Raw genomic sequence first — 115,343 nt, 5'->3', positions numbered from 1 at the left:
GACCACAGGGGCCGGGCTGTAGGCTCCCATGCCGCCGGTGTTGGGGCCGGTGTCACCGTCGCCGACCCGCTTGTGGTCCTGGCTGGTGGCCATGGCCAGCACATGTTCGCCGTCGACCATTACGATGAAGGAAGCTTCTTCACCGTCGAGGAACTCCTCGATCACTACCCGGCTGCCGGCGTCGCCAAAGGCATTGCCGGCCAGCATGTCGCGCACCGCCGCTTCCGCTTCCTCCAGGGTCATGGCGACGATGACCCCTTTACCGGCGGCCAGGCCATCGGCCTTGACCACGATGGGGGCGCCCTTCTCGCGCAGATACGCCACCGCCGGCTCGACCTGGGTAAAGTTCCGGTAGTCGGCGGTGGGGATCTGCTGCCGGGCAAGGAAGTCCTTGGTAAAGGCCTTGGAGCCTTCCAGCTGGGCGGCGGCCTTGCTCGGGCCAAAGATGGTCAGGCCTTCGGCCTCGAAGGCATCGACCACACCGGCCACCAGCGGGGCTTCGGGACCCACTATGGTCAGGCCGATCTGCTCTTGTTTGGCAAAGTCCAGCAGATCGTGGATGTCGGTGGCGGCAATGGCCACATTGGTGAGGTTGGATTCCAGCTCGGTGCCGGCGTTGCCCGGAGCCACAAACACCTGGGCTACCTTGGGTGACTGGGCGGCTTTCCAGGCCAGTGCATGTTCGCGACCGCCGCCGCCGATAACCAATACCTTCATGGTCTGTTCCTTAAGATGTTAAAGCGATATCTGTCCAAGAGGGGGCAAGGCACCGGAAGGTCCGCCACGCCGACTCGCCGTAAACCCATCCCTGGGGGCTTGGAGGCGCCATCCTTGGCGCCGACGGTCGGCTTTAGCTGAACCTTCCGTCACCTCCATGCGTCTGCGTTGCCTGTCGGCCTGCGGACGCTCACTCTTATCAGTGACGGAAATGACGCATGCCGGTGAAGACCATGGCCATGCCGTGCTCGTCGGCCGCCTGGATCACTTCTTCGTCACGCATGGAGCCGCCGGGCTGGATCACGCAACTGATGCCGGCGGCCGCGGCCGCGTCGATACCGTCGCGGAACGGGAAGAAGGCATCGGATGCCATCACCGAACCGGCCACGGTCAGGCCTTCATCGGCGGCCTTGATGCCGGCGATCTTGGCGGAGTAAACCCGGCTCATCTGGCCGGCTCCGACACCTATGGTCTGGCCGTCTTTAGCGTAGACGATGGCGTTGGATTTGACATATTTGGCCACTTTCCAGCAGAACAGCAGGTCTTTCAGTTCATCTTCGGTGGGTTGACGCTTGCTGACCACTTTCAGGTCATCCTGGCCGACCATGCCCTGGTCTCTGTCCTGTACCAGGATACCGCCGTTGACCCGCTTGATATCCAGGCCCTGGGTGGCTTGCTGCCACTGGCCGCATTCCAGCAGGCGCACGTTCTTCTTGTCGGCCACGGCTGCCTTGGCGGCGTCGGAGATGCTCGGGGCGATGATCACTTCCACAAACTGGCGCTCGATGATGGCGCGGGCGGTGGCTTCATCCAGCTCGCGGTTGAAGGCGATGATGCCGCCGAAGGCCGAGGTCGGATCGGTCTGGTAGGCGCGGTCGTAGGCCTCCAGGATATCGCCGCCCAGGGCCACACCGCAGGGGTTGGCGTGCTTGACGATCACACAGGCCGGCGCATCGAATTCCTTGACGCATTCCAGGGCGGCGTCGGTGTCGGCGATATTGTTGTAAGACAGCTCCTTGCCCTGCAGCTGGCGCGCGGTGGCGACAGAGGCTTCATCAATCCGGTTTTCCACGTAGAAGGCGGCGCTCTGGTGGCTGTTTTCGCCGTAGCGCAGATCCTGCTTCTTGGTGAACTGATAGTTGATGGTGCGCGGGAATTTGGAATCGGCGGGGCTCTCGCAATAGGCGGGCACCATAGTACCGAAATAGTTTGCGATCATGCCGTCATACTGGGCGGTATGTTCGAATGCGGCGATGGCCAGGCTGAAACGGGTGGCCTGGGTCAGGCTGCCGTTGTTGGCATCCAGCTCCGCCAGCAGCTTGGGATAGTCGCCGCTGTTCACCACGATGGCGACATCATTGTGGTTTTTGGCTGCGGCGCGCACCATGGTCGGCCCGCCGATATCGATATTCTCTATGGCATCTTCGAGGGTGCAGTCGGGGTTGGCAACGGTATTGGCGAACGGATACAGGTTGACCACCACCATGTCGATGGGCTGGATACCGTGCTCGGCCATAATCGCATCATCCTTGCCGCGACGACCCAGGATGCCGCCGTGTACCTTGGGATGTAGGGTCTTGACCCGGCCGTCCATCATCTCGGGAAATCCGGTATAATCGGATACTTCGGTGACGGGCAGGCCTTGCTCGGCCAACAGCCGGGCGGTACCGCCGGTGGACAGCAGTTCCACGCCGCGGGCATGCAGTGCCTGAGCGAACTCGAGGATGCCTTGTTTGTCGGACACGCTCAGCAGAGCACGGCGAATGGGTCGAGCTGTTTCCATGGGATCTCGTTCCTTTAACGGTCAACAATAGGGGGGTTTGGTAAAGTCCGCGGCGACACGGCCGCGGACTTTACCAAACCGCCTGGAGCACCAGAACGGAGGCGGCGTATTATACAGCATTCTGCGGCTGCTTGTTTGACTATTTGTCTTGGTGTCAAGAAGTTTAATATCTAAGCAAGGCACCTGAGGGAGGCCCTTATGTATCGGATTGGTGAGCTGGCTAAACACTTTGGCGTTAAGGCCGATACCCTGCGTTTCTATGAAAAGGAAGGCCTGTTTGCGCCCGGCCTGCGCAGCCCGTCCGGGTATCGCCTGTACACGGAGGATGACAAGCGCCGACTGCATTTTATTCTACGCTGCAAGCGGGTGGGCTTTTCCCTGAAAGACATAGAAGAGCTGCTGTCGCTGCGGGTCGGTAAGACCGAGGCACACTGCATGGAGGTCAAGGCGGTGGCCGACGGCAAGTTGCAGCAGGTGGAGGAAAAAATTGCTGAGCTGGAGCAGTTCCGCCACTCGCTGAAACAGTTGTCCGATGCCTGCGGCGGCGGCATGGAAAGTGCCGAACATTGTTCGATCCTGGAAGCCCTCGACGGCAAGTTGCTGACCAAGGAAAACGACGCCCGTTAAGTTTCTGATTTTATTTTATTAAAAAGGAAATAGCTGTACCCATACTTGCGTAGAGCCATGTACGGGGCTCCGCCGGATACCGACCGCCAGCTGGCGAAGTATCCGGCGGAGTAGTTTCCGGAGATTACCATAGAGGGTAAAAGTGTCGAAAATGCAGGCGCATTTTCGAACCAGCCCAGGGGTTTTGCCTTTCGGAATTAAACCAATGTTAAATATCTATGGATACATTTCTAACAATTTGCATTATTATCATTACCGATAATTTGGGCCATGTGTTTAACGCCACTCCCTGTGACGTGCGGTGGCCCTATCGAACCCAATAGGGTTGCTTCGGTATGACACCCTGTGCAGGGTCTTGCATGGCGGTTACTCATTCACGATCCACTCCAAGTGAACCGGCATGCGGTGCCGGCTGCTGTATTGTCGGGTTCGGTGATCACACTCACTTCTGATATTCAACAAAGGATATGCAATGAAGGCTCATTTGGGATGGGGGCTGAGCGTCAGCCAGTGGTTCATCTTTCTGCTGGCCAATGCACTGGCCCTGCCGATCGTACTGGGGCAGGCCTTCGGCATGACAGGCGCGGAAATCGCCGGCCTGATGCAGCGCACCCTGCTGGTGGTCGGCCTGAGCTCGTTGCTGCAGGCCTGGCTCGGGCACCGTTATCCGATTGCCGATGGCCCGGCCGGCTCCTGGGCCATCGTGTTCGTGGTCATGGCGCAGCTGGGGGCGTCCCAGGGATACAGTGCCGGTATGACCCTGCAGTTACTGGAAGGGGGCGTGCTGGTCGCCGGGGTGATCATGCTGGTGCTCGGCCTGGTCCGGCAGGTGCACAGGCTGTTGTTTCTGTTTACCCCGCTGGTGACGGGCTGTTTCATCCTGTTGCTGGTCATTCAGCTGGCCGGCGTCTTTATGCGGGGCATGGTGACCGATCCCCGCAGCGGGCTGATGTCGGGCGGCGTGCTGCTGGTGGCCCTGCTGGTGTTTCTCGGGGTATTGCTGTGTTCATTCAGCCGTTACTCCCTGCTGAGGACCTACGCTGTGCTGGTCGGCATCGTCGCCGGCTGGGCAGGGTTCTATCTGTTCGAGCTGATGGCACCGGCACCTGAGCAGCTGGCGGGCGGGCTGCATATTCCCACGCCCTTCATATGGGGAGTGCCCGAGCTGGACAGCGGCATGCTGATCGTGGCTGGACTGTTTTCATTGTTACTGTTTTCCAACCAGATTGCCGCCATTTCGGCGATGAGTACCGTGGTCGGCGAGCGCCAGGCCGATACCGCCCAGGTGATCAACCGCAGCAGCTGGGTGTCGGGTGTCAGTCATTTCCTGGCCGGCGTCGGTTCGACCATTGCCGTGGTGCCCTTGCCGGTAACCGCCGGTTTTGTCCAGTTGACCGGCGATCAGCGACGGGGGCCCTTTATGCTGGCGTGCGTGCTGCTGGCGTTGATCTCGCTGTTCCCGGCACTGGTCGGTCTGCTGGCGTTATTGCCGGCGCCGGTGGCCAATGCCGCCCTGTTGGCGACCTTCGTCAAACTGGTCAGCCTGGCGTTTACGCTGTTGACCAAACAGCCGCTGGATAACCGCGCCAGCACCATCATTGGCGTGTCGCTGTTGCTGGGCGTGGGCTGCATGTTTCTGCCGGCCGGGTTGTATCGACACCTGCCCGGGCTGGCGCAGTATCTGCTGGGTAACGGCCTGCTGGTGGGCACCCTGCTGGCATTGACCATGGAGCAGCTGTGGCGCCAGCCGCGCTGAGGTTTTCAGTGGGGAAGTGGGCAAATGGGCCTGCAGCTGCCCGCTATCGAAGCAACTGCAGGTGCGGTTATCGGTCAGACGCTAACGGATCACCAGGACCGAACAGTCCGCGTGCCTGACCACCCGGGATGAGTTTGAGCCCAGCAGGTAGGTTTCCGCCCCGGGACGGGAGGCGGGCATGATGATCAGATCGGTCTGCTGACGTTTGGCGTGAGCCAGTATGGTGTCGTACACCACGCCGCGTTTCAGCCATAGCCGGCCCTGCCGGGCGATGGGGATCTCCTTGCTCATAAAGTCCTGCAGTTGCTGTTTCATGGCGGCGTCCAGGTTATCGAGCAGGTCATTGGATAGCAGCGGCGCCGCCGCATGATGGATGCGCGCCGCGTTGACATAGAGCAGGTCGATCTTGCCTTCTGGATGGCACAGCTTGAGGGCTGCTTCCATCACCCTGGGGTACAGTTCCTGGTGCTCGAAATCCAGGGGTAACAATATGTGTGAAAACATGGTTTCTTATCCCATCAGTTTGTTCGGCAGCCAGGTCACAATCTCCGGTACCAGCATGCACAGGATCAGGATGCCCAGTTTGAGCATGACAAACGGCAGCACCGACTTGTAGATATCCATCATGGTCACGCCCGGAGGCGCTATGCCTTTCAGGTAGAACAGCGCAAAGCCATAGGGCGGCGTCTGTACCGCGATCTCGATGTTGAGGATCATCAGGATGCCGAACCAGATGGGATCGTAACCCAGGCTCACCGCAATGGGTGTGAACAGGGGGGCGCAGATCAGCACTATGATCATCTCATCGATGATAAAGCCGAGCAGCAACATGATCACCTGCATCATCAGGATGATCATGATGGGCGGCAGATCCAGGCCGGCGGCGAAGTCGGCGACCATGCCCTGCACGCCCATCAATAGATGAAAGTTGCTGAACACGGACGCACCCAACACGATCCAGATGGCCACGCTTACCAACAGCGCGGTTTCTGCCCCCGAGCTTTTGAGCATGCTGAGTTTGAAGCGCTTGTAGATAAGAGCCAGCAGCAGGGCGCCGACCACGCCGATGGCTCCCGATTCGGTCGGGGTGGCGATACCGCTGATGATGCTGCCCAGTACGGCGACGATCAGCAGCAGGGCCATGATGCCGTCACGCAGGGTATTGAAGCGCTCCTTCGGCGAGTTGGGAATATCCTGAGCATGGCCGAGCGGGGCCCGCTTGGGATTGAGCTTGCACGAAACGATGATGTACAGCACAAATACGGTAATGGAGATCAGCGCAGGGATCAGGGCGGCAATAAACATGCGGCCGACGGAGGTCTGGGTGGTAGAGCTGTACAATATCATGGGGATGCTGGGGGGGATCAGTATCCCCAGGCCGCCCCCGGCCATGATCACCCCGAGCGCCAGTTTTTTATCATAGCCGCGCTCCAGCATGGGCCGCAGGGCGATGCTGCCCGAGGTCATGATACCGGCGCCGATGATGCCGACCATGGCGCCGATCATGGAGCAGACGCCGATCACGCTGATTGCCAGTGAGCCACGGATACGACCGATCAGCAACTGGCTGGCCTTGAACATGGCATCGCCGATACCGGAACGGGTCAGTAACTGGCCCATGTAGATATACAGTGGAATGGCCAGCAGCACGAAGCTGAACAGGGTGCTTTCTATGGTGGTGGGCACGATATTGAAGATACCTTCGCCCCAGACAAAATAGCCAATCAGCATGGCAACGCCGCCCAGGGCCAAGCCCACCTGGGCGCCCAGCATAAAGGAAATCAGCACGCCCAGCAGCAGCAGGCCGGTCAACAACTCAATACTCATTCTTGCTCATCCTCGGAAATCAGTGGCTCGCCGGTGAACAGGTGCCAGGTGTCTTTCAGCATATCGCCGGACAGTTGCAGCAGAAACAGGATGGCGGCGGCCGTCACCATCACCCAGAAATGGCCGACCGAAGGTGCCCATTCGGACTGGCGGGTATAGCCGAAGTCGATGGCTTCCAATGCCTTTTCCCAGCTTTTGCTGGCGATCACCCAGAGAAAGAAGCCGCCCAGGGTGTTGGCCAGCAGGTCGAACAGGTTTTTCATCCGTTGTGATACGGCCAGGTAGACGATATCCACATTGATGTGTGATTTTTTCAGCTGGGCATGGGCACCGCAGAGGGCACCGATATAGCCGAACAGGAAGAGGGACACGTCATAGGCCCAGAGCGTGGGACTGTTGAGCACATAACGGGAAAACACCTCAAAAGCGACGGTTCCCGCCAGCAGGGGCAAGGCCAGGGCTATGGTGTGGCTGACGGTGGACACCAGCAGTCCTATCCCTTTGCACCATAAACAAAGTAGCTTTTTCATCATGCTTCCGTGGGTTGACAAACTAAGCTGCCCCGCATTTCGGCGGGGCAGTGGAGGATGGGCTTACTTGAGCAGCTCGACCAGGCGTGCACTGTACTTGTCGGTTTTACCGTAGTGCTCCCAGACCGCTTCGGCGGCTTCACGCCACTTGGCCTGGTCGGCGTCGGAAGCGGCGGGGCTCCATACCATGCCGATTTTCTCCATGTCGGCCACCGCTTCCTGCTCCCACAGGGCGGATTTTTCGGCCTGCTCTTGGGCGTGCCAGGTGGCGGCGTCACGGACTACCTGTTTCAGCTCGTCGGGCAGCTTGTTCCAGGCATTCTTGTTGACCAGCACGGGCAGGGCCTGGGCGCTGGATACCGGCAGCGGGTACATGTACTTGGCCACTTCGGCGAAGTTGCCGTCGCGGTGGTCGATCAGGTTAGAGCCGATGGTGCCATCGATGACGCCGGTGGCTAGGCCAGTGTAGGTCTCACCCCAGGCCAGGTTGACCGGAGAGGCGCCCAGTTCGCGGAAGAAGCGGCCGTAGGCGCCGGGGGCGCGGATCTTCAGGCCTTTGAAGTCCTCGATGGAGTCGATCTTCTTCTTGGTGATGACGTAGACACCGGGCTGAAAATAGGGATCCAGCCACACCAGGCCGTGGCGGTCATAGGCCTCGGTCAGCACTTCTCCCCAGCCTTTGTCATGGAACAGGGCATTCAGCTCTTCCAGGCTGCCGTTAGAGCCGGGCAGGCCCACCTCGACCACACCGAAGGGAATTTCACCCGCGTGCATCGGCTGGAAGGGGGCGGCCATATCGAGCAGTCCGGACTTGGTGGCGCTGATCAGGCCGTTGGTGTCGACCCCTTCACCGGCGTAGAGCATGGTGATCTTCATGCGGCCCTTGGAGTCGGCTTCGATCTTGTCGGCAAAGGACTGGTAGACATCACCGAAGGCGGTACCGCGGGAATACAGGTTGGTAAAGCGCCAGTTGACCTCGGCGGCCAGGGTGTCCAGGGTGGTGCCCATGCCGGCGACGGCGATCAGGGAAGCGGCGATTTTGGTGCGGGCGGAGCTCCATAGGGAAGAGCGAGTCATAATTTAGTCCCTTGGTTGTTAAAGTTCCATGTCCTTGAGTCGGGCTCAAGGTAAGTTTTTAGTTACGGGTTCCCCTCGAGGGAAGGCCAGTCTGCGACAGGGCCGGCGCGGATTAAATACGGAATGATCCATGTTCACTTTGAAGCTAATCAAACAAAAAGTGGTAGAACTACGATAGCACAGAGATAAGAACCAAAATGGTGAAAAAATAGAGAGGATTAGTTTGCTGTTCTGTGAAGTGAGTCACGCCGGTGCCCCATAAAAAAGAAGCATGCCGGCACGCCTGAGAAAAGTAAAAATTCAGCTGTGGGTGAAATGGGCGGTCAGTAGCTGCAGAAACAACTCCTTCAGCCGGCTCTGGCGGCCGTGGCTGCGGGTGATGGCGGAAATGCCCAGGTAATGGTTCTTGTGCTCGGGCAGCAGGGCTTTCATGCGGCCGCTCTCCACCCAGCGGCGGGCGAAGCTTTCCGGCAGGAAACCGATATATTGCCCGGACAGGATCAGTGCCGCCCTGGGCTCGTAGTGGTAGGCCCGACCGGCGATGTTGAAACCTTGTACCTGGGCGCTGGCCTCCGGGTTGGTATAGATGCCCGGGTGGATAAACTTGTAATCACCCAACCTGGCGAGGAGGGCGTCGGGATCGTTTTCCTTGAACAGGGGGTGGCGATCGCTGCAATATAGGAAACAATGCACCTGGTACAGGTGATGATAATCCAGCCCTTCCAGATCCCTGTGGTAGTGGATAAAGCCGATGTCGGCGTCTTCGCTCAGCACCCGGCGCTCGATTTCGCCCATATGGGCCACGTCGACACTCACATTCACATCCGGCGCCAGTTCCCCCAGGGAGGCGAAGATATCCGCCATGGGGAATTCGTCTTCCAGCCAGATATTATCGCTGGACACGATTTTCAGTTCACCGCTGAGCTGTTCATGCAATTCGTTGACGGTGTAGCGGAACTCCTCCAGCCGGGCGAACAGCCGCTTGGCCGATTCGTAGATCACCACCCCGTCGTCGGTGAGCGCGAAACCGGAGCGGCCGCGTCGACACAGCTTCAGCTTGAGCCGGTTTTCCAGGTTGGCCATATGGACGCTGATGGTGGAACGGCTGATATTGAGCTCGGTTTCCGCAGCGGAAAACCCGCCGCACTCCACGACCGTCTTGAACAGCTTGAGCAGACGGATTTCATAGTCACCGATCTGACCCAGCACGGGTCTGCTTGTTTGACTCATAGTTTGAGGTTCTTCAATGTGAATGTTGATACGTCATCATTTATAAGACTTTAAACACAAGGCTAACATGCAATCAAAATATGGCCAATGTCGGCAACGAACGGCACCATCCCGGACTAATACCGGATGTTATGGTGAATTCGTGGCGGGTCAAGGCCAATATGCTGGCCCGGTTGCCCCGGGCAAGGATGAATCAACACCGAGGGCGGAATCCGAATGAGCATCTCTTCAGTGAACAACAGTTTAATCAAGCAGGCCGGATATATTAACGGCCAGTGGTGCGAGGCCGAAAACGGCGCCACCATTACCGTCACCAATCCCGCCACCGGCGAAACCCTGGGACAGGTGCCGGACATGGGTATCCTTGAAACTCGTGCCGCCATCGATGCGGCCAGCCAGGCGCTGGTCAGCTGGCGGGATGTGGCCCCCAAGGAGAGGGCCCGCCTGCTGCGTTGCTGGTATGACCTTATCATCGAGCACAAGGAAGATCTGGCCCGGCTGATGACTCTGGAGCAGGGCAAGCCCCTGTTCGAGACCCGGGGCGAGGTACTGTACGGCGCTTCCTATATCGAGTGGTACGCCGAAGAAGGTAAGCGTGCCTACGGCAAGGTCTTTGCCGCACCCACCGCAGACAAGCGTGCGCTGAGTGTTCAGCAGCCCATCGGCGTGGTGGCGGCGATCACGCCCTGGAACTTCCCCAATGCGATGATCACCCGCAAGATAGGTCCGGCCCTGGCGGCGGGTTGTACCATAGTGGTCAAGCCTTCCGAAGAAACCCCCTTCTCCGCCCTGGCGCTGATGGCGTTGGCCGAGCAGGCCGGTATTCCCGCCGGCGTGATCAACATGGTCACCTCCAGTCAGGCCGCGGCGGTTGGCCAGGTGCTGACCGACGACAGCCGGGTGCGCAAGCTGTCGTTCACCGGCTCCACCCGGGTCGGCAAGCTGCTCTATGGCCAGAGCGCTGCTACCGTGAAGAAACTAAGTCTGGAGCTGGGTGGTAACGCCCCCTTTATCGTGTTCGATGATGCGGATCTGGACGCCGCCGTGGCCGGCGCCGTGATCTCCAAGTTCCGCAATGCCGGCCAGACCTGCGTCTGTGCCAACCGGATCCTGGTGCAGGACGGCATCCACGATGCCTTCGTCGCCCGTTTCAAGGAAGCGGTAGAGAAGCTGGTGGTCGGTAACGGCCTGGAGGATACCAGCACCCTGGGGCCGGTGATCAACAAGGCGGCGGTCGATAAAATCGCGTCCATGGTCGACAAGGCTCAGTCTGAGGGCGCCAGCCTGGTCACCGGTGGCCGGCGCCATCCGGCGGGCGAGCTGTTCTTTGCCCCGACCATACTGACCAATGTGACCCAGAGCATGGAGATCGCCCGCCAGGAGATCTTCGGCCCGGTGGCCCCGGTTATCCGCTTCAAGGATGACGCCGAGGCCATCGCTATCGCCAATGATACTCCCTACGGTCTGGCTGCCTATTTCTTTACCGAAAGCCACAGCCGCATCTGGAAACTGGCCGAGGCGCTGGAATACGGCATGGTAGGTATCAACGAAGGCATTCTTTCCAACGAAATTGCCCCCTTCGGAGGAGTCAAGGAATCCGGTCTGGGTCGGGAAGGGTCCTCCCAGGGCCTGGAAGATTACATGGAAACCAAATACCTGTGTATGGGCGGTATCCGCTAGTATTTTCCTGAATAAAGACAAGCCGGCAATGAGCAGATGCCGGCTTGTTCAATGAATGCAAAGCAGTAATTACATAGTGAAATGGACATCTTTGAATACTGTCCATCATCGTTAATGAATAATGACGCTGACTATGTAAGCCAATAGGACATGGTTGTAAAGGAACGTCCGAGTGCAGAATGAACAGAATGTAAATAAGGTACTTACCAGGCTGGATGTGTTGTTTCTGGCATTTGGTGCCATGATCGGCTGGGGATGGGTGGTCCTGTCCGGCAATTGGGTCATTGAAGCAGGCACCTTGGGGGCCATGACGGCGTTTGTATTGGGCGGTGTGCTGGTTATTTTTGTGGGACTGGCCTATGCCGAACTGGCGTCGGCCATGCCGACCACGGGGGGCGCCCTGATTTATGTGTTACGGGGCATGGGCTATAAAGCGGCGTTTATTGCCTCTTGGGCGTTGGCACTGGGCTATATTTCCGTTGTTTCATTTGAGGCGGTTGCCCTGCCTACCGTGATTGAATATATCTTTCCCGACTATAAAACCGGGTTTATGTATTCGATTAATGGCTATGATGTTTATGCATCCTGGGTGCTGGTCGGTATGCTGGGCTCGGTGTTCATAACCATGGTTAATCTGGTTGGCGTCAAGTTTGCCGCCTTTTTACAGATGGTATTGACGATCATTATTGCCATTATCGGTTTGATGCTTATTTTTGGTTCGGCCGTTAACGGCAGTGCGGAAAATGCCGATCCCCTGTTTATCGGAGGCATGGCTGGGGTATTGACCGTGGCGATCATGACACCCTTTATGTTTGTGGGTTTTGATGTTATCCCCCAGACAGCAGAAGAGATGAAGATCCCACCCAAGTCCATTGGTCGTATTTTGATTGTCTCGGTCGCTGCCGCCGTTATTTGGTATGTGGCCATCATTTTTGCGGTCGGTTTCGGGCTGGATCAAGCCTCGTTGATAAACTCCGTGCTGCCTACCGCCGATGCCATGACCAATGTGTTCGGGCATGGAGCCTTCGGTATCATTCTGATTTTAGGTGGGGTGGCAGGTATTATTACCAGCTGGAACTCTTTTATAATTGGCGGTAGCCGCATTTTATATGCCATGGCCGAACGTAACATGATCCCGGCCTGGTTTGCCCGCCTGCACCCGAAATATGGCACGCCCGTCAATGCCATTTTGTTTATCGGTGCGCTCTCTACATTGGCCCCTCTGCTTGGTCGGCCCATGCTGGTCTGGCTGGTGGATGCGGGTGGCCTGGCCATAGTACTGGCCTATTTCCTGGTGGCCGTGGCCTTTGTCAAGTTGCGTTACTCGGAGCCGGATATGGTACGTCCTTTCCGGGCCGGCAAATCGAATGCCATCGGCTGGGCTGCGGTTGCCTTCAGCCTGTTGTTTGTTGCCCTTTATCTGCCGGGTATGCCGGCGGCGCTTATCTGGCCCTATGAGTGGCTTATCTTTGCAGGCTGGTGGGGAGTCGGCTTGTTACTCATGTTTAATATGAGAAAAAGCCGGGGAGCGGCAAATAGCTATCAGTTAGAAAAAGCGATGAGCAATACCAAATAGGTTATTTATTAACAACCGGCATCGGAGCCGATGTGAATTAACTCGGATCCGGTGAGGAAAATTGAATAGGCAAGTCACCTCTGTAATAAGCCTCCGGTCTGCGGGGGTACTCGCTAATACCGAATTAATGGGAGAGATGATCATGAGCAAGAACCAAGAGCTGCAACAACGCAAAGATGCCGTCTTTGCCCGGGGCATGGGCAACATGGCCGCGGTGTATGTCGAGCGCGCCCTGAACAACGAGATCTGGGATGTGGAAGGCCGTCGTTTCATCGATTTCGCCGCCGGCATCGCCGTGGTCAACACCGGCCACTCTCATCCGCGTATCAAGGCGGCGGTGGCCGAGCAGCTGGAGCGCTTCAGCCACACCTGCGCCATGGTCACCCCCTATGAGAACGTGGTGGAACTGGCCGAGCAGCTGGTGCAGCTGGCGCCGGGCAATACCCCGAAGAAGGCCATCTTCGTTACCACAGGTGCCGAGGCGGTGGAAAACGCGGTCAAGGTCGCCCGCGCCCACACCAAGCGCAGCGGCATCATCGCCTTTAACGGCGGTTTTCACGGCCGTACCAATATGGCCATGGGCCTGACCGGCAAGGTGGCGCCTTACAAGGCGGGCTTCGGTCCTTTCCCGGGCGAGATCTATCACCTGCCTTATCCCAATGCCTATCACGGTGTGACCATGGCCCAGTCGCTGAAGGCGCTGGACGAGCTGTTCCATTGCGATATCGAGCCGGGCCGCGTGGCTGCCATCATCATCGAGCCGGTACAGGGCGAGGGGGGCTTCTACCAGGCGCCACCCGAATTCCTGCAGGCACTGCGTCAACTGTGTGATCAGCATGGCATCATGCTGATCTGCGACGAGATCCAGACCGGTTTCGGCCGTACCGGCAAGTTGTTCGCCACCGAATACGCCGGTATCGAGCCGGATCTGATGACCATGGCCAAGGGCATTGCCGGCGGTTTCCCGCTGGCGGCAGTAGTCGGCAAGGCCGACATCATGGATGCCGCCAATCCGGGCGGCCTGGGCGGCACCTATGCGGCCTTCCCGCTGGCCTGCGCGGCGGCCCTGGAAGTGCTGAAGGTGATCGAAGAAGAACAGCTTTGCCAGAAGGCGCTGGCCATCGGCGAGCTGATGAACCGCCGCTTGTCTGCGCTGCAGGCCAAGTATCCCGCGCACATTGGGCAGGTGCGCAACCTGGGTGCCATGGTGGCGATGGAGCTGGTCAACGATGGGGATGTTGACCAGCCCAATGCCGAACTGACCAAGGCACTTGTCGCCAAGGGTATCGAAAAGGGAGTACTGATGTTGTCCTGTGGGGTACGGGGCAACGTCATTCGCTTTTTGCCGCCCTTGACCTCTCCGTTGGAGTTGGTAAATGAAGGTCTGGATCTGCTGGAAGCGTCACTGGCGGAATTGATCTAGACAATTGAGTAACGTCGAGTCATCAAATCTTTGGCGGGCCTGGTGCCCGCCTTTTTTATTGTGCAAAACGCCGCCTCCTCAGACAAAAAATGCTTGACCTTGCCATAATGGTAAGGTTGATATTGGGCAGGGCAATACCGCCAAATGAGGAAACCATGATGATCTGTTTTACCCTGCCCGAGATGACCTGTGGCCACTGTGTCGGCGTGATTAACAAGGCTCTGACGGAGCTGGATCCAGCCTGTGAGCTGGAATTCGATCTGCCCAGCCATAGCATCAAGGTAGAGAGCCATTGTTCCCGCGAGGAACTGGCCGAAGCCTTGACCGAGGCCGGCTACCGGCCCGCATAAGCATCCAGAGCCCGGCGCAGTGCCGGGTTTTTATTTTTCCTGGAGAGTAGAGATGAACATAGGTGAAGCCGCGAAACAGGCCAGGGTATCGGCCAAGATGATCCGTCATTACGAACAGATCGAACTGCTGAAGCCGGCCGGTCGTACCGAGGCCGGCTACCGGCAATATGACGAGCAGAACATAGAAGTGCTCAGGTTTATCCGTCAGTCCCGGCTGCTCGGCTTCTCTATCCGCCAGATAGACGCGTTGCTGACCCTGTGGCAGGACCCTGACCGCCCCAGCCGGGAGGTCAAGCGGGTGGCGCAGCAACACCTGCAGGAGGTGGAAAACAAGATGCGCGAGCTGGCTTTGATGCAGGCGACCCTGCAGCGGATGATTGCCGCCTGTCCGGGTGACGAGCAGCCAGACTGCGCCATCCTCGACCAGCTGTCCTCGTCAGAACCCTCCTTACCCGGAGAGCCTGCTAAAAAATAGTGTTCGTGTGCTTGACCTTCCCATGATGGGAAGCCTTAAGGTGAACATGAGATATTCATCGCGAGGATAACAAGATGACGTCATTTACCACTACGGCCGCGGATGCTGCCGGAAAAGCGCCGGCCCTCAGCGTGCAGTTGCCGATTTCGGGGATGAGCTGTGCCTCCTGTGTCAGACGGGTGGAGCAGGCGCTGCAGAAGGCGCCGGGGGTACTCGAGGCAACGGTGAATCTGGCCAGTGACAAGGCCGAAGTGAGCCTGGTGTCCGGCACCCCGGCCAGCGTGCTGACCGAGGCGATCGAACAGGCCGGCTATCAGACCCGTACCGAGCAGTTCGAGCTGTCGATCATCGGCATGAGCTGTGCTTCCTGTGTCGGGCGGGTGGAAAAGGCGTTGCGGCAGCAGCCCGGGGTGATTTCGGCCAGCGTCAACCTGGCGGCCGAAACCGCGCTGATCGAGGCGCTGGCCGGTAACCTGGACGGCGGCCGGCTGGTCGCCGTGGTGCGCCAGGCCGGCTACGATGCCGCCTCCCTGTCGGTCGGACGGGATCATGATAATGACAATGTGCGTCGGGAGCAGGAACAGCACCGGCTTAAGCGGGCGTTCTGGCTGTCGGCAGCGCTGACACTGCCGGTGTTTGTACTGGAAATGGGGGCGCACTTCATACCGGGCATGCATCAATGGATTATGGCGACCCTGGGGCAACCCCTGAACTGGGGCATCCAGTTTGTGCTGACCACCCTGGTATTGTTCGGACCGGGACGGCGTTTTCTCATGCACGGCTTGCCGGCCCTGTTTCGCGCCGCCCCCGACATGAACTCCTTGGTGGCGCTGGGCAGCCTGGCGGCATGGGGCTTTTCGGTGGTGGCCACTTTCGCCGGAACCCTGCTGCCGGCCGGCACCCGGCAGGTGTATTTCGAGGCGGCGGCGGTGATCATTACCCTGATCCTGCTGGGCCGCTATCTGGAAGCCAGGGCCAAGGGCCGAACCGGTGAGGCCATCCAGCGGCTGCTGAGCCTGCAGGTAAAAACCGCCCGGGTGCGGCGCAATGATGAAACGCTGGAGCTACCGTTAGCCCAGGTTCAGGTCGGCGACCTTGTGCTGGTGCGCCCCGGTGAGCGGGTGCCGGTGGATGGCACTGTGCAGGAGGGCAGCTCCTATGTGGACGAGTCCATGCTCACCGGCGAGCCGGTGCCGGTGGCCAAGGAAGTGGGGGACGAGGTGGTCGGCGGTACCATCAACAAGAACGGCGCCCTGACTTTCGAGGCCACCAAGGTGGGCGGCGATACCCTGCTGGCCCAGATCATTCGCATGGTGGAACAGGCCCAGGGAGCCAAGTTGCCGATCCAGGCATTGGTCGATAAGGTGACGGCGGTATTCGTGCCGGTGGTGATGGTGGTGGCGACACTGACCTTTGTGCTGTGGCTGTGGCTTGGGCCGAGCCCGGCGCTGACCTTCGCCTTGATCAATGGCGTTGCCGTGCTGATCATCGCCTGCCCCTGTGCCATGGGGCTGGCTACCCCCACCTCGATCATGGTGGGCACCGGCCGGGCCGCTGAACTGGGGGTGCTGTTCCGCAAGGGCCAAGCCTTGCAGAGCCTGCGCAACAGCAAGGTGGTTGCCTTCGATAAGACAGGCACCCTGACCAAGGGCCAGCCGGAGTTGACCGATCTTCAGGTGTTGTCCGATCTTGACGAGGAGGAAGTGCTGGCGCTGGTGGCGTCGGTGGAGCAACACTCGGAACACCCGATTGCCGAGGCCATAGTGGCGGCGGCCCGGAAGCGGGAGCTGAAGTTAGCCGAACCCGAGGATTTCAAGACCCTGACCGGCATGGGGGTGTGTGCCATCGTCAAGGGACGGCGGGTAGAGGTCGGTGCGGATCGCTATCTTAAACAGCAGGGCCATGACCTTAATGCCTTTAAGGCGTCGGCGGAAAAGCTGGCAAATGAAGGAAAAAGTCCGCTCTATGCCGCCATCGACGGCAAACTGGCGGCAGTGCTCGCGGTGGCCGATCCGATCAAGGAGGGCACTCCGGCGGCCATCGGTGCCCTGCATGAGCTGGGCCTTAAGGTGGCGATGATCACCGGCGACAACAGCGGCACGGCCAACGCCATCGCCGACCGGCTGGGGATCGACGAGGTGGTGGCCGAGGTGATGCCGGACGGCAAGGTCGAGGCGTTAAAGCGATTGCGCGAGCGGTTTGGCGCCGTGGCCTTTGTCGGCGACGGCATCAACGATGCGCCGGCATTGGCCGAGGCCGATGTGGGGCTGGCCATCGGCACCGGCACCGATATCGCCATCGAATCGGCGGATGTGGTGCTGATGAGCGGTGATCTGCGCGCCGTGCCCAACGCCCTGGCCGTCAGCCAGGCCACCCTGCGCAATATCCGCCAGAACCTGTTCTGGGCCTTCGCCTACAATGTCTGTCTGATCCCGCTGGCGGCCGGCGCCCTGTATCCCCTCTACGGGCTGCTGCTGTCGCCCATGCTGGCGGCCGGCGCCATGGCCATGTCGAGTGTCTTCGTGGTGGGTAACGCCTTGCGGTTAAAGACCTTTCGGAGTGTGATGGCGGAATAGCCGGTTTCTGATTGGGCTGGCAGATCAGGGGCAGGGAAGCCTTTGTGGTATCACTCGGAATGAGCGAAAGCAGCCCTCAAATGGGACCAGTCTGGCCGGCGTCCTGTTCCGTTGCGGGCATTGAACCGGTTGGCGCCGGTCGATAAACTCGGGGAGTATGATCGGCAGTCTCGTGCGGTGCCCGATCGATGCAGGGCGATTAGGGTCAGTTATATAGTTCAGGGTGATCCCCCTCCCATAGTAAGCAACGGAAATAACCATATGAGTAAACACAAGAGGGCTGGTGTCAGACAGGTTGCAAGCCTGGCGGGGGTTTCTGTGGCCACTGTATCCAGAGTCTTGAACACGCCAGATAAGGTATCGCCTGAGACTGCGGAAAAAGTCAGGTTGGCCGCAGAACAGCTCAATTTCATCCCGAACAGCTCCGCAAGGGCGCTTTCCACCAGCCACACTCGCGCAATTGGCATTGTCGTGCCGACGCTGGAAAACCTCATTTATGCCAAGTTTATTGATGCGCTGGAGTCATCACTGGCAGAGCGGAACTACAACCTGGTTGTCTCAACCACAAGGAAGGGGACAATCCCTGAAAGCCTGAAGGTCAGGGAACTGGCCAATATTGGCGTTGAAGCCCTGATATTGCCAGGCCTGAGCCATGATGCCGAGATATTGGATTATTTGCGCAGGTCTGAAATTCCCTATGTATTCAGCAGTGTCTACGATGAGGCAGTGGAACACCCGACTATTGGGTATGATAACTACTTGCTGGGCCGTAAGGTGGCCCGTTATCTGATCAGCCATGGGCACCGGAATATTCTCCTGCTAAGCGGATCACTGGAGGACAATGATCGTACCATGCTGAGATTCAAGGGGGTAACGGATGAGCTTAAGCAACATTTCGGCCCCGGATACCAGCTGCCATCACAGATACTCGGCCTGAATACCCGGTCGGCCTATGAATATGTGTGCGAGAGTCTCGGGGGGAAGGCAGGCAAGGCATTCTTCGGGGCCACCGCCTTGCTCTGTTTGAGTGATGTGCTCGCCATAGGCGTGCTGCTGGCCATGGAGAAAAAGGGCGTTGTCGTGCCCCGGGACATGTCTGTGGTGGGTTTTGATAACCTGGAGATTTCCGAGTACACCAACCCTTCATTGACAACGGTTGACCTTCCCGTCACCGAGATGGGGAGAAAGATCGCGGAATCTGTTGTCAGCCACCTGGAGCATGGTACGCCAATGACATCCTTTCTGCTTGATGCCGAACTGGTGATCAGGGACAGTGTCGCTGATGTACGATACGGCTGTGCCGGCTCCAGCTGACGCGCCTTTGCTATACGGATATGACGAGGCCCTGCTCCTGCTTGCGGATAAAGAAAGCAGGAGTGGATCTATGACATTGCCGGGAACCATATCAGGAACCGTGATCCACCCAGTCGGGGCCATAGATGGGCTGTAACCAGGCCCTTTTTTTATCGTCCAGGGGCGAGCAGGCCTGGAAGCGGATGTATTTCCATTTTTTCCTTTGGGTGAAAGTCCACGCACCGGTGATGTCCGAGGTATAGCTCTGCAACGTGTAACCATCCTCATGCTGTTCGAAAACGATCGCCTTCCAGATGACCTCGGCCGGGGATGAAAGGTGAAACCCGTATCCTTCATCCGTTTCGGTCACCTCAAGCGGCAGGGTATCCAGCTCAACCCCGGTGCTGGCATAGAAGTTACCGGCTCCGATGTTGTTCAGTATGCTGGTTTCGTTCTTGTCGCCGGCCACCCGGATATACCCCAGGGGCGCGTAGTTTTCATATATGTAATGCTCACGATAGAATTCGTCATTGCCGGCAAACCCCAGGCATTTGTAGCCCCGGGTGAGCAGGTCATCCCAGCAGGGTTCACTGAAATGGGGGGAGTAAGGCTTGCTTCCTTGATCTTCTTCCAGCATCGACAGGCCATTGTAAACCTCTATGCCGACCAGATTGAGGTCTTTCAGCAGGGCACAGGGGGAAAGCAGGCTTTCAAGAATGTTTTTCCATTCTCCGCCTTCGCGAGGCCGGGTGGTTTCGAAGAAGCAGGGATGACAACAGAGGGATACCCCGTTTTCTCTTCCCATGGTCAGGGCGTGTATGTACTTTGCTTTCTCGTCCCGGAAGTAGCCACCCTCATAATGGCCATAATAGATGGTGTCGTTCTGTATTTCCCTGCCGGGGATAACAACAATGTCCTCATGTTCCATGGGTTGGGTAAAGGTATCGATAGCGTCGATATATGGGTGAATGGAGGTGCAGATAAAGTCGAAATTGAAAGGGACGCTCAGGGATTGCTTGATGACGTCATCACAGTCTCCACCATATTCATAATCTATCTGGCTGCCCTGTTTGTCAGGATTTGCCCTGGTATGCACATGAATGTTTCCCTTTTGCCAGGATGCCGTTCCGGTATAAGGGCTAGTGACCTTGAATGTCATGTCTTGGTTTTCCGTTGTTAAAGATGCTGCCCCGGCAGGCGGGGCAGCACAGTGAGAGTAAGGGTTAAGACTTTGTGGCAATGGTATAATTGGCTGCCTGATCACCGGTTACCTGTGAACTGTTTTTCGACACCTCCTGGTTAATGCCACTCCAGTAAAACGCCCTGGCCTCCTCTTCACGACTGTGGGAGGTCAGCTTGCTGACGACCCACAGGGCCATGATGGACACAAAGAAGCCGGGATAAGCGGCATCGATGCCGGTATCAAACAGCGGCCACAGTACGGTGATGCTCATGGCGCCAATCATGCTGGCAATGCAGCCACTGGCGGTGACCCGTTTCCAGAACATGGCGGCCAGGAACGGGAAGATCAGCGTGGTTGCCGATATCCTCAAGGCCCACTGATACATGGAGATGATATCGGTCATCATGAATGACACCCCCAGCGACAGCACCGACATGATCACCACGCTGACTCTGGCAGACCTCATCTTCTGCGCCTCGGTGGCCTGTTTGTTGACAAAGCCACAGTACAGATCGTGGGAAATATTGGAGCTGCCTTGCAGGATATAGGAGTCGGCACCGGTCATTAATGCCGAGAGCAGGCCGATAATGACAATGCCGCCAATCGCCGGATGAAGCAGCTCCATGGTCACGAAGGAAAAGACCAGATCTGCCCGGGTATCAAGCGGGACGAACTGTCTTGCCAGCACCCCAATGCAGTAGGGCAGGAAGGAGATCAGCATGACCAGCCCGAAGCCGGTGACCCCCGCCTTGATTGCCACTTCTTCCGTCTTGGAGGCAAAAATCCGTTGCCAGGTCGATTGCCATACCAGGTAGAAGGGGGCCACGGTCAGCGCAAAGGTGACCACCTCCAGGGCCCTGCCGTCCGGGATCGGTGTCAGGAATTCGGTGGGGGTGTTGAACAGCGCGTTTTCCAGTCCTCCCGCGTAGGTGACCGAGCAAACGGCCAGGATGATGATGCCGGCAATGACAATGACACTCTGCAGCGCATCGGTCACTATGGTGGCTTCCAGCCCGCCGAGAATGGTGAAGCCCAGGATCAGGGCAAACGACAGCATGAGACCGGTATCCATATCGATGCCGAAGATCACATTGAACACCGTGCTCATGCCGACAATCTGCAGGGCGGTGGCGGGTACGGAGTAAATGAATGCCGAAAATACCGATGGCACCACACCGGCCTTCCTGCCGAACCGCTTGCCGAACAAATCGGCCAGTGTGAACAATTTCAGTCTTCTCAAAGGCCTGCTGAAGAAGATAATCAGCAGCAGACTCACCAGAATACCGGGCAGGGCAAACATGAAATAGCCCGATATCCCCTTGGTAAAGCCCATGCCTACCCAGCCAATGAAGGCCGCGGCCCCGCACCAGGTGCTGATCAGGGTACCCGTTATCTTCCAGTACCCCATGTTCCATCCGGCGATGAGGTATGCATCGGATGTTTTTACCTTAAAGAAGTAATATCCACCGATCGCAAACATCATCATGAAATATACGATCGTATATCCTATGTACCACTCCATAGCTTCCTCCAGTCCTTGTCGTTACATGAAAGTGCAAAAGTTGTTAATGTGGATAGTGTAACCGGTTACATTTTGGAACTTATCCTTTCTAATGGCGTTGTCAAGCCTGATTTTTTATTCCTGATAATCGGTCGGATACTGGTGGATGGACGTCAGTATGGGCCAGATAAGTCCCTTGGCTTTCGAGACGGCGCTGATGGAGAGTATGTTCCTTGTGGGCAAAGGGCCTTGCTGACAGACTTCGGCAAGCGCCATCTGTGGATCAAGGGATGAGCAGCAGACGCCATTGGTAGTGGAGGGCAGGCAAGCGGCTACATAAAAGTTCAGAACGATGGCCAGTGACCGCTGATCGCTCCTATAATGCGCACAATTTTTTTCAACAGGGATTTTGCTATGGTGACTCTGGGTACTCCTCTTTCAGCGACGGCGACACGGGTTTTGATGTGCGGCGGCGGCGAGCTGGGCAAGGAAGTGGTGATTGAGCTGCAGCGTCTCGGTGTTGAGGTGATCGTGGTGGATCGCTATGCCAACGCCCCGGCGATGCAGGTCGCCCATCGTTCCCATGTTATCTCCATGCTCGACGGTGCCGCCCTGCGATTGGTGATCGAGCAGGAACGGCCGCACCTGATCGTGCCCGAGATTGAAGCCATCGCCACCGACACCCTGGCCGAACTGGAGCGGGAGGGCTTCAGGGTCATACCCACCGCCCGTGCCACCCAGCTGACCATGAACCGGGAAGGCATTCGCCGCCTGGCGGCCGAGGAGCTGAGCCTGGCGACCTCGCCCTATCGCTTCGCCGGTACCCTGGACGAATTCCGGGCGGCGGTAGACGACATCGGCCTGCCTTGTGTGGTCAAGCCGGTGATGAGCTCTTCCGGCAAGGGCCAGAGCACCCTCAAGCGTGAAGATCAGATAGAGGCCGCCTGGCAGTACGCTCAGGAAGGCGGTCGCGCCGGCGGCGGCCGGGTTATCGTGGAAGGTTTTGTCGAGTTCGACTACGAGATCACCCTGCTGACGGTGCGTCATGTCGGCGGCACCAGCTTCTGCGCCCCCATCGGCCATATCCAGGTAGACGGTGACTATCGGGAGTCTTGGCAGCCCCAGGTGATGAGTGCGGCGGCGCTTGAGGAGGCCCAGAGGATATCCGAACTGGTGACCGGTGCCCTCGGTGGTTATGGCCTGTTCGGGGTTGAGCTGTTCGTGCGTGGTGACGAGGTGCTGTTCAGTGAAGTGTCGCCCCGTCCGCACGATACCGGCATGGTGACCCTGGGCTCTCAGAACCTGTCCGAGTTTGCGCTGCATGCCAGGGCCATTCTCGGCCTGCCGGTGCCGCTCATCCGCCAGTATGGTCCTTCCGCCTCGGCGGTGATATTGCCGGAAGGGGAGTCCAAGCAGACGACTTTTGGCAACCTGCAACAGGCCCTGGCCGAGCCGGATACCGAGCTGCGCCTGTTCGGCAAGCCGGAAATCAATGGTCGGCGCCGCATGGGCGTGGCCCTGGCCCGTGCAGAAGATATTGAGACTGCCAGAGAAAAGGCCCGCCGCTGCGCCACCCTGGTGAAAGTGGAGTTCTGATACTATCCCCAGCCTGTTGGTGGCGTTGGCCCTTAAGCCGAAGGCCGAATTAATCCGGCCTTACGGGGGTTGCAAGGTGATACATCCGCATACGCTCTCCGTTTCGTTCCTGAAACGGAAGCTTGGCGGAGTCGTTCCCTTTGGCCTTATTGTGCGCCCAGTGCCGCCTTTTCAAACAGTCGCGATCAAAGCCAGAACCCCAACAGCATAAAGGCCGGGACCAGCACCAGCAGCGGGCATCTGAAGGTTCGCAGGGCCAGCAGGCCGAGGGCGGCGGCGGCCAGGGCCGGGGCCCCGGTCACGCTGCTGACAAACACCGGCTGATAGAGTGCCGCCAGCAACAACCCTACTACAGATGCGTTAATCCCCGTTACGGCGCCTGTCATCATCGGCCGGGCGGCCAGCGCCTGCCAGCTGTGTTGCAAGGCCAACACCAGCAGAAAACCCGGTAAAAACACGCCGAAGGTGGCGATCAAGGCTCCCAGCACCGGGGTGGCCGGCAGCAGCCCGGCACCCAGAAAGCTCGCCAGGGTGAACATGGGGCCGGGCATGGCCTGGGCTGCCGCGTAGCCGGTGAGAAAGACTTCCTGAGACAGCTCGTCCGCCAGCAATTCCTGCAGCAATGGCAGTACCACATGTCCGCCGCCGAAGACCAGGCTGCCGGCCTGGTAGAAGTCGGCAAAGATGGTTGCCGTGCCGGTGAGGGACAGCAGCGGCATGACCATCAGCAATCCCAGGAACAGCAACAGAAAGGGCCAGTTGAGAGCGAGCGGCTGGCCGGGGTCACCGCCCGCTTTTCGCAACAACAAGGCGCCGATCAGCGCCGCCGTCAGCAGGGCGATAAACTGGGTGCCCAGTCCCGGCAACAGCCACAGCAGGGCGGCGGTGAGTACGGCGATGGTTAAGGTCAGGGGCTTTTGACAGAACTGGCCGGCCATGGTCAGGACCGCATCGGCCACCACCACGAGCGCAAACAGCTTGAGCCCGGTTACTATCGCCAGTGTCGCGGGCTGGCTGGCCCAGTTCTGTCCGGCCAGCGCCAGGCCGAGCATGATCAGAAAAGAGGGCAGGGTAAAGCCGATAAAGGCAGCCAGGGCGCCGGATAGTCCTGCGCGCTGGTAGCCGATGGCAAAGCCCAGCTGGCTGGACGCCGGTCCGGGCAGGAACTGGCATAATGCCAGGGTTGCGGCGAAACTCGGCTGCTCTATCCAGCCGAGTTTTTGCACGAAATGGCGCTGAAAATAGCCGATATGGGCGGCTGGACCGCCGAAGCTGAGCCAACCGAGCTTAAAGAATTGCCAGAAAACCTGCAGCATGGAATACCCTTGATAAAAATCCCGGGCCCATGATAGCTGCTTAGTATGTATTTTTCATGGCACAGGGTTTCGATAGAGGTTGGTCAATATGGCGGCGAATGGATCTCGAATGCCGCAATTCAACCTATACTTTCACTGGCATATATCCATTGCAGCGGAAGGAAAATGACCATGACAAGAAAAATACTGGCCGTCTTGATGGCCCTCGGTCTGCTGGGCTCGCTGGCCGCCTGTAACACCTTTGCCGGGGCCGGCAAGGACATCCAGCGTGGCGGTGAAGTGGTAGAGGATGCTGCCAAGGATGCGCAGAGCGGTTATTAAGCAAGCATCCTTGTTATTCAGCCCGGGACCGGCATGCCGGTTCCGGGTTTGTCTGTGACGCTCGATACGCTTTTATTCAGCCATGGCCTCGGTCTTCTTTAATCATATCGGCGCATTTTTCGCCGATCATGATCGAGGGAGCATTGGTATTCCCGGAGACGATCAGCGGCATGATGGAGGCATCGGCTACCCTCAGCCCCTTGATGCCGTGCACCTTCAGCCTGCTGTCGACCACCGCCATGTCATCATTCCCCATTTTGCAGGTACTGGTCGGATGATAAATGGTCTGGCTGAAACGACGGGCGGCATCCAGTAATTGCTCGTCGGTCTGATATTGGCGACCGGGCACATATTCATCGATGATCACGGGTTTGAGCGCATCGGCTTCGGCGATGCGTCGGGCTACCTTGATCGCGTCCACCGCCACCCGCAGGTCTTCCTCAGCCGAGAGATAATTGGCCTGGATAGAGGGGTATTCATGAGGATCGGCGCTGCGGATCTTGATGCTGCCTCGGCTATGGGGGCGCAGCTGGCACACGGAGGCGGTAAAGGCCGAGAATGGGTGAACCCCTTCGCCGGGTTTATCGGCGCTAAGTGGTTGCATATGGAACTGGATATCCGGCCTATCCAGCCCATCCCGGGACTGGGTAAAGACACACACCTGGCTGGCGGCCAGGGTCAGGGGGCCGGTACGGGAAAGCGCGTACTGCATGCCTACCCCCAGTTTCTTCACCGGGTTGTTGACTTCGTCGTTGAGGGTCTTGCAGCTGGTCTTGAACACTAGGCGGATTTGCAGGTGGTCCTGCAGGTTTTCGCCCACACCCGGTAACGGATGCTGGCATTCAACACCCACCGATTTCAGGTGTTCCGGTTCACCTATGCCGGAACACTGCAGTATTTGCGGCGAACCGATGGCACCGGCACTGAGCACCACTTCCCGAGTTGCCCGGGCCAGCTGGCGCTTGCCATTGTGTTCAAACTCGATGCCGGTGGCCTGCTTGCCTTCCAGCAGGATGCGGCGGGTGTGGGCATGAGTCAGCAGGGTCAGGTTGGGACGTTTCAGCGCCGGACGCAAGAATGCCTTGGCGCTGCTGCAACGCAGGCCCTTATAGGCAGTTTGCTGAAAGTACCCGACGCCTTCCTGTTTTTCGCCATTGACGTCCGGGTTGGCCGGTATGCCGATTTGTTGCGCGGCTTCGACAAAGCGCTCGGCTATTTCCCTGCGCAGGCGAAGATCTGAGACCTTCAGCGGGCCATCGACCCCGTGATAGGCATCTGCGCCCCGGGACTGGCATTCGGACTTTTTGAAGTAGGGCAGGACCTCCTGATAACTCCAACCCTCGTTGCCCAGGGCGGCCCAGTCGTCGTAGTCCTGGTGCTGGCCGCGGATATACAACAGGCCATTGAGTGAGCTGGAACCACCCAGCACCTTGCCCCTGGGCCATTGCAGCTGCCTGCCGTTGATACCCTGATCCGGATCGGTGACATAGCACCAGTCGGTGGAGGGGTTATGCATGGTCTTGAAGTAACCGACGGGGATATGGATCCAGGGGTTCCAGTCCCGACCGCCGGCTTCCAGCAGCAGCACCTTTATCCCTGGATCTTCAGTAAGCCGGTTGGCCAGGACACATCCTGCCGAGCCCGCGCCCACGACGATATAGTCGAATTCTCCAAAAACCTGATCTTGATATTGAGCCATAACCCACCCGATAAAAACGATACGAATAGTATCAAAATAGTTAATTTGATTTTTATATCAAGTTAAATTTGATTTTTTTTGTTGGTTTTTTGTTAGCTTTACGTGCTCTCCCTGCTCTTAGGAAGATTCAGATGCTGGTTCAGTGGCGGATGGGGCGCCAGGGGCTGGTGTCAGGATGTTGATTTTACTGAAAATCGATAATTTCGATTCGTAATGTATCAAAATTATAACTATTTATGTTGACAGTGGTGGTTTTTGATTCATATAGTTACAACTGTTGCTTAGATGTAACTGTTTATTTAAATTGTGTGGTTAGGACAAGGAAGAGGTCACCTATGAAGATTAAACCGCTTATTCTGTCGTCAGTGGTACTAGCGATGTCGGTCAGCACCGCTGCCGTGGCTGATTATTCAGGGCCCAAGATAAAGATGAAGCTGGCTCACCCCGCCCCTCCCGGTAGCCACATCACCGTGGCTTACAAGAAGTTTGCCGATCTGGTTAAAGAAAAATCAGATGGACGAATCAAGGTGCAGCTGTTCCCTGGTTCGGTACTGGGCAGTGACCGGGTAATGATCGAGGGCGCTCAGCGGGGAACGCTGGAGATCGGCGTTAGCTCAACCCCGAACCTTGCCAGCTTTACTCCGCTTTATCAGGTGTTTGACCTACCCTATATCACCAGCCCAGAACATCAGGAACAGCTTTATAAGGCACTGGACAAAGGTAGTCCGCTGAACACCTATCTCGAGAAAGTCGCCAATGATATCGGCCTGCAGCCAGTCATGTATGCGGAATACGGCTATCGTAATTTTGTATCCAAGGATCGGCCGCTGAATGGTCCAGAATCTCTTTCCGGCCTGAAGATGCGCACCACGGATTCACCGGTGGATGTGGCCGTAGCCAAAGCATTGGGTGCCAACCCGGCTCCGATTGCCTGGGGTGAGGTCTACACCGCGCTGCAGCAGGGCACCATAGATGCCGAAGGCAATACCTTCGACCTCATGTACGGCGCCAAACACCATGAAAACCTGAAGTATGCGGTGACCTCGGCCCATAACTACGGCATGCAGGTGGCCATGGCCAACAAGAAATGGTGGGATGGGCTGCCCGAGGAAGCGCAGCAGTTGATCGAAGAGGCTTCCCAGGAAGCGGTGACCTATCAGCGCACCGTGGCCTATCCGGAAGATCAAAAGAAGGCACGTCAGGGCATGATTGATGCGGGTATCACCATTCATGAAACCACCGAGGAAGAAATGGCGCAATACCGTCAATTAACCAAGCCGGTATTCGATGAGTTTGCAGCCAAACTCCCTGCTGAATTGGTTCAGCTGGTACAGGACACCCAGCAGTAAGCCGATGTTTTTTGAACTACCAGTTCTGATGGCGGGAGCCTCCTGCTCCCGCCTGAAGATGTCTTTTTAGGTTCTGATCCCGGAGCTGTTGTATGGAAACCTTGAAGCTGGATAGAGAGCTGGATAAAGAAAAAAATCCCTCTTATCTTAATACCGTCATTCAAAATTTTGAGAAGCCTTTCCTGTTTATCGGCTTGATGTTGATGATTGTCATCATCAACTACCAGACATTTTTCAGATACTCCATCTCTGCCCTGTTAAACATGATTGGCACTCCCGGGTTCGAACAGTTGTTCGGGGCCTGGGTGGATATTGAAGGACTACGTGTCAGCATCAAGGGTGCTGTTGGCTGGGGGATCTGGACCGAAGAGCTGGCTCGCTATATTTTTATCTGGATATCCTACCTGGCGGTATCTATCTCGATCATTTCGAGAGGCGGCATACGTGTCGATGTGATCCATCATCGACTGTCCAAGCGCTATCAGGATATCGTCTGGCTGGTGATTGACTGCTGCACATTGATCCTGGTGTTTCTGTTTGCCTTTATGGGGCTGGATTATGTGAAGATGCAGTTGGTCATGCCGCAGACGACGCCTGCCCTGCAGATCGGCTATTACATTCCCTACCTGATACTGCCCATTGGTTTCGGTCTGATGACCCTGCGCACCCTGCAGTCCTTGTGGCGTCAGAGTCGGGGCATGAGCATTCCTGATGTATGCATAGGCCTGGTGGCCTCGGCCGTGCTGTTTCTCCCCGTTATGCTGTCCGATGAGTGGAGTGCTTCCTTACTGCTGTTCGGGTATTTCATCTTATTCTTGCTGCTTGGCGTACCCATCGCCTTTGCCCTGGGCCTAGCCGGGCTGACGACAGTGCTGGGTGCCGGCACCCTGCCGGTGGATTATTTGGCGCAGATCGCGTTTTCATCGATTGATTCCTTCCCGATCATGGCCATTCCTTTCTTTATCGCGGCCGGGGTGTTTATGGGCGCCGGGGGGCTGTCCAAACGGTTACTGGCATTAGGTGATGAGCTGGTCGGGGCCTTACCCGGCGGCATGGCCCTGGCCAGTATCATGACCTGTATCTTTTTCGCCTCGATCAGCGGCTCGGGCCCGGCAACGGTAGCCGCCATCGGCTCCATTACCATACCGGCCATGATTGCCAGGGGCTATGATAAATATTTTTCTGCGACTGTGGTGGCCTGCGCCGGGGCGATCGGGGTGATTATTCCTCCCAGCAATCCTTTCGTGGTCTATGGTGTCTCGGCCCAGGTATCGATCGGTAAGCTGTTTATCGCCGGCATCATTCCCGGCCTGATCATGGGGGTCGCCCTGATGGTAGTTGCCTACCTGGTCTCCAAGAAAAACGGCTGGTATGGGGAGGTGCGGGAACGCTCGCTGAAAACCTTTATGAGCGCGGCCTGGCAGGCAAAATGGGCGCTGATGGTGCCGGTGATCGTACTGGGTGGCATCTACGGCGGTATCATGACGCCGACGGAAGCCGCCGCAGTGGCAGCCTTGTATGGCCTGTTCGTGGGGCTCTGTATTCACAAGGAGCTGACCTTTAGCAGCCTCTGGTCATCGGCTCAGGATGCCGCCGGTATTTCGTCCATCATCATACTGCTGATGGCCATGGCGACCATCTTCGGCAATATCATGACCATTGAACAGATACCCGAAAGTATCGCCGAACTGATCCTTTCGGTGACCTCGAACAAATTTGTCATCCTGATCATGATAAATATCTTCCTGCTGTGGATCGGTATTTTCATGGAAGCACTGGCAGCCATCGTTATCCTGACGCCAATACTGCTGCCTTTGGTGTTGGCCGTCGGTGTAGATCCGGTTCATTTCGGGGTGATGATGGTTATGAACCTGGCGATTGGTTTTATTACCCCGCCGGTGGGTGTCAACCTGTTCGTCGCCAGCGGTATCGCCAGTGTCAGTATCGGTGGGCTGGCCAAGTCCATCTGGACTTACTTGTTGGTGATGATCGCCGTCTTGCTGATGATTACCTATATTCCGGAAATTTCATTGCTTTTATTATGATGGTTTCCTTAATGAAGCGGGGCCCTCGGGCTCCGCTTTTATTTTGGGGTCTGTGCAGATAAGGAGTTGTCGTTGTCCGTCAGTTCAATGATTGTAGCGAAAGCCTGTCAGCAGCTGGCAGAGCGGGTTCAACGGGATGGGGGCATGCCGGTATGCTTGGCGGCCGTTGATCACGCGGGGGCCTTGATTCATCTACACCGCATGGATGGAGCGCCCGAACGGTTGATCAGTATCGCCACAGGCAAGGCCTATACGGCGGCCAGGATGAGGGTATCGACCGCCATGTTCAGGCAACGGCTGCTGAATGAGCAGCTATCGCTGGCCGATTTTCTGGATGAAAAGTTCACTTCTCTGCCGGGCGGGTTGCCCTTGTTTGATCAGGAGCTGGTGATCGGCGCGGTCGGCGTGAGCGGCCGCACATTGGAGGAAGATGAGCGCCTTTGTCAATATTTTGCGGAGGGCATCCTGAGCGAAGTGAGCCATAACGGCAACACCCCCTCTACAACGGAATAGCAACCTGATTTCCCTGTGATAAACTGCCTGAATATCCATACAGGAGGGCTTATGAGCACATCGGCAAATGCAACCAACTCAACTCTGCTTCGTGCCTTTGCCTTGATAGAAGAAATGATCAAGGACGACCGGGCAACCACGGCGGCGGACTTGTGCCAGCGGCTGGATGTGCCCAAACCCACGGTACACCGTATTATCGGGCAGCTGGAGCAGGAGGGATTGCTACAGAAGGAGCCCGATGGCCGTCATCTCAGCCCGGGCCCACGCTTGCGAAAAATGGCGTTGGGAGTGCTGGCCCAGCGCAGCGTAGGGGCGCCCAGGCGGGCGGTGCTGCAGAAACTGGCGGAAGAGCTGGGCGAAACCTGCAACATCACCCTGCTGGATGGTCACGAGCTGGTCTATTTCGAGCGGGTCGAAACCAACTGGCCGGTGCGTATCCAGTTGCATCCCGGCTCGCGCATGCCCCTGCATTGCACCGCCAGTGGCAAGCTGTTCCTGGCGTTAATGACCCCCCACAGACGCAGGGCGCTGCTGTCCGGTTTGACCCTGACCGCCCATACCCGGCATAGCATCACCGATCGGGAACAGCTAGAGCAGGAGCTGGAGAAGATCGCCAACAATACCCTGAGCACCGACAACGAAGAGTTGATTGACGGCATGGTGGCGATTGCGGTGCCGGTGTATGACGAGGTGGGTCAGATCCGGGCCACGGTGGCGGTGCATGCACCGACCATACGCAAGCCGCTGATCAGCCTGATGGAATGGGCGCCGACCCTGCGCCGCGCCGCCGCCCAGCTGCAGGCGGTGCTGGATTTGTAACCCCGTATTTTGCCAACGATAAGCGTGGTTAATAGCATTTGATGCAAGCTGATTAGGTTGCAGCGGATATCCGCCCTGACCAGACCAAGGCGACCCGTTGTTTCAGGTGGGGAGGGGCAGCCGGCCCCGCTCATGATGACCAATAACAGGGTTAACTTCCATCCAGCTCTCAGCCATGGCGATGATCCTCTTTGATCATATCTGCCGCTTTTTCGCCAATCATGATCGAAGGGGCATTGGTGTTACCGGATATCAGCAGCGGCATGATAGAGGCGTCGGCCACCCGCAGGCCCTTGATGCCATGCACCCGCAGCCTGGCATCCACGACGGCCAGCTCATCATTGCCCATCTTACAGGTGCCTACCGGGTGGTAAATGCTCTGGCTGAAGATGCGCGCGGCTTCCAGCAATTCTTCGTCGGTCTGATATTGACGGCCGGGCACAAATTCATCGGTGATCACGGCTTTCAGGGCGTCGGCTTCGGCAATCTGCCGCGCTACCTTGATCGCAGCTACCGCCACCTGCTGATCTTCTTTTGCTGAGAGATAATTGGCCTGGATCGACGGGTATTGATGAGGATCGGCATTGAGGATCTTGACGTAGCCCCGACTCAAGGGGCGTAACTGGCACACCGAGGCGGTAAAGGCGGAAAACGGATGAACTCCCTCGCCGGGTTTATCGGCACTCAAGGGCTGCATATGAAACTGGATATCGGGACGATCCAGCCCGGCCCGGGAGCGGGTGAAAATACAGACCTGGCTGGCGGCCAGGGTGAGGGGACCGGTTCTGTAAAACGCATACTGCAAGCCGACGGCCAGCTTTTTAATGAGGCTATTTACCTCGTCGTTGAGGGTCTTGCAGAGCGTCTTGAATACCAGGCGGATCTGCAGGTGATCTTGCAGGTTCTCGCCCACTCCAGGTAACGGATGCAGGCATTCCACGCCCACCGAACTCAGGTGCTCGGGTTCGCCGATGCCCGAGCATTGCAGTATTTGCGGTGAACCTATGGCACCGGCACTGAGCACCACTTCCCGTTTCGCCCTGGCCTGCAGGCGCTTGCCATTGTGTTCAAATTCGATGCCGGTGGCCTGTTTACCTTCCAACAGCACGCGACGGGTATGGGCATGGGTCAGCAGGGTCAGGTTGGGGCGTTTCAGGACAGGGTGCAAAAAAGCCCTGGCGGTACTGCAGCGCAGTCCATTATGGGCGGTTTGCTGGAAGTAGCCTACGCCTTCCTGCCGTTCGCCGTTGAAGTCCGGATTGACCGGTATGCCGATCTGCTGTGCCGCTTCGACAAAGCGATCGGCAATTTCTCTGCGCAGGCGCAGGTCTGAGACCCTCAATGGGCCGTCGACCCCATGGTAGGCATCTGCGCCCCGGGACTGGCATTCGGACTTCTTGAAGTAGGGCAGTACCTCCCGGTAACTCCAGCCCTGGTTGCCCAGGGCGGCCCAGTCGTCGTAGTCTTGATGCTGGCCACGGATATACAGGAGTCCGTTGAGTGAACTTGAGCCGCCGAGCACTTTGCCCCTGGGCCATTGCAGGCGGCGGCCGGCAATGCCCTGGTCGGTATCGGTCAGATAGCACCAGTCTGTCGCAGGGTTATGCATGGTCTTGAAGTAGCCGACGGGAATATGGATCCAGGGATTCCAGTCCCGACCGCCGGCTTCCAGCAGCAGCACCTTTATCCCTGGATCTTCAGTAAGCCGGTTGGCCAGTACACATCCCGCCGAACCTGCGCCCACGACGATATAGTCGAACTCACCCAACAACTGGCTTATTTGCTGCTCGGACATATCACACCAATAAAATTGATACATTTATTATCGTAATTATAAAATTTAAATTATTTTAAATTTAAACTCGATTTATTTATTGTCACTAAAATTTGAGGTTAGCCTGTTCGTCGCCTAAATTTATAAGATGTGTTTATCCACCAACTAATTGTAGTCCACATGTGGCTCAGGGCTTAGGTCATGCCGACCTTAACGGTAGCTCGTGCATGTGGCGCTGATAACACTCAATGGTGATATGACAACGAGGGTAATTTCGATGGCTAAATCATTGGATAAAGCGGTTTCCAGAAGAGACTTTCTCAATATTTCAGGGCGTTATGGTCTGACTTCGACCCTGTTCGCCGCCTCTGGCCTGGGGGCGGGGATGAGCCTGAGCAGCCTGGCCCAGGCGGCAGAAACTGAACAGGCGAAGCGTTATCAGACCGAGCCCAAGTTTCAACTGAAATTTGGTGCTTCCGGTTTTAATGAACGCAACCTTGATATTCAAAAATCGGGTCAGTTATTTTTTGCCCGGGATTTGGAAGAAAGAACGAATGGCGCTATTCGGGTTGAGTTTATCGGCAGTAATCAGCTCTGTGGCCAGCTGGACTGTGTGCGCAAGACACAGCAGGGCATTGTCGATATCTACTCGGCTTCGACCCAGAACTCATCTGCGGCGGCGCCTTATCTGAATGTGCTGGATTTTGCCTATATGTTCCCCAGCCGGGCCTCTATGTTCCACTTCTTCTACGATCCACGCAGTGAAAAGCTGTTGCGTGAGCCTTTGAGGCAAAAGCATAAGCTGCAGTTCCTATTCACCCATTGTGACTTACGTGGCCTGATGCTGGGACTGAAATGGTCCGATAAACCGCTGGTCACCAAGCTTGAAGAACTGGCAGGGACTAAAAACCGGGTGACAGGTACTCAGCTTGGACGCATTGCTATGGAGCTGATGAACCTTAATCCGGTGCCCATCGCCTGGGAAGAAACGCTGGACGGATTGCGTCAGGGGCTGCTGGATGGCGCTGAAACCTGGATGAGCGCGGTAGCCTATGCGGGGATGGCACCCGTGGTGTCACAGGCGGTCGATTTACGCTTCTTCGCCGGTACCGAGCATACCTCCATGAGCTTGCCGGTATTTGATAAGCTGGGTAGCGAGTTGCAGGATCAGACGATGGAATCTGCTTATTGTGCTCAGATTTTTACCCAGGGCATGAATGAAGGTGCCCAGACCGAGATAATAGGGGCAAGTGAACATCCCAATCCGAATACGGTATTTGCCGAAAATAACGTGCGGGTGGCGCCTTTGTCCGACAGCGAGCGAAGAAAAGCCGAAGAAATGTGTTCACCAGAGTTTAATCCCGACCCTTGGGAGTCTTGGCGTGAGCGTCTCAATAAGTGGGCTGGTGATATCGACGTGTACAAGGAAATTCATGGCATAGCTAGGGAAATTGATCTTGGTCATGCGGTTGTCAATGTTAAACCCAGACGTTGGTGGCGAGCTTGAATAACTGGCGGTCACTGGGGGCGTGCGACAGCAATTCCTTCTGGATGTGTTGTCAATTAATTGGGTTTGATTGTTCGGAAGTGTGGGTAGATGCATATGTCTGAAAAAAGAGAGAAGACATCGATAGGGCAGCATTGTATCAATAGTATCGGCTGGATAAATGAGAACATGGAAAAAGTAGTCATCATGATCTGCTATTCCACCATGACTGCCATTATCTTTGTCGAAGTGATACGGCGTTTTGTGTTCAACCTTCAGGCCCCCTGGAGTACCAGCATACCCGTTTTGCTCTTCTTGTGGTTGACGTGGGTAGGTGCTGCATTGAATGTGAAACAGAGGACGCACCTTTCTTTAAATGAAGTACGTATGCGTTTGCCTTACAAGGGGCAGTTTGCCTGCTTGGTAATGGATGCGGTGCTGTGGATTTTCTTTGCGGTTATCGTCATTTATTTTTCAACCGAGCAGGTTCGTCTGGCTTATGATAATTTTTCCATCGTACAGGGTACCGATAATGTAATGCAGTGGTGGTTTTATTTGGCTACGCCATTGGGTTGGGTGCTGATTATTTTTCGTGTGTTACAGAATTTACGTGATGACTGGCAGCGATTCAAGCGCAAGGAGTCGTTTGATTTACAACCTTCAATACTGGATTGATGGGAGGTTTTTATGTCGGAGTCCACGTTGATAGGACTGGTTAGCTTTATTTCCACCTTGCTGTTCGTATTTGGTGTTCCTATATTCCTGGTGATTGGCATATGGGTCGTAGGTACGAGCATCATTATTGATTTCACTCTTGCCAATATCGGGGTTACATTGTTTGAAGGTCTCAATTTTTTCGGACTTTTGGCATTGCCATTGTTTATATTGACGGGAGATCTGATCAATGCTGCCGGTATAGCAAAGCGGCTATCTGACTTTGCCTATTCAGTGCTGGGTTTTATGCGTGGAGGCATGGGCATGGCTGCACTTGGGGCTTGTGGGTTGTTTGCCGCTATTTCCGGTTCCAATGCCGGCACCACGGCAACTATTGGTTCCATCATGCATCCGGAGATGGTCAAAAACGGTTACGACGAACGCTTCGCTGCGGCAACCGCCGCATCGGGTGGTACTGTGGGGATCATCATACCGCCCAGTATTATTTTTATCGTTTATGGATTTATGATGAACTTGTCGATAAGTGACTTGTTTATTGCAGGTATGTTGCCTGGCGCGGTAATGGTATTTTCCATGATGGGGGCCTGTTACCTGGTTGCGAAGAAGAATAAATGGGGTAAGGTTATTCCGTTTGTACCCACTGCAATATTTAAATCTGCCATGAGGGCTTATCTTGGCTTTATTACCATAGGTGTTGTGGTCTATGGGATTTACTCAGGTAAATTTTCTCCTACCGAAGCCGCCGCGGTGACCGTTGGTTTTACCCTGATTGCCGGCTTGTTATTAACTAAGGAGCTAAGCTTTAAGACGTTGCCTTCGATCATGCTCAGATCAGGTCAGATAACCGGTATACTGGCCCCCCTGATTGCTATTTCAGTCGTCATGCAGCAATTGCTTTCCTTGTTGGGGGTTGCTCAGGTGTTGAATGATATGCTGAGTGGTTTCGGCGGTTATTATTCAGTTTTGCTGGTGTGTATGGGTATTGTGTTGATGGCTGGTATGGTGATGGAGAGCCTGCCGGTAACCATTATATTGGCCCCGATACTGGCACCAATAGCGCAAGGTATGGGCGTTGACCCGATCCACTTCTCGGTTATTTTTCTGGTTGGAGCGGCAATCGGGTTTATAACCCCACCTTTTGGTCTTAATCTCTATGTCGCCAGCAGTATTACCGGGATACCCTATATACGCTTGGTTAAGTTTGTTATTCCTTACTTTATTGCCTTGCTGCTCAGCTGGTTATTGATTGCATTCTGGCCTCCACTGTCCATGTTTTTGGTTCAGTTCAGCGGCGCCGGATGATTAAAAGGGGCTTCCGGTAACAGAAGTCCCTTGTCGTGTGCATTTCAATTTGACTCAATTGTTAATTAACTGATTGTTATCAATGGATATTTTTAATTTTATAAGATCAGTTCAGGAGAGTCTATGAACCCATCGGCAAGTGCAACCAACTCAACTCTGCTTCGTGCCTTTGCCTTGATAGAGGAAATGCTCAAGGACGACCGGGCAACCACGGCGGCGGACTTGTGCCAGCGGCTGGATGTGCCCAAACCCACGGTACACCGTATTATCGGGCAGCTGGAGCAGGAAGGATTGTTACAGAAGGAGCCCGATGGCCGTCATCTCAGCCCGGGCCCACGCTTGCGAAAAATGGCGCTGGGAGTGCTGGCCCAGCGCAGCGTAGGGGCGCCCAGGCGGGCGGTGCTGCAGAAACTGGCGGAAGAGCTGGGCGAAACCTGCAACATCACCCTGCTGGATGGTCACGAGCTGGTCTATTTCGAGCGGGTCGAAACCAATTGGCCGGTGCGTATCCAGTTGCATCCCGGCTCGCGCATGCCCCTGCATTGCACCGCCAGTGGCAAGCTGTTCCTGGCGTTAATGCCCCCCCACAGACGCAGGGCGCTGCTGTCCGGCTTGACCCTGACCGCCCATACCCGGCATAGCATCACCGATCGGGAACAGCTGGAGCAGGAGCTGGAGAAGATCGCCAACAATACCCTGAGCACCGACAACGAAGAGTTGATTGACGGCATGGTGGCGATTGCGGTGCCGGTGTATGACGAGGTGGGTCAGATCCGGGCCACGGTGGCGGTGCATGCACCGACCATACGCAAGCCGCTGATCAGCCTGATGGAATGGGCGCCGGCCCTGCGCCGCGCCGCCGCCCAGCTGCAGGCGGTGCTGGATTTGTAAATATTGAGGGCCTTACTGTCTCACGCCTGCCGGCGAAGCGAGGGGGCACTTGTCCCCCGTTAGCCTGCGGTTTCCGCCTGTAATTGCGCCTTTATCCTGGCCAGCAACTGGATGCCCGGTTCTATCTGTTCGAGGGGGATCGCTGACAGGCCGATTTTGAGGCAGTTCTTCGGCAGATGGCTGCCAAAATGATAGCTGTCGGCGGAGATCAGCAGCAGACCTTCTTTCGCCGCCCGTTGTTTCAGCTGGCCGGCATCCAGGCTGGCGGGAAGTTCCAGCCAGCAGGAGGAACCGCTGATGGGGGAGCTGGTGCAGTCGGGCAGGTGAGTCTTAAGTGCCCGGGCCAGACATTCTCCCCGCTCTTGAAATACCCGGGCCAGCTTGCGTAGCAGGGCATCATGGTAGCCCTGAGCCAGAAACAGGGCTACGGCCCGCTGGTTGTTGAGCGGTGGATGGCGCAGCATCAGCTGGCGCAGGTTACGGGCCTCCTGGATCAGGGCCTTGGGGCCGACCAGGAAACCCATGCGTAGTCCGGGAGCCAGGGTCTTGGACAGGCTGCCGATGTACAACACCCGCTCGGCTTGATCAAGGCTCTTCAGTGCCGGGGTGGGGTGGGTATCAAAGTTCATTTCCATCTCATAGTCATCTTCTATGATGATGAAATCCTGCCGCTGCGCTTCTTCCAACAAGGCGAGCCGCCGTGCCAGCGGCATGGTCACAGTAGTAGGGCACTGATGGCTGGGGGTCAGATAGACGGCATCACACTCATTCAGCCGCTCATCAACCACCATGCCGTCCCCGTCTACCCGCAGGCTCTTCACCCGGGCGCCGAATATCCGGGCAATATGGCCGGCGCTGACATAGCCGGGATCCTCGATGCCAAAGCAAGAGGTGTTGTCCAGCAGTAGCTGGGCCAGCAGGTAGATGGCCTGCTGGGAGCCGACCGTGATCAGGATTTCATCGTTGCTTGCCTGTATGCCACGGGTGGGCAGTATGCGTTTCTGCAGCTGCTCGATCAGCAGGGGATCGTCGCTGTCGTAACGGTCCGAGCTCCAGTCGCGGATGGCCTGCACGCTGACCGCATCCCGCCAGCATTTACGCCAGCTGTCGATGGGAAACAGGCTGGTATCCAGCTGGCCGTAGACAAAGGGATATTTGTAGCTCTGCCAGGAGTGGGACAGGCTGGCGTTGGGCTGATGGCCGGGATGCACTTTCAGCCGTTGCAACCAGTTCACCTTATCGACCCCGGCATCTGCGGGCGTGGCCGGGATGCCCTGGTGAGCCTCAATGCCGCCGGTGGTAAATTGCGGATTGACGTAATAACCGCTGCGTTCTCGGGACGTGAGATAGCCATCGGAGACCAGTTCGTCATAAACCAGCACTATGGTGTTACGTGCCACATTCAGGTTCTTGGCCAGGCTGCGACAGGAGGGCAGGGGCTTATCCAGGGGTAAAAAACCGCCCAGAATCGCGTTCACCAGATGTTCCCGTACCTGTTGCTGCAGGGTCGCCTGGCTGTCTCTATCAAGATGGAAAAGTGCCGACATCCTGTGGTCTCCGTGATGATGGTGGTAGGGCGGTCATGTATCTCCTCATGGAGATACATGACCGGTGCTTCCACTGGTAAACGCAATGGCCGCCTATGCCGCCAGAACGTCCAGATAGATTAAATCGAGACTTTTTGTATTGAAATGTAAATTTTAATCCTGGCTGACGCCAATAACAACCCCAGGACTGATAACCGACATCCATGATGTTGGTTGCTGCCTGGGCTAGCCATCCTCAGGTTGATAAAAGTGCCCGCCCAGATAGGCGGCAACCCCCTCTCGGCTGGCCTCGAAGTGGGGCTCGGGGAGCTGCTGGGGGTCCACCCAGCGCCAGCCGTCGCACTTGTCCGGTTCCATCAAACGGGGTTCGCCCTGGCATAGCGGCGCATGCAGGATCACCGAGATGGAGTGTACGCCCTCTTCCCGCCAGGTGTGCAGGTTATTGGTGATGGCCACCACCTCAGGTGCAATTACCCGCAGGCCGGTTTCTTCCGCCAGTTCCCGCACCGCCGCCAGCTCGAAGCTTTCGCCAAGCTCCATATGACCGCCGGGAATAGACCAGTAGGGGGCATGGCTGTTCCGTCGCTTGCCGACCAGGATCAAGCCATCGGGCCGGCTGACGATGATGCCGACGCCGATGGCCGGGCGTAGCTGGTTCACGCCTGCTCCTACGGCTCAGGCCTGCTGGCCGAAGCGCTGCTGCAGATAGGCGATGATGTCGTTGGATTCGTACATCCAGCGGCTTTCACCGTTCTCCTCGATGCGCAGGCAAGGGGATTTAATCCGGCCGCCGCCAGCCTGCAGCGCCTCCCTGTGGGGAGAACCAGGATTCACATTGCGCAGTTCGATGGGCAGGTTCAGCTTGTGCATGGCCCGACGTACCTTGATGCAGAAGGGACAGCGGGGCAACTGATAGAGGGTCAGCTGACGGCAGGCTTCATCGATTTGCTGCTGAGCGTCCAGTGGTCGCCGCATCTTGGCCGGGCGGGTCAGCCTGTCGCCCACCACGAGAATCCCCCCAATCCCATTACGTAACGCTTTTACCAACATGACGGCTCCCCTCTATCGCGATGAAAAAGGGGATTGTATCTGAAACGGGCCGGTTTTTTATCTATTTCAGAACACCGGCGCCGTGCGAGACTGTCATCATCTTGGCTAGCTGCTTGATGGTGTGCTGGACTCCATGATGCGCCTGGCCCTGGCCATCACGGGGGCGTCGGCCATGGCGCCATCGACGGCCACCGCCGCCCCCAGCGAGGTTTCGGCGGCCGCAAGAATTTGCTTGGCCCACAGTATCTGGGCGGATGAAGGCCGATAGGCTTCATGCGCAGGTGCGACCTGTTTGGGATGGATCAGCAAGATGCCGCCGAACCCCAGCTGCAGGCCTCGCTGGGTGTAGGACTTGATGCCTTGCGGATCATCAATGGGGGGATAGATGGCATCGATGGGGGCGGCGAGGCCGGCGGCGCGGGAGGCCAGCACCAGTTGGCTGCGAGCGAACAGAAACGCCATTTCATGGGGATCCTGGCCGGCGGGGGGCGGATAATCCATGCCCAGATCGACCGCCAGATCCAGCTTGCCAAACAGCAGGCGGGCGACCCCCCGGGTGGTGGCGATCTCGGTCAGGTTGGCAAAGGCCCTGGCCGATTCGATAAAGGGCAGCAGGGGCTTGTCGGTGGCATTGGCCAGCTCCGCCAGGGCCAAGGGGTCGTCGGCCTTGGGCAGCACCACGGCGGCGACGGCCGGCGAGCGGCACAGGCGGGTATCGTTGTTAAACCAGGGACTGTCGGTGCCATTGATGCGGATCAGCACTGAAGCCGGTGGCTGGGTATCCAGCCAGGCGGCCAGGGTGGCCCGGGCGCTGTCTTTTTCCGTAATCGAAACCGCATCTTCCAGATCGATGATCACCGCATCGGCGCCACTGTGCTGTGCCTTGGCAAAACGATCCGGGCGGTTGGCCGGTACAAACAGCAGGGTCTGCAATGTGCTCAGATTCATGGCTTTTATCCCTAAGTCAGCGTCATTTGGACTTAATAGTTGCGCAAAGCGAATGCTGGCTCCAGCCTATTCCTTTTGTGTTGTCAGCCGCAAGTCACCCATGCAAAAAAGCCCGGCGCACTGAGCGCCGGGCTTTTTTGTTGGGCTTAATCTAATTATGCCAGCCAGATAACCGCTGATACGAGACCCGATATCGACTGGTAGTTTTTCGCCAGTCGCTCGTATCTCGTCGCTCCCCGACGAAATTGCTTCAACTTTTGGGAAAATGCTCTGTCGGGTTGAGAGCCTTGTATATACCCGATGATGGCGGTTGATGGGGCAGGAGTTATCGACCGGCCTCTCGGCCGGTCGACTCCTTACTCGAGAATCAGGAGGGCTTTCAGGCGTCCGCTTGTGCCATCACACGCTGACGTTCGTGCATTGTCTGCCGGTCTTGCCTGCCGGTAGACACCAGCTGAAAGTTGAATTCCACTTCGGTGACCGGACCGGACCGGACCGGTCACGCCATGGCGCTCGCCTTCCGCTGAATGTGTTACCGGGCGTGCTTCTACCGTGGGCGTTGAGTCGGTGCAACTGAAATCGTCAACGCAGATCCGGTTTGTTGATTCCAACTGCCGTTAATCTCTATTCAACAACCGTACCACCATGGCCAGACTGTTAATTGTTTGTTTTATATGTTTTTTTAGTAAGCCTCCGGCAAAAGGGACCGAAAGGCTTTGGTGAAATGATGAAGTGACGGGGGGGAAGGTTAATGAAATGGTGAAACCGCCATGCCACAGGGAATGACATGGCGGCGGGCCTTCAGAGCTGCTGGTGCGGCCCGAACACTTCGTAGTGCAGCCGCTCTTCGGCGATGCCCCAGGCGGACAGGGTTTCTTTGACCATGGCCATAAAAGGCAGGGGGCCGCAGAAATAGTAGTGGGCGTCGTCCCGGTGAATGCTGTCTTTCACGGTATTCAGATCCATCAGCCCGAGCGCATCATAGTCTTCCGCCGGCAGATCGGTTTCGGCCGGGGTTCTGTACCAGACATGGGTATTCAGGTTGGCATGGGTTTGGCGCTGTTGCTGAAGCTCCCGTTTAAAGGCGTGGTGGGCGCCGTTTTCGCAGGCGTGCAGCCAGTGAATGTCGGCCGGGTGTTTCTGCTTGAGTAACTGATCCAGCATGGCGCGCATCGGGGTCTGGCCGACACCGCCCGACAACAGCACTACCGGGGTGTCTGTGTTCACTTCCATAAAGAAGTCGCCGGATGGCGGCAACACCTGCAACTGGTCGCCAACCTGCACTTCGTCATGCATAAAGCCGGAGGCCACGCCGTTCGGCTCCCGCTTGACGGCGATGCGATACTCCCGACCGTTGGGGGCCTGGCACAGGGAATATTGCCGATATTCCTTGTGTGCCAGGCTTGGGCTGTCCAGGTGCAGGTTCAGGTACTGGCCGGGCTTGAAGTCGGCGACCGGGCCGCCGTCGACCGGGGCCAGCAGGAAGCTGATGATCTGCTCGCCCTGCTGCTGCTTCTCCTTGACCACAAAGGCGCGGGTGCCTCGCCAGCCACCGTCTTTCTGTTCGCTTTGCCGATACAGCTGCTCTTCCCGGCCGATAAAGATATTGGCCAGGGCGCCGTAGGCCTGGGCCCAGGCGTCGATCACCTCGGGGGTGGCCGCATCGGGTGCCAGTTCCTTGATGGTTTCCAGCAGGTGATGACCCACGATAGCGTACTGGGCCGGCTGGATGGCGAAACCGGTATGCTTGTGAGCGATACGCTCGACCGCGGCGCTCAGCACCGCCGGATTATCGATATTCTTGGCATAGGCGAGTACGGCGGAGAACAGCGCCGCGGGCTGGCGCCCGGAGGCCTGATGGCTGAGGTTGAATACATCCTTCAGCTCCGGGTTATCGCGAAACATGCGTTTATAAAAGTGGTCGGTCAGGGCGGTGTTGGCGGATTCCAGCAGGGGAACCGTGCTCTTGACGATCTCAATGGTGCGGGTATCTAACATGGCGGCTCTCTTTAAATTGATATATGGTTTGCAACTTAACGGTTCGCATCATAAATACATATTTGATATGCATCAATATGTATTGCGACTTTTATGCTTGGTAAGACCAGTGGGGCCGGGTTTGGATTTGTCCGGATCTTGTTCGGCAAGGCCCGCCACCGGGTGCCCAGTAGCGGGTAAGGATGCGAGGATCAGCAGTGGGATGGGAGGAGTGGTAAGGGGCGTCTTGGTGACGAGTCAGCCGGCTCCGGCCAGCCGCCGCACGACTTCCCCGAAGCGGTATTGTTCCAGCCGGCCAAAGCCGGCCAGGCTTCTGGCCTTCAGCCGGGTCAGCAGCGGCGTGCCTATGCCGCACAGAAAACAGGCCAGGGTATGGGCGGAAAGCGGCTGGCCATGCTTTTCCTGCAGGGGCTGGCACCAGCCCTGTAGCTGCCCGTTATCGGGCATGTCTGGCACGGGCGTATCGGGCAGAACGGCTGGCTGTCCGGCGCACACCGAGCAATGGCCGCAGCGTTCGGGCGTACGGGGGTCGGCGAAATAACCGGCCAGCCGGTGGCTGAGGCATTGCTCGCTTTCGAAGAAGCCGATCATCTGCTGTAGCCTGTCTATCTCGTTTTGCTCTTTCTGTTTGAACAACCCGTACAGCCGCTCGCTTTCGGCCTCGGGCGAAAAGCGGCTGTCGACCACCCGGTACACCTCGACCATCTGTTTGCTTTCCAGCTGGATCCAGCCCTGTTCATGCAGGTAATCGATGGCGCTGACCACCCGCTTGCGCTCCCCCCGGCAACGCTGCCAGATGGCCTCGAAGTCCACCTGACACCAGCTCCTGGCCAGGGGCGAGCCGTCAAACACCGCGTTCAGAAACGCCTGCCGCTCGCCCTGAAAACGGCCGAGGATATTTTCCCGCGACTCGATAAACTTAAAGCGATAATCGGCAAAATAGCTGTATTGAGGAGAGATTATGCCATCAAGTTCCAGGTAGACCAGCAGTGTCTTCAGCGGCAGCTGGCGGATGTTGTGGGTGTTGGACAGGCGGGTCAGCATCAGCTCCCAGTGGGGGCCGGCCTGCTGTAGCTCATGGAGCAGGCCGGCGATCGCTGCCGGCTCCGGGGTGTCGCCGTAGACAAAATTTTCCAGCACATTGAGGCCGCTCTTGTTGGCCAGCAGGGTACAATTGGATGGCTGACCGTCCCGTCCGGCGCGGCCGATTTCCTGGCTGTAGTTCTCGATGGATTTGGGCAAGTCATAGTGGATCACCCGGCGGATATCGGCCTTGTCCACCCCCATGCCGAAGGCGATGGTGGCGACGATGCAGGGCACCCGGCCCCGCATGAAGTCCTGCTGGAGCCGCTGGCGGCTTTCCTGGTTCATGCCCGCGTGGTAGGCGCGGGCCTCGATGCCTTTGGCCTGCAACTGCTCGGCCACCCACTCGGCGCCCTGTTGCAGGGTCACGTAGATGATGGTGGCCAGTAGGGGGTCATCGGCGATAAGATCGATTAATGCGGCTATCTTACGATATTCTGTCATCGGCAACACCTGCAGATGCAGGTTGGGGCGATAGAAGCCGGTGCTCACCAGGTTCTCCGGCGGGATGGCGAACTTGCGCTGCATATCGCCGATCACCGCCGGCGTGGCGGTGGCAGTCAGCAGCAACACCTGGGGAATGTTCAGGCTCTGGCGGTAGTGGGGCAGCTTCAGATAATCGGGGCGGAAATTGTGACCCCATTCGGAGATGCAGTGGGCCTCGTCCACCACCAGCAAGGAAATGGGGATCTGGCCGATAAACCGGCGAAAGCGCTCGTTCTTGAGCCGTTCTACCGAGATCATCAGCACTTTCAGCCGACCTTCCCGCACCGCCTGCATCACCTGCCGGCTTTGTTCGGGGCTCTGGGAAGAGTCTATCGATGCTGCGGCTATCCCCTTGCTGTGCAGGAAGTCCAGCTGATCTTTCATCAGCGCCAGCAGCGGCGACACCACCAGGGTCAGGTGGGGCAACAGCAGTGCCGGCAACTGATAACACAGGGACTTGCCCGAGCCGGTGGGGAAGATCGCCGCCGCCGACTGACCGCCGACCAGCTGCTCGATCACCTGCCGCTGACCGTGACGCAGGGCAGAAAAACCAAAGGTGTTTTGCAGGGTTGAGAGGATCACAGGCACATCGCCAAAACCGACAGACAAGGGCGAAGTGTTGCAGCGTCGGCGCCATTAGGCAAGGCGCATTCCGAACTTGGCTTCGGGATGCGCTCGAACGGCCAGCTTAAGCCAGTTGTCTGAACAGGGCCGCCGCCAGGATACCAGCGGCGATGGCCGGCAGCGGCTTTTTCAGGACCACCATGGTCAGCGCCGTGGTCAGCAGGGCCAGCCGGGCGCCGCCGTCGCCGTTGACCGCCATCGGGGTGAGGATGGCCACCAGCACCGAGCCGGACATGGCGCCGATAAACTGCTGTACCCGGTGGTTGATGGGGATAAAAGCCATCACGAACACCCCGCCCCAGCGGGTGGCCAGGGTGACCAGCGCCATCACGCCGATAATAAGCCAAGGGCCCAGACCAGCGGTTTCCAGATTCATTGGCTTTCTTTCTCCATCCACAGGGCACCGAGCATGCCGCCCGACAGGGCGCCGACCACCACGTGGCTGTTGGCGGGTAGATACCGGTAAGCCAGCATGGCCGACAGCGCGGCCACCGACCAGATCACCAGGGTGCGCAGATCTTTGCGTCCGCCCAGGGTCATGGCCAGCAGGAAGCAGCCCAGTAGCATGTCCAGCCCTATGCTGAAGGGGTCTTCGATGGCGCTGCCGAAGTAGATGCCCAGATAGGTGCCCAGTATCCAGAACGACCAGATGGCCAGGCCGCCGCCGAACAGTATCCCCAGTGCTCGCTCGCCCTTGTGGAAGCGTTGCATGGCCATGGCCCAGTTGGCGTCGGAGGCAAACAGCATGATGCCGTAGCGCTGCCGCGGCGGCAGATGGCGCAGCCAGGGATAGAGGGTGGCGCCCATCAGCAGGTGGCGGGCATTGATGGCGAAGGTGGTGATCACCAAGGGCACCAGCGGCACCTGGGTGCCCCACAGCTCGAGCGCGGCAAACTGGGAAGTACCGGCAAACACCAGGGCGCTCATCAGCACTATTGGGCCGTCATTCAGCCCTTCCTGGGTGGCGGCCAGACCAAAGGCCAGCCCGAAGGCCGCCACAAACAAGGAGAGCGGCAAAAGCTGCTTAAAGCCGTGCCAGGTATCGGCCGCTTCCAGCCGGGCCAGGGCGGCATATGTGTCCATAAGGATCCCGTTCTTTATTATTATCAAAACGGTCAGAATGCCACTGAATGGGCGGTTATTCTACAGCTTGATATAGGGTATCTATATTATTATCCAGTCTGATATCAGGCCGGAGCACGGATGCCTGGTGTGCAGAGCATTAATCATTATCCAGTGTTGAAGCGGTTCTGTCACAATAGCCGAGGCTCGTTTTTATATCTGGTGAGGCTGGCAGAAAGTGAGTTGGCCAGACACTATAGGGGTAAAATGCCCTCGCTAACCCATTAGAACATTTGGATCCAGGATGACTGATAAAACCGACGCTACAGGGAAAACGACACAAGAGATCAAGGCCGAGCGGCACAAGGCGCGGCAGCAGAAGGTGAAAGAGGCTGTCGATGCCAAGATTGCCCGGGCGCAAATTGAGAAAGGGGTATTGCTGGTATTGACCGGTAACGGCAAGGGCAAATCCACCGGCGGTTTTGGCAACATTACCCGCGCCGTAGGCCATGGCAAGAAAGCGGCGGTGGTGCAGTTTATCAAGGGCAACTGGCCCTGTGGTGAGCGTACCGTACTCGAAAAAGTCGGCGTGGAATTCCATGTAATGGCGACCGGCTTTACCTGGGAAACCCAGGACAGGGAAAAAGATACCCGGGCCGCACTCAGTGCCTGGGAGGCGGCAGAAGCCTTGCTCAAGGACGACACCATAGATATCGTCCTGCTCGATGAGCTGACCTACATGGTCAGCTACCACTACATCGACGTCGAGCGCGTGCTGAACGCCCTGAAGAACCGCCCCCCTATGCAGCATGTGATCATCACGGGCAGGGCCTGCCACCGGGCCATCATCGAGATGGCCGATACGGTGAGCGAGGTGCAACCGATAAAGCATGCATTCGAGAATGGCGTGAAAGCCCAGCTCGGCTTCGATTACTGACATTTCTCCTGCCCGGAATTAATGCCTGGGGGTCGGATAGCTATCCGGCCCTCATTGCTCGTTGTCATTTCTCTTGTTGGTGTCAGAGAGATACTGCGGCCCGGGCTTGTGCTCGTGCCTGTTATGGCGTCGTTTCTGTCAGGTGCATTTTAGTGAGTTCGGCCGTGCGATGTTCGGTGAGTTCAATCAGCGCCTGGGTACGGATGAGCGGCTGGAGCGAGCCCCCGGTGTAAGCGCTGGCGACCAGCTCGGCATGGGCGTCACGAAAGGCTATCCAGGCTCGCTGCGCTTTCTTCAACTTGTCTTGACGATCATTACTTAATTCCGCCATTAGCTGCGAGTAAGCCTTGTTCAGCATCAAGTCGGCCGATGCGTAGTGCCGGTCCGCCGCTTGATTCAGCTCGGCCTGGGTTAACTCGGGCTGACCGAAAGCCGGGTTGCTCAACGAGATGAAGATCATGGTCACAAGGGAATAGATGACTTTCATGCCGAGCTCCTTTGCCGACTTGTTGTCGTGATCAATTACACGGCCAACTTATAATTAACTGATTCTAATAGTACTACATCGACCGGGCCCCGCACGCAGACACGCCGTGGACCCATCCCTGGGGGCTCCGCCGCGCCATCCCTGGCGCGGGGGGCCTGCTTAGCGGAACCCAGTCGCTGCCGGTAATGCTCTACCATTTGGAACAGTGATTGATAAGTACCCGGATGGATTCAGTATCGATTACTCCACCATGATAGCGACCGTATGGAATACCTTCGAGAGCAGCTCGGTCTGGTTCTGACACTGGGTCTTGCGAAGCAGGTTGTGGATGTGGAAGCGAACGGTGGCTTCACTGATAAATAACGTCTTGGCAATGTCGATAACCGGCAGGCCCCCCATCAATTGTTGCAAGACTTTCACTTCGGCGTTGCTCACCCCAAATACCTGTTGCAGCAGTGCTGCCGGAGGAATGCTGGCGGTGGGGGAAAGGATAAAGACAATGCAGCAGGCGGTATTGCCCAGCCAGTCGAACTGTTCCCGGGTGCTGCACCAGGGAAAACACAGGGCTGTCTTGCGCACCCCCTTCTCCGCGAAGGGCACCACACCATTTTGTATGCGGGTTTTGTCCTGGCCAAGGGCGTCGATCAATTTATGCAGACGTCTGCTGGCGGCCGCATCCGGTAAGCGCAGGCTCGGGTGCTTGGTAAAGAGCCCTGCCTGATGGAGATAGGGTTCGGCTCTGTGGTTGTGGAGTACCACCAGACCTTGCCGGGTGAGCAGTGCCGTGGCGGCAGCGATATGCTCAAGCGAGTCCAGTGCCACGGTTGAAGTCAGCTGGGCCTCCAGCAGTTGGACATTAATCAGGAAGGCGCGTTTCAGGTGGGGCAGCAGTGCCTGCATCAGCAGGCGGTCATCTGCCGTGTAGAGCGCGTCCGCCTCGCTGCGAGCGACCGATATCCAGCAGCGTCGTTCGTGGTTGCGATAAAACAGGCCGGCATTGAAGTGGGTATAGCCGAGATCTTCGTAGAAATTTTCGTAGCAATAGAGGGAATGCAGCGTTTTCACATCAAAGAAATCTTGGCTGGTGAATGCTTTGCCTTCTGGCATGATGCTCAGCAACCCAACCAGTTCATCCTTGTCCATGATGTCATTCTGGTATCGTTCCACTTCCGCGGCTGACACTCCATTGCTGTAAACACAGTTGATTCTGGCATCGGCGAGATCTTCGAGCACCAAGTTGACGCTGTGCCCTCCAATGGCTCGCTGGATCTTGCTGGCGACCGACGGCCACAGGGCGGGATCCGCCGCGGCGGCATAAATGGCGTCTATCAGTGTCAGCAAGATGTTGTCGGCCATGGGCTACTACGACATAAGGCTGCACACATGGGGCGCAGCAGGGGGTTAATCTGTATCCTTGACGAATAATTTTAGACCATGGTGCAGGGTGGGGCTCAGAGGGGGGGGGGGAGAGAAATGCTTGCATGGGACTCAGGGAGTGCAGGATACCGCTACCATTGTAAGCTGGCTGGGGATAGTAGTAACGGCTGTGATATTCCGGTTTCAATGTGGGAGGATGGGTTAGGTTTCAATGAGATCTTTTGAGCGGGTCTCTAATCTGGGTCTGGACCAGAAAAGTGAAGTTGAATAACATAATACCGTTGGACTGTTGCCAGCCCACTCCGGTATTTGTTTGAAGTATAGGTAAATACGTTTTACTTTTTATCGATGATTTTGATTGACACAAATTAAATTCTCTCCTCTTGCAATGCTCCAGTTATAGTTGAATACAGAGTTGCGCTGTCCGCATGTAACACTTCGCCAAAAATAATCTGATTCACAAGCAAATATTGTTCTTGTGGATGCTTTCCCATTGCTGCAAAATATTTGAACTCTTGCAGTTCCTCCACAATTATTAGTTATTATTACTTTGTTTCCGTCACCTACTTTCTCCATGGATATACAGTTTGAGCTAACTGTGCTAGAGAAAAAGGTAACAATCAATATGATGATGGCACGATTCATTATTTACCCTCCTTTCGTATAAATAATTACAGTGCTGCCATGCTTTTATTTTGTAAGTCTGATCTCGAAATCATTGGATGGTAGAGAAGCAAATAGTATTTAGGTCTGATAGTTACAGGGTAGATTTATTGTCTCGTTCCATATGTTCCTCCTTAAGTGGCGTTGTTGAGCTAATTAGAGTCGGAATAGTATGTCCCTACTGGGATTGGACATCTTAACTTAGCTGTTGATGAAAAGGTAACCAGAATTTTATGACTTTGTTCATGTCCTTTATGCTAACCAATATTTCGACGTACTAACCATTGTAGTTTTGCAGGCTGAGCTTGGGCCTCACCAGCTGTTTGTAACGAGGTATTGCCTAAGTGAAGCACCATTAGGTTCGGTTCTTTAAGCGCTGCAACTTTCGCCACTAATTTTAGTTGCAAGAAAATAAGCATGTTCAATATTGAAAAACCATTTTCTTAGTATAAGGACCCTACGGCCATCTTGAATCATTTCCAGTGAATAATTTTCATTTGAGCTGCTACCTTTTGCTGTATTGCCAGTTATGTTAAAATCCCAATCTTCTGACATCCATGAATCATCAGATTCTACAGTGCCCTTGTTTTTTGATACCCTGATTTTCATTATTCCGCTTAGGTTGTAATCCTTATTTATCAAGCCTCCTTCTGATAAGCCATTGTAGGACCAAACTCCGGCCCATCGACAGTTTGGGTTTATGGTTTCAGGAGTGTCAAAGTTTGGTGGGTAAGCACTACCTGATAAAGTTATGAATAAGAATATAAAAAATGAAATTGATGGGATTTTAGACATGTTTGCTCCTGTTATTTTAATCAGGGAGTGAAATTTTTTTAACCAGTTCAAGATACTCTTTGTCGAAATTAACGGTTGTCAATCCACCAGCAGTGCCTGGAGTACTGTGTTTGCCAAAAGCATGCAAGCCAGCAATGTATACGTGTTTGTTATTACCGTTAATAAGGAGTAGGGGAGATCCAGATGCTCCTGGATTGGAGCGGCAATTAGTATCGTAAATTCTGTTTTTTGTGTGGGTTCGTAGTAGTGAACATCCCCAGTGGAGAGACAAAAGTCGCCCGTCACTTTGATCCGCTGAATAGCCAGCCAAGAAAAATTTGTTATTCTTTAAATCTGAAATCTTAGAGGTTATACCCAAGTGTCCACGTTTAATTGGGTGTCTCTCTAAAACTAAAAACGCCCAATCCTGAGAGTAATCTTTGTACAACCATCCACCTCTACGTTTGTTTTTCTGACTGTATATAACATTGACTACCTTAACTGAATCTGGTATCTCAACACTTTCAAAGTTCAGGCGCATCTTTGAAAAGTCTTTTAATATCCAGATTTTTCCACGTTTTTCTTCGCCACTAGTTACACAGTGAGAATTGGTTAGAGCTATTCGGTACCCTATAAGAGAGGCAGTACAGCGACCTCCGCCAGTATCAAGCTTTCCGATATTTAAAAGAGGGGGGATTGATGGTAATACATTAAGCCGTATTCCATCAGAGGTCCGGTCTTCAATGTCGTCAAAGAATTTAGGGGGGGTGACAGGCTGGAGAAATTTTTTATCGTTTAGCTCTTGGCTGGAATAATTATATGCAACGCTACTGATATGTTTAGATATGTTATCACTAGCTAGTTGCATATTAATTTCTGATATTGCTTTCATTGTTGTCATGTTGGATATTTCATTAATCTTGCTATTGTGAAGGATCATCTTGTGGCTGTGCTCGCCATCATACAACGTATTGAAAGCGTCTTCATAATATAGTCTGGCTATTTCAATGTTATTGTTTGTTAAGTGGGACCAAGCTATGTTAGAAAGAATCCTTGCCTTGTCTAAGTATCTTATATCTGTGAAGTAGCTGTTTTTTTGTGATGTGGCTTCATTATTTAAATTCTCGGCAATTTCTTTCCATTTTGTAATTGCCATATCATATTTTCCATCAGTGTAATCTTGAAGTGCGCTCTTTTCCTTGAGTGACTCGACTCTTATTTTATTAGCTAAGCCACTCTGGGTGGTCCCATATCCGGCACACCCAACCAAGATCGCGGTAGTGAGAACTAGGGTAAAGTGCAGCTTTGTTTTCATAGTGAACTCTTATTTAATAGTCATTGGTGCTAATAAGTTGGAAATGACTGGTCTCATTATTGATATCCTAGGTGTACGAGTAAATATAATATTGATGGATTTGATAAGAACTATTCAAATGGATAGTTTTTCTATTGATAAGTGAAAAATAAAAAAGCCCGCGTGATGCGGGCTTTGAATAAAAACGGTATCGGTGGTGTTATTTGGCGATGCGCTTGTACTTGATGCGGTGGGGCTGGATGGCCTCGGCGCCGTAGGTTTTCTTCTTCCATTCTTCATATTCGGTGAAGTTGCCTTCGAAGAATTCCACCTTGCCCTCGTCCTTGTAGTCCAGGATATGGGTGGCGATGCGGTCGAGGAACCAGCGATCGTGCGAGATCACCATGGCGCAGCCGGGGAATTCCAGCAGAGCGTTTTCCAGGGCGCGCAGGGTTTCCACGTCCAGATCGTTGGTCGGTTCATCCAGCAGCAGCACGTTGCCGCCGGTCTGCAGCAGCTTGGCCATATGCAGGCGGCCACGCTCACCGCCGGACAGCTCGCCGACCCGTTTCTGCTGATCGACGCCCTTGAAGTTGAACCTGCCCAGGTAGGCGCGGCTGGGGATCTCCAGGTTGCCGATGCGCATCATGTCCAGGCCGCCGGACACTTCTTCCCACACCGTCTTCTTGTCGTCCATGCTGTCGCGGAACTGCTCCACCGAGGCCAGCTGCACCGTATCACCCAGGGTGATGGAGCCGCTGTCCGGCTGCTCGGCATCGGTGAGCATGCGGAACAGGGTCGACTTACCGGCGCCGTTGGGGCCGATGATGCCGACGATGGCGCCCTTGGGAATGCTGAACGACAGGTCGTCGATCAGTACCCGATCGCCGTAGGACTTGGTCAGGTTTTCAACGTCGATCACCTTGTCACCCAGGCGCGGGCCGGGCGGGATGAACAGCTCGTTGGTCTCGTTGCGCTTTTGGAAGTCCTGGTTTTGCAGCTCTTCGAAGCGCGCCATACGGGCCTTGGACTTGGCCTGACGACCTTTCGGGTTCTGACGCACCCACTCCAGTTCCTTCTGAATGGACTTCTGGCGGGCGGCCTCGGAAGACTGCTCTTGGGACAGGCGGGCGTCTTTCTGCTCCAGCCAGGAAGAGTAGTTGCCTTCCCAGGGGATGCCTTCGCCCCGGTCCAGCTCCAGGATCCAGCCGGCCACGTTGTCGAGGAAGTAACGGTCGTGGGTGATGGCCACCACGGTGCCTTCGTAGTCGTGCAGGAAGCGCTCCAGCCAGGCCACCGACTCGGCGTCCAGATGGTTGGTGGGTTCGTCCAGCAGCAGCATGTCCGGTTTTTCCAGCAGCAGCTGGCACATCGCCACCCGGCGGCGCTCACCACCGGACAGCTTGTCGATCTTGGCATCCCAGGGCGGAAGGCGCAGGGCGTCGGCGGCCCGCTCCAGCTGGTTGTCCAGGTTGTGGCCGTCGTGGGCCTGGATGATGGCTTCCAGCTCGCCCTGGCGCTTGGCCAGCTTGTCGAAGTCGGCGTCCGGATCCGCGTAGGCGGTATAGACATCGTCCAGCTCTTTCAGCGCGCCGGCCACTTCGGCCACCGCTTCTTCAACGGCTTCGCGTACGGTTTGCTCCGGCTTCAGCCTGGGCTCCTGGGGCAGGTAGCCGATGTTGATACCGGGCTGGGGGCGGGCTTCACCTTCGATCTCGGTGTCGATGCCGGCCATGATGCGCAGCAAGGTGGACTTACCGGCACCGTTCAGGCCCAGTACGCCGATCTTGGCGCCCGGGAAAAACGACAGGGAGATATTCTTCAGAATATGACGTTTGGGCGGAACTACCTTGCCCACGCGATTCATGCTGTAAACAAATTGAGCCATTTCTATTTATCCTGACAATTCAGCAAGTTAATAGGTCGTTTGGCGGGCTTGAATAGGGGCTCGCCCTAAGTCTGCGCCAACCGAACAGCTATGGCGGTATATGGTACTTGGCTTGGCAGGGAAAGCCAGTGCCAGGGGAAGGAGAAAGCGGGAATTTCGCGAAGGTGCTGCACTTTGGATGTTCATGTAAGTCGGACAAAGGGCCTGCTCCGCCGTTTCCTGTTGTCGTCAGCAGACGACTCGGAGATTAAAATGAGATAGCAGGAATTGCCTCCCCCGACCGTCACATGACATCCCTGTCATGTGACGGTCGGGGGAGGCAACCCTGCTGTCTCTTTATGCAGCAAGCTAACTTGTGGTTATCAGGACTTGGCCTTCAGGCTTTCTTTGAAAGACTGATCGACGAATTCGCCGCTGGCCGGATTGAACTCCTGGCCGTCGTAGCTGGTGGATATAGTGATTTCGCCGCTGATGATCTTGGCGGCCAGCTCATCCAGTTTCTGTTTCACTTCCGGCGACACGTCGTCGGCCAGCGTCAGTTTTACCACGTCACCCTTGCCCAGGCCGATCTCCTGGATTTGGTTGGGCTGCCAGTCGCCGGTGGTCAGATCCCGGGCGGCGTTGAGGATGGCGACGCTGGCATCGGCCACCGCCGAGCCGACGAAGGTCGGGTCGACCTGGGTCCAGTCGGAGACGTTACCGATATGGCGTACCTTGCCGTCGTGGGACTTGATCTCGTCGATCACCCCCTGGCGGCCGGCATTGAGCATGGTGTAGATCACATCGGCGCCGTTGGCGATTTCGGCGGCGGCGGCCTGGCCGTTGATGGCGGTGTTATCCAGATCGCCGGTAAACCAGGTCAGGAACTTGGCATCGGGGTTGACATGCTTGAGGCCGTCGTAGAAGGCGGCACGGCCCATCAGGCCGGGCTTGGGCCAGGCGCCGGAGATATGGCCGACCACATCGCTCTGGGTGGTCAGTCCGGCCAGGGCGCCGGCCAGCCAGGCGGAATCTTCCTGGCGCACCACATAGCTGGACAGGTTGGGGCCCTGCACATGGCCTTGGATCACCACAAACTTGATGTCGGGGAATTCCTTGCTGACGATCTCGGCCGGGCCGTTACACTGGCCGCCGTGGGCGATGATCATGTCGGGGCCATCCTGGGCCAGCTTGCGCATGGCTTCGGTCAGCAGCACGGGATCCGATGTGGCAGAAATATTGGATACATAGCTGGCTTCAACGGGCAGCTCCGCCTTGATCTTCTCATAACCCCGGTAGGCCGCCTCCATAAAACCATTGTCGTTGTGCTTGCCCGGGATCAGCACGGCTATTTTCTGCTCGTCGGCGGCATAGGCCTGGGACAGGGGCGCCAGTGCAAACAGGCTCGCCAGCAGCAGGGGGCTCTTCAGCTTAATCATGAGTCTTTCCTTGTGAGTTGGTGAAATCCATAATGGTTTTTGTATCAATTTATCAGTAAAGTTTAGCTACATTGATAAATCATATTGATAACATTTTTGTTTCTGGATTTGTAAAAATTAATTCAATCCAGATCACAATTTTAGCCAAGATTTCCGCTAATCCACTTGCTTTTGCGTGGAGATTTTTTAGGTGGAAATTGTTTTGGATCGATACCCTGGTTTGTATTCAGTTGCGGCTACAGAATGCCGAGCGGTGCGCCGGCGCATATCGGCAGGAAAACACAGGGTCATGCACCGGCGGGCAAAGGTTTCTCGGGTTGATATATGTCAAACCGTCGGCGCATTAACCGTTTGACGGGTGGGGAGCACCGTGCTGAAATTTGTATTTGTAGTTCAACATAAATATGACGGCATGGGTGGAGTATGGAAACCGACGACAGATATATAGTGCCTGGTCTGGTCAGGGGGCTGGCAGCACTGCAGGCATTTAGCAATGAAAAGAAGGAACTGTCTGTTTCCGAGCTGGCCGACATCATAGGATCGAATCGCTCCAGCGCCTTTCGTATCGCCTATACCCTGGAACATTGCGGCTACCTGCATAAATCCGGAGACTCCCGGCGTTATGCCCTGGACTCCAAGGTGCTGGACCTGGGTTTTACCTATCTGTCCAGCCTGGACCTGCTGGAGCCTTCCCGGCCGGTGCTGGCCCGCTTGCGGGACGACACCAGCCTGGCCTGCCATCTGGTGATCCGCCAGGGGCGGGATATCGTTTTCGTCGATCGCTGCCAGGCGACCGGTCCCTTTACCAGCACAGTGGGGATAGGCACCCGCTGGCCGGCCCATGCCACCGTCACCGGCCAGCAGCTGCTGTCGGATCTGACCGACGAGGCGATCCGCGAGCTGTATCGGGATTACCAGTGGGAAACCTTCACCGAAGGCACGCCGGGCAGCATGGAACAGCTTATCGCCCGCATCCATCAGGTGCGTGGCCTGCCCGCCCTGATCAGCTGGGGCTACTTCAATCCCGGCATGGCCGCCTGCGCCTCGCCCATCTATCGCCTGAGTGACAATGCCATGATCGCCTCAGTGTCGGTCAGTTGCCCCGTAGGAGCCTTTCCCCGCGACGAATTTGAAGGCCGTATCAAGGATGCGGTAGTGACTGCCTCCCAGGTATTGTCCCGTACCCTGAGCATCAATAACCCCCAATTCTGACGTTAGCCTCCGCTAATCCCATAACGCCGTGCCCCTAGGGCACGGCGTTTTTTTTGCCTCAGTCATCCCGTAAGAGCCTCCCGTTATAACCAGGGTCCTTTGGCTGACAAAAAGCTTTAACAATAAAAAAACACGGAGTTGACAAGACCCCTGCACAAGATTTAATCTTGGTTTCAGTTGCGAAATAGTGTTTTGTATATGAAACAAGGAGTGAGACCGCCATGAACTGGGTTTCCATTTGCAAGTTGGGTGATATCTCTGATGAGAGCCCGCTGTCCGTCAAAATCGACGGCAAAGAGATCGGCGTGTTCAAGGTGGATGACCGCCTTCATGCCATCGAGGACATCTGTCCTCATGCCTATGCCCTGCTTACCGAGGGCTTTATCGAGGGCCGCACCGTCGAGTGTCCGCTGCACGAAGCCATCTTCGATATCCCCACCGGCAAGCTGCAAAGTGGCCCAGGCTGTCGTGACCTCCACATCTATGAAGTACGGGTCGAAGGCGACGACGTACTGTTGAACATGGCATGACAAGGAACAGCACCATGGAAAACTTCAATCCCAAACTGGCGGCCTGGCTGAAAAACGAGCCCGCCAAAGAAGCCGGCATCAACAACATCCAGATCCCGGGCAAGACCGAAAATGTGATTTGGCAAAACCGCTACCGGGAACCGACCCGCTACGAGCAGGACCTGGTTGCACACCTGGAGCAGGCATTTGCCGCCGGCGCCTATGAGCTGGAAGAGCTGGTGTCGGCCCTGAACGGCCAGGGGCTGAGAAATGAAGCGGGTGAGGTGTGGACCACCTCGAATTTTCAGGACGAAATGGCGCGACTCGGCTACTGAGTGCCCGGCTGGTGGAATAGGAATAGATATTTATGAATCAAGAGCTTGCAGTAGAACGTCATCTGGACCTTGGCTTGCGGGATCGCTGGTATCCGGTGGTGGCCAGTTGGGAAGTGGGCAACAGCCCGGTCGGCATTACCCGGCTGGGTGAAAACATAGTGCTGTGGCGCGACGCCGAAGGCCAGGTCCATGCCCTGGAAGACCGCTGCCCGCACCGGGGCGCACGGCTGTCTCTGGGCTGGAACCTGGGCGATCGGGTGGCCTGCTGGTATCACGGGGTGGAAGTCAAGGGTGACGGCGTGGTCGCCGATGTACCCGCGGTCAGTGCCTGCCCCATGACCGGCAGCAAGTGTCTGCGCTCCTACCCGGTGATTGAAAAACATGACGCCATCTTCCTCTGGTTTGGCCTGGATGCGGACGCGGCCCCGGCCGAGCTGGTGCTGCCCGAGCAGCTGGAAAGCGAGGAGTGGAGCAGCTTCCTGTGTCAGGCCGATTGGGCGGTGAACTACCGCTATGCGGTCGACAACGTTATGGATCCCATGCACGGCAGCTACCTGCATGGTACTTCCCATTCCATGGCCGAAGGGGATCGCAGCGCCGACATGCGCGCGCGCAATACCGAGCACGGCTTTATCTTCGAAAAAGTCGGCCAGACCGGCGTCAATTTCGACTGGGTCGAATATGGCAGCAGCGGCACCGACTGGCTGCGCCTGTCGATTCCTTACCGCAAGCAGTTCGGTCCGGGTGGTGAGTTCTGGATTGTCGGTTTCGCCACCCCGGTGGACGAGCATCACACCCGGGTGTTCTTCTGGAGGGCGCGCAAGGTGAGCGGCTGGCAGCGGCAGGCATGGCGCTTTATGTACCGTACCCACCTGGAAAAGCTGCACTGGGATGTACTGGAGCAGGATCGCATCATCCTTGAGCAGATGGCGCCCGACGCCCGCCAGCATGAATTCCTCTATCAGCATGATGTGGGCCTGTCGCGCCTGCGCCGGCTGATGAAGAAAACCGCCGAACAACAGCTGGCGCGCCTGGCCGAGCTGGCGGAGAAAGAGGCCGAGACCCATGCATGAGTTACTGCAAGGCAAGAAGCTGCTGATAACCGGCGGGGCCCGCGGCCTGGGCCGTGACTTCGCCCGGGCGGCCTGCTTGGCCGGCGCCGAGGTGGTGATGGCCGATATTCTTGCCGAGCAGGTGCGGCAAGAGGCCGAAAAGCTGGCCGCCGAAGGCTACCGGGCCCTGGGCCTGGGCCTGGATCTCGCCAATCCCGAATCCATCGACGCCTGCGTCAAACAGGCGGCCGACTGGCTGGGCGGACTGGATGGCCTGGTCAACTGCGGCGCCATCGCCACCGGGATCGGCGGCGTCGACATGACCGAGCTGGATATCGAGGTCTGGGACCGGGTGATGACCGTCAATGTGCGCGGCACCTGGCTGATCTCCCGGGCGGCGGTGCCTTACCTGAAAGGCTCGGCGGCGGGCAAGATAGTCAATATCGCCTCCGACACCGCGCTGTGGGGCGCGCCCAAGCTGATGGCCTATGTGGCGAGCAAGGGCGCAGTGATCTCCATGACCCGCTCTATGGCCCGGGAGCTGGGTGAGTTCAATATCTGCGTCAATGTCATCTGCCCGGGACTGACCCTGGTGGAAGCCACCGAATACGTGCCCAGGGCCCGCCACGACCAGTATGTCGACGGTCGCGCCCTGTCCCGGCCCCAGTTGCCCGAAGATGTCAACGGTGCCGTGCTCTATCTGCTGTCGGATCTGTCCTCCTTCGTGACCGGACAGACCCTGCCGGTGAATGGCGGCTTCGTTTTCAACTAAGCCCTTACCCCGGTCGCAGGCGTACTGACGAGTCCATCATAAAGAGAGTGTGAACATGAAGATTACCGGAATTGAAGCCCTGAAATTCGGGGTAGAGGACAGACAGAAAGCAGCCGATTTCCTGGCCGACTTCGGTCTGACCCAAGTCCCGAGCGACATTGACGGCGCCGATCTCTACAGCACCCTGAATCAGAGCCGCATCTATCTGTTTGATGCGGACGACGCCCGCCTGCCGGCGGCGTTCGAGCCGGGCTCGACCCTGCGTGAAGTGGTCTGGGGTCTGAGTGATGCCGCCGATCTCGATATCCTGGCCGACCGTCTGTCCGGCTGCGCAGGCTTCGTCCGCGCGGCCGACAGCCTGGGCTGCCGCGACACCAACGGCATGAGCCTGACCTTCCGGTTAAGCCGGGTGCAACCGGTGGAGCTGAAGGTGGCGCCCATCAACCAGCACGGCGATATCCGCCGGGTGGATGAAGCCAGCCCCGTCTATGAGCGGGGCGAGCCGATCGGCGTCGGCCATGTGGTGTTCTTCACCCCGGATCTGGCCGCCACCCAAGCCTTCTATCGCGACCGGCTGGGTTTCCACCTGTCCGATTGCTACGAGGGCAAGGGCGCCTTTATGCGCTGTGCCGCCGAAGGCCATCATCATGACATCTTCCTGCTGCACGTGCCGGGCAAGCCGGCCGGGCTGAATCACGTCGCCTTTACGGTGCGGGATATCCATGAGGTGATCGGCGCCGGCATGGCGATGAACCGCAAGGGCTGGTCCACCTTCCTCGGTCCGGGCCGCCACCCCATTTCTTCCGCCTATTTCTGGTATGTGAACAGTCCCCTGGGTGGTGCCTTCGAGTACTACACCAATGACGACTACCTGACCTCCGCCTGGCAGCCCAGAACCATGGAGCACAAGCTCGAGCTGTTTACCGAGTGGGCGGTGGAAGGGGGCCTGGACGGCCATACCCGACGTCAGCTCAAGCAGGGGGACTGAACCATGAACCAGCCGATTTCCCGCATCGTGATCATAGGCGCCGGCCAAGCCGGTGCCTGGGCGGCCCACACCCTGCGCGAGCAGGGATTTACCGGGGTGCTGACGGTGGTTTCCGACGAACACAGCGTTTTCTACGAGCGTCCGCCCCTGTCCAAGCAGGTGCTGGCCGGTGAGATGGCGCCCAAGGCGTTGCAGCTCTTCTCAGACGAGTCCATTGCCGCCATGAATATCGACTGGCACAAGCCGGCACGCGCCACGGCCATCGATCCCAGGGAACATAGCGTGACCCTGGATAGCGGCACCGTGCTGGCCTACGACAAGCTGCTGATCGCCACCGGTAGCCGGGCCCGGGTGCCGGTGCAGGAATGGCAGAGCCTGCCCAATGTGTTTACGGTGCGCACCCTGGACGATGCCCATCGGCTGGGTGCCCGGCTGCAAGCGGGCAAGCGGCTGGCCATTTTGGGTGGCGGCTGGATCGGTTTGGAAGTGGCGGCCACGGCCCGCAAGAAAGGGGTTGAGGTCAGCCTGTTTGAGCTGGGCGAGCGGCTCTGTGCCCGCAGCGTACGCCCCGAGGTATCTGACTTCCTGTGCGAGCTGCATCAGCATCAGGGCGTCGAGGTCCGGCTGGATTGTGGCCTCATCGAGCTGGTGGCCACCGATACCGGCACCCTCAACCTGTGCCGGGCGGGGCAGGTGCTGGCCGAGGTGGATGCGGTGGTGGTCGGCGCCGGTGCCGACATCGCCGCCGAGTTGGGCCGGGATGCCGGCCTGGCAACGGGGCAGGGGCTTATCGTCGATGACCAGGGGCAGACCTCAGATCCGGATATCTATGCCGCCGGTGACGTGGCCATTCACCCCAAACTGGGGTTTTGCATCCAGTCCTGGGCCAATGCCCAGAACCAGGCCATTTCGGCGGCCAAGGCCATGCTGGGCCAGGACAGCCCCTATCAGGACGATCCCTGGATCTGGTCCGATCAATACGACCGCAATATCCAGATCCTGGGCACGCCGGCCACCACCGACAGCCGTCTGGTGTTGCGCCAGAGCGGGGATAACCAGTTCTCTTTTATTTATCTCGACAATGACGGCCGGCTGGAGTCGATGATTGCGGTCAACGACGCCAAACTGGTCAAGCTCGGCAAGCGCTGGCTGAAAGCCGGCACCGTATTGCCCGCCGATCAACTCGCCGATCCGACGGTCAATTTAATGACATTGAAACCTTAAAGGAAATAAAGGGTATATAAGTATGGAAACAGTGAAAGAAACTATCGAGAACTCCGAGATGCCGGTGCAATCGAGCGCCATCAAGCAATGGTCGATCTCCGTCGTGCTGATGGTCTGCGTGGTATTGGCATTTTTCGACAAGATCAGCATCGCCGTGCTGTTTTCGGATCCCGCATTCCAGGACGTGATGGGCATAGGCACCGATAAGACCAAGCTGGGCTGGCTGATGACCAGCTTCCTGCTGGCCTACGGGTTTTCCTCCATCTTCCTGAGTTTTGTCGGTGACCTCATCAACCCCAGAACCTGCCTGCTGATCTGCGTCGGCGCCTGGGGCGTGCTGATGGCGCTGATGGGGCTGGCCACCAGCTATGAACAGCTGCTGTTCCTGCGGGTGTTGCTGGGCATTGCCGAGGGCCCGCTGTTCGCGCTGGCCTACAGCATCGTCAAGCAATGCTACAGCAGCGGCCAGCAGGCCAGGGCCAGTACCATGTTCCTGCTGGGCACGCCCATAGGTGCCGCCCTGGGTTTCCCCATCACTTCTTTTGTGCTGGGTGCCCATGGCTGGCAGATGACCTTCTTCGTGATGGCATCCCTGACCCTGGTCACCCTGGCCGTGGTGTTCTGGGGCCTGAAGGGCGTCAAGCTCAAGGCCGATGCCAAACTGGCCGGCAACCGCAAGCGGGTGACCTGGCAACAGCATATGCGTAACAGCCAGCTGCTGTTCAAGACCCCGGCATTCTGGGCCGTGTGCCTGTTCAACACCGCCCTGCTTACCTACCTGTGGGGGCTGAACGGCTGGCTGCCGAGCTATCTGATCGAAGCCAAGGGCGTCAACCTCAAGGAATTCGGTACCCTCTCTTCCCTGCCTTTTATCGCCATGCTGGTGGGCGAAGTCGCCGGTGCCTTCCTGTCGGATAAGACCGGCAAGCGGGCCGCCCAGGTGTTCGGCGGGCTCTTGATCGCCGGGCTCAGCATGTACCTGGTGCTCAAGATAGAGGATGCGGTGCTGGCCATCGCGGCCATGTCGGTCAGCGCCATGAGCTGGGGCTTCGGGGTGTCTTCGGTGTTCGCCTTGTTGGCCAGGATCACCCCGGCGAGCGTCAGCGCCACCGCCGGGGGCATCTTCAACGGCTTCGGCAACTTCGCCGGTGCGGCTGCCCCCGTGGTCATGGGCTACATAGTGACCCAGACCGGCGACTTCAACCTCGGCCTGTTGTTCCTGGTGTTCGTGGCGGTCCTCGGCTCCTTCGTGTTGCTGCCCCTGGTGAAAAAATACTGATAGCCCGGCCACGGATCTGTTCTGCCCGGGCCTGGATGCGCCTGCCCGGGCGGCATAAACCCACTAAGTGAGGAAAGACGATGAACGCACAATTCGAAACCTGGAATAAACCGCAGGAGCAATCACTGGGTGAATGGCTGGATAGCCGCATCGCCCGCTTCGCCACCCGCCGTTACGACTTCGAGGCACTGAAGTTCCAGGCCGACTTCGATCCAAAATATCGCCGTGCCCAGATGCGTTACATGGGCACGGGGGCGGCCGGCGTCAAGAGTGACAGCAATACCGTGCCGTCCGAGCACTTCACCTTTTCCACCATGGTGCTGCCGGCCCAATGCGAAGGCCCGCTGCATGTGCATCACGACGTGGAAGAAGTGTTCTTTATGCTGCGCGGCTGCATCGACCTGTTCGTCGAGCACGAAGGGGAGAAATTCGAAACCCGGCTGAACGAGCGGGATCTGATTTCCATTCCTCCCGGGATCTACCGGGGCCTGTTCAACCCGGGTCAGGAAGACGCGCTGATGTGCGTCATGCTGGGCGCGAACAAGCCGACCATTCCGACCTATCCGGAAGATCACCCCCTGTCCAAGATCAAGCGGGGCTAACCATGAACGGCTCCAGTTTGACTGACAAGTTGTTTCGTTTCCCGCCGCAGACCCGGCTGGTAAACGGGCGGAGACTGGCCTACCGGCTTGCCGGCCAGGGTCCGGCCATCGTCCTGCTGCATGGCATCAGCTCCGGTTCCGGCTCTTGGGTCAATCAGCTGGAGCGGCTGGCGGCCGATTATACCCTGGTGGCCTGGGACGCCCCCGGTTATGGCCAGAGCGAGGGGTTGGCGAACGACGAGCCTTCCGCCCTGGATTATGCCGAGATGTTGCACGGGCTGATCGAGGGCTTGGGGCTGGAGCGGCCGCTGCTGCTCGGCCATTCGCTGGGGGCCATGATAGCGGCGGCCTACGCCGACCGTTATCCCGGACGGATCCGTGGCCTGGTGCTGGCCAACCCGGCCCAGGGCTATGGCCATGCGGACGCCGACACCCAGCTCAGGGTGTACCGACAGCGGCCCGAGATGCTGCGCAAGCTCGGCCATCGGGGCCTGGCGGCGGCGCGGGGACCGGTATTGCTGTCTCAGCATGCCGGAGAGACCCAGATGGAGCTAGTGGCGCACGGTATGATGGGCCTGCATTTTGACGGTTTCCTCGCCGCTTCCTATCTGCTGGCCTACGACGATATCTGGAACTACCTGACCGGCTATGGGCATCGGCTCGGGGTTATCTACGGTGAAGAAGACGTGATCACCGCGCCCACCGGGGTGGAGCTGCTGATTGCGCGCCATGGGCGTGCCACTGCCGAGCCATTGGCGGGGGCGGGGCATGCCAGTTATATCGACCAACCCGAGCGTTTTAACCAGGCCCTGATCCGGATCGAGCAGGCGCTGCTGTCATCCGTTAACGAGGTGAACAATGAGTTTTAATCTAGAAGGTAAGGTGGCCGTGGTCACCGGTGGCTCCTCCGGTATCGGCCTGGAGACGGTGCGCCTGCTGCTGGCCGAAGGCGCCAGGGTCGCCTGGTGCGGCCGCAATCCCGAGCGCCTGGCGGCCTCGGAGCAGGAGATGGCCGCGGCCTTTCCCGGTGCCGACTACCTGACCTTTGCCTGCGATGTGCTCGTCAAGAGCCAGGTCGAGGCATTCGCCGGCCAGGTCGGGGCCCGCTTCGGCGGCGCCGATCTGCTGATCAACAACGCCGGCCAGGGCCGGGTATCCGGCTTTGCCGACACCGCGGATGAAGACTGGCTCAACGAGACCCGGCTCAAGACCTTCAGCGTGATCTACCCGGTCAAGGCGTTCCTGCCATTGCTGGAACTGTCGGACTGCCCGTCGATCACCAATGTGAACTCACTGCTGGCGCTGCAGCCGGAGCCGCACATGATCGCCACCTCGGCGGCGCGGGCGGCGCTGCTCAACCTGACCCACTCCCTGGCCCACGAGTTTGCGGCCAAGGGCATAAGGGTCAATTCCATCCTGCTGGGCATGGTGGAGTCGGACCAGTGGCGCCGGCGTTTCGCCGAGCGCAGCGATCGGGAGACCAACTGGGAGCAGTGGACCGCTGCCATCGCCGCGCGCCGGGGCATTCCCATGGGCCGCCTGGGCAAGCCGCAAGAGCCGGCCCGGGCCCTGGTGTTCCTGGCCTCGCCGCTGGCGTCCTATACCTCGGGCGCCACCCTGGATGTGTCCGGCGGTTTTAACAAGCACCTGTAGGAGGGCGCCGTGAAACAACTGATGATGATCGGGTTCGGCGCCATGGGGCGGGAGGTGGCCTCTCTGCTGCCGGCCGAACTGGCGCTGAAATGGCTGCTGGTGTCCCCCGCCCGGGTCGATGAGGTGCAGGCCGAGCTCGGTCCCTCGGTCCGGGTACTGAGTGATATCGACGAGTGCGACCAGGCACCGGATCTGGTGGTGGAATGCGCCGGCCAGGGGGCGGTGCGCGAGCATGGCGCCAAGGTACTGGCCCGGGGTTGGACGCTGGGACTGATCTCGGTCGGCGCGCTGGCCGACGATGAGCTGATGCTGAGCCTGCGGGCCGCGGCACAACAGGGGGGCGGGCGCATCCTGGCCCTGGCCGGCGCCATCGCCGGGGTCGACGGCCTGGCCGCGGCCCGGGAGGGCGGCCTGGAGTCGGTGCTCTACAGCGGTCGCAAGAGCCCGCAAAGCTGGCGCGGCAGCCCGGCCGAAGCGCTGATAGACCTGGACACGGTCACCGAGCCGACGGTGTTTTTCCGCGGCACGGCCCGGGAGGCGGCGCTGCGTTTCCCGGCCAATGCCAATGTGGCGGCGACCGTCGCCCTGGCGGGGCTGGGCATGGATAACACCCGGGTCGAGCTGACGGTGGATCCCGCCAGCAGCACGAACAAACACAGCATCCTGGCCCAGGGACGGTTCGGGGAGCTGAGCATTGAGCTGAGCGGCCAACCGCTGGCCAGCAACCCGAAAACCTCCACCCTGGCGGCGCTGAGCGTGGTCCGGGCCTGTCGGCACTGCACCGACACCGTGCTTATTTAAGGAGTTGAGTCATGGTTAGACCTATTTTTATCGGTGGCGAGTGGCGCCAGGGGCGGGGTCCGATCAGCGTCAGCCGTTTTCCGGCGGACGGCAGCGTCAATGCCGAGCTGAGTACCGCCAGCCGGGAAGACGTGGAAGAGGCGGTCCAGGCGGCCGAGCGCGCCTGGCGTGCCCCTTCCTGGCGGCAGGCGCTGCCCCACCAGCGGGCCGCCATCCTCTACAAGGTGGCCGATCTGATTGAAGCGCGGCTGGAGCAGCTGGCGGCCCTGCAGACCCGGGACAACGGCAAGCCCTTGGCGGAAACCCGCGGCCTGGTGGCCAGTGCGGCGGGCACCGCCCGTTACTTCGCCGCCGCCTGCGAAACCCTGGACGAGCAGCTCACCTCCCAGCGGGCCGCCGACTTTATGACCCTGAGCGTGCACGAGCCCATCGGCGTGGTGGCGGCCATCACCCCCTGGAACTCGCCCATCGCCAGCGAGATGCAGAAAATTGCCCCGGCCCTGGCCGGCGGCAATGCGGTGCTGCTCAAGCCCGCCGACGCCACGCCGCTGGCGGCGCTGGAGCTGGCCAGGCTGTTCGAGGAGGCGGGCCTGCCCAAGGGCCTGCTGAGCATACTGCCCGGACGTGGTTCCGTGGTGGGGGACGCCTTGGTGCGCCATCCCCTGGTGCGCAAGATTTCCTTTACCGGCGGTACCAATACCGGCCGCAGCCTGGCCCATATCGCCGCCGACAAGCTGATCCCCACCTCCCTGGAGCTGGGCGGCAAGTCGCCGACCATAGTGCTGGAAGATGCCGACATCGAGCTGGCGGCCAAGGGGGTGGTCTACGGTATCTTCAGCTCCGCCGGTCAGGCCTGCATCGCCGGCTCTCGGCTGTTCGTGCACGGCGCCGTTTATGAGCGCTTTATGGAGCGGCTGCTGACTCTGACCAGGGAGCTGCGGGTCGGCCATCCGGAACAGGATGGAACCCACATGGGGCCGCTTATCAGCGAGGCGCACCTGCAGTCGGTGGCCGACTATGTGGCGCTGGCCCGGGAAGAGGGCGGTGAAGTGCTGTGCGGCGGCGAGCGGTTGAGCGAAGGGACGTTGGCCAACGGCAGCTTCTATCCGCCCACCATCATCACCGGCCTGAACAACGGCGCCCGGGTATGCCAGGAAGAGATCTTCGGCCCCGTGCTGGTGGTGATCCGCTTCGAAGACGAGGCGGATCTGCTCGGCCAGGCCAACGACAGCATCTTCGGCCTGGCCGCGGGTATCTGGAGCGAGGATTTCCGCAGGGCCTGGCGTCTGGCACGCCGGCTCGAGTGTGGCACCGTCTGGATCAATACCTACAAGAAGTTTTCCGTATCCGCCCCCTTCGGTGGCTACAAGGAAAGTGGCCTCGGCCGGGAAAAAGGGCGCGAGGGCGTGCTGGCTTATATGCAGCAGAAAAGCATTTATGTGGGTTTGAGCGATACGCCCAATCCCTGGTGCTGCTGAGCAGTTATGTACTGAATTAAAGGAAGATGATAATGACCGAACGAGTGAATGTTGGCGAAGCCATCGCCCGAGTACTGGAAGCCCATGATGTGGACAGCGTCTACGGGGTGATTTCCATCCATAACCTGCCCATCGCCGATGCCATCGGCCGCCGCGAAAAAATCCATTTCGTCGCCGCCCGGGGCGAAGCCGGTGCCGTGACCATGGGCGACGCCCACGCCCGCTTCAAGGGCCTGGGGGTGGCGATCACCAGCACGGGGGCCGGTGCCGGTAATGCGGTGGGCGCCCTGCTGGAAGCCCTCAACGCCGGCAGCCCCTTGCTGCACCTGACCGGTCAGGTCGAGCGCGAATACCTGGACCGGGATGCCAGCTTTATCCATGAGACCCGGGACCAGCTGACTTTCCTCAAGGCAAGCAGCAAGGCCGCCTTCCGCATCTCCAGCCCGGATCATGCGGTCGGCGTGCTGCGCGAAGCCATCCGTGTCGCCACCACAGTGCCCATGGGCCCGGTCAGCATAGAGCTGCCGATCGATGTGCAGGCCGCCGACATTGCGCTGCCCGCCGAGCTGGGTCCGGTCAAAGCCCTGCAGCAACCCCAGGCGGATGAGCAACAGCTCAGCGCCCTGGCCGATGCCCTGCGGGCGGCCAAGCGGCCGCTGCTGTGGATCGGCGGCGGTGCCCTCGACTGCACCCAGGAGGTCAAGGCCCTGGCGGACCTGGGGGTGGCGGTGATCTCCTCCACCCATGGCCGAGGCATATTGCCGGATGCGCATCCGCGCAGCCTGGGCGCCTTCCATAACTCGCCCGCCGTCGAGACCCTGATGGCCAGTTGTGACCTGGGGCTGGTGGTGGGCTCGCGGCTGCGCAGCAACGAAACCCGTACCTATTCCGTGGTGCTGCCCAAGCCGTTGTATCAGGTGGATGCCAACCCGGTAGCCCAGCAGCGCAACTACCTGGTGGATCATTTCCTCTGCGGTGACGCCAAGGCGGTGCTGGCCTACCTGGCGGACGCCCTGCAGGGCTGCGACAAGCACAATGTGGAATTTGATCGGGAAATTGCCGAAGCCAAGTCGGCCGCGGTCAGCGCGCTGACCAATCAGCTGGGCACCTATGCGCAGCTCTGTGGCCAACTGCGTGCCGCCCTGCCGGACGACGGCATACTGGTGCGCGACATCACCATGTCCGGCAGCACCTGGGGCAGCCGGTTGTTCCCCATCCAGGCGCCCAACACCAACATCCATTCCCTGGCCGGCGCCATCGGCATGGGGCTGGCCATGGCCATCGGCTCGGCCATCGCCAACCCGGGAAAGAAAGTGGTCGGCCTGGTCGGCGACGGCGGTCTGGCGCTGGGCATCGGCGAGCTGGCGACCATGGTGCAGGAAAATACCAATATGGTGCTGCTGGTGATGAACGACGGCGGTTACGGCGTGATGCGCGGTATCCAGAACCAGTATTTCGAGGGTCGTCAGTATTTCAACCAGCTGCACGCCCCCGACTTCAAGGCGGTGGGCGAGGCGATGGGCATGACCAGCTGGCGGATAGCCAGCCTGGGCGAGTTCGAAACGGCCATTGCCGAGGCCATGGCGTTGCAGGGACCCTCGCTGATCGAGGTCGATATGAACGGCCTGGGGCCGCTGAAGTTCGCCGGTCCTCCCCAGAAGAAGCTGTATTGACAGCCATTGCTATAGCACGAAGGAGCCCCATGGATGGGGCCTCACCAAGTCAACGACCGGTGGCAGCGACGCCGCCGGCGAACATGGATGATTCATGCTATTCCGCCAATTAACGTCATCAGTGCAACACCCATGGTGAGTGCCGTTTCGTTGCGCATTTTTGACCAGGCATGGCTGGCTGAAACATAAAAGAAAATAACTGAATCTTTAATGGCACAGATTAATAGAGTGTGAAAATTATCGCGTCGGTCATGGGCTGCCCGCGAGCGAACTTGTGTTTTTTGTGTTCAAGGAGTGTTCCAACCGTTCAGGTTGGAATTTAATGGAGTAAATGAAATGAAGTTGAATAAATTAAATTCTGCCATCGTGGTCGCCACGGTATTGTGTACCCCGCTTGAGGCGGCAACCTGGTCCGATACCTTTATCGGTTACCGCTATGGTTCAGAGTTTAGTGAGCCCGGCAACGCGCAGGATATCGGCAAGAATATAGTGCAGCTTTCCCATGCCAGCGGTTATTCCCTGGGGCAGAACTATTTCAACCTCGATGTGCTGAAGTCGGGCAGTGAGGATCCGGCCAACGGTAGCAGCGACGGCGCCACCGAGTTTTACCTGGTCTACCGTCATCAACTGCATCTGGGCAAGGTATTTGCCAAGGATCTCGGCTTTGGTCCGATCAAGGAGGTGGCGCTCACCGCTGGCTTCGATCTCAATACCAAGAATTCGGCGTTTGCGCCGCGCAAACGGTTCCTGGCGGTAGGCCCCACCCTTAAATTTGATGTTCCCGGGTTTCTTGATCTGAGTCTCTATTACGCCAATGAAAGCAATCATTGCGGCCTGGCTTTCTGTACCCATAACGATATCGACTTCGATCCCTATTACCAGATCAACCTGGCCTGGGGATTGCCCTTCGAAACCGCCGGCCTGCCGATGAAGTTTCAGGGCTTCACCAACTACAACGGCAAGAAGGGTACCGACTATTTCAATAATGAAACCAAGCCGGAACATTTGCTCAGGACGTCACTGATGCTGGACGTTGGGCAGCTAATGATGAATAAGAAAAACACCCTGTGGGCCGGGGTCGGCTACGAGTATTGGCACAATAAATACGGGAACCATGGCAAGCCCGGCGTCGATACCAGGGCCCCCTTCATTAATGCCGAGTGGCATTTCTGATAGGTTATTTAATTTCTAAAATCTAGGGGAGACCATCAACAACGATTGGTGGCAATAAATAAAGCCGACAGGGGCTGCACCGCCTTTGTCGGCTTTTTATTATGCTTTTCCCGCCGTTTAAATAACTGTTCCGAATAGTAGATCAGGCTCGGCAGCGCCCAGGTGCCGCTAAGCAGAGCTTCAGCGTAATGAATGCACAGTAACGGGACACCCCAAGGAGCAGTTCTTGAATCACAAGCCGGGCCGTTATAGCGGCATGGCCGGAGCCGCCGAGCGCCCGGAGCTATACTTGGATCGGATGGGCAGAGAGGGGAAGGTCATGACACTGGCCGAACTGCGCGAGTTGTATCAGCAGGGGAAACTGCACCAGGCCCGGGTGTGTCACGACACCTTGAGCATGGGCTGGCTGGTGACTTTCTACGATGCCGATGGCAACCTCTATGAGCTGACCGACACCCTGGGCTGTCGGGTCAGCTATGAAAGCCCCAAGGCGGCGGAAGAAAAGGTGCACCTGGTGGCGGATTGCCCGACCCGGATCGACAGCCTGTACCGTTTCTTCGAGGTATAGGGGCTAGTGTCCTTCCTCCATCAAGATCTGGGTCGCCTGGATTTCATGCTCCTGCAAGAAGGCCAGCAGCCTGAGCATGCTGTCGACGGTCACTTCTTTATCCGATGCCAGTACCAGCTCGGCCTGTTTCAGGGCCTCCAGGTTGTCGGTCAGCACCGCCTTGAAGCTGTTCCAGTCCCCATATTCCTGGCCCTGCAGGGCCCAGGCCGGCTCACCCGCCAACAGGTTGATGGTCATCAACTTGTCGTTTTGCACACTGCTCAAGGCCTCGCTGTCGGTGTTGGGCAGTTCCACTTCCAGCGACTGCAGCGGGATATTGGCGGTCAGCATCAGGAACACCAGCACGATAAAGATAATATCGAGCAGGGGGGTGATGTCCGGAGTCAGCGCCCGCCAGCCGGATTGGGCCGCTTCGGGACGACCTATCATGCCTTTCCTCCCAGCTGAACGCCTTCCAGGGACAGATTGCACCGGTTCAGCTCATGGGTGAGCTTGTCGAGCAGGCGGTCGGCCCATAGCCCGAACAGCTGGGCGCCGGCGATGGCGGGCAGGGCGATCAGCAGGCCGGCGGCGGTGGTACTCATGGCCAGGCCCAGGCCGTCGGCGAGCAGTGCCGGGGTGACCGGCTCCTGGCTCCGGCTGATGCTTTGAAACATCTCAATCAGCCCCAGTACCGTGCCCAACAGTCCCAACAAGGGACTGATCACCCCGACCAGGGTCAGTACCCGCAGGCCCGCGTGCAATCTGCGCCGCTGGTGTTGTAACCAGACCGATGCCAAGTCTTCCCGGGTGGATTTATCGCAATCCCGGTGCCGGACCAGCAGGGCGCATCCCTGCAGGATCAGGGAGCCGTGCGCCTGCCCCTCCAGCGCCAGATAGCCGCTATTTTCCTGACGCAGCCGGCGTTTCTCCTGCTCTCCGCTCAGGCTTGACCAGATCAGGGCAAGGGTGCGTTCCAGCCAGAGCGTGACGGTGACCAGGGAGCAGAGGAGTAGCGGCCAGCTCATCGGGCCCAGTTGTTGTTGCAGTTGAGATAACAGTTCCATGATTTAATCCAATTTGAAACGAACGGGAATATGAACTCGGTGGGCCAGGGCCCGGCCATTTTCCACATAAGGAGAAAAACGCCAGTTGACGATGGCTTTCAGGGCCGCCTTATCGAGTAGTTTTACGCCCGAGGATTGTGCCAGCAGGCGCTTGATTTGCCTGCCTTGCTCATCCAGCCAGACTTCTACCACCACGGTGCCTTCCAAGCCCCGGCGACGGGCCTGGGTAGGGTAGGGGATGGGAGCCGGTCGGGTCTTGAAGCTGGGTGTCTGAATTTGCTTGGGGGCACTGGCCTGGGCCGCCGGCTGGGGCTCGGGCCGGGATTCAGTGGTGGGAGTCGGCTGGGGGGCCGGTGCCACCGCTTGTTGTATGGGCTCGGGCTTGGGTTCCGGCGTGGGCACGGGCTTGGGCTCCGGCCTGGGTTCCGGCTTGGGCACGGGCTTGGGCTCCGGCCTGGGTTCCGGCTTGGGCACGGGTTTGGGTTCCGGCTTGGGCTCAGGTTTCGGCTCGGGGACGGGTTCAGCTTTTGCCACCGCGGGCAGCATCTGCACGCTGATCGGGCCGGGCGCGTCGCTTGCGGGCAAGGCAATGGTCTGTACCTGCCGCGTCATCGCCTGGACCAGGAGGCCATGCAAGGCCAGGGACCCCAGGGCGAACAAGGCATAGCGACGAAGGTTCACGTTAACTCCCGATCTCTCAATGGCGACAGTGGTTTGCAATAAGTGCCTAGCATACGGATTCTTTAACGGATGTCTATTGAAATGGTAATGAGAAATAGTCGTATTTAGTTTTTGTTGTGGGTAGGATCCGGCTCGATGATGGATTTTGATTTGCAACAGGGTGGCTCAGTGACAAAACTGGATATAGTTAAAGGAGCTGGTCCCTTCTTTCCCTCTCGTCTTTCGATAAAGGAGTAGGCTCATGGCAATGACCTCGGTGGGCGATCTGATGACTCGCCAGATATTGACCCTGGATCAGAGCGCCACCTTAAAAGACGCCCATGATCTGATGCGGGAAAAAAGTATACGCCACATTCCCGTGGTGGATCCCCTCACCGGCAAGCTGCTGGGAATACTCACCCAGAAACGCATGGTCTCCATCATAATGTCGCTGCTGGCGGACTACGGGGTCAGCGCCCTGGAGCGGCGCGAGCGGGAATGCAAGGTGGTGGAGATCATGGATACCGATTACAACAGCGTGGATGTGGACGCCCCGCTCACCGAGGTGGTGTCCTTTTTCCTGCAAAACAAGCATGGCTGCCTGACGGTGGTGGATGCGGATCGTCAATTGAAGGGGATCGTCGCCTCCTCGGATTTTGTGCGCTTATGCGCAGAGTTGTTGCAGGAAGCTAAGGCCGCATCTTCATAAGCCTCAGCAGAGGTCGTCTCGAATGACTAGCCCCTAGGCCGGATAGTGGATCAGGTTATAGAACACCACGGATTTCGTCCCCGGATTTCGGTAGCCATGTTCCCGGTTGGCATCGAAACGCATCGCCGCCCCCGGGGACAGGGGGGTCCACTTCCCCTCCAGCAGCAGTTCCATGGTGCCGCCTTGTACTATCACATGTTCGGTAACGCCGGTCTCGTGCGGTTCTGATATACGTTCATAACCGGGCAGCAGGGTCAGCTCGAACATTTCAAAGCCAAAGCGGGGCTCATAGGGAAACAGCGGCGCTACCAGCATACCGTCGTTGGCCGGCTGCCGGCGCAACAGGTCGGCCACCCGATAAACCGTGCCCTCGGCCGGTACCGGTTCGAGGAAGGTGGACAGCGAGGTATGAAAACCGCCGGCAATCTTCCACAAGGTCGCCACCGTCGGACTCGACTCGCCGCGTTCTATCTGGCCCAGCATGGCCTTGCTGACGCCGGTTTCCCGGGCACATTGGTCCAGGCTCCAGCCCTGCTGCTTGCGCAGGCTCTTCAGGGTCTCGGCCAGATATTGATTCAGCTCGTTCATGGGCTCTCCGATCTCTGTCTTGTCCGCTCTTGTCGGTTGTGCGTTATAGCATACATTTGCTAGCATGGCGCCACCGTGCGTTATAGCGCACATTTCGTTTTGACTAAGGAAGCCTGATATGCGTGCTGTCTTCGGCCTTTCACATATGTCCGCCGGCTTTGTCGCCGTGCTGGTGGGCTACAGCAGCTCGGCAGCCATTATCTTCCAGGCGGCGGCTGCGGCGGGGGCGACCCAGGCGGAGATCGGCTCCTGGCTGTGGGCGTTAGGCGTCGGCATGGGGGCCACCTGCATCGGCTTATCGCTGCGCTACCGCAGCCCAGTGCTGACCGCTTGGTCGACGCCGGGGGCGGCCCTGCTGGTGACCGGACTGGCCGGCATTCCCATGAGCGAGGCCATCGGCGCCTTTATGTTTTGCTCCGCGCTTATCCTGCTCTGCGGGGTGACCGGCTGGTTTGAAACGATCATGCGGCATGTGCCGGGCGCCTTGGCGGCCGGTATGCTGGGCGGTGTGCTGCTGCGCTTCGGCCTGGATCTGTTTGTCTCCGCCACGACCGAGCCGCTGCTGGTGGTCGCCATGCTGGCCAGCTACCTGCTGGTGCGCCATCGCTGGCCCCGCTACGTGATCCCGCTCGCCCTGCTGGTGGGACTGGGCCTGTCAGGGGCCCAGGGCTTGCTGCATTTCGGGGACTTTCAATGGCAGCTGGCCAGGCCGGTGCCTGTGTTGCCGAGTTTTTCCATCGCTACCCTGGTCGGCGTGGGCATTCCCCTGTTCGTGGTGACCATGGCCTCCCAGAACGTACCCGGCATCGCCGTACTCCGGGCCCATGGCTATCAGACCCCGGCCTCGCCCCTGATCGGCTGGACCGGGCTGACCGGGATACTGTTGGCGCCCTTTGGGGGCTTTGCCTTTAATCTGGCGGCGATCAGTGCGGCGGTGTGCATGGGCAGGGAGGCCGATCCGGATCCGTTGAAGCGCTACCGGGCCACCGTCTGGGGCGGTATTTTTTATCTGCTGATGGGGGTGTTCGGCGCTACCGTGGTGGGCTTGTTTGCCGCGTTGCCGACGGAATTGGTCATGGCGATCGCCGGCCTGGCGCTACTGGGCACCATAGGCAACAGCCTGGGCGTGGCCCTGAAAGACGAAGGCGACCGGGACGCGGCGCTGCTGACCTTTATGATCACGGCGTCGGGAGTCACGCTAATGGGGGTTGGCAGTGCCTTCTGGGGGCTGGTGGTCGGCTTGCTGGTGCACGTCTTGAACCGGCGACGGGCTGTGTAGCTAAAATAACAGCTCCGGCTGAAGGCCGGAGCTGTGTCATTTAACCGTCGTGGCGGCCATGGCGCTGGGGCTGGTTGGGCTTGTTGCTGCGCGGTGCTTTGTTATTGGCACCACGCTGGTTTTGACCTCGGCCACCGTTACCGCGTCCACCACCGTTACCTCGGCCACGGTTATTGGCCGGCGGCTTGGTGGCCGGCTGGGCTTCTTCCGGGCCGGGCTCGAAGCCGGGTAGTATCTGCAGCTCGAAGCTGTTCTTGGTCAACCGTTCGATGGCTTTCAGCTGGAGCTTTTCTTCGTGGCACACCAGGGAGATGGCATGACCCTGGCTGCCGGCGCGACCGGTGCGGCCGATACGGTGTACGTAGTCTTCCGCCACATGGGGCAGCTCGAAGTTGATCACATGGGGCAGCTCGCTGATGTCGATGCCGCGGGCGGCGATATCGGTGGCCACCAATACCCGCAGCTGACCATCCTTGAACTGGCTCAGGGCCCGGGTACGCGCGCCCTGGCTCTTGTCGCCGTGAATCGCCATGGCCGGCAGGCCGTCCTTGTCGAGCTGCATCGCCAGCCGGTTGGCACCGTGTTTGGTACGGGTGAACACCAGCACCTGGCGCCAGTTATGATGGCCGATCAGGTAGCTTATCAGCGCCCGCTTGCGGTTCTTGTCCACTCCGTAAAAGGCTTGATCTATGGTGTCGGCGGTGGCGTTGCGGGAGGCCACTTCGATATGTTCCGGCTCGTGCAGCAAATCCTCGGCCAGCTGCTTGATCTCGTTGGAGAAAGTGGCGGAAAACAGCAGGTTCTGGCGTTTTTTCGGCATCAGCGCCAGGATCCGGCGAATATCGCGGATAAAGCCCATGTCCAGCATCCGATCCGCCTCATCCAGTACCAGCATTTCGATGCGGGACAGGTCGATGGAACGCTGGGACACATGATCCAGCAACCGGCCGGGGGTGGCGACCACCACGTCTATTTTGCGGCCGAGGGCCTTCATCTGCGGGTTGATGCTGACGCCACCGAACATCACCAGGGTGTTCAGGTTGGTATGCTTGGCGTAGGCTCTCAGGTTTTCCTCTACCTGGGCTGCCAGCTCGCGGGTGGGGGTCAGCACCAGGGCGCGTACCGGGGCCCGGCCATTGGCCAGCGGCTGGGCCTTAGTTTCGCTCAGACGTTGCAGCATGGGCAGGCCAAAGCCGGCGGTCTTGCCGGTGCCGGTCTGGGCACCGGCCAGCAGATCTCCGCCTTTCAATACCAACGGAATGGCTTGGGACTGGATGGGGGTGGGCTCTGTATAACCACATTCATTGATGGCTTGAACGAGCTGGTCGTTCAGACCGAGGGCAGCAAAAGACATGAGACTCCGAACAAATTAGGTCCAGGCTGGACGGCTGAGAGGTAATGCTGGATAGCAAACAGCCGCCATGATACCAGAAAAGCGGCCAAAACCTAAAAAAGCGTCCGGGGCCCGGGTCTTTGCCCCGGTTTACGCCGGGGATCCGGGCGGCCAGCCGGCGGCCAGGTAATCCTGCGGCCGGTCGGTGATCAGCATATCCACGCCCCAGTCGGCAAAATGCTTGACCTTGTCCGGCTTGTTGGGGGTATAGCAATAAAGTGGGTAGCCGGCCTGTTTGACGGCCCGGGCCTGGGCGCGGGTGAGATAACGAAAGTTGCAATGCAGGCTGTAGCAGCCCGGCTCGGCCATTAATTGCGGCCAGTTGCCGGGAATGCGCTCCACCAGCAGGCCGCGGCGGAGGTCCGGTTGCAGTTGCTTCATCAACATCAGGCAGGCGGGGTTGAAGCTGGAAAACAACAGGCTGTCTGTGGAGAACGGCCCTGCGTCTATCACCTGGCTTACCCGGTGACAGAGGAGGTCGGCTTCGTCTTCGTGGTAAGTTTTGAGCTCGATATTCACGTTAATGGCCAGCTCCCGGCACAGCAGCAGCAACTGCCCGAGCGTGGGAATGGACTCGCCCTTGAATGCCTTGTCGAACCAGCTGCCGGCATCCAGTTGCTGCAGCCGTTCCAGTTCATGGTCGCCGACCTTGCCCCGGCCGTTGGTGCAGCGATTGACGGTTTGGTCGTGGATCACCACGGGCGTGCCGTCCCGGGTGAGCTGAACGTCGATTTCTACCCAGTCCAGGCCCAGCTCCCGGACCTTTCGCATCCCCGCCAGGGTATTTTCCGGGGCCAGGCTGGCCACCCCCCTGTGTCCGCACAACATCATAGTCAGTTCCCCCGGATGAAGATAATTTACCGCTGCACCAGCCTGCCAGCAGACAGATACCGGGGCTGCCTAGAGCGGCAATCCTTGTCTAACAGGCAGGCAATTTGCTGCCAAAATCATTATCATAGCGGTTAATTATCACTTAGCGTAGCGAGCGCCCATGGCCCCGGCTTTCTGGCTTTCCCTGTTTTTTGCCACTTATTACTTCAGCTACGGCATCTTTTTACCTTTTTGGTCACTCTGGCTGAGCAGTGTCGGGGCCGAAGCGGGATTTATCGGCCTCTTGCTGGGGCTGGGTATGGCCGTGCGCTGCGCCGGCAACCTGGTCATCATGAGTCGGATCCGGGAGGCGACCCAGCTGTTGCCGGCCCTGCGCTGGCTGGCGCTGCTCAGCCTGGTGTCTTTCGCCACTTTCTACGGCTGGCAATCCAGCCTGGGCCTGCTGGTATTGATCGTCCTGGTCAACCTGTTCTATACCGCCCTGATCCCGGTCAGCGAGGCTACCGCCAGCAGGCTGATAGTCCAGGTGCGGCTGGATTACGGCAGGGCGCGGCTGTGGGGCTCGGCGGCCTTTATCGGCGCCAACCTGCTGGTGGGCATGCTCAGCAGCAGCTATGGCCCCCAGTGGGTATTGCATACCATGGTGCTGGCGTTGGTGCTGTTCTTCGGCCTCTGCCTGTTGCCGATGTCTCCCGCCCCGGTGGACAGCCAGCAGGGGCGACGTGGTGATTCTATCCTGCAAACTCTGAAGCGTCCCGGCATGCCGCGATTCCTGCTGATCACCTCGCTGCTGCAGGGCAGCCACGCCTTTTACTATGGATTCAGCGCCCTTTACTGGCAGCAGCAGGGCTACAGCGCCACAGTGATTGGCTATCTGTGGGGGCTGGGGGTATTGGCGGAGATCTGTGTCTTCCTGATGGACAAAAAGTGGCTGACCGGATTTTCCGCCCGCCAGCTGATGTTGGCCGGCGGCCTCTGTGCACTGGTGCGCTGGGGAATCATGGGCGCCACCACCGAGCCGGGCTGGCTGATCGTCGCTCAGCTCCTGCACGCGGGCACCTTCTGCCTGAGTCATCTGGGGGCGGTGCGCTTTATTACCCGGGAGCTGGATGACAGGGCGATTATCGGCACCCAGGCGCTTTATGCGGCCATTCCCCAGGGTCTGTCGCTGGCCTTGCTGCTGGTACTCTGTGGCCAGCTGTTTCCGGTGATGGCAGGCCAGACCTTCTGGCTGATGGGGCTGGCGGTGTTGCCGGTATTCTGGCTGCTCTGGTCCAGGCCCAAGCCGGCGGCCCAGGAGGCCTGATGCAGGGCTGGACCGTGATCAATATTTCCCTGGCCTATCTGGCACTGTTGTTCGTCTGTGCCTGGTTGGGGGACAGGGTCAAGCTGGGCGCCTCATCCCGGCGCCTGCGGCCTCTGCTGTACAGCCTGTCGCTGGCCATCTACTGCACCTCCTGGAGCTTTTTCGGCACAGTCGGCCAGGCCAGTTCGGATCCCTGGCCCTATTTCGCCATCTATCTAGGCCCCATACTGGTCTTCACCCTGTTCGGCTCTTTCGTGGCGCGGCTGATTGACGTGGCCAAGCGGGAGCACATTACCTCCATCGCCGATTTCATTGCCGCCCGCTACGGCAAGTCCCAGCGGCTGGCGGCCTACATCACCCTGATCGCGGTGATCGGCGTCCTGCCTTATATCGCCCTGCAGCTCAAGGCCATCTTGCTGGGGCTGAATATGGTGGCACCCGACATCGTCGGCGGCAGCCACGATGCGGATCAGGTCGCCTTTATGGTGACCCTGCTGCTGACCCTGTTTATCCTGCTGTTCGGCACCCGTCATATCGATGCCACCGAGCACCAGCGGGGGGTGATAGTGGCGATCGGGGTGGAGTCGGTGGTCAAGCTGATTGCCTTTATCACCGTCGGTGTCTTTGCCAGTTGGCTGATCCTGGCCTACCCCAACCAACAGCGGGTGATGATAGCCCAGGACTTTATCGGCCGCCTGACCGGCGTCAGCGGTGCCAACCTGCTGGATATGGGGGTCTATACCCTGGTATCCATGAGCGCCGTCATCTGTCTGCCCCGCCAGTTCCATGTGACCGTGGTGGAGCATCATGATCCAGCCGATCTGCACTGGGCCCGGCGGATCTTCCCCATCTACCTGTTCTTGATGGGGATTTTCGTGCTGCCCCTGGCCCTGGCCGGTCAGCAGTGGCTGCCTGCCGACACGGCTCCCGATACCTATGTGATCAGCCTGCCGCTGGCCTTCGACAGTCAGCTGCTGGCGGTGCTGGCCTTTATCGGTGGCGCCTCGGCGGCCACCGCCATGGTGATTATCTCCACCATAGCCCTGGCGATCATGGTCAGCAACGACCTGGCGCTGCCGATGATCCTGCGCCGCCGCCAGCTGCGGGGTGGCGAGTTCAAGGACTTCGCCGAGCTGCTGCTCAATGTGCGACGCACCGCCATAGTGGTGATCATGCTGACCGGCTGGTTGGTGTTTCTCTGGCTGGGCGAGATCAACAGCCTGTCCCGCATCGGCTATCTGAGCTTTGCCGCCATCGCCCAGTTCGCCCCACCGCTGGTGCTGGGCTTGCTCTGGCGCGGCGGTAACAGGCGCGGCGCCTATTGGGGTCTGAGCCTGGGCATGCTGATGTGGTTGCTCAACCTGATGGCGGGCACCGGCCTTTTTGCCGGTGATGCCGACAGCAACTTCCTGTTGCGCATGCTGACACCGCCGCCATGGGGCGCCTTGGCCGAGATGAGCAATGTGACCTGGGGCATACTGCTCAGCCTGCTGGTCAACCTGGCCGGCTATCTGCTGGGCTCCTGGCTGTCGCTCACCACCGTCGGCGAGCGCTTTCAGGCCGCGGCCTTTGCCGGCCGGCAGGCACGGGACGAGGGGGAGCTGTATCGGGCCAAGGTGACGGTTCGGGAGCTGGAGCAACTGGCGTCCCGCTTTGCGGGCGAGGTGCGGGTAAAGCGGGCCTTCTCCCGTTACGCCGCCGAGCAGGGCAGCCTGGAGGCCGGCATGCAGGCATCACCCGGCCTGATCCGCCATGCGGAACGGGTGCTGGCCGGGGTATTCGGGGCCTCCTCCGCCCGCCTGGTGCTGGCCTCGGCCCTCCAGGGACGCTCCATGGAGCTGGATGAGCTGGTGGCGATCGTCGACGAGGCCGGTGATGTGTTCCGCTTCAACCGTGGCCTGTTGCAGGGCGCGATAGAGCATATCGGGCCGGGCATTTCCGTGGTCGACAAGGACTTGCGGCTGGTGGCCTGGAATCAACGCTATATAGAACTGTTCAGCTATCCTCCCGGGCTTATCAAGGCCGGCAGATCGATCGCCGATATTATTCGCTACAATGCGGAACGCGGCCTCTGTGGCCCGGGGCCGACACAGCAGCATGTGGATAAACGGGTCACCCATATGCGCGCGGGCACGGCCCATGTCTCTTCCCGCAGCCGGCCCGATGGCCGGGTGATCGAAATGCAGGGCAACCCCATGCCCGGTGGCGGCTTCGTGATGACTTTCAACGATATCACCACCTTCCGTCAGGCCGAACAGCTGCTGAAAGACGCCAACGAGGTACTGGAAGCCAGGGTGGCCGAGCGCACCCATGAGCTGTCGACGGTGAATCAGCAGTTGCTGGCGGCCTCCTATCAGGCGGAACGGGCCAATGCCTCCAAGAGCCGCTTCCTGGCGGCGGTGAGCCATGATCTGATGCAGCCGCTCAATGCCGCCAAGCTGTTTGCCTCTTCCTGGCTGGAAACCTCGGGCGATGAAGAAAGCCGGCGGCTGGCCGGCCATATCGACCGCTCCCTGGGGGCGGCGGAGGAGTTGATCTCTGATCTGCTGGACATGTCCCGGCTGGAATCCGGCAAGCTTACCGCTAGGCCGGCCCTCTTTGTGCTCAGCGAGCTGTTCGATACCCTGCAGGCGGAGTTCGGGGTGCTGGCGGAACAGGACGGAGGCCGATTCGAAGCCGTCCGCAGCCGGTTGCATGTGTACAGCGACCCGCGGTTGCTGCGCCGTATCCTGCAGAATTTTCTGACCAATGCGCTGCGTTATAACCCGGGAGGGCGCATCCTGCTGGGTGCCCGCCGCCAGGGGGAACAGATCCGCATCGAGGTCTGGGACAATGGTCCCGGGATAGCGGCGGACAAGCTGGGGGTGATCTTCGATGAGTTCCTGCGTCTGGAACATGGTGCTAAAAACCATCAGCAGGGGCTGGGGCTGGGCCTGGCCATCGCCAAGGGCCTGGCGGGCATCCTGGGCCATACTCTGGATGTTCGTTCGGTTGAGGGCAAGGGTTCGGTGTTCGGTGTCACCCTGCCGAGGACCGAGGCCCCGGCGCAGACGGCGGGAGAGATTCGACAGCCGGCCCCGGCAGGGCAGCTGGCCGGGGTAAAGGTGCTCTGCATCGATAATGAGGTGGAGATACTGGCGGCCATGGCCAGCCTGCTGGGCCGCTGGGGGTGCGAGCTCACCCTGGCAGCCAACGGTGAACAGGCCCGCGAGAGCTGCCGGCGGGGTTTTACACCGCACATTATTTTGTCCGATTACCACCTCGATGAGGGGGAAACCGGCGTTGCGGTGGTGGATATGTTGCGCCGGGAACTGGGCGATATACCGGCGGCGATCATCAGTGCGGACCGTCAACCCGAGCTGCAACAGCTGGATTTAGGCTATCTCAGCAAGCCGGTCAAGCCACTCAAGCTCAGGGCCCTGTTGCAGCATTATCTAGGGACAGGCAGTCAGGGCTGATGATGTATATCCAGTTGTGACAGGACGATCACCGCCTGGGTACGGTTTTGGACTCCCAATTTGCGGAAGATGGCGGTGACATGGGCTTTGATGGTGGCTTCGGATACCTCCAGCTCGTAGGCGATTTGCTTGTTGAGTTTGCCCTCGGAGAGCATGAGCAGCACCTTGTATTGCTGGGGAGTGAGGCTGGCCAAGCGTGCTGCCAGATCGTCTCCGGCATCCTCTCCCAGGTTTAATCCCTCCGGCCACCAGGGATCCCCGGCCAATATGCGGTCGAGGGCGCCGACCAGGGTCGGCATGGGGGCCGATTTGGGAATAAACCCCAGGGCACCGAAGCGCATGGCCTGTTGCACCACGGCCGGCTCTTCACTGGCGGAGACCACCACCACCGGCAGCTCGGGATATTGATTGCGCAACTGTACCAGGCCGGAGAAGCCACTGGCGCCGGGCATTTTCAGATCCAGCAGCAGCAGGTCGACATCGGTCACCTTGATCAGCAACGCCATCAGGTTGTCGATGCTGTCAACCTCATGCAGCTGGGCTCCCTCAACGGCCAGCTGCACGGCTTGGTGCAGGGCATTGCGAAACAGCGGATGGTCATCGGCAATGATAATGCGGTAGCCATTCTCCATGAGGGTGTCTGATCCTTGTGCTGTTTGTCTAGGATGGGCAATGATTCGGCTCTTGCCGTTATCTTGCTATGATAGGGCCTAACCTCCAAGGAGAGAACCACAGCGGGCGCATTTCGTGATCATAAAGCGGCCATCCGGTAAAGTGATGGCGTCGCTGAACATCTGATAAATCCTGCTGTCCAATCCGGGGTCGATCTGTTTTCCAATGCTATGCTATCGGCCAGGGATAGCGGCTGTTGCCCGGTACACACTGGTAAGAGGTAAAAAAGTTGAAAAAAAGTTTGGCTATCCTGGCGGTGCTGGCTGCCGGCACCGCTCACGGCGCAGATATCAACCGGCTGAACGCCGAGTTCTCGGTGAATCTAAATGGCGACCAGACCAGAGGGATCAATACCCTGGTCATCGAGCGCAATAAAGACCAATACCATGTGAATTTTTCCCTGTCCCACTGGTTGCTGGATGTAGAACAGAAAGCCAGTTTTAGCTGGCAGGATTGTAATGCCCGGCCGGATACCTTCAACTACAGGGCGAAAGCCGTCGGTGTCACCCGGGAAGAGCGGCTGGTGTTCGATAAGCAAACCCATATGGTGCTGTCTCAAGGGAAAGACGGCAACAAGCTGTTGTCGACCGAAGCGGGCGCCCTTGACCCAGTCAGCTTTTTCTTTGAGGCCCGTTGTGATCTGATCGCCGGCAAGAAAAGCCTGACTTACCCCGTGGTGCGCGATGAGGAAATCAAGTGGACTAAGTTCAATGTGGTGGGGGAAGAGGTCATTGAAACCGGTATCGGTACCTTCAATACCCTAGTCGTCGAGCGTGACCGCGGTGACAGCAAGCGCAAGACCCGATTCTGGGTGGCGCCCGAGCTGGACTATCTGCTGGTGCAGATCAGCCATGAAGAAAATCGTCAGCTGGCGGTAACCGCTACCCTCAACAAAATGACCTACAGCCTGGTTCAGGACTGAATGCCTTAGGGCTGTGAATTATCCCGTGTGGATCCGACAGCGCCCGGCTTCCTTGGCGCTGTACAGAGCCCGGTCAGCCCTGGCCAGCAACTCGTTCATGGTTTCGTCTTCATGGGCCTGGATCAGACCGCCGCTGAAGCTGATAGAGACGGTTTTATCGGCCAGATACAGTGGCGTGGCCGAGATATTGTCCAGCAACCGTTGGGTGAGCGGCAATGCCTGCTGCAGTGTGGTCTGTGGCAGGATAAGTAAAAACTCTTCACCACCGGTACGGGCAAACATATCCGTATCCCGGATGGCCTCGCGAATATGTTTAGCGAAATGCTGTAATACCTGATCGCCCACATCATGGCCGTATTGGTCATTGATATGTTTAAAATGATCCAGATCTGGAGTCAGGATACAGAGTGGGCTGCCATAGCGGCGCGCGTTGGCCAGCTCCTGCTGTAACCGGCTTTCGGCGGCTCGCCGGTTGGGGCAGAGGGTCAGAAAGTCGGTAGTCGCCAGCGATTTCAACTGCTGATTGAGGCGCACCAGCTCATTGTTGGTGCGATTCATTATTTTGCGGTACCTCTTGTTACGCTTAAGAGTCAACGCCGTCAGGATCATCCCCCATAAGGAGCCGGTCACTCCTAGAGCGACCAGGCCGGACAGCCGAGCTTTATTGGTGGCCAGGGCGTACACCGGCTGTGCATCGGCGATGGCATGGACCTGATAATCTGCTTCCGGCTGTTCGTTACTGTACTGCACTATGGGCAGCAGTTGCGGGCCCAATAACTGTATATCAGGTAACAATGGGCTGCTGCCTTGCAGCAGGGGAAATAATTTACCCTGCCGATCGTCCAGCTGGGCCTGTGCCGAGTGCATGAACAGGGGGTGAGACATCCATTCCGGCCTATCGGCCAGCAAGATAACTCCGTCTTTGTTGGTCACTAGGGTATTAATATGCAACATCAGGTTGGCCATATCATTTAGGCTGGTTTTGATGATCAGCGCCGCGACTATGCGTTTTTGTCGTCTCAGCGGAAGGGCATAGTAGAAGACCGGCTTGCCGGTGTCGGGATCCAGGGCAAACTGGTGTAGGCTGGAACCCTTTAAAACCTGTGTTAGCCCGTCTAAAGTCTGTAATAAGGCCTGGATGGCAGAGGGCGAGGGGGGCTGGTCGTAGGCAAAGACCTTGACATTGGTATCGACCAGCCAGATATCTTCCAACCCGAATGCCTGGGAGTATTGTTTCAGCTCAGTGTTAAAGCTGGGGGATGGTTTTGGGTTTTTCAGCAGTTGCTGGGTGCTGGACAAACTTGCCAGTGCGGCCGCAATACTTTCAACCGTGCGGGTATGATTTCGTAGCTCTCGGGAGACGGCCATGGCCACCAGCTGGCTTTGTTGCTGCAGATCCTGCAACAAGGTATGGATCCTTTGGTTGAGCCAATATTGACTGGAAAACCAACTGAACAGGGCCACTGTCAGCAGCAACAATGCAATAGCTCCAAATGAAAAGCTATCACAGGATAGTCGGCGCATTTTTTTTAACGATGACATTGCCTCACCCGAAGTGTATTGGCCTTCCTGGCCTTTTTCAGTCGCAGGGGCTGATGGTTTCTCCAAGCATAGCAGTTGGCTGTTTTATTGGTATATTGCCAGATAATTAATCGTTTATATGACTGGTTTCGATATAATAATTTGCTTATATCGCATTTTTTATTTATTTATATCTGAATAATCCTTTTTTATGTTTATATAATTCTTTATTTATATTTGGCCAGCTTATCGTATAGGGTCTTCTTGGGGATCCCTAGATATTCGGCGGCCAGGGCCACGTTGCTCCCGGCTTGGACCATGGCGTTGTTGATCAGCTGTTGTTCCAGCCGGGCCAGTTGCTGGGGCAGGGGCAGGCTCTGGCCGGAGCCGGGTTCGGCCAGCACTCCCAGCACATACTGTTCGGCATAATGGCGTAATTCTCGGACATTGCCCGGCCAGTCCAGCTGGATAAGCCGTTGTAACAGGTTGTCATTGGGAGGGGGTACATCCCGGTTATATTGCCCCCTGGCCTGTTCGACAAAATGTAGGAACAGCAGGGGGATATCGGCACGGCGATCGCGCAGCGGCGGTAGTGTGAGGGTGACCACATTCAGGCGGAAATAGAGGTCGGCCCGGAACAGGCCGGCGTCGCTGGCGGCTTTTAAATCCACCTTGGTGGCGGCGACCAGGCGGGCATCCACCGGGATCAGCTTATTGCCCCCCAGCCGTTCCAGCGCCGACTCCTGTAATACCCGCAGCATCTTTGCCTGCAGGTTGAGGGGCATGCCTTCGATTTCATCGAGAAACAGGGTGCCGCCGTCGGCATGTTCCACCTTGCCGATCCGGCGTTTGGTCACCCCGGTAAAGGCGCCGGCTTCGGCGCCGAACATCTCGCTTTCAAAGATCGATTCGGGCAGGGCGGTACAGTTGACCGCCACGAAATGGCCTTTACGGCCGCTGTCCTGGTGCAGGCTCCTGGCCACCATTTCCTTGCCGGTGCCGGTTTCCCCCAGGATCAGCACGCTGGCATTGGTGTCGGCGATGTTGTCTATCTGACGGCGCAGCCGCTCGATTTGCGGGTCATGGCCGAGCAGCAACCCGGTACTGTTTTTTTCGGCCAGCTGCTGTTTTAACTGCCGGTTTTCCAGCACCAGGGAGCGCTTGTCCATAGCCCGGCGCAGGCTGTGCAGCAGTTGCTCCGGCTCATAGGGTTTTTCGAAAAAATCCTGGGCACCCAGGCGCATGGCGGTGACGGCCATGGGGATATCACCGTGGCCGGTGAGCAGCAGCACGGGCAGCTCCTGATCCTGCTGCTGGACGCTTTGCAACAGGACAAGCCCGTCCATGCCGGGCAGCCGTACATCGCTCAGCAACACCACAGGCGCGGCCGGGCTCAGGGCCTGCAACGCCTGCTCGGCCCGGGCGAAGCCGCGTGCCTTGATTTCCGACAGTTGCAGGGTCTGCAACAGGGTCTGGCGGACGTCTTCGTCGTCTTCCACCAGCCAGACTTCAATCTTTATCCTGTCCATCTGTCCATCCAATGATAAATTCGGCGCCACCCCCGAGGTGTTGGCGAATGACCAGCCGTGCGTCACTGGCTTCCACCAGATCCCGCACTATGGCCAGGCCCAGTCCAAGCCCTTGTCCCAGTTGCTTGGTGGAATAGAAGGGCTCTGTCACCTTGTCGAGTAGGGCGGTATCGATACCAGGCCCATTGTCCCATAATGTCAGCCGTACCGGGCTGGCTTCCAGGCCTATGTGTCCCCCGGCCATGTCGGCCAGGGCATCCAGGCTGTTAACAAGCAGGTTGGCCAGCACCTGTTCCAGGGCGTGCAATTCCATCGGCAGATACAGGGTCGGATCCAGCTGGTGGCACAGCGTTATGTCTTGCTCGTCCAGTTTGGGCTGTAGCCAGCTCAAGACGTTGTCCAGGGCTTCCTGCAACCGGGCCCGGCCGGCGGTGGTGCGACGGGTGGCAGCAAACATTTTTAGCTGGGAGGTGAGCCTGGCCATGCGATCCACCAGTCGGCCCATGGTCTGCAGACTTTCCTCCACCTGGGGGTACATGCCCCGCTGGGCCAGCATCAGGGTATTGGCCGACTGGTTTTTTAATGCCGTCAGCGGCTGGTTGACTTCATGGGCGACGCTGGCCGCCATCTGGCCAAGGGCCGCCAGCCGGTTGCTCTGGATCAGTTCATGTTGCATGGATCTGAGCCTGGCTTCTGCCTGGATGCGCTCCTGTACCTGCCGTTCCAGTTGATAGTTGCTGGCGGCCAGGGCCGAGGTGCGCTCCATTACCTTGTGCTCCAGTTCGCCTTTGGCTTTTAATTGTGCCCTGATATAGCGTCGGCGCTGGCGCCAGTAGAGCAGCAGCAACAGCAGAGCTGCCAGGCTGACCCCCGAGGTGGCGGTGATCAGGCTGGCATTGGTGGACAGGGGAGCGCTGGGCCACCACAGCTGCAACCGCCAGTCCAGCCGGGGCAAGGGCAACTCACTTACCAGGTAGTCCTGTCCCTGCCACTGCCGTTGCTGGCCCTTGATGCCGAGCTCCAGCGGTTCCAGTCGCATGGGCACGTATTGGCGGGTGGCGGCCAGCCGCTGGCGTGCCTCTGGCGCCAGGGGGATCAGGGTCTTGAACTTCAATTCCGGGCGCGAGGCCAGGGCCACTATCTGGTCCGGGTCGACCACCATCAGCAGATCCCGGCTCGGCAGCCAGCTGTGCTCGAGGGCCAGCAGGCTGATCTTGACCGCCAGCACACCACTGGGGCGGCTATCAGCTCCCAGTGGCAGGCCGAAGAAATAACCGGGCACGCCGGTGGTGGCCCCCACCCCATAAAATTCGCCAAAACTGCCTTGTAATGCATCCTTGAAGTAGGGGCGGTAGCGGTAGTTCTGGCCAATGAAGGAGGTCGGGGTATTCCAGTTGCCTGACGCCAGGGTAAAACCGTGGGCATCCATCAGGTACAGGGTTTCGGCACCGGTTTCCCGACCGATCCGTTCCAGCAGCAGGTTGGCCTGCATGACCCTGTCGGGATCCTTTGGCTCGGCCAGGGTGGCCAGTAACACAGGGTGTGACTGCAGGACGCGGGGAATATTCTCAAAACGGGCGATTTCCGCTTCCAGGGCGGTGCGGTAGATCAGCAGCTGTTGCTGGGCCTGCAGTTCTTGTTCTTCGGCGAGGCGTTGCCAGCTGCTGTGCCATATCCATAACAGGAGGAGCATAAACAGCAGCACCAGCAGCAAGCTCAACAGGCGTCTTTTTACTTTGATGTTCAGTTGACCTCCGTGGTGGTACAGGCGCTGAGGCTGACCCCTTGTCCGGCCGGCACCCAATGGCTGAGGGGCCGGCACAGGTCCGAGTCCAGACACAGGGTATAATCGGCGGTAAATTCAGAGTCGGCAAGGGAGATTTGCGGCAGGCGGATATCGGGCTGCCAATACCAGACCCCCTGATGCAATCGGGCCTCGGGGGGGGGCTCCATACCGGCCCCCGAGCCTTGTACCCGGGCTTCGGTGAGCAACAGTTCATGGCCGTCCAGTTGGTAATGCTCCCGCCACTGTATTTTTTCGACTGAATGTATCCAGCTTAGGGTGAAGCTGGCCGTCACCAGCATCACCTTGGTCGCCGTGGTCGCGAGACACAACATTCAGGCGGTCGCCATCCGTTGCCGGCGTCTGTGCTGCAGCCAGTGGCGGCCCAGCAACAGGGCGGACAGGCTCAGGCCCAGCTCATCCGTCATCGGCAGCGAGAACACCAGCAGGGCGGCGGCGGCGATCATCAGCAGACGCTCCCACCAGGCCTGCGGGCTCAGCCAGTATCCGATGGCACCCATGCCCCACAGGGACACCGCCAGCAAGGCTTTCATGATAACGAACAGGGTCGGCGCCAGGCCGGCATCTCCCTGTAACATCAGTTCCGGGGTATACACCGCCATATAGGGCACGATAAAGCCGGCGATGGCGATTTGCAGCGAGCGAATGCCGATTTTCAGGCCGGATGCCTTGGCGATGGGCGAGGCGGCGAAGGCGGCCAGCGCCACCGGTGGCGTCAGATCGGCCATGATGCCGAAGTAGAACACGAACATATGGGAAACGATCAGCGGCACACCCAGCTCCAGCAGGGCCGGGGCGGCAATGGAGCTGGTGATGATGTAGTTGGGGATGGTGGGTATGCCCATGCCCAGCACCAGGCAGGTAAACATGGTCAGCACCAGCGACAGCAGCAGGCTGTGCTCACCCAGCTGGATAATATAGCCGGCAACGATGGTGGCGGCACCGGTCAGGGAGATCACCCCGATAATGATGCCCACCAGGGCACAGGCCACGCCCACCGGCAGGGCGTGCAGGGCACCCTGATAGAGGGCATTGACCACGGTGTTCAGGATATTCTGTTCACGCTTTATCAGCAGCAGCACGGTGAGTATGGCCACCACCACAAAGATGGCGGTAATGCCAAAATGGTTGAAGGTGGCACAGGCCAGACCCAGGGCAATCCAGAAGCCGTAGCGCAGACCCTTGGCGCCCAGGTGCTTGGCCACGCCATTGGCCATGATCAGCACTGTAGTCAGGGCCAGCCCCATCATGCCGGCGAACAGCGGGGTAAAGCCGGAAAACAGCATGACTACCAGGGCCACCAGCGGCAGCAGCAGATACCAGCGTTGTTTGAGGGCGGCCAGCGGGTTGGGGCACTCGGCCTTGGGCAGGCCATTGAGGCCGGCACGACCGGCTTCCAGGTGGACCATCAGAAATACGGTAAAGAAATACAGGATGGCCGGGATCAGCGCGGCTTTGGTGATGTCCACATAAGGCACATTGATGGTTTCGGCCATGATAAAGGCCACGGCGCCCATCACCGGCGGCATGATCTGGCCGCCCATCGAACTGGTGGCTTCCACCGCACCGGCGAAGTCGGCCCTGTAGCCGAACTTTTTCATCAGCGGAATGGTGAACTGGCCGGTGCTGACCACGTTGGCCACCCCCGAGCCGTTGATGGTGCCCATCATGCCGGAAGACAGTACGGATACCTTGGCGGGACCGCCGCGGGTATGGCCGACGGAGCCGATGGCGACATCGTTGAACAGCTTGAGCATGCCGGCCTGTTCGAGGAAGGCGCCGAACAGGATAAACAGGAAGATATAGCTGGATGAGACATAGGTCGGGGTACCGTAGATACCTTCGGTGCTGAACGCCAGCTGGGAGACCACCTGGTCCAGGCCATAGCCCCTGTGCATCAGCGCCTCGGGCAGGTGCTGCCCGCCCAGGGCGTAGGCAACAAAGGCTAGGCAGATCAACGGCAGGGCCCAACCCATCAGGCGGCGGGCGGCATCGAACACCATCACCAGGGTAACGCCGCCGATCAGCCAGTCAGCCTGGTTCATCTCCCCGGCACGGTAAATCAGCTCGGCTTCAAACCACCAGTGGTAGAAGGCAAACAGCAGGGCGATGGCGCCCAGCAGCATGCCCCAGACGGAAGGCCGGGGCAGGGACTGGCCGCGGGCACCGTAAAGCTGGTAGACCAAGAACAGCAGGAAACCGACGTGAACGGCCCGGACCACGGTGGTGGACAGGGGGCTGAAGGCGGCGGTAATGATCTGGAAGATGGAAAAGGCCAGGGCGCCGTAAAAAACAAGCGTGTGAGGCCGGGGGTTGGCATTGCTCATCATCTCTCCTCAGCCTGCGCCGCTGATCGGCCGGCTGCTTTTATCCGATGATAAAGCATAGGCTTTATCATGATTCAGGTAGCTCCCGCATCGGCGGGCAATCTGTGTGGGAGCGGCGGCCTCGCCGCGATATTATCTGGAGGCCATGGCTCCCACATCCTGTCAGCCTGGTGTTAGTTCATCAGGCCTTTTTCCTTGAAGTAGCGTTCGGCACCGGGGTGCAGCGGCAGGGGCAGCCCCTCGAGGGCCTGTTCAGGATCTATGCCGTTGGCGGCATTGTGGGCGTTGCGTAGTGCCGGCAGGTTTTCATAGACCTGTTTGGCCATCTCGTAGGCGACCTCGTCGCTCACCTTGGCATGGGTGATCAGCAGGTTGCTGATGGCGACGGTGGCGACGTCTTCATCCTGGCCGGTATAGGTGCCGGCCGGGATCTGGCTGGCGCGGTAGGCATCGTTACCGATTTTGGCCACCAGTTCGGCGGGGATCGGGATAAAGATCACGGGCGCATGGGATGCCAGATCACGGAAGGCGGCCATCCCCAGGCCGGCGGACTGCAGGGTCGCGTCCAGCTGACGGTTTTTCATCAGCTCCACCGACTCGCCGAAGGGCAGGTATTCGGTGCGCGAGAAATCATCATAGCTTAGGCCGGCGGCCTTGAAGATGGCGCGGGCATTGAGCTCGGTACCCGAGCGGGGAGCCCCCACCGAAATGCGTTTGCCTTTCAGATCCTCCAGGGTTTTAATGCCGCTGTCGGCCCGGGCCACGATCTGAATGTAGTTGGAATAGGTGGAGCCGACCGCCCTGAGTTTTTTCAGCGGTACCTTGAAGCCAGCTTCTTCTTCACCATTCCAGGCATCGGCGACGCTGTCGGCCAGGGCAAAACCGATTTCGCCCCGTCCTTTTTCCAGCAGGTTAAGGTTTTCGACCGAAGCGCGGGTGGCCTGTACCTGCACCTTGGCGTCGGGAATATGCTCGCCATAGAGCTGTGAGATAGCCACGCCGAGCGGGTAGTAAACGCCACTGGTGCCGCCGGTGAGTACATTGATAAATTCGCTGGCCTGGACAGTGGTGACCGACAGGGCCAGGGTGGCGCCGAGCAAATATTGTTTGAGTACCTTCATTGGTATGATTCCTTGGTTGTGTGTAGTGCGGCTATAACTATGCACTTTAAATGCCAAGGGTTAATGGTGTGTTGTTTTTATTTAACTCAATGATGTATATGAGAATTTATTTTGTTATCAGGGTGGAGTTTCTGATATTTCAGAATGCTGGCGGTGGCGTGTCTGAAAAATCGGACATTTCTTTGCCGGCGGCAGCTACACCATGATAAAGCGCTCGCGCCGGTGGTCTAGGGCTTGTAGTCTGATTGAGGGGAAGGGTAGTGGCGTACGGAAGGAGCCCGCATTGATCCTGTGGTTGTTGAATCTAGCTATCCTGGCGTTGGCCGGCCGGGGAGCGGCCTGGTCCCGGTTGTTAAGCGACAAGTCTTACCAGCACCTGTGCTTCGGCAGTGCCATCGCCCTGGTGCCGCTGTGGATGATGCAGGCCGGTATCGGGGAGGGGCTGGAGTTTCACTTTCTGGGGTTGACGACGCTCGCCCTGATGCTGGGCTGGCGCATGAGCCAGTTTGTGGCGCTGCTCAGCCTGTTGCTGGTAACCCTGTTTGGTTTCGATAGCTGGTTACAATTTGGAATGAATCTGCTGTTGGGGGTGATTTTGCCTATTTCCACCAGCTATTTTGTCTTTTTACTGAGCTACAGCTACTTAGCCCGCCATCTGTTTGTGTATATTTTTGTCGCCGGCTTTTTAAATGGGGCGCTGGCGATTGCCGTTAAAAGCGTTGCCTTTGCCGTTTATATGGCCGGTGCCGGTGTCTACAGCTGGAATATGGTGGTCGACAATTATCTGGGCATAGTACCCTTGTTACTGTTTCCCGAAGCCTTGCTCAACGGCATGGCGCTGACCCTGCTGGTCGTGTTCCGGCCCCAGTGGGTTTGTACCTTTTTCGATCGGGACTACCTGAATAAGTAACCTGGGTGAGCACTTTTTGCTGCTGAGCCTGTCTCTTAACTGATATCGAAACTTAACGAAAGCGAGAACCCTATGAAAAAACGACTGCTGTTATCCCTGACTCCCCTGCTGATGTTGTCCGTTGTACCGGCGACCCAGGCCGAGATGAGCCGGGAGGAGTTTCAGAAGCTGGTCAGGGAAACCTTGCTTGAGCAGCCAGAAATACTGCGTGAAGCCATCATCAAGCTGGAAGAGAATGATCGGCTGGTCCAGCAAAAGCAGTTCGAGGCCCAGGTTCGGGAGCAGTCCAAACTGCTGTTTGCCAACAAGACGGACGGCATTATGGGCAACCCGGCGGGAAGCATTGAAATGGTGTATTTCACCGATTATAACTGCCCTTATTGCCGGCGCCTGAACACCACCTTGCTGGAGGTGCTGAAAACCGAGCCGGAACTGAAGGTAATCGTCAAGGACGTCGGCATACTGGGGCCGGATTCGGTGAAGGCCGCCCGCCTGGCACTGGCTGCCGCCCAAGAGTCTCCCAAACTGTATGAAGAACTGCATCAGGCGATGATGAGCCAGCAGCGGGTGCAGGCCGGTGCCCTGGAGAGCATTGCCGACAAGGCCGGTCTCGAGGTGGAAACCCTGCAGGCCCGGGCCGACAGCAAGGACATTACCAACAAACTCAACCAGAATATGGCCTTGTTTCGCAGCCTGGGGTTGAACGGCACCCCGGCGTTGGTGTTCCCGGACGGCACCCTGATCCCCGGTGCTATCGACACCGCCAGCCTGCAGCAGATGCTGCAAGAGAAGAAGTCTTGATGGCAGAAGCTGGGGAATAGGGAGCAGGGACTGGAAAAGAAAGACCCCGGCCTGGCCGGGGTCTTGTTTTTGGGCAATGTCGGGTAACCATGCCAGTCACCAGTCACCAGTCACCAGTCACCAGTCACCAGTCACTTCATTTACCATTGAGCGGCTCGCTTGGCCTGCTGCAGTTTTTCATAGGTGGCCAGCAGTGCCTGGTGGGCGGCAAAATCCCGCAGGCTTTCGTCGGCGACGGTCAGACCGTGGAAACGGGCCGAACCGGCGATCTGCTGCCAGGCCTGGTCGACGGTGTCGATGCCGAACATGTGCTCGAAGGCGGCGCGGAACTGGGCCGGCTGCCGGCTGTCATCCAGATGCAGTTCCAGGCTGGCTTTCAGGCAGCGATAATAGTTGTGGCGGGCTTCGCTGAACACTGAGGCGTTGAAACTCAGGGTCCAGTCGACATAATCCAGGGCCGTTTCCAGCTCGCCGGCGGCCAGCGCCAGCATGCCTTTCAGCTCGCCCACCCGCAGTGTGTGCCAGGCGGTGCCCTTGTTGGGGGCAATGCCGATCAATTCCCGCACCCGGGTAAAGTCGTCTAGGCCTTCTTCTTCCAGCCGCTCATAGAAGCCCATCAGCTGTTCGCCGTCGGCATCCGAGCCGGGCAGGCTGAGGATGGTGGCACGCAGGTGGGCGCCCATGTTGTTGTTGGCCAGCAGCATGTCTTCCACCGGGTAGATATCGGACATGCCGGGTACCAGGATGCGGCAGGCATAGACGCCCAGGTGCTCGTAGTCGGCGATATACACCGGCTGCTGCAGTCGGTTGAAGATGGCCATCAGGTGGCTGAATTCCTGCTCCGAGCTGCCGCTGAAGTCCCAGTCGGCGAACTCATAGTCGGCCTGTTCCTTGAACATGTCCCAGCTGATCAGACCCGACGAGTCGATGAAGTGGGTTTCCAGGTTGTGGTGATCGGCCACTTCGTCGTCTTCGAAGGAAGGCGGCACGAACACGTCCAGATCTTTCAGGCTGCGACCCTGCAGCAGTTCGGTGACGGTGCGTTCCAGGGCCACTTCAAAGCGCGGGTGTGCGCCGAATGAGGCGAAACAGGTGCCGTTGGCCGGGTTGAACAACACCACGCAGATCACCGGGTATTCGCCGCCCAAGGAGGCATCGAAGGCGTAGATGGGGAAACCTTCCGTTTCCAGCGCCGCGATCGATTCCTGGATATGCGGGTAGCGGGCCATCACCTCGGCGGGAATGGCCGGCAGGCTGATGCGCTCACTGATGATGCGGTTCTTGATATGACGCTCGAACACCTCCGACAGCCCCTGGGTGCGGGCTTCGGTACGGGTGTTGCCGGCGCTCATGCCGTTGGACACATAGAGGTTGCCCACTATGTTCATCGGGATATAGACGGTCTGGCCGTTGTCCTGACGCGCGAAGGGCAGGGCACAGATGCCGCGCTCGGCATTGCCTGATTGCAGGTCGATCAGCATATCGGCGGTGAGTTCGCCGTCGGGATCGTAAAAGCCGCGGGTATAGTCGTCGAGCATGCCGGCGGGCAGGCTGTTGTCCTGGGTCAGCGGGAACCACTTTTCGTTGGGGTAGTGCACGAAGTCACCTTGGGCCATGTCCTGTCCTAGGTAGAAGTCGGCGAAGAAATAGTTGGTGGCCAGCCGCTCGAAGTATTCGCCCAGGGCCGAGGCCAGGGCGGCTTTTTTACTTGCCCCCTTGCCGTTGGTAAAGCACAGCGGGCAGTCTTGGTCACGGATATGCACAGACCATACATTGGGCACGGGGTTGAGCCAGGAGGCTTCTTCGATGTTAAAGCCCAAGGTGCTCAGTTGCTGCTGAAAGTAGCTGATTGAATCCTCTAGCGCGGCGTCTTTGCTGGGAATAAAAGTTTTCATGGCGTTCCTTGGGCGTGATCGGCAAAAAGGGGGGCGATCCTAACCCGAGCACAGAAATTGAACAAGTGACATCATGACTCTTCTTGAGAACCGAGTGCCCGCAGACGGCGTCAACAGGCAACGCCGGAGCATCACGGAGGACAAAGGGATCTGCTCCACCGACCATCACCTGACATGGATGTCATGTGCTGAGCGTCACAGGGAGGTGCTTGAGCGGGTCGGCGGAGAGGGCCCTTTGTCTGATGTCAGCTAAATCAGCAGTAGCCGTTTTACCGGCCACTACGAAAAAGCCCGCCAGGCGGCGGGCTTTTGACATCATAAGCAGTATGACGCTTACGGCAGCAGGTGCAGCATGCGGCGCAGGGGCTCGGCGGCACCCCACAGCAGCTGGTCGCCGACGGTAAAGGCAGACAGGTACTCGGGGCCCATGTTCAGTTTGCGCAGGCGGCCGACCGGCACAGTGAGGGTGCCGGTGACGGCGGCCGGGGTCAGCTCTTCCATCGACAGCTGGCGGTCGTTGGGGATCACCTTGACCCAGTCGTTGTGGCTGGCCAGCAGTTGCTCGATGTCGGCGATCGGCAGATCTTTCTTCAGCTTGATGGTGAAGGATTGGCTGTGGCAGCGCAGGGCGCCGATACGTACGCACAGGCCGTCAACCGGGATGGCCTGCTCGATGCCGAGGATCTTGTTGGTTTCGGCCTGGCCTTTCCACTCTTCACGGCTCTGGCCGTTTTCCAGCTGGGAGTCGATCCAGGGGATCAGGCTGCCGGCCAGGGGCACACCGAAGTTGTCGACCGGCAGCTCGCCGCTGCGGGTTTTTTCGGTGACCTTGCGTTCCAGCTCGAGGATGGCGGAGGAGGGATCGGCCAGCTCGGCGGCCACTTCGTCGCGCAGCATGCCCATCTGGGTTACCAGTTCGCGCATATGGCGGGCGCCGCCGCCGGAGGCCGCCTGGTAGGTGGACACCGCCACCCACTCGACCAGATCCTGTTCAAACAGTCCGCCCAGGGCCATCAGCATCAGGCTCACGGTGCAGTTGCCGCCGACAAAGGTCTTGGCGCCCTTGTCCAGCGCCTGCTGGATCTGCTTGCCGTTGACCGGATCCAGCACGATCAGGGCCTCGTCGTCCATGCGCAGGGCAGAGGCGGCGTCGATCCAGTAGCCGTTCCAGCCGCTGGCACGCAGCTTGGGGTAGACTTCCTTGGTGTAATCGCCACCCTGGCAGGTCAATACCACATCCAGCGCCTTGAGGGCGTCGATATCATAGGCATTTTGCAGGGTGCCGGCGTCTTTGCCGAAGTCAGGGGCAGGTTGGCCAGCCTGGGATGTGGTGAAAAACACCGGATCGATACGGGCGAAATCCCCTTCTTCTACCATGCGGCTCATTAATACCGAGCCAACCATACCGCGCCAGCCGACCAGACCTACTTTTTTCATAATTAAGTGCCTTCCTTTGGAAGTGAGTAAACGAATTGCTTACCTCACAATACTGATTGAGCGCAAAGGTGCAAGGGGCAAACGAAGATAAGGGCGTGATTTTTTATGCGTATCCCCTACGGCGCCAGCGACAAAAACTCAGGATTAACACGGGGCCCGCCAGGCCGAAAACGATGGCCATCCTTGTCAGGCTGATCGCCAACTTTCATGGCTTAAGCTGGATTGTCGCAGTTTCATGCCGGAAAGGAGGGGGTTATCTTTAACCGCCGGCAAGCAGGGGATTACTTCGCATCATCTCATTACAGGCGTCGGCCACGGCCAGGATCAGGGCCGAGCGGATTACCTGCTCCTGTCGGACCAGTTGCATCTGATACAGGCTGGGATCCAGATCCGCCACAGGTGCAGGCATGGCGAAGGGCTGCACCTCCATATTGGCGACCATATGCAGTGATTTAAGCGATTCTGTGATTTCCGGGTCAATCATGCGGTATTCATTGCCCTGCCGGTTGAGGAAGTCGCGCAGTTTGATCAACTGCTCAATGTCCTGATACAGGGGTTGGGCTATGACACCCAGGCCATAGATAAGCTTGAGGCGCACGTTTAAATCAGCCAACGGCCCCATGCTGCCGAGCAGGGGTTCGACCGCAAACTTGACGGCGTAATCGTCCTTGCGGAATACCTTCTGTATCAGCTGGTCGAGCATGTTGTCGAACACGTCCACCATGGCGATAATAAACCCCCTGGCACTGGGTGCCCGGTTCAGATGTTCGAATATCTCGGCTTCTTGCTTATGGTTTATCATGCACTTTGGCTCTTACTGCTAAACATTAATTAAGCTGAACTACAGTTCCTGCATCCAGATGCTCCCAGAAAGCAATGTCAGGTGAGGCGAAATACGCCTCACCGCTGTCATATTATGCAAAATGGCGATTCAGCCGGTGATAGAGTTCCTCTATCTGGCCGGCAACTGCACTGTCCGGGTCCAGGCCGGTATAGTGGGCCAGGGTCACGCGCAGCCCTTGGTGAGCCAGCATGTGCTGTAATTCTACCGCTTGCGGATCGGCGTCATTTTTATAAAAAAACGCCGCCGCAATGCCTTTTAACAGATTTGTGTTATCTATGCCATATTCCAGGGTGCCCAGCAGCGGCTTGACCAGTCGGTCATCGGTGCCCAGCTTGCGGATCGGCTGGCGGCCTACCCGGTCGATTTCATCCACCAGATAGGGGTTGGCAAAGCGACCGAGAATTTTCTCTATATAAGCCTGGTGCTGATCCTGGTCAAAACCATAACGCTTGACCAGGACGGCGCCGCTTTCCTGCATGGCCGCCTTCACCTGGGCTCGGATTTCCGGGTCTGTGATGGCCTCGCCTATGGTGCGGTAGCCCGCCAGGGCGCCCAGGTAGGCGGTAATGATATGGCCGGTATTGAGGGTAAACAGCTTTCGCTCGACAAAGGCCATCAGGTTGTCTGTCGGCTCCATGCCTTTTATATCGGGGATGTCGCCCTTGAACTGGGTTTGGTCCACTATCCATTCGCTGAAGGTCTCGACCGTCACCGCCAGCGGATCCGAGGCATCGGTGGAGGGGGGCACGATGCGGTCCACCGCCGAGTCGACAAAGCCGACACAGCGTTCGAGCTCGGCCTGGTATTGTCCGGGCAGATGTTTGAGCACTTCGGCTTTCAGGAAGCTGGTGCCGCGTACCTGGTTTTCGCAGGCGACGATATTGAGCGGCTGGTGGTTGAGCCGCTCGAAGCGCAGTTGCAGGCCGGTGGCCAGCGTCTTGGCGATAAGGGTGAGCACGGTCGGGCCGACGGCGGTGGTGACGAGGTCAGCATCGGCGAGCAGTTCGAGCAGTTCGGGTCGGGTGGCGTCGACGGCGTTCACGCCGGTGACGGTCTCGGTACGGACTTCGCTGCCGACGATATGCACCGGGTAGCTGTGTCGGTTTTGGAGTTCGTTGATCAGCTGTTGGTTGACGTCGGCAAAGGTCACCTCGATGCCGGAGTCGGCCAGCAGTTTTCCGATGAAGCCCCGGCCGATGTTGCCGGCGCCGAAATGGATGGCGGTTGTCATTGGTTCACCTGTTTAAGGGGGCCCGCGGGTCCCGGGTTACTGACGAGTTCAAGATTTTGTACTCGGTCAAAGGGCTGGCTCTGTCGACACGCTGTGAATACATCCATGTATGCTCGTACATACCATCCATGGCATGTGACGGTCGGCGGAACCGCTCCCTTTGCCCTCTTATGGTTGGCGTTCAGGCTCAAGCCGGATTCAGTACCTTCAATACCTCGTCCACGCTCTGGGTGGAGACCAGCCGCGCTATGGCGTCATCGTCGTCGAGGGCGCCGGTAATGGCGGCGATCACGTCGAGATGCTCGTTATTGCGGGCGGCGATGGCGATCACCAGTTTGGCGATATCGTCGTCGTCGTCACCGAACTTCACGCCCTGCGGGTACTGGCAGACGATGATGCCGGTCTTCTTCACCGAATCCTTGGCTTCCACTGTGCCGTGGGGAACGGCGATGGACTCTCCCAGGTAGGTGGAGGTCAGCTGTTCCCGGGCCAGCATGGCGTCCACGTACTCTGGCTCCACATAGCCGCCTTTTACCAGTTGTGCGCCGGCGAAGCGGATGGCGTCTTCCTTGCTGGCGGCACTCAGTCCCAGGTGGATATTGTCTGCCCGCAGCCGGAAGGGGGCATTGTCATCCTGCTCCGTGGCTTCGGGCGCAGCGGGGGCGGCAGCCGGAACAGGTTTCGCGGCGGCCGGTGCGCGGGCCTTGCTCAGACGGGCGACCAGGCTGTCGTACAGGGAGCCGTCGAGGAAGTTGTTGAGCGAGATATGCTCGGCCAGAGGCGCGTGGCGACGGGCCCGGTCGGTCAGATCCTTGTGGGTGAGTACGATATCGACGCTGTCGTCCAGGTTGTTGATCGCCAGGTTGCTAACCGAGATACCGAGTCCTGCCGCGGCCACCTTTTTGGATAGCATGCTCGCTGCCATGGCGCTGGAGCCCATACCCGCATCGCAGGCGACGATAATCTTGCGTACCGAGGCGGGATCCTTGGTGATGGCGGCGGAGTTCGGCTGCCCTTTGCTTTCGGCTTTCATCGCCTGCATACGGGCGGAAGCCGCTTCCAGCTCATCGTCGCCGGTTTCTGCCTGGCGCTGTGTTTTCAGCAGCAGGGAAGCGACCACGAAGGACACCGACATGGAGGCCAGTACCGCCAGCAACACCCCGATATGAGCGCCCTTCGGCGTCATCAGCATAACCGCGAAGATGGAGCCGGGAGAAGCGGGGGCCTGCAGGCCGGCGTTGAACAGAGTCAGGGTAAAGACGCCTGTCATGCCGCCGGCGATGACCGCCAGGATCAGGCGGGGGTTCATCAGCACATAGGGGAAGTAGATTTCGTGAATGCCGCCGAAGAAGTGGATGATGGAGGCGCCGGCGGCGGATTGTTTGGCGTTACCGCGACCGAAGAACATATAGGCCAGCAGTACCCCCATACCCGGACCCGGGTTGGCCTCGATCAGGAAGAAGATGGATTTGCCGAATTCACTGGCCTGCTGGATCCCTAGCGGGGTGAAGATGCCGTGGTTGATGGCGTTATTGAGGAACAGGATCTTGGCCACCTCCACGAAGATGGAGGTCAGCGGCAGCAGGCCGGCGTCCACCAGCATGCCCACGCCGGCGGCCAGGGCTGCGGACATCAGCTTGACGAAAGGACCGATCAGCAGATAGGCGATGATGGCGCAGAGCATGCCGATGATGCCGGCGGAGAAGTTGTTGACCAGCATCTCGAAGCCGCTTTTCACCTTGCCTTCAACGGCCTTGTCGAAATGCTTGATGGCCCAGCCGCCGGCGGGGCCGACGATCATGGCGCCCATAAACATGGGAATGTCGGTACCCACTATCACCCCCATGGTGGTGATGGCGCCGACCACGGCCCCCCGATCGCCGCCTACCAGCTTACCGCCGGTATAACCGATCAGCAGCGGCAGCAGATAGGTGATCATGGGACCGACCATGGTGGCAAGGGTTTCGTTTGGCAGCCAGCCGGTCGGAATAAAGAGGGCGGTGATAAAGCCCCAAGCGATAAAAGCGCCGATGTTGGGCATCACCATATTGGACAGGAAGCGTCCAAAATTCTGAATTTTGATTTTGCTGTTCTGGGATAACATAAACAACCCCGCCTAGTGCGATGTCAGTTCCATTGTCGGTAGGCGGCATGCCCGCCCGGTTTTTTAGCTCGTAAGAAATCTAACATTTCTGGAACAAAACGTAGCGGGAGCGGTGGTTAATGTGATTTAGATCTGTTTTTTTGATGTTTACCCGAACTTAATGGGTGATGCCTGTCACATTTTTAGATGGTGATTTTGTTACTTCACACTGCGTTCACTCAATAAAACGGATTTACTTGTGATTCAGGTCACGGAATTTGGTTTTATTTTCATTTTTTATGGGTGACCATTGTCACGTTTTTTGAAGATTTTAATATTCAATCTCTTGGTTGATGTGATTCTTGTCACGATTTAATCGCAGTGGATGCCAGTGCCCGGCCCCGAATAGAGGCCGGTCGATAAAGTTGTAATTAAATTACATTCTGATGGTCAGGCGGTGAGAGACAAAAAGCTCAGGATCAATACAGGGCCCGCTAGGCTGAGGATAAAGCCGGAAACGATGGCCACCGGGACCACGCTCACGCCACCGGAGCGCTGCAGTACCGGCAGGGTAAAGTCCATGGCGGTGGCTCCGCCATAGCCGATGGCGCAGGACGGATGGCGGCGCATCAGTGTGGGGATGATCAGGATGGCGACCAGCTCCCGGGCCAGATCGTTGAGGAAGGCGGCGCTGCCCAGTACTGGACCCAGACGGTCGCTGATCAGGATGCCCGAGAGGGAATACCAGCCATTGCCGGAGGCAAAGGCGAGGCCCTGGGAGAGGGGCATGTTTAACAGCCAGGCACCGGCCAGGCCACCGACCCAGGAGCTGGTCATCACCGTCAGGCTGATCGCCAGCCCCCAGGGATTGAGCAGGATCTGTCGCAGCTTCATGCCGGAATTACGCAGTTGAATACCGATCAGCAGCAGCAGCAGCATCAGCGCCCATTCGCTCAGGGTGTCGACCGCGAACCATTCCTCATCCAGGAACTGGCCTGCCAGTATGCCCGTCAGGATCACCACACAGAGCTTGACCGAGTCCAGCAGCAGGGTCCATTTGCTCAGGGGCGGCAGGCCCCGTTCGCCGCTCAGCCGGCCGTGCCGGGCATCCAGCAGCCAGAGGCCGGCCAGGTTGGCGAGGGTAATGCAACCGAGGAAGACCAAGGATACAGAGAAAATGGTGCCCAGGTGGTCGCTCAGGTTGTCGACAAAGGCCAGGCTGATCCCCATCAGGAACAGGATCAGATACACCATGCGGGCTACGGCCACATTGATAAAGTGGACGATGGACTGGGAGCGGCATGGGATGCAGTAGCCAAGGGCGAGGGGAAGGAGAACGATCAGCAAACCGGAATACATGAGATTATCTTCCAATATATTGATGTGGCTTGATTTTTGGCCACGATATTCCATTTATCACAGGATACGTGAGCCAATATGGAAAAAAAAGCCGAATATTCGCGGGCGATGTGGTGACTCGATGGCCGTGGGGAGCCGGTAACGACGGGTCCTGTGCATAAATTGGCAGGGTGAGTACCGCAAGGTTATCGCAGCCAGCCCATGACGGGCATTGGCAGTGGTTAAATATACCGGCGGTGCGGTTTTATTCGCTATTTTTGCATAATTTTATACTGAATTATGGTAATAATTATGTATAAAAAACCGACTGTTGCCGCAAGATAAAGAATATTATGTTGTTTTTAGCCGGCGCAGATGGTAATTTTTCGATAGCGGTTAACAAGTTGTTAACCATGGATGAGATTATTGCCGGTGTGTCGGCATCAGGAATAAAGGTCTAACGGATGAGTGAACCTGCCCTCGAAGTATCGGGCCTGCATAAGCACTACGGCTCCCTGGAAGTGCTTAAAGGTATTGATTTAAAAGCGAAAAAAGGCGATGTCATTTCCATCATCGGTTCTTCCGGTTCGGGTAAATCCACCTTTTTACGCTGTATCAACCTGCTGGAAACCCCATCGGCCGGTGAAGTCAGGTTGCATGGCGAGCTGATCGAGATGCGTACCAACCGCAGCGGTGAACGTGAACCTGCCAACATGCGACAGGTTGAACGCATCCGTTCCCGACTGGCGATGGTCTTCCAGAGTTTCAATTTGTGGTCTCATATGACCATCTTGGAAAATGTCATCGAGGTACCCGTACACGTACTCAAGGTGCCGAAAAAGCAGGCGATAGAGAAGGCCGAGGCCCTGCTGCAGAGGGTGGGATTGTATGAGCGGCGGGAATACTATCCCGGCCATCTGTCCGGTGGTCAGCAGCAAAGGGCGGCTATCGCCCGTGCCCTGGCGGTCGACCCCGAGGTGATGCTGTTTGATGAGCCTACCTCGGCCCTGGATCCTGAGCTGGTGGGCGAAGTGTTGGGCGTGATGCGCGGCTTGGCGGAGGAGGGGCGTACCATGCTGGTGGTGACTCATGAAATGAGCTTTGCCCGGGACGTGTCCAACAAGGTGATGTTCCTGCATCAGGGACTGGTCGAAGAGCAGGGTGATCCCAGGCAGGTGTTTGCCAATCCCAGCTCGGAGCGTTTCAAGCAATTTATTTCCTCTGTTTATTAAACATAAGTTCCAAACGGATATAACACACAAGGAGTAAGGCGAATGAAGAAATGGTTTGTTGCGGGTGCCATCATGGCCAGCCTGGCGGCCGGTGCCGTACAGGCAAAAGAATGGAAGACAGTACGTTTTGGTATTGAAGGCGCCTACCCTCCTTTCTCCTGGACAGATGAAAATGGTCAGTTGCAAGGCTTTGACGTAGATATGGCCAATGCCCTGTGTGGGCAGATGCAGGTGAAATGTGAATTGGTGGCGCAAGACTGGGATGGCATTATTCCGGCACTGCTGGCCCGTAAATATGACGCCATCATCGCGGCGATGTCGATCACCGAAGAACGCAAGCGGACCGTGGACTTTACCCAGCGTTACGCCCTGGTGCCCAATAAGTTTGCGGCAAAGAAGGGCACTACCCTGGAGTTAAGCAAGGAAGGGCTGGCCGGCAAGCGGGTGGGGGTACAGATAGCGACCACCCATGACAAGTACCTGACCGATAACTTTGGCCAAGATGTCAACCTGGTGCGTTACGGTAACGCCGACGAAGCCTATCTGGATCTGAAGTCGGGCCGTATCGATTATGTGTTCCTCGATGCCACCGCCATCGAGGAAGGCCTGCTCAATAAAGAAGGCGGCGATGCCTTCGAATTCGTGGGCCCCTCGGTGACCGACGAGCAGTGGTTTGGCGAAGGGTTCGGTATCGCCGTGCGCAAACAGGATAAAGATCTCAAAGAGATGCTGAACAAGGCCATCGGTGAGCTGCGTGAAAACGGCAAATACCAGGAAGTTAACGGCAAGTACTTTGAATATGACGTTTACGGCGGTTAATCAGCGGTTATCGGCCCCGTATCGGGGCCGATATGATAGGAAGTCGTTATGCTAGATCTGAAAGGATACGAAGGTGCCCTACTGGAAGGGGCGATAGTGACCATAGAGGTTGCCCTCTTGTCACTGACCTTGGCGGTGAGCCTGGGATTGTTGGGGGCCTTGGCCAAGTTATCCTCTTCGCGGCTTGCCCGCGGGATAGCAACCGGCTACACCACGGTTATCCGGGGGATCCCCGACCTGGTGCTGATGATGCTGATCTTCTTTGGCGGCCAGGTGTTGCTGAACAATTCTCTCTATTCCCTGAATGAAACCATCAATGGCTGGTTCAGCGCCGGCAACCCGGAGCATGAGTGGGTCAGTTACCTGCCCGATTATGTAGAAATCAGCCCCTTTATGGCCGGTATCATCACCATAGGTTTTATCTTCGGTGCCTATATGACGGAAACCTTCCGCGGTGCCATGTTGGCGGTCGACAAAGGCGAGCTGGAAGCCGCCCGGGCTTACGGCATGCGTCCCGGTCAGGTATTCCGGCGTATCCTGTTTCCGCAGATGATGCGTCACGCCCTGCCCGGCCTGGGTAACAACTGGCTGGTGCTGCTGAAAACCACGGCATTGGTGTCTATTATCGGCCTCGATGACATGGTTCGTAAGGCCTCGCTGGCTGCCGGTGCCACCCAGCTGCCCTTTACCTTTTATATGGCGGTGGCGGTGATTTTTCTGCTGTTTACCACTGTGTCCACGTCCATGCTCAAGTGGGCGGAACGTCACTACGCCATTCAGACGAGGTAAATTATGGATTTTTCAATCGTAGTCAACGAATGGGGTGTATACTGGCAGGGACTCTACACCACTGTGTTCCTGGTGGCACTGTCGTTACTGCTGGGGCTGCTGATCGCCGTGCCCATGGGCATCTGTCGCAACAGCCGCAACTGGCTGCTAAAGGGACCTGCCTGGGCCTATATCTACTTCTTCCGTGGCACCCCCTTGCTGGTACAGCTGTTCCTGATTTATTACGGGGCCGGCCAGTGGACCTGGCTGCGCGAATCGGCAGCCTGGGAGTGGTTCAGTCAGGCCTGGTTCTGCGCCATCCTCGCCTTTACCCTCAATACCGCGGCCTATACCGCCGAGATTGTTCGCGGCGCGATCAATACCATGCCCAGAGGGCAGATCGAGGCGGCCTATGCCTATGGTATGAGCCGGCTGACCACCCTGCGGCGTATTATCCTGCCCAACTCATTTCGCCGTGCCCTGCCGGCCTACAGCAACGAGGTGATCTTCATGCTGCACGGTTCGGCGGTGGCCGGGGTGATCACCATAGTGGATCTGACCGGCGCGGCGCGGATAGTGAACTCCCGCTACTATTCGCCGTTCGAGGCGTTCCTGGCGGCGGGACTCATCTATATGTGCCTGACTTTCCTGTTGGTATGGAGCTTCCGCCGGCTGGAAGGCCGCTGGTTCAAGCATCTGAAGCCGAGAACGGCTTAAGCGCTGTGACTGGAGACCGGGGATTATTGCCCAATCCCCAATCCCCAATCCCCAATCCCCAATCCCCAATCCCCAATCCCGAGTCTGTCACCTCACCCAAAGGTGGCCCAGATCGGCGCATGATCCGAGGGCTTCTCCCAGCCGCGCAGTTCATAGTCGATACCGGTTTCCACCAGCCGCTCGGCGAGGGTGGGGGTGGCCAGGATCAGATCGATGCGCAGGCCGCGGTTATCGTCGAAGCCCCGGCTGCGGTAATCGAACCAGGAATAGGTGTCATCCCTGGCCGGGTTCTGCAGCCGCCAGGTATCCACCAGGCCCCAGCCCAGCAGGCGTTCCATCCATTCCCGCTCTTCCGGCAAAAACGAGCATTTGCCGTCCCGCAGCCAGCGTTTGCGATTGGCTTCGCCGATACCGATGTCGGCATCGGTGTGGGAGATATTCATATCACCGATCACCACCAGGGCATCTTCCGGTTGATGGTGCCGCTCCAGGTAGTGCTGCAGATCCTGGTAAAATTGGGCCTTGGCGGGGAACTTGGTTTCATGGCTGCGGTTTTCCCCCTGGGGGAAATAGCCGTTGAGCACGGTAATGCCGGAGCCATCGGCGCAGGGATAGCGGCCGATGATCATGCGCCGCTGGGCGTCTTCTGCATCACCGGGAAAGCCTTTCTGTACGGTCAGCGGAGGCTGCCTGCTGAGCAGGGCAACCCCGTAGTGGCCCTTCTGGCCATGGAAATGCACCTGATAGCCCATCTCATTAACGGCCTCCAGCGGAAACACCTCATCATGTACCTTGGTTTCCTGCAGGCCGATCACGTCCGGTTGATGCTTGTCGATAAGCGCCTGCAGTTGATGTAAACGGGCGCGAAGTCCATTGATATTAAAGGAAACGATTTTCATATTAGGGTCGGGTTGGCAAGTTTGCCCCATGCTAGCAGAAAGCGACCTAACCGGCAGCCGGGTTGTTCACATAGCTCATGCGTTTGCTTATGCCGCCGTCGAGGATAAACTCCTGGCCGGTAATAAATCCGGCCTTGGCAGAGAGCAGGAAGCGGGCGAGGGTCGCGATATCCTCCACTTCTCCTACCCGTCCGACCGGGTGCTGTCGGTGGTCGGCCGGGCCGGGGGGCGGTGGCGCCGACTTGCCGGGCTGATAGTCGGTGATGTCGACCCGGCCCGGGCTGATGGCATTGACCCGGATATCCGGCCCCAGGCTGTTGGCCAGGGCGTGAGTCAGGGCTACCAGCCCACCCTTGGCGGCGACGTAGGCTTCGCAGTGGGGTTCTGACTGATGGGCCCAGGTCGAAGTGATATTGATAATCGCCGAGCCCGGCATAAGCAGGTCCGCCAGATACTTGCTGATCAACAGGGGGCCGGTCAGGTTGGCGGCCAGGGTATGGTGCCAATGGGCCAGGTTCAGGTGCCTGAGGGGCTCGTGGAAGGGGTGGCTGACGGCTGCGTTGTTGATGATGCCGGTCAACCGGCCGAACTGGCGCTCGACCAGCCGGCTGAGGGTCTGTACCGCCTGTTCGTCGGCCACATCCAGGTGGACCAGCTGCAAGCCGGGAAGTCGGGACTCCTCCAGCTCGGTGAGGGCGTATTTATCGATATCCAGTCCCAGTACCTGATAGTTGTGCTGCAAAAAGTAACGGGTCATGCCCAGCCCCAGGCCGCGGGCAGCGCCGGTTATCAGTATTTTTCCCTGGCTCATAGTGCCACCTCTGCAATGGAATATGCCTCAAACATCCTTGTAACCATCAAAGCTTAAGCAATTTTTCCAAAACCGTGTGAATTAAGCCCGATGATTGACATACTTTGTCACATCTTTGTCAGTCGCAGACATAGTTTGCCGAGGTTAACCCCGTAAACTGATGGCAGTGATTGTTAGGGAATGGATGAAAGGGCAGGGTGATGCATAACCATAACAAGTGGCCGCTTTATCTGCTGGCAGCCTGGTTGCTCGGCACCGGCAGCACGGCGGCGCAAACCGGTCCCGTGGTGTCGACGGTGCGGGTCGGCCAGCAACAGGTGCAGTCTGAAGTCGCCTTGATTGGCACCCTAAAGGCCAACCGACTGGTGGCCATAGCGCCCCAGGTGAGCGCCCGGGTGACCGAGGTGCACTTCGTATCCGGCCAGCAGGTGGATCAGGGAATGCTGCTGCTCAGCCTGGATGATCGCGAGACCCAGGCACGGGTGAAGGAGGAAGAAGCCGCCCTGCTCGACGCCCGGCGGATCCTTGCCAACTACCAGAGCCTGTACCAACGCAAGGCGGTCACCCAAACCGAGCTGGATGGCCAGCAGGCGGCGGTGGCCATGGCCGAGGCCAAGCTGCAGGGAACCAGGGCACAGGCGGATTATCTGCGTCTGCGTGCGCCCTTTGCCGGTGTCATCGGCTTGAGCGACGTGGCCCCCGGCGCCCTGTTGGAGGCCAACAGCCCGGTGGCCGAGCTGCTGGATATCAGCACCCTGAAGCTGGATCTGGCGGTGCCGGAGAAATACTTCCGCAAGCTGGTTGTCGGCAAGTGGCTGACCGCCTATACGGAGGCCTATGGGGAAAGGTCCTTCGTCGGTGAGCTGACGGTGGTATCGCCCAGCGTGGATCCCGATACCCTCAATGCCAGGGTGCGGCTGCGGTTTGATAACAGCGATCGGCTGCTGGTGCCCGGTATGCTGATGCGGGTGGTGCTGCCCCTGGAAAACGGTGCGCAGACGGTGGTGCCGGCCCAGAGCCTGCTCTACGCCGGCAATCAGCGTTATGTGTTTGTGGTCGACGGCCAGGGACAGGCATCCCGGCGTCCCGTGACCATAGGCGCCAACCTGGGTGAACTGGTCACCATAGTGTCCGGCCTGGAGCCGGGTGAGCGGGTGATCAGCAAAGGCGTGGTCAAGGTGCGGGATGGCATGCGGGTGGAGGTGAGCGGTGAAGATCTCTGATCTGGCGATTGCCCGCCCGGTGCTGGCCACGGTGCTCAGCCTGATGCTCTGCGTGTTTGGCCTGATCTCCTTCCTGGAATTGCCCCTGCGGGAAATGCCCGACACCACCTCGCCGATCGTCACGGTCCGCACCGATTACGAAGGGGCCAGCGCCGGGGTGATCGAGGCCCAGGTCAGCAAGCGGCTGGAAGATGAACTGTCGGGGATCAGCGGCGTCAAGTTTATCAGCTCCAGCACCATGGACGGCAACTCCCGAGTCACCATCGAATTCGATCCCAGCCGGGATCTGGATGATGCGGCCAGCGATGTGCGGGATGCGGTCGCCCGGGCATCGCGGCGCCTGCCCGACGATGCGGACACGCCCATAGTGACCAAGGACACCGGCCGTAACGACGTCATCCTGTGGGTGACCCTGCGCTCCACCGGCCTGTCGCCGCTGGCCCTGGGGGATTATGCCGAGAATGTGCTGGCCGATCGCTTCAGCCTGCTGGATGGGGTCAGCTCGGTATGGGTGGGCGGGCGCAAGGAGCGGGTGATGAATGTGCGCCTGGACTCGGCGGCCATGGCGGCAAGGGGGGTGACGGTGGCCGATATCGACGCCGCCCTGCGCGCCCAGAATGTGGAGTTGCCGGCGGGGACGCTGGAGAATGAGCAGCAGAATTTTGCCGCCCGCATCCAGCGGGGCTACGATCAGGCGGTGAATTTCGAGAACCTGGCGATTCGGCGCATCGACTCGGGGCAGCGTGTCTATCTACGCGATGTGGCGACCGTGTGGGAGGGGGAGAAGCCCGAAGACAGCCTGTTCCGTTCCAATGGCCAGAATGTGGTGGGGCTCGGCATCATCAAGCAGAACCAGGCCAATACCCTGGAGGTGATCGACGGCGTCAAGGCGGCGATCCGCAGCCAACAGGCATTTCTGCCCGAGGGCACCGAGCTGACCTGGACCTACGACAGCTCGGTGTTTATCGAAAGCGCCATCGGTGAGGTCTACCGCACCCTGATGATCACCATGGTGCTGGTGGTGCTGGTCATCTATATTTTCCTCGGCCAGATCAGGGCGACCCTGATCCCGGCCATTACCGTGCCGGTGTCGCTGATCAGCGCCTTTATCGTCGCCCTGAGCCTGGGCTTTTCGGTCAACCTGATCACCCTGATGGCGCTGATCATGGCCATCGGTTTGGTGGTCGATGACGCCATAGTGGTGTTGGAAAACATCTATCATCACCTGCGGCGGGGACGCTCGCCGCTGTCGGCGGCCTATCACGGTGCCCGCGAGGTGGGCTTCGCGGTGATTGCCACCACCCTCACCCTGATTTCCGTGTTCCTGCCCATCGTCTTTATGGGCGGCATCATCGGCCGTATCTTCACCGAGTTCGCGGTACTGCTGGCTTCCGCGGTGGCCTTTTCATCCCTGGTGGCACTGACCCTGACCCCGGTGATGGGCAGTAAAATGCTCAAGTCCCATGGCAAACCCGGCTGGCTGAGCCGGCATTTCGACGCGCTCTTCAACCGGCTGGAACAGGGCTACCGCAAGCTGCTCGGCGAAGAGCTGGGCCATGTGTGGTGGGCGCCGGTGGTGATGCTGGTGGCGCTGGCGCTGATCCTGGTGCTGTTCCGCCAGATCCCCCAGAGTCTGACGCCGAAAGAGGACAGGGGGGTGATCTTCATGATGGTGCGCGGCGCCGAAGGGGCCAGCTTCGAACGGATGAAGCTGGCGATGAATGAGGTTGAACAACGGCTGACGCCGTTGCGGGACGAAGGCCTGGTCACCAGCCTGACGGTGCGTACCCCGGGCTTTGGTGGTGGCGTCAACACCGGCATCCTGATTGCCGGCCTGGCCAGCTGGGATGAACGAGACGTATCGGCGGAAGCCCTGGTGGGCCGCATCCGGGGCATGACCCGGGCGGTGGCCGACGTACTGGTGATCCCCATACTGCCTTCCTCGATCCGCAGCGGCGCCAGTGCGCCGGTGGAATTTGTGCTGGGAGGCGGTGATTATGACGAGCTGTACCAGTGGGCCGAGCACTTGCGGCGCCTGGCCCGGGATAACCCGGGGCTGAGCGACCTGGATCTGGATTACGCGGAAACCAAACCGGAACTGCTGGTGGCGGTCGATCAGCTGCGGGCGGCAAAGCTGGGTATCTCGGTGACCGAGGTGGCAGACAGCCTGAATGTGATGCTGGGCGGCCAGGCGATCACCACCTACACCCGCCAGGGGGAAGAATATGATGTGTTCCTCAAGGGCCGGGAACAGGACTTTAACCGCTTGACTGATCTGGCGGGTATCTACCTGCGCAGCAGTGATGGCGGGCTGGTCTCGGTCGATAACCTGGTGCGGCTCAATGAGCAGGGGGCCTCGCCTTCGCTCAATCACTACAACCGCAAGAAAGCCATTACCCTGAGCGCCAACCTGGTGGGTAACTACAGCCTGGGGCAGGCGCTGGACTACCTGGATCAGCTGGTACGCGAGCAGTTGCCGGAGTCGGCCACGGTCGACTACAAGGGGGAGTCGCTTGAATATAAATCCAACCAGGGCGATATGGCTTTTGTCTTCGGTCTGGCGCTGGTGGTGGTGTTCCTGATCCTGGCGGCCCAGTTTGAAAGCTTTGTCCATCCCTTTATCGTGCTGCTGACGGTGCCGCTTGGGCTGCTGGGCGCCTTGCTCGGCCTGTATCTGTTCGGCATGACGTTGAACGCCTACAGCCAGATAGCGCTGGTGATGCTGATCGGCCTGGTGACCAAGAACGGCATTCTGATAGTGGAGTTCGCCAATCAGTTGAGGGACAGGGGGTTGGAGTTTCACCTGGCGCTGACAGAAGCGGCGGTACGACGGCTACGGCCGATCCTGATGACCGCCTTCACCACGGTTGCGGGCGCCATCCCGCTGATCCTGGCCAGCGGTGCCGGTGCCGAAAGCCGCCGGGCGGTGGGGATAGTGGTGTTCTCCGGGGTGTCGCTGGCGACTCTGCTGACGCTGTTTATCGTGCCGGCCATGTACCGGCTGCTGGCCCGGCATACCCATTCGCCCGAGCATCAGCAGCGGCGGCTGACCAGGGCGCTGAAGGAAGAGGACAGTTAGTGCCTTTTGGGCCAACAGCTGGTGATGTTGTTTGGTGGGGGGCTTTCAGGCCGCCCCTTGGGGTGGCGCGGAACAAGCAGGCGGACATAAAAAAACCGCCGTCACAGGACAGCGGTTTAGCTGGATGGTGGAGGGAGCTGGATTCGAACCAGCGAAGGCTGAGCCGTCAGATTTACAGTCTGATCCCTTTGGCCACTCGGGAACCCCTCCACGAGTTAACTTTTTATTTTTAACTTACCGGCGAAGAGCGACCGCTCTTACGCAAAAATGGATGGTGGAGGGAGCTGGATTCGAACCAGCGAAGGCTGAGCCGTCAGATTTACAGTCTGATCCCTTTGGCCACTCGGGAACCCCTCCACGTTTTGTGGGGCGCATACTACCAAAACCAGCGGCATTGTGAACCCCTGAACGGGAATAAATTCCCAGAAAGTCCCTGTTTGCCGTAAAAAGCAACTATGCTGCCGGTTTTTTGCACTTTCATCGATTAATCGCGTTCAACTTGCCGGTTGGCCGCCTGGCAGCCGGCAATGGCCGGGGCCAACAACTCCAGCGCCGAGTGCTCGCAGGGGGGGAGTTCGGCCAGGCTGACGGAGAGCGGGGTCACGCGCTCGCCCCATTTGATCACCGCGGCCCCCCAGGTCAGGCCGGCGCCAAAGGCGGCGGTCAGCAGCGTGCTGTGGGGCTGGACTCGGCCCTGCTCCAGGGCTTCGCACAGGGCGATGGGCACGGTGGCGGCCGAGGTGTTGCCGTATTGCGCGATATTGATCATGACTTTTTCCGGAGGTAGTTCCATCTTCTTGGCCAGGGTGTCGATGATCCTGATATTGGCCTGATGGGGGATCACCAGATCGATTTGCTCCGGACCGACGCCGGACTGTTCCAGGACAGAGGCGGCGGCGTCGCCCATGCCCTTGACCGCCCGTTTGAAAATTTCTTTGCCTTCGAAATTGATGGAGAACAGGCCATCCACCTGGGCAAAGCGCGGGCGGGCGGTGCCCGAGTCGGGGACAGACAGGATTTCCCGCGCATCTGCGTCACAGCCCAGTTTGTCGGCCAGCAGGCCGACCTGATCATCGCTGGCCTCCAGCACCACGGCACCGGCGCCGTCGCCGAACAGCACGGCGGTATCGCGCAGGGTCCAGTCCAGGTAGTGGGTCAGGCGTTCGGCGCCGATCAGCAGCACCCGTTGCATGGAGCCGGCCCTGATCAAGGCGCTGGCGACGCTGAGTCCGTAAACAAAGCCGGTGCAGGCGGCGTTGATATCAAACACCGCCGCCCGGTGGGCGCCGAGTTGTTGTTGTACCGCCGAGGCGGCGCTGGGCACCAGGGTATCGGGGCTGGCGGTGGCGAGGATAATGCAGTCCAGCTGGGCGGCTTCGAGGCCGGCGGCGGCCAAGGCGTGCCGGGCCGCCACCGAGGCCAGCACCGAGGTGTTGACGTGAGAAATGCGCCGGGATCTGATCCCGGTGCGGGCATAAATCCAGTCGTCGGAGGTGTCCAGGAAGCTGCTCAGATCATCATTGCCGAGCACTGCGGGAGGCAGGCACTTGCCCCAGCCGGTTATCTTTGCGTAACGCATAGGCAGTCTGCTTATCGATAAAGGGAAGTAAAATCAGTATGCCCCAGCCGGTGGCGGCTGTCATGCCGGGGAGCATGAGTCGACGGACATGGTCGTGACCTTGGGGGCGAGTTCAGGGAATGCGCCCTGTTCGCTTGAGGCGTTTGCCCACCCAGCTGCGATACAGCCAGGACAGGCACGGCCTGATCACCGGCAGGCCGATCAGCATGGCCAGGGGTTTTAGCCTGGGCACGCGTTTCATCAGCAGGATATAGGCGTCCAGCTCGGAAAAGATATTGCCCTGAACGTCCTGTACGTGCAGTTCCCGCAGGGCCTTTTCGGGGCTGATCCCCATGCTGAGCAAGACATCTTCCTTACCGGTAATGTCGTACCAATAGATGTCCTTGCCGTCTTCACCTGCCCAGCGCTCGTAGTTTTTCCTGTCCTTGACACAACCCTCGCAGGAACCATCGTAAAACACCACCAGTTGATGGCGGTCTTGTTTGCCTTGCATACATGCTCCCAGGCTATAAAAAACAGCCCACTCCTTGGACCGCCTCTTACTAGCATAGACGGATTTAAGCCGTGCAGATTAACCGGGCGGGCAGGTTGGCGGGGCGGCCCTGGGTCTGTTCCCGAGGTGCCTGGCACGCCCGGGAACGGTTATTTCGCTTTGGCGACGGTAGCGCGGTGGACGACTGCAGTCGATATCAGGCCAGGTATCGCTGCTCCAGGTGAGATTTGAACGGATCCAGGTTCGGTGGGGTACCGCAGGCTTGTTCGAGCAGGCGGTGGGTATCCAGCAGGCTGGCCTGCTGCCAGATATGGCCCTCCAGCCAGTGGAAGATGGCGTCCGGATCCTGGGTGATCAGCGACCCTAAGGGCCCCAGCTGCCGGGTGATGGCCGCCGCCTGTTGGGCGGCATAGATGGCGCCCAGGGTGTAACTGGGGAAGTAGCCGAAGCTGCCGTCGGTCCAGTGAATATCCTGCAGGCAGCCATTGCGGTAATCCCCCTTGGTCGACAGCCCCAGATAACCTTGCATCAGTTGATCCCAGCGCTCGGGCAGGTCTTTGGCGGCAAGCTGGCCGTTGATCAGATCCCGCTCGATTTCATAGCGCAGCATGATATGGGCCGGATAGGTGATTTCATCCGCATCCACCCGGATAAGCCCGGGTTTCACCCGGGTGTAGAGCCGGGCCAGGTTGTCGGGGGCGAAGGCGGGCTGGGCACCGAAATGCCGTTCCATCAGGGGGGCCAGCCGCTTGAGAAAAGCCGGGTGGCGTCCCAGCTGCATCTCGAAGAACAGGCTCTGGGATTCGTGTACGCCCATGGATCTGGCCTGGCCCACCGGCAGCCCCCGCCATTGCCCGGGCAGGCCCTGTTCATAACGGGCGTGGCCGGTTTCGTGGATGATGCCCATCAATGCCTGGGTGACGTCCCGTTCGTCATAACGGGTGGTGATGCGCACGTCTTCGCTGACCCCCCCGCAGAAGGGATGGGCACTGATATCCAGGCGACCGTGGTTGAAGTCGAACCCCAGCAGGGCCATCACCTCCAGGCCCAGGGCCCGCTGTTTATCGGTGGCGAAGGGGCCGAGCGGTGCGATCAGGGGCTCGCCGCGTTGTTTTTCCTGTACCTGCTGGATCAGCCCCGGCAGCCAGGTTTTCATCTCGCCAAACAACAGATCCAGCTCCTTGGTGTGCATGCCGGGCTCGTATTTTTCGATCATGCTGTCGTAGGGGCTCAGACCCAGGGCCTCGCCCCTGGCCTGGGCGGCCTGACGAGACAGGTTAAGCACTTCTTCAAACAAGGGCAAAAAACCGGCCCAGTCGTTGGCCGGACGCAGGCTGCGCCAGGCATGCTCACAGCGGGAGCCCGCCAGCGACAGCTGGCGCACCAGCTCGGCGGGCAGCAGGGTGGCATCGCGCCAGGCCCGCTTCATCTCCGCCAGGCTGGCCCCCTGTTGCGGTGACAGGGACTCCTGCCCGGCGGCGGCAAACCAGTCGGCCAGGCGGGGATTCTGCAATTGCTGATGGCAGAGTACCGCCAGGGTGCTGAGCGCCTGGCCCCGGGCATCATTGCCACCGGCCGGCATCATGGTGGCCTGATCCCAGCCGCAGATGGCTCCGAGGTGCTGCAGGTGATGGAGTTGTTGAAAATGGTCGACCAGGGCGGAATAGGACATA

The 115,343-nt window shown here is 58.4% G+C and carries 100 protein-coding genes and 2 tRNA genes (1 of these 102 running past the window's edge); 49 read left to right on the top strand and 53 right to left on the bottom strand.

What is annotated here, in order from left to right; translation table 11 throughout:
• Positions 1-717: the 5' portion of a phosphoribosylamine--glycine ligase gene (purD, locus tag ABD806_RS09500; protein ID WP_344957264.1), read on the bottom strand. The gene continues 570 nt to the left of window position 1, outside the view; the window shows 717 of its 1,287 coding nt (coding positions 1-717); its start codon is at positions 715-717; its stop codon lies beyond the left edge, outside the window.
• A gap of 199 nt (positions 718-916) precedes the next feature.
• Entirely contained in the window at positions 917-2,500 is a 1,584-nt protein-coding gene (gene purH, locus ABD806_RS09495) for a bifunctional phosphoribosylaminoimidazolecarboxamide formyltransferase/IMP cyclohydrolase (RefSeq protein ID WP_344957262.1), read from the bottom strand.
• 198 nt (positions 2,501-2,698) lie between these two features.
• Between purH and zntR the strand changes: the two genes are divergently transcribed.
• The gene (gene zntR, locus ABD806_RS09490; RefSeq protein WP_344957260.1) at positions 2,699-3,127 is read left to right on the top strand and encodes a Zn(2+)-responsive transcriptional regulator; all 429 of its coding nucleotides are present in this window, start codon (positions 2,699-2,701) and stop codon (positions 3,125-3,127) included.
• Between the two features lie 472 nt (positions 3,128-3,599).
• On the top strand, positions 3,600-4,883 hold the full coding sequence (locus ABD806_RS09485) for a purine/pyrimidine permease (protein WP_344957258.1): 1,284 nt from the start codon (positions 3,600-3,602) through the stop codon (positions 4,881-4,883).
• An 81-nt stretch (positions 4,884-4,964) separates the two neighbouring features.
• Here the strand turns inward: ABD806_RS09485 and ABD806_RS09480 are convergent, their stop codons facing one another.
• The 5 genes from ABD806_RS09480 to ABD806_RS09460 form a co-directional block, all read right to left on the bottom strand.
• Positions 4,965-5,387 (bottom strand): universal stress protein, encoded by a 423-nt coding sequence (locus ABD806_RS09480; protein WP_344957256.1) that lies wholly within the window; start codon positions 5,385-5,387, stop codon positions 4,965-4,967.
• Positions 5,388-5,393: 6 nt separating this feature from the next.
• Positions 5,394-6,710 (bottom strand): TRAP transporter large permease, encoded by a 1,317-nt coding sequence (locus ABD806_RS09475; protein WP_344957254.1) that lies wholly within the window; start codon positions 6,708-6,710, stop codon positions 5,394-5,396.
• Complete coding sequence (locus ABD806_RS09470) at positions 6,707-7,240, bottom strand: TRAP transporter small permease subunit (RefSeq protein ID WP_344957252.1); 534 nt, start codon at positions 7,238-7,240, stop codon at positions 6,707-6,709. The genes ABD806_RS09475 and ABD806_RS09470 overlap by 4 nt, the downstream gene beginning before the upstream one ends.
• Positions 7,241-7,303: 63 nt before the next feature.
• The gene (locus ABD806_RS09465; protein WP_344957250.1) at positions 7,304-8,317 is read right to left on the bottom strand and encodes a TRAP transporter substrate-binding protein; all 1,014 of its coding nucleotides are present in this window, start codon (positions 8,315-8,317) and stop codon (positions 7,304-7,306) included.
• Between the two features lie 300 nt (positions 8,318-8,617).
• Positions 8,618-9,547 (bottom strand): LysR family transcriptional regulator, encoded by a 930-nt coding sequence (locus ABD806_RS09460; RefSeq protein WP_344957248.1) that lies wholly within the window; start codon positions 9,545-9,547, stop codon positions 8,618-8,620.
• A 216-nt stretch (positions 9,548-9,763) separates the two neighbouring features.
• Between ABD806_RS09460 and ABD806_RS09455 the strand changes: the two genes are divergently transcribed.
• The 7 genes from ABD806_RS09455 to ABD806_RS09425 all read left to right on the top strand — a co-directional run bounded on the left by ABD806_RS09455 (position 9,764) and on the right by ABD806_RS09425 (position 18,941).
• Positions 9,764-11,227 carry an NAD-dependent succinate-semialdehyde dehydrogenase gene (locus ABD806_RS09455; RefSeq protein ID WP_344957246.1) on the top strand — a complete coding sequence of 488 codons (1,464 nt, stop codon included), beginning with the start codon at positions 9,764-9,766 and terminating at the stop codon, positions 11,225-11,227.
• Positions 11,228-11,399: 172 nt separating this feature from the next.
• Positions 11,400-12,803, top strand: coding sequence for an APC family permease (locus ABD806_RS09450; RefSeq protein WP_344957244.1), 1,404 nt, complete (start codon positions 11,400-11,402; stop codon positions 12,801-12,803).
• A gap of 142 nt (positions 12,804-12,945) precedes the next feature.
• Positions 12,946-14,226, top strand: coding sequence for a 4-aminobutyrate--2-oxoglutarate transaminase (gene gabT / locus ABD806_RS09445; protein ID WP_344957241.1), 1,281 nt, complete (start codon positions 12,946-12,948; stop codon positions 14,224-14,226).
• A 155-nt stretch (positions 14,227-14,381) separates the two neighbouring features.
• A complete protein-coding gene (locus ABD806_RS09440) occupies positions 14,382-14,576 on the top strand; it encodes a heavy-metal-associated domain-containing protein (protein ID WP_344957239.1) in 195 nt (64 codons plus the stop codon).
• Positions 14,577-14,628: 52 nt separating this feature from the next.
• Positions 14,629-15,051 (top strand): Cu(I)-responsive transcriptional regulator, encoded by a 423-nt coding sequence (gene cueR / locus ABD806_RS09435; protein ID WP_344957237.1) that lies wholly within the window; start codon positions 14,629-14,631, stop codon positions 15,049-15,051.
• Positions 15,052-15,125: 74 nt separating this feature from the next.
• Positions 15,126-17,627, top strand: coding sequence for a heavy metal translocating P-type ATPase (locus ABD806_RS09430; protein ID WP_344957235.1), 2,502 nt, complete (start codon positions 15,126-15,128; stop codon positions 17,625-17,627).
• Positions 17,628-17,888: 261 nt separating this feature from the next.
• Positions 17,889-18,941, top strand: coding sequence for a LacI family DNA-binding transcriptional regulator (locus tag ABD806_RS09425; RefSeq protein ID WP_344957233.1), 1,053 nt, complete (start codon positions 17,889-17,891; stop codon positions 18,939-18,941).
• 91 nt (positions 18,942-19,032) lie between these two features.
• Here the strand turns inward: ABD806_RS09425 and ABD806_RS09420 are convergent, their stop codons facing one another.
• Together ABD806_RS09420 and ABD806_RS09415 are read right to left on the bottom strand one after the other, a co-directional pair.
• Positions 19,033-20,016, bottom strand: coding sequence for a CehA/McbA family metallohydrolase domain-containing protein (locus tag ABD806_RS09420; protein ID WP_344957231.1), 984 nt, complete (start codon positions 20,014-20,016; stop codon positions 19,033-19,035).
• A 127-nt stretch (positions 20,017-20,143) separates the two neighbouring features.
• Positions 20,144-21,583, bottom strand: a complete 1,440-nt coding sequence (locus tag ABD806_RS09415) for a sodium:solute symporter family protein (RefSeq protein WP_344958046.1) — start codon at positions 21,581-21,583, stop codon at positions 20,144-20,146.
• Between the two features lie 435 nt (positions 21,584-22,018).
• Here ABD806_RS09415 and purT point away from each other — a divergent pair, with 435 nt between their 5' ends.
• Complete coding sequence (gene purT, locus ABD806_RS09410) at positions 22,019-23,200, top strand: formate-dependent phosphoribosylglycinamide formyltransferase (protein ID WP_344957229.1); 1,182 nt, start codon at positions 22,019-22,021, stop codon at positions 23,198-23,200.
• Positions 23,201-23,385: 185 nt separating this feature from the next.
• On the opposite strand, the gene chrA is transcribed toward purT, so the two are convergent.
• The gene (chrA, locus tag ABD806_RS09405; RefSeq protein WP_344957227.1) at positions 23,386-24,516 is read right to left on the bottom strand and encodes a chromate efflux transporter; all 1,131 of its coding nucleotides are present in this window, start codon (positions 24,514-24,516) and stop codon (positions 23,386-23,388) included.
• Positions 24,517-24,687: 171 nt separating this feature from the next.
• On the opposite strand from chrA, the gene ABD806_RS09400 reads away from it, so the two are divergent.
• Complete coding sequence (locus tag ABD806_RS09400) at positions 24,688-24,837, top strand: entericidin A/B family lipoprotein (RefSeq protein ID WP_344957225.1); 150 nt, start codon at positions 24,688-24,690, stop codon at positions 24,835-24,837.
• Between the two features lie 76 nt (positions 24,838-24,913).
• Here ABD806_RS09400 and ABD806_RS09395 read toward each other — a convergent pair whose 3' ends face one another.
• A complete protein-coding gene (locus ABD806_RS09395) occupies positions 24,914-26,536 on the bottom strand; it encodes a GMC family oxidoreductase (protein ID WP_344957223.1) in 1,623 nt (540 codons plus the stop codon).
• 335 nt (positions 26,537-26,871) lie between these two features.
• Between ABD806_RS09395 and ABD806_RS09390 the strand changes: the two genes are divergently transcribed.
• The 4 genes from ABD806_RS09390 (at position 26,872) to ABD806_RS09375 (ending at position 31,262) form a co-directional block, all read left to right on the top strand.
• Complete coding sequence (locus ABD806_RS09390) at positions 26,872-27,885, top strand: TRAP transporter substrate-binding protein (RefSeq protein ID WP_344957221.1); 1,014 nt, start codon at positions 26,872-26,874, stop codon at positions 27,883-27,885.
• A gap of 92 nt (positions 27,886-27,977) precedes the next feature.
• Positions 27,978-29,930 (top strand): TRAP transporter large permease, encoded by a 1,953-nt coding sequence (locus ABD806_RS09385; protein ID WP_344957219.1) that lies wholly within the window; start codon positions 27,978-27,980, stop codon positions 29,928-29,930.
• A 72-nt stretch (positions 29,931-30,002) separates the two neighbouring features.
• Positions 30,003-30,443, top strand: coding sequence for a GlcG/HbpS family heme-binding protein (locus tag ABD806_RS09380; RefSeq protein WP_344957217.1), 441 nt, complete (start codon positions 30,003-30,005; stop codon positions 30,441-30,443).
• A gap of 51 nt (positions 30,444-30,494) precedes the next feature.
• Positions 30,495-31,262: an IclR family transcriptional regulator gene (locus tag ABD806_RS09375; RefSeq protein WP_344957215.1), complete on the top strand. Its 768-nt coding sequence runs from the start codon at positions 30,495-30,497 to the stop codon at positions 31,260-31,262.
• 169 nt (positions 31,263-31,431) lie between these two features.
• Here ABD806_RS09375 and ABD806_RS09370 read toward each other — a convergent pair whose 3' ends face one another.
• Positions 31,432-33,081 (bottom strand): GMC family oxidoreductase, encoded by a 1,650-nt coding sequence (locus ABD806_RS09370; RefSeq protein WP_344957213.1) that lies wholly within the window; start codon positions 33,079-33,081, stop codon positions 31,432-31,434.
• 232 nt (positions 33,082-33,313) lie between these two features.
• On the opposite strand from ABD806_RS09370, the gene ABD806_RS09365 reads away from it, so the two are divergent.
• The 4 genes from ABD806_RS09365 (at position 33,314) to ABD806_RS09350 (ending at position 37,390) form a co-directional block, all read left to right on the top strand.
• Positions 33,314-34,543 carry a TRAP transporter substrate-binding protein gene (locus tag ABD806_RS09365; protein WP_344957211.1) on the top strand — a complete coding sequence of 410 codons (1,230 nt, stop codon included), beginning with the start codon at positions 33,314-33,316 and terminating at the stop codon, positions 34,541-34,543.
• Positions 34,544-34,639: 96 nt separating this feature from the next.
• Complete coding sequence (locus ABD806_RS09360) at positions 34,640-35,197, top strand: TRAP transporter small permease (RefSeq protein WP_344957209.1); 558 nt, start codon at positions 34,640-34,642, stop codon at positions 35,195-35,197.
• A gap of 12 nt (positions 35,198-35,209) precedes the next feature.
• The gene (locus ABD806_RS09355; RefSeq protein WP_344957206.1) at positions 35,210-36,499 is read left to right on the top strand and encodes a TRAP transporter large permease; all 1,290 of its coding nucleotides are present in this window, start codon (positions 35,210-35,212) and stop codon (positions 36,497-36,499) included.
• A gap of 123 nt (positions 36,500-36,622) precedes the next feature.
• Entirely contained in the window at positions 36,623-37,390 is a 768-nt protein-coding gene (locus tag ABD806_RS09350) for an IclR family transcriptional regulator (protein WP_344957204.1), read from the top strand.
• A 59-nt stretch (positions 37,391-37,449) separates the two neighbouring features.
• Here the strand turns inward: ABD806_RS09350 and pdxR are convergent, their stop codons facing one another.
• From pdxR to ABD806_RS09310, 8 genes are all read right to left on the bottom strand, one after another.
• Complete coding sequence (gene pdxR / locus ABD806_RS09345; RefSeq protein WP_344957202.1) at positions 37,450-38,937, bottom strand: MocR-like pyridoxine biosynthesis transcription factor PdxR; 1,488 nt, start codon at positions 38,935-38,937, stop codon at positions 37,450-37,452.
• A gap of 225 nt (positions 38,938-39,162) precedes the next feature.
• A complete protein-coding gene (locus ABD806_RS09340) occupies positions 39,163-39,597 on the bottom strand; it encodes a nucleotide triphosphate diphosphatase NUDT15 (RefSeq protein WP_344957200.1) in 435 nt (144 codons plus the stop codon).
• A gap of 15 nt (positions 39,598-39,612) precedes the next feature.
• Positions 39,613-39,987 carry a glutathione S-transferase N-terminal domain-containing protein gene (locus tag ABD806_RS09335; RefSeq protein ID WP_344957198.1) on the bottom strand — a complete coding sequence of 125 codons (375 nt, stop codon included), beginning with the start codon at positions 39,985-39,987 and terminating at the stop codon, positions 39,613-39,615.
• A 105-nt stretch (positions 39,988-40,092) separates the two neighbouring features.
• Entirely contained in the window at positions 40,093-40,935 is an 843-nt protein-coding gene (locus ABD806_RS09330; protein ID WP_344957196.1) for an HpcH/HpaI aldolase/citrate lyase family protein, read from the bottom strand.
• Positions 40,936-41,736: 801 nt separating this feature from the next.
• On the bottom strand, positions 41,737-42,933 hold the full coding sequence (gene hmpA, locus ABD806_RS09325; RefSeq protein WP_344957193.1) for an NO-inducible flavohemoprotein: 1,197 nt from the start codon (positions 42,931-42,933) through the stop codon (positions 41,737-41,739).
• A 237-nt stretch (positions 42,934-43,170) separates the two neighbouring features.
• Positions 43,171-45,084 carry a RecQ family ATP-dependent DNA helicase gene (locus ABD806_RS09320; RefSeq protein ID WP_344957191.1) on the bottom strand — a complete coding sequence of 638 codons (1,914 nt, stop codon included), beginning with the start codon at positions 45,082-45,084 and terminating at the stop codon, positions 43,171-43,173.
• Between the two features lie 106 nt (positions 45,085-45,190).
• Complete coding sequence (locus ABD806_RS09315) at positions 45,191-45,502, bottom strand: AzlD family protein (protein ID WP_344957189.1); 312 nt, start codon at positions 45,500-45,502, stop codon at positions 45,191-45,193.
• Positions 45,499-46,209 (bottom strand): AzlC family ABC transporter permease, encoded by a 711-nt coding sequence (locus ABD806_RS09310; protein WP_344957187.1) that lies wholly within the window; start codon positions 46,207-46,209, stop codon positions 45,499-45,501. The genes ABD806_RS09315 and ABD806_RS09310 overlap by 4 nt, the downstream gene beginning before the upstream one ends.
• A 283-nt stretch (positions 46,210-46,492) precedes the next feature.
• On the opposite strand from ABD806_RS09310, the gene cobO reads away from it, so the two are divergent.
• Positions 46,493-47,125, top strand: a complete 633-nt coding sequence (gene cobO / locus ABD806_RS09305) for a cob(I)yrinic acid a,c-diamide adenosyltransferase (RefSeq protein ID WP_344957185.1) — start codon at positions 46,493-46,495, stop codon at positions 47,123-47,125.
• A 121-nt stretch (positions 47,126-47,246) separates the two neighbouring features.
• Here the strand turns inward: cobO and ABD806_RS09300 are convergent, their stop codons facing one another.
• The 7 genes from ABD806_RS09300 to ABD806_RS09270 form a co-directional block, all read right to left on the bottom strand.
• Positions 47,247-47,612, bottom strand: coding sequence for a lysozyme inhibitor LprI family protein (locus tag ABD806_RS09300; protein WP_344957183.1), 366 nt, complete (start codon positions 47,610-47,612; stop codon positions 47,247-47,249).
• A 240-nt stretch (positions 47,613-47,852) separates the two neighbouring features.
• Positions 47,853-48,968 carry a helix-turn-helix transcriptional regulator gene (locus tag ABD806_RS09295; RefSeq protein ID WP_344957181.1) on the bottom strand — a complete coding sequence of 372 codons (1,116 nt, stop codon included), beginning with the start codon at positions 48,966-48,968 and terminating at the stop codon, positions 47,853-47,855.
• Positions 48,969-49,331: 363 nt separating this feature from the next.
• Positions 49,332-49,634, bottom strand: a complete 303-nt coding sequence (locus tag ABD806_RS09290) for a hypothetical protein (protein ID WP_344957179.1) — start codon at positions 49,632-49,634, stop codon at positions 49,332-49,334.
• Positions 49,635-50,021: 387 nt separating this feature from the next.
• Positions 50,022-50,447, bottom strand: a complete 426-nt coding sequence (locus ABD806_RS09285; protein ID WP_344957177.1) for a hypothetical protein — start codon at positions 50,445-50,447, stop codon at positions 50,022-50,024.
• A gap of 16 nt (positions 50,448-50,463) precedes the next feature.
• Entirely contained in the window at positions 50,464-51,741 is a 1,278-nt protein-coding gene (locus ABD806_RS09280; RefSeq protein ID WP_344957174.1) for a trypsin-like serine peptidase, read from the bottom strand.
• 199 nt (positions 51,742-51,940) lie between these two features.
• Positions 51,941-53,608, bottom strand: a complete 1,668-nt coding sequence (gene ettA, locus ABD806_RS09275) for an energy-dependent translational throttle protein EttA (RefSeq protein WP_344957171.1) — start codon at positions 53,606-53,608, stop codon at positions 51,941-51,943.
• 362 nt (positions 53,609-53,970) lie between these two features.
• On the bottom strand, positions 53,971-55,026 hold the full coding sequence (locus ABD806_RS09270) for a BMP family protein (protein WP_344957167.1): 1,056 nt from the start codon (positions 55,024-55,026) through the stop codon (positions 53,971-53,973).
• Positions 55,027-55,449: 423 nt separating this feature from the next.
• On the opposite strand from ABD806_RS09270, the gene ABD806_RS09265 reads away from it, so the two are divergent.
• The 16 genes from ABD806_RS09265 to ABD806_RS09190 all read left to right on the top strand — a co-directional run bounded on the left by ABD806_RS09265 (position 55,450) and on the right by ABD806_RS09190 (position 70,345).
• Positions 55,450-56,238: an IclR family transcriptional regulator gene (locus ABD806_RS09265; protein WP_344957164.1), complete on the top strand. Its 789-nt coding sequence runs from the start codon at positions 55,450-55,452 to the stop codon at positions 56,236-56,238.
• Between the two features lie 221 nt (positions 56,239-56,459).
• Positions 56,460-56,768 carry a non-heme iron oxygenase ferredoxin subunit gene (locus ABD806_RS09260; RefSeq protein ID WP_344957162.1) on the top strand — a complete coding sequence of 103 codons (309 nt, stop codon included), beginning with the start codon at positions 56,460-56,462 and terminating at the stop codon, positions 56,766-56,768.
• A 14-nt stretch (positions 56,769-56,782) separates the two neighbouring features.
• The gene (locus ABD806_RS09255; RefSeq protein ID WP_344957160.1) at positions 56,783-57,082 is read left to right on the top strand and encodes a recombinase-like helix-turn-helix domain-containing protein; all 300 of its coding nucleotides are present in this window, start codon (positions 56,783-56,785) and stop codon (positions 57,080-57,082) included.
• Positions 57,083-57,114: 32 nt separating this feature from the next.
• Entirely contained in the window at positions 57,115-58,155 is a 1,041-nt protein-coding gene (locus tag ABD806_RS09250; protein WP_344957158.1) for a Rieske 2Fe-2S domain-containing protein, read from the top strand.
• Positions 58,148-58,906, top strand: coding sequence for an SDR family oxidoreductase (locus tag ABD806_RS09245; protein ID WP_344957156.1), 759 nt, complete (start codon positions 58,148-58,150; stop codon positions 58,904-58,906). Before ABD806_RS09250 ends, ABD806_RS09245 begins: the two co-directional genes overlap by 8 nt.
• A gap of 55 nt (positions 58,907-58,961) precedes the next feature.
• Positions 58,962-59,894, top strand: a complete 933-nt coding sequence (locus tag ABD806_RS09240) for a VOC family protein (RefSeq protein WP_344957154.1) — start codon at positions 58,962-58,964, stop codon at positions 59,892-59,894.
• 3 nt (positions 59,895-59,897) lie between these two features.
• The gene (locus tag ABD806_RS09235) at positions 59,898-61,118 is read left to right on the top strand and encodes an NAD(P)/FAD-dependent oxidoreductase (RefSeq protein ID WP_344957152.1); all 1,221 of its coding nucleotides are present in this window, start codon (positions 59,898-59,900) and stop codon (positions 61,116-61,118) included.
• 22 nt (positions 61,119-61,140) lie between these two features.
• On the top strand, positions 61,141-62,397 hold the full coding sequence (locus ABD806_RS09230; RefSeq protein ID WP_344957150.1) for an MFS transporter: 1,257 nt from the start codon (positions 61,141-61,143) through the stop codon (positions 62,395-62,397).
• A gap of 80 nt (positions 62,398-62,477) precedes the next feature.
• Positions 62,478-62,999: a cupin domain-containing protein gene (locus ABD806_RS09225; protein WP_344957148.1), complete on the top strand. Its 522-nt coding sequence runs from the start codon at positions 62,478-62,480 to the stop codon at positions 62,997-62,999.
• Positions 63,000-63,001: 2 nt separating this feature from the next.
• Positions 63,002-63,868: an alpha/beta fold hydrolase gene (locus tag ABD806_RS09220; protein ID WP_344957146.1), complete on the top strand. Its 867-nt coding sequence runs from the start codon at positions 63,002-63,004 to the stop codon at positions 63,866-63,868.
• Positions 63,858-64,652, top strand: a complete 795-nt coding sequence (locus ABD806_RS09215; protein WP_344957144.1) for an SDR family oxidoreductase — start codon at positions 63,858-63,860, stop codon at positions 64,650-64,652. Before ABD806_RS09220 ends, ABD806_RS09215 begins: the two co-directional genes overlap by 11 nt.
• Before the next feature lie 9 nt (positions 64,653-64,661).
• Complete coding sequence (locus ABD806_RS09210; RefSeq protein WP_344957142.1) at positions 64,662-65,453, top strand: aspartate dehydrogenase; 792 nt, start codon at positions 64,662-64,664, stop codon at positions 65,451-65,453.
• A gap of 11 nt (positions 65,454-65,464) precedes the next feature.
• Complete coding sequence (locus tag ABD806_RS09205) at positions 65,465-66,931, top strand: aldehyde dehydrogenase (RefSeq protein WP_344957140.1); 1,467 nt, start codon at positions 65,465-65,467, stop codon at positions 66,929-66,931.
• A 32-nt stretch (positions 66,932-66,963) separates the two neighbouring features.
• Positions 66,964-68,604, top strand: a complete 1,641-nt coding sequence (locus tag ABD806_RS09200) for a thiamine pyrophosphate-binding protein (RefSeq protein ID WP_344957138.1) — start codon at positions 66,964-66,966, stop codon at positions 68,602-68,604.
• A gap of 336 nt (positions 68,605-68,940) precedes the next feature.
• Positions 68,941-69,777: a hypothetical protein gene (locus tag ABD806_RS09195; RefSeq protein WP_344957136.1), complete on the top strand. Its 837-nt coding sequence runs from the start codon at positions 68,941-68,943 to the stop codon at positions 69,775-69,777.
• 226 nt (positions 69,778-70,003) lie between these two features.
• Entirely contained in the window at positions 70,004-70,345 is a 342-nt protein-coding gene (locus ABD806_RS09190) for a hypothetical protein (RefSeq protein ID WP_344957134.1), read from the top strand.
• Positions 70,346-70,348: 3 nt separating this feature from the next.
• Here the strand turns inward: ABD806_RS09190 and ABD806_RS09185 are convergent, their stop codons facing one another.
• From ABD806_RS09185 to ABD806_RS09175, 3 genes are read right to left on the bottom strand one after another with little or no spacing between them, the layout of a single operon-like run.
• On the bottom strand, positions 70,349-70,774 hold the full coding sequence (locus tag ABD806_RS09185; protein WP_344957132.1) for an ExbD/TolR family protein: 426 nt from the start codon (positions 70,772-70,774) through the stop codon (positions 70,349-70,351).
• Positions 70,771-71,391 carry a MotA/TolQ/ExbB proton channel family protein gene (locus ABD806_RS09180; protein WP_344957130.1) on the bottom strand — a complete coding sequence of 207 codons (621 nt, stop codon included), beginning with the start codon at positions 71,389-71,391 and terminating at the stop codon, positions 70,771-70,773. Before ABD806_RS09180 ends, ABD806_RS09185 begins: the two co-directional genes overlap by 4 nt.
• Positions 71,392-71,394: 3 nt before the next feature.
• Positions 71,395-72,072, bottom strand: coding sequence for a TonB family protein (locus ABD806_RS09175; RefSeq protein WP_344957128.1), 678 nt, complete (start codon positions 72,070-72,072; stop codon positions 71,395-71,397).
• Positions 72,073-72,313: 241 nt separating this feature from the next.
• Between ABD806_RS09175 and ABD806_RS09170 the strand changes: the two genes are divergently transcribed.
• Positions 72,314-72,760 carry a CBS domain-containing protein gene (locus ABD806_RS09170; RefSeq protein WP_344957126.1) on the top strand — a complete coding sequence of 149 codons (447 nt, stop codon included), beginning with the start codon at positions 72,314-72,316 and terminating at the stop codon, positions 72,758-72,760.
• A 33-nt stretch (positions 72,761-72,793) separates the two neighbouring features.
• On the opposite strand, the gene ABD806_RS09165 is transcribed toward ABD806_RS09170, so the two are convergent.
• Positions 72,794-73,348 carry a helix-turn-helix domain-containing protein gene (locus ABD806_RS09165; protein ID WP_344957124.1) on the bottom strand — a complete coding sequence of 185 codons (555 nt, stop codon included), beginning with the start codon at positions 73,346-73,348 and terminating at the stop codon, positions 72,794-72,796.
• A 118-nt stretch (positions 73,349-73,466) separates the two neighbouring features.
• On the opposite strand from ABD806_RS09165, the gene ABD806_RS09160 reads away from it, so the two are divergent.
• Positions 73,467-74,627, top strand: coding sequence for a benzoate/H(+) symporter BenE family transporter (locus ABD806_RS09160; protein WP_344957122.1), 1,161 nt, complete (start codon positions 73,467-73,469; stop codon positions 74,625-74,627).
• Between the two features lie 40 nt (positions 74,628-74,667).
• Here ABD806_RS09160 and ABD806_RS09155 read toward each other — a convergent pair whose 3' ends face one another.
• Both ABD806_RS09155 and ABD806_RS09150 read right to left on the bottom strand, forming a co-directional pair.
• Complete coding sequence (locus ABD806_RS09155) at positions 74,668-75,981, bottom strand: DEAD/DEAH box helicase (protein WP_344957120.1); 1,314 nt, start codon at positions 75,979-75,981, stop codon at positions 74,668-74,670.
• Positions 75,982-76,110: 129 nt separating this feature from the next.
• The gene (locus ABD806_RS09150; protein ID WP_344957118.1) at positions 76,111-76,851 is read right to left on the bottom strand and encodes a glycerophosphoryl diester phosphodiesterase; all 741 of its coding nucleotides are present in this window, start codon (positions 76,849-76,851) and stop codon (positions 76,111-76,113) included.
• A 160-nt stretch (positions 76,852-77,011) separates the two neighbouring features.
• Between ABD806_RS09150 and ABD806_RS09145 the strand changes: the two genes are divergently transcribed.
• Together ABD806_RS09145 and ABD806_RS09140 are read left to right on the top strand one after the other, a co-directional pair.
• Positions 77,012-78,157: a 3-phenylpropionate MFS transporter gene (locus tag ABD806_RS09145; RefSeq protein ID WP_344957116.1), complete on the top strand. Its 1,146-nt coding sequence runs from the start codon at positions 77,012-77,014 to the stop codon at positions 78,155-78,157.
• The gene (locus tag ABD806_RS09140; RefSeq protein ID WP_425583092.1) at positions 78,157-81,615 is read left to right on the top strand and encodes a hybrid sensor histidine kinase/response regulator; all 3,459 of its coding nucleotides are present in this window, start codon (positions 78,157-78,159) and stop codon (positions 81,613-81,615) included. The genes ABD806_RS09145 and ABD806_RS09140 overlap by 1 nt, the downstream gene beginning before the upstream one ends.
• Here the strand turns inward: ABD806_RS09140 and ABD806_RS09135 are convergent.
• Positions 81,606-82,247 carry a response regulator transcription factor gene (locus ABD806_RS09135; RefSeq protein WP_344957114.1) on the bottom strand — a complete coding sequence of 214 codons (642 nt, stop codon included), beginning with the start codon at positions 82,245-82,247 and terminating at the stop codon, positions 81,606-81,608. The two genes, ABD806_RS09140 and ABD806_RS09135, sit on opposite strands and share 10 nt — an antisense overlap.
• 269 nt (positions 82,248-82,516) lie before the next feature.
• On the opposite strand from ABD806_RS09135, the gene ABD806_RS09130 reads away from it, so the two are divergent.
• Positions 82,517-83,209 carry a DUF3108 domain-containing protein gene (locus tag ABD806_RS09130; protein ID WP_344957112.1) on the top strand — a complete coding sequence of 231 codons (693 nt, stop codon included), beginning with the start codon at positions 82,517-82,519 and terminating at the stop codon, positions 83,207-83,209.
• Positions 83,210-83,227: 18 nt separating this feature from the next.
• Here ABD806_RS09130 and ABD806_RS09125 read toward each other — a convergent pair whose 3' ends face one another.
• The 6 genes from ABD806_RS09125 to ABD806_RS09100 all read right to left on the bottom strand — a co-directional run bounded on the left by ABD806_RS09125 (position 83,228) and on the right by ABD806_RS09100 (position 91,511).
• A complete protein-coding gene (locus ABD806_RS09125) occupies positions 83,228-84,688 on the bottom strand; it encodes a sensor domain-containing diguanylate cyclase (protein WP_344957110.1) in 1,461 nt (486 codons plus the stop codon).
• A gap of 269 nt (positions 84,689-84,957) precedes the next feature.
• Positions 84,958-86,259, bottom strand: coding sequence for a sigma-54-dependent transcriptional regulator (locus ABD806_RS09120; protein ID WP_344957107.1), 1,302 nt, complete (start codon positions 86,257-86,259; stop codon positions 84,958-84,960).
• Positions 86,240-87,979, bottom strand: coding sequence for a sensor histidine kinase (locus ABD806_RS09115; protein WP_344957105.1), 1,740 nt, complete (start codon positions 87,977-87,979; stop codon positions 86,240-86,242). The genes ABD806_RS09120 and ABD806_RS09115 overlap by 20 nt, the downstream gene beginning before the upstream one ends.
• Positions 87,980-88,002: 23 nt before the next feature.
• Positions 88,003-88,377, bottom strand: coding sequence for a DUF1850 domain-containing protein (locus ABD806_RS09110; protein ID WP_344957103.1), 375 nt, complete (start codon positions 88,375-88,377; stop codon positions 88,003-88,005).
• Complete coding sequence (locus tag ABD806_RS09105) at positions 88,378-90,390, bottom strand: TRAP transporter permease (RefSeq protein ID WP_344957101.1); 2,013 nt, start codon at positions 90,388-90,390, stop codon at positions 88,378-88,380.
• A gap of 173 nt (positions 90,391-90,563) precedes the next feature.
• The gene (locus ABD806_RS09100; RefSeq protein ID WP_344957098.1) at positions 90,564-91,511 is read right to left on the bottom strand and encodes a TAXI family TRAP transporter solute-binding subunit; all 948 of its coding nucleotides are present in this window, start codon (positions 91,509-91,511) and stop codon (positions 90,564-90,566) included.
• A 283-nt stretch (positions 91,512-91,794) separates the two neighbouring features.
• Between ABD806_RS09100 and ABD806_RS09095 the strand changes: the two genes are divergently transcribed.
• A complete protein-coding gene (locus tag ABD806_RS09095; protein ID WP_344957096.1) occupies positions 91,795-92,421 on the top strand; it encodes an energy-coupling factor ABC transporter permease in 627 nt (208 codons plus the stop codon).
• A gap of 72 nt (positions 92,422-92,493) precedes the next feature.
• Positions 92,494-93,222 carry a DsbA family protein gene (locus tag ABD806_RS09090; RefSeq protein ID WP_344957094.1) on the top strand — a complete coding sequence of 243 codons (729 nt, stop codon included), beginning with the start codon at positions 92,494-92,496 and terminating at the stop codon, positions 93,220-93,222.
• Positions 93,223-93,362: 140 nt separating this feature from the next.
• On the opposite strand, the gene ycaO is transcribed toward ABD806_RS09090, so the two are convergent.
• From ycaO to ABD806_RS09060, 6 genes are all read right to left on the bottom strand, one after another.
• Positions 93,363-95,117 (bottom strand): 30S ribosomal protein S12 methylthiotransferase accessory factor YcaO, encoded by a 1,755-nt coding sequence (ycaO, locus tag ABD806_RS09085; RefSeq protein ID WP_344957092.1) that lies wholly within the window; start codon positions 95,115-95,117, stop codon positions 93,363-93,365.
• A gap of 333 nt (positions 95,118-95,450) precedes the next feature.
• Entirely contained in the window at positions 95,451-96,554 is a 1,104-nt protein-coding gene (asd, locus tag ABD806_RS09080) for an aspartate-semialdehyde dehydrogenase (protein WP_344957090.1), read from the bottom strand.
• Positions 96,555-96,813: 259 nt separating this feature from the next.
• On the bottom strand, positions 96,814-97,356 hold the full coding sequence (locus ABD806_RS09075; RefSeq protein ID WP_344957087.1) for an MltR family transcriptional regulator: 543 nt from the start codon (positions 97,354-97,356) through the stop codon (positions 96,814-96,816).
• A 112-nt stretch (positions 97,357-97,468) separates the two neighbouring features.
• Positions 97,469-98,629 carry a mannitol-1-phosphate 5-dehydrogenase gene (locus tag ABD806_RS09070; RefSeq protein ID WP_344957085.1) on the bottom strand — a complete coding sequence of 387 codons (1,161 nt, stop codon included), beginning with the start codon at positions 98,627-98,629 and terminating at the stop codon, positions 97,469-97,471.
• A gap of 187 nt (positions 98,630-98,816) precedes the next feature.
• Positions 98,817-100,733 (bottom strand): PTS mannitol transporter subunit IICBA, encoded by a 1,917-nt coding sequence (locus ABD806_RS09065; protein WP_344957083.1) that lies wholly within the window; start codon positions 100,731-100,733, stop codon positions 98,817-98,819.
• A gap of 429 nt (positions 100,734-101,162) precedes the next feature.
• Positions 101,163-102,071 carry a LysO family transporter gene (locus tag ABD806_RS09060; protein ID WP_344957081.1) on the bottom strand — a complete coding sequence of 303 codons (909 nt, stop codon included), beginning with the start codon at positions 102,069-102,071 and terminating at the stop codon, positions 101,163-101,165.
• 443 nt (positions 102,072-102,514) lie between these two features.
• Between ABD806_RS09060 and ABD806_RS09055 the strand changes: the two genes are divergently transcribed.
• Genes ABD806_RS09055 through ABD806_RS09040 form a run of 4 tightly spaced genes read left to right on the top strand, consistent with a single transcriptional unit; the run spans position 102,515 to position 105,586 of the window.
• Positions 102,515-103,282 (top strand): ABC transporter ATP-binding protein, encoded by a 768-nt coding sequence (locus ABD806_RS09055; RefSeq protein WP_344957079.1) that lies wholly within the window; start codon positions 102,515-102,517, stop codon positions 103,280-103,282.
• 42 nt (positions 103,283-103,324) lie between these two features.
• A complete protein-coding gene (locus ABD806_RS09050) occupies positions 103,325-104,101 on the top strand; it encodes an ABC transporter substrate-binding protein (RefSeq protein ID WP_344957076.1) in 777 nt (258 codons plus the stop codon).
• 48 nt (positions 104,102-104,149) lie between these two features.
• Positions 104,150-104,890, top strand: coding sequence for an ABC transporter permease (locus ABD806_RS09045; protein WP_344957074.1), 741 nt, complete (start codon positions 104,150-104,152; stop codon positions 104,888-104,890).
• Between the two features lie 3 nt (positions 104,891-104,893).
• Complete coding sequence (locus ABD806_RS09040) at positions 104,894-105,586, top strand: ABC transporter permease (RefSeq protein WP_344957072.1); 693 nt, start codon at positions 104,894-104,896, stop codon at positions 105,584-105,586.
• A 92-nt stretch (positions 105,587-105,678) separates the two neighbouring features.
• On the opposite strand, the gene xthA is transcribed toward ABD806_RS09040, so the two are convergent.
• Both xthA and ABD806_RS09030 read right to left on the bottom strand, forming a co-directional pair.
• Positions 105,679-106,485: an exodeoxyribonuclease III gene (gene xthA, locus ABD806_RS09035; protein ID WP_344957070.1), complete on the bottom strand. Its 807-nt coding sequence runs from the start codon at positions 106,483-106,485 to the stop codon at positions 105,679-105,681.
• Between the two features lie 46 nt (positions 106,486-106,531).
• Positions 106,532-107,296 (bottom strand): SDR family oxidoreductase, encoded by a 765-nt coding sequence (locus ABD806_RS09030; RefSeq protein WP_344957068.1) that lies wholly within the window; start codon positions 107,294-107,296, stop codon positions 106,532-106,534.
• A 200-nt stretch (positions 107,297-107,496) separates the two neighbouring features.
• On the opposite strand from ABD806_RS09030, the gene ABD806_RS09025 reads away from it, so the two are divergent.
• Together ABD806_RS09025 and ABD806_RS09020 are read left to right on the top strand one after the other, a co-directional pair.
• Complete coding sequence (locus tag ABD806_RS09025) at positions 107,497-108,519, top strand: efflux RND transporter periplasmic adaptor subunit (RefSeq protein WP_344957066.1); 1,023 nt, start codon at positions 107,497-107,499, stop codon at positions 108,517-108,519.
• Positions 108,506-111,598 (top strand): efflux RND transporter permease subunit, encoded by a 3,093-nt coding sequence (locus tag ABD806_RS09020; protein WP_344957064.1) that lies wholly within the window; start codon positions 108,506-108,508, stop codon positions 111,596-111,598. Before ABD806_RS09025 ends, ABD806_RS09020 begins: the two co-directional genes overlap by 14 nt.
• Positions 111,599-111,723: 125 nt before the next feature.
• On the opposite strand, the gene ABD806_RS09015 is transcribed toward ABD806_RS09020, so the two are convergent.
• The 5 genes from ABD806_RS09015 to ABD806_RS08995 all read right to left on the bottom strand — a co-directional run bounded on the left by ABD806_RS09015 (position 111,724) and on the right by ABD806_RS08995 (position 115,342).
• Positions 111,724-111,808, bottom strand: a tRNA-Tyr gene (locus ABD806_RS09015).
• 62 nt (positions 111,809-111,870) lie between these two features.
• Positions 111,871-111,955: transfer RNA gene (locus ABD806_RS09010), tRNA-Tyr, on the bottom strand.
• 127 nt (positions 111,956-112,082) lie between these two features.
• Complete coding sequence (locus ABD806_RS09005) at positions 112,083-113,177, bottom strand: ketoacyl-ACP synthase III (RefSeq protein ID WP_344957062.1); 1,095 nt, start codon at positions 113,175-113,177, stop codon at positions 112,083-112,085.
• Between the two features lie 112 nt (positions 113,178-113,289).
• Positions 113,290-113,670: a thiol-disulfide oxidoreductase DCC family protein gene (locus ABD806_RS09000; RefSeq protein ID WP_344957060.1), complete on the bottom strand. Its 381-nt coding sequence runs from the start codon at positions 113,668-113,670 to the stop codon at positions 113,290-113,292.
• A gap of 196 nt (positions 113,671-113,866) precedes the next feature.
• A complete protein-coding gene (locus tag ABD806_RS08995; RefSeq protein WP_344957058.1) occupies positions 113,867-115,342 on the bottom strand; it encodes a carboxypeptidase M32 in 1,476 nt (491 codons plus the stop codon).
• Position 115,343 lies beyond the last annotated feature (1 nt).

This window comes from Zobellella aerophila (assembly GCF_039539325.1).
In the GTDB taxonomy this organism is placed as follows: Bacteria; Pseudomonadota; Gammaproteobacteria; order Enterobacterales; family Aeromonadaceae; genus Oceanimonas; species Oceanimonas aerophila.
Note: the sequence above shows the minus strand (reverse complement) of the source record. Positions and strands in the feature narration are given on the sequence as shown.

Bases quoted from the DNA above. Each gene is read 5' to 3' on its own strand.
- ABD806_RS09465 (WP_344957250.1), bottom strand. From the start codon at position 8,317: ATGACTCGCTCTTCCCTATGGAGCTCCGCCCGCACCAAAATCGCCGCT.
- ABD806_RS09005 (WP_344957062.1), bottom strand. From the start codon at position 113,177: ATGCGTTACGCAAAGATAACCGGCTGGGGCAAGTGCCTGCCTCCCGCA.
- chrA (WP_344957227.1), bottom strand. From the start codon at position 24,516: ATGCTGCAGGTTTTCTGGCAATTCTTTAAGCTCGGTTGGCTCAGCTTC.
- ABD806_RS09045 (WP_344957074.1), top strand. From the start codon at position 104,150: ATGCTAGATCTGAAAGGATACGAAGGTGCCCTACTGGAAGGGGCGATA.
- ABD806_RS09355 (WP_344957206.1), top strand. From the start codon at position 35,210: ATGTCGGAGTCCACGTTGATAGGACTGGTTAGCTTTATTTCCACCTTG.
- ABD806_RS09250 (WP_344957158.1), top strand. From the start codon at position 57,115: ATGAATCAAGAGCTTGCAGTAGAACGTCATCTGGACCTTGGCTTGCGG.
- ABD806_RS09270 (WP_344957167.1), bottom strand. From the start codon at position 55,026: ATGATTAAGCTGAAGAGCCCCCTGCTGCTGGCGAGCCTGTTTGCACTG.
- asd (WP_344957090.1), bottom strand. From the start codon at position 96,554: ATGAAAAAAGTAGGTCTGGTCGGCTGGCGCGGTATGGTTGGCTCGGTA.
- ABD806_RS09255 (WP_344957160.1), top strand. From the start codon at position 56,783: ATGGAAAACTTCAATCCCAAACTGGCGGCCTGGCTGAAAAACGAGCCC.
- ABD806_RS09030 (WP_344957068.1), bottom strand. From the start codon at position 107,296: ATGAGCCAGGGAAAAATACTGATAACCGGCGCTGCCCGCGGCCTGGGG.
- ABD806_RS09440 (WP_344957239.1), top strand. From the start codon at position 14,382: ATGATGATCTGTTTTACCCTGCCCGAGATGACCTGTGGCCACTGTGTC.
- ABD806_RS09370 (WP_344957213.1), bottom strand. From the start codon at position 33,081: ATGTATCAATTTTATTGGTGTGATATGTCCGAGCAGCAAATAAGCCAG.
- ABD806_RS09285 (WP_344957177.1), bottom strand. From the start codon at position 50,447: ATGTCTAAAATCCCATCAATTTCATTTTTTATATTCTTATTCATAACT.
- ABD806_RS09110 (WP_344957103.1), bottom strand. From the start codon at position 88,377: ATGTTGTGTCTCGCGACCACGGCGACCAAGGTGATGCTGGTGACGGCC.
- ABD806_RS09160 (WP_344957122.1), top strand. From the start codon at position 73,467: ATGCGTGCTGTCTTCGGCCTTTCACATATGTCCGCCGGCTTTGTCGCC.
- ABD806_RS09025 (WP_344957066.1), top strand. From the start codon at position 107,497: ATGCATAACCATAACAAGTGGCCGCTTTATCTGCTGGCAGCCTGGTTG.
- ABD806_RS09265 (WP_344957164.1), top strand. From the start codon at position 55,450: ATGGAAACCGACGACAGATATATAGTGCCTGGTCTGGTCAGGGGGCTG.
- ABD806_RS09170 (WP_344957126.1), top strand. From the start codon at position 72,314: ATGGCAATGACCTCGGTGGGCGATCTGATGACTCGCCAGATATTGACC.
- ABD806_RS09425 (WP_344957233.1), top strand. From the start codon at position 17,889: ATGAGTAAACACAAGAGGGCTGGTGTCAGACAGGTTGCAAGCCTGGCG.
- ABD806_RS09315 (WP_344957189.1), bottom strand. From the start codon at position 45,502: ATGAATCTGGAAACCGCTGGTCTGGGCCCTTGGCTTATTATCGGCGTG.
- zntR (WP_344957260.1), top strand. From the start codon at position 2,699: ATGTATCGGATTGGTGAGCTGGCTAAACACTTTGGCGTTAAGGCCGAT.
- ABD806_RS09220 (WP_344957146.1), top strand. From the start codon at position 63,002: ATGAACGGCTCCAGTTTGACTGACAAGTTGTTTCGTTTCCCGCCGCAG.
- ABD806_RS09215 (WP_344957144.1), top strand. From the start codon at position 63,858: ATGAGTTTTAATCTAGAAGGTAAGGTGGCCGTGGTCACCGGTGGCTCC.
- purH (WP_344957262.1), bottom strand. From the start codon at position 2,500: ATGGAAACAGCTCGACCCATTCGCCGTGCTCTGCTGAGCGTGTCCGAC.
- ABD806_RS09050 (WP_344957076.1), top strand. From the start codon at position 103,325: ATGAAGAAATGGTTTGTTGCGGGTGCCATCATGGCCAGCCTGGCGGCC.
- ABD806_RS09245 (WP_344957156.1), top strand. From the start codon at position 58,148: ATGCATGAGTTACTGCAAGGCAAGAAGCTGCTGATAACCGGCGGGGCC.
- ABD806_RS09290 (WP_344957179.1), bottom strand. From the start codon at position 49,634: ATGAATCGTGCCATCATCATATTGATTGTTACCTTTTTCTCTAGCACA.
- ABD806_RS09145 (WP_344957116.1), top strand. From the start codon at position 77,012: ATGGCCCCGGCTTTCTGGCTTTCCCTGTTTTTTGCCACTTATTACTTC.
- ABD806_RS09090 (WP_344957094.1), top strand. From the start codon at position 92,494: ATGAAAAAACGACTGCTGTTATCCCTGACTCCCCTGCTGATGTTGTCC.
- ABD806_RS09240 (WP_344957154.1), top strand. From the start codon at position 58,962: ATGAAGATTACCGGAATTGAAGCCCTGAAATTCGGGGTAGAGGACAGA.
- ABD806_RS08995 (WP_344957058.1), bottom strand. From the start codon at position 115,342: ATGTCCTATTCCGCCCTGGTCGACCATTTTCAACAACTCCATCACCTG.
- ABD806_RS09180 (WP_344957130.1), bottom strand. From the start codon at position 71,391: ATGGAACTGTTATCTCAACTGCAACAACAACTGGGCCCGATGAGCTGG.
- ABD806_RS09230 (WP_344957150.1), top strand. From the start codon at position 61,141: ATGGAAACAGTGAAAGAAACTATCGAGAACTCCGAGATGCCGGTGCAA.
- ABD806_RS09365 (WP_344957211.1), top strand. From the start codon at position 33,314: ATGGCTAAATCATTGGATAAAGCGGTTTCCAGAAGAGACTTTCTCAAT.
- ABD806_RS09415 (WP_344958046.1), bottom strand. From the start codon at position 21,583: ATGTTTGCGATCGGTGGATATTACTTCTTTAAGGTAAAAACATCCGAT.
- ABD806_RS09120 (WP_344957107.1), bottom strand. From the start codon at position 86,259: ATGGACAGGATAAAGATTGAAGTCTGGCTGGTGGAAGACGACGAAGAC.
- ABD806_RS09470 (WP_344957252.1), bottom strand. From the start codon at position 7,240: ATGAAAAAGCTACTTTGTTTATGGTGCAAAGGGATAGGACTGCTGGTG.
- ABD806_RS09455 (WP_344957246.1), top strand. From the start codon at position 9,764: ATGAGCATCTCTTCAGTGAACAACAGTTTAATCAAGCAGGCCGGATAT.
- ABD806_RS09430 (WP_344957235.1), top strand. From the start codon at position 15,126: ATGACGTCATTTACCACTACGGCCGCGGATGCTGCCGGAAAAGCGCCG.
- gabT (WP_344957241.1), top strand. From the start codon at position 12,946: ATGAGCAAGAACCAAGAGCTGCAACAACGCAAAGATGCCGTCTTTGCC.
- cueR (WP_344957237.1), top strand. From the start codon at position 14,629: ATGAACATAGGTGAAGCCGCGAAACAGGCCAGGGTATCGGCCAAGATG.
- ettA (WP_344957171.1), bottom strand. From the start codon at position 53,608: ATGGCTCAATTTGTTTACAGCATGAATCGCGTGGGCAAGGTAGTTCCG.
- ABD806_RS09075 (WP_344957087.1), bottom strand. From the start codon at position 97,356: ATGATAAACCATAAGCAAGAAGCCGAGATATTCGAACATCTGAACCGG.
- ABD806_RS09000 (WP_344957060.1), bottom strand. From the start codon at position 113,670: ATGCAAGGCAAACAAGACCGCCATCAACTGGTGGTGTTTTACGATGGT.
- pdxR (WP_344957202.1), bottom strand. From the start codon at position 38,937: ATGTCGGCACTTTTCCATCTTGATAGAGACAGCCAGGCGACCCTGCAG.
- ABD806_RS09475 (WP_344957254.1), bottom strand. From the start codon at position 6,710: ATGAGTATTGAGTTGTTGACCGGCCTGCTGCTGCTGGGCGTGCTGATT.
- ABD806_RS09385 (WP_344957219.1), top strand. From the start codon at position 27,978: ATGGAAACCTTGAAGCTGGATAGAGAGCTGGATAAAGAAAAAAATCCC.
- xthA (WP_344957070.1), bottom strand. From the start codon at position 106,485: ATGAAAATCGTTTCCTTTAATATCAATGGACTTCGCGCCCGTTTACAT.
- ABD806_RS09350 (WP_344957204.1), top strand. From the start codon at position 36,623: ATGAACCCATCGGCAAGTGCAACCAACTCAACTCTGCTTCGTGCCTTT.
- hmpA (WP_344957193.1), bottom strand. From the start codon at position 42,933: ATGTTAGATACCCGCACCATTGAGATCGTCAAGAGCACGGTTCCCCTG.
- ABD806_RS09040 (WP_344957072.1), top strand. From the start codon at position 104,894: ATGGATTTTTCAATCGTAGTCAACGAATGGGGTGTATACTGGCAGGGA.
- ABD806_RS09485 (WP_344957258.1), top strand. From the start codon at position 3,600: ATGAAGGCTCATTTGGGATGGGGGCTGAGCGTCAGCCAGTGGTTCATC.
- ABD806_RS09375 (WP_344957215.1), top strand. From the start codon at position 30,495: ATGAGCACATCGGCAAATGCAACCAACTCAACTCTGCTTCGTGCCTTT.
- ABD806_RS09155 (WP_344957120.1), bottom strand. From the start codon at position 75,981: ATGTCTTTTGCTGCCCTCGGTCTGAACGACCAGCTCGTTCAAGCCATC.
- ABD806_RS09205 (WP_344957140.1), top strand. From the start codon at position 65,465: ATGGTTAGACCTATTTTTATCGGTGGCGAGTGGCGCCAGGGGCGGGGT.
- ABD806_RS09195 (WP_344957136.1), top strand. From the start codon at position 68,941: ATGAAGTTGAATAAATTAAATTCTGCCATCGTGGTCGCCACGGTATTG.
- ABD806_RS09300 (WP_344957183.1), bottom strand. From the start codon at position 47,612: ATGAAAGTCATCTATTCCCTTGTGACCATGATCTTCATCTCGTTGAGC.
- ABD806_RS09360 (WP_344957209.1), top strand. From the start codon at position 34,640: ATGTCTGAAAAAAGAGAGAAGACATCGATAGGGCAGCATTGTATCAAT.
- ABD806_RS09225 (WP_344957148.1), top strand. From the start codon at position 62,478: ATGAACGCACAATTCGAAACCTGGAATAAACCGCAGGAGCAATCACTG.
- ABD806_RS09460 (WP_344957248.1), bottom strand. From the start codon at position 9,547: ATGAGTCAAACAAGCAGACCCGTGCTGGGTCAGATCGGTGACTATGAA.
- ABD806_RS09165 (WP_344957124.1), bottom strand. From the start codon at position 73,348: ATGAACGAGCTGAATCAATATCTGGCCGAGACCCTGAAGAGCCTGCGC.
- ABD806_RS09390 (WP_344957221.1), top strand. From the start codon at position 26,872: ATGAAGATTAAACCGCTTATTCTGTCGTCAGTGGTACTAGCGATGTCG.
- ABD806_RS09070 (WP_344957085.1), bottom strand. From the start codon at position 98,629: ATGACAACCGCCATCCATTTCGGCGCCGGCAACATCGGCCGGGGCTTC.
- ABD806_RS09280 (WP_344957174.1), bottom strand. From the start codon at position 51,741: ATGAAAACAAAGCTGCACTTTACCCTAGTTCTCACTACCGCGATCTTG.
- ABD806_RS09260 (WP_344957162.1), top strand. From the start codon at position 56,460: ATGAACTGGGTTTCCATTTGCAAGTTGGGTGATATCTCTGATGAGAGC.
- ABD806_RS09480 (WP_344957256.1), bottom strand. From the start codon at position 5,387: ATGTTTTCACACATATTGTTACCCCTGGATTTCGAGCACCAGGAACTG.
- ABD806_RS09395 (WP_344957223.1), bottom strand. From the start codon at position 26,536: ATGGCTCAATATCAAGATCAGGTTTTTGGAGAATTCGACTATATCGTC.
- ABD806_RS09310 (WP_344957187.1), bottom strand. From the start codon at position 46,209: ATGGACACATATGCCGCCCTGGCCCGGCTGGAAGCGGCCGATACCTGG.
- ABD806_RS09060 (WP_344957081.1), bottom strand. From the start codon at position 102,071: ATGTATTCCGGTTTGCTGATCGTTCTCCTTCCCCTCGCCCTTGGCTAC.
- ABD806_RS09295 (WP_344957181.1), bottom strand. From the start codon at position 48,968: ATGGCCGACAACATCTTGCTGACACTGATAGACGCCATTTATGCCGCC.
- ABD806_RS09235 (WP_344957152.1), top strand. From the start codon at position 59,898: ATGAACCAGCCGATTTCCCGCATCGTGATCATAGGCGCCGGCCAAGCC.
- ABD806_RS09150 (WP_344957118.1), bottom strand. From the start codon at position 76,851: ATGATGTTGTGCGGACACAGGGGGGTGGCCAGCCTGGCCCCGGAAAAT.
- cobO (WP_344957185.1), top strand. From the start codon at position 46,493: ATGACTGATAAAACCGACGCTACAGGGAAAACGACACAAGAGATCAAG.
- ABD806_RS09200 (WP_344957138.1), top strand. From the start codon at position 66,964: ATGACCGAACGAGTGAATGTTGGCGAAGCCATCGCCCGAGTACTGGAA.
- ycaO (WP_344957092.1), bottom strand. From the start codon at position 95,117: ATGAAAACTTTTATTCCCAGCAAAGACGCCGCGCTAGAGGATTCAATC.
- ABD806_RS09185 (WP_344957132.1), bottom strand. From the start codon at position 70,774: ATGATAGGTCGTCCCGAAGCGGCCCAATCCGGCTGGCGGGCGCTGACT.
- ABD806_RS09135 (WP_344957114.1), bottom strand. From the start codon at position 82,247: ATGGAGAATGGCTACCGCATTATCATTGCCGATGACCATCCGCTGTTT.
- ABD806_RS09335 (WP_344957198.1), bottom strand. From the start codon at position 39,987: ATGTTGGTAAAAGCGTTACGTAATGGGATTGGGGGGATTCTCGTGGTG.
- ABD806_RS09330 (WP_344957196.1), bottom strand. From the start codon at position 40,935: ATGAATCTGAGCACATTGCAGACCCTGCTGTTTGTACCGGCCAACCGC.
- ABD806_RS09140 (WP_425583092.1), top strand. From the start codon at position 78,157: ATGCAGGGCTGGACCGTGATCAATATTTCCCTGGCCTATCTGGCACTG.
- ABD806_RS09100 (WP_344957098.1), bottom strand. From the start codon at position 91,511: ATGAAGGTACTCAAACAATATTTGCTCGGCGCCACCCTGGCCCTGTCG.
- ABD806_RS09400 (WP_344957225.1), top strand. From the start codon at position 24,688: ATGACAAGAAAAATACTGGCCGTCTTGATGGCCCTCGGTCTGCTGGGC.
- ABD806_RS09105 (WP_344957101.1), bottom strand. From the start codon at position 90,390: ATGAGCAATGCCAACCCCCGGCCTCACACGCTTGTTTTTTACGGCGCC.
- ABD806_RS09055 (WP_344957079.1), top strand. From the start codon at position 102,515: ATGAGTGAACCTGCCCTCGAAGTATCGGGCCTGCATAAGCACTACGGC.
- purT (WP_344957229.1), top strand. From the start codon at position 22,019: ATGGTGACTCTGGGTACTCCTCTTTCAGCGACGGCGACACGGGTTTTG.
- ABD806_RS09065 (WP_344957083.1), bottom strand. From the start codon at position 100,733: ATGTTATCCCAGAACAGCAAAATCAAAATTCAGAATTTTGGACGCTTC.